This window comes from Aliiroseovarius salicola, from assembly GCF_027891095.1.
Lineage (GTDB): Bacteria > Pseudomonadota > Alphaproteobacteria > Rhodobacterales > Rhodobacteraceae > Aliiroseovarius > Aliiroseovarius salicola.
The window spans coordinates 468,163-580,764 of sequence record NZ_JAQIIO010000001.1; the positions used below are offsets into that span (position 1 = coordinate 468,163).

Below are 112,602 nucleotides of genomic sequence, written 5' to 3' on the forward strand. Positions count from 1 at the left end.
GTGGGTGTTGAGCTGGGCGGCGCATTAAAAAACGTGGTGGCCATTGCCTGTGGCATCGCCATGGGGGCCGGGCTTGGCGAAAGCGCCCGCGCCGCATTGATGACGCGAGGCTACACTGAAATGCAACGCTTCGCCCTTGCCAATGGAGCAGAAGCCGAGACATTGGCAGGGCTGTCGGGATTTGGCGATCTGGCTCTGACCTGCGCATCTGAGAAGTCCCGCAACTTTGCCTTCGGATTTGCCCTTGGGCGCGGCGAGACCTTGCCAGAAGGCACGACAGTTGAAGGCAAAGCCACGGCCAAGGCAGTCTCAGCTCTGGCCCGGCGCAAAGGGTTGGAAATGCCAATCGCGGACATGGTGGTTGCCATTCTGGACAAGCACCTAACCATCAATGAGGCCACTGAAGCGCTGCTTGCGCGGCCCTTGAAAGAAGAATGAAACAGGAGAGTTGAAATGCTGGTAGCGGTAATTTGCACCGACAAAGACGGCGCGATTGAAACACGTAAAGCCAATCGCGATGCCCATGTGGCCTATTTGAAAGAAACCGGTGCTGTACAGGCTGGCCCATTTCTGAACGCTGATGGCATGATGTATGGGTCACTGATCGTGCTTGAGGTAGAGGACATGGCCGCCGCCAAATCCTGGGCCGCAAATGATCCATATGCAAAGGCGGGTCTCTTTGCAGACGTGCGGCTGGAGCAGTGGAACAAGGTGATCTAATGGCTTACTGGCTGTTCAAATCCGAAGTCTCGACTTGGAGCTGGGATCAGCAGGCGGCCAAGGGTGAGGCAGGCGAAGAGTGGGACGGCGTGCGCAACTATCAGGCACGCAATCACATGCGGAACATGACGATCGGTGATCTCGGATTCTTCTACCACTCGCAGAAGGAAAAAGAGATCGTGGGTATTGTCGAGATCTGCGCCGAAGCCCACCCTGACAGCACAACCGACGATGAGCGGTGGGAATGCGTGGACATCAAGGCGGTGCGCGCCCTGCCCAACCCGGTGACCCTTGCCATGTGCAAAGAGGATCCGCGCCTGTCGGATATGGTGCTGGTCAACAATACCCGACTGTCGGTGCAGCCCGTTACCGCTGAAGAATGGGCCATTGTGCTTGAACTTGCCGGAGATCGGGGCTGACGCCATACTCCTTTCCGTAAGCGTAACAGCGGGAAGGAAAGTATATGGGCATTCTATCCGTTCTGGTTGCGGCAATCGCGGCCTATGCCTTTGGGTCGGTCTGGTACATGTCGCTGGCAAAACCGTGGATGGCAGCGTCTGGTGTTACCGTCGGAAAAGATGGTCGCCCAATGAACGCTGGCGATCCGAAACCATATATTGTGGCGTTCATTATGGCTTTGTTGGTGGCTGGCATGATGCGCCACATCTTCACCATGGCCGGGATCGACAGTGCCGGAAAAGGGTTGATCACCGGGCTTGGTCTGGGGCTTTTCGTGGCGGCGCCGTGGATTGTGAACAACGTGATGTTCTCTGACCGATCGAAATCCCTGATCTGGATTGACGGCGGCTATGCAGCCGGTGGATGCGCTGTTGCCGGTCTGGTTCTCGGGCTGTTCTGACGGCATTCAATTCCCAAGCACCAGACGTAAAAAAACCGGCTCTCGCCGGTGCAATAAAAAAGGAGGGGACCGCGCCCCATCGGACCCCTCCTTCCACCCCACGTGCTCCCTCAGCACCACACGCGTTCAATCTGTAAGAGGTCCGACCATCCTAGTCTTCGTGTACTATGTAGCGGGATATCTAAGGGAAAATCAATCTCGTTTCATTTCCAAAATTATTCAAAATCAATATGTTACGCGAAGAATTTGTTAACAGAAACCGCAAAGAAAAACGCGGCTCCGAATGTTCAGGGCCGCGTTAGAAACTGTGACAGTCTGCTCTTAGCCGTAGACCGACTCTTTGCCGAAATGCTTGACCAGCATGTAGTAGACAACCGCGCGATATTTGTTGCGCTCGGAACGGCCATAGGTATCGATCACCGCATTAATCGCATCCATCAGCTGCGGACCATCCGATAGGCCCAGCTTTTTGATCAGAAAGTTTTCTTTGACGGTGTCCAGTTCGCTATCCTGTGTGGCGGCGACGGTGGACGCATCGTCGTTATAAATCGCCGGACCACAACCGATGGTTACTTTGGTCAGCAGATCCATATCCGGCGTCATGCCGCATTTATTCTTCAGATCATCTGCGTATTTCGCAATAAGGTCGTCTCTCTTACCCATAAGTATGCTCCCAATAGTTGACGAAGGCTTAGCCTTTCCGCTTCGAACTCTATGCGCAAATCGCAACAACACAAAGGAAAACATTGCCCCTGTATTCCCCCTTAACTTTTCACGGGAATTGGGTCAGGTTGTATGCAATTTCAGTTCACTTCAGGAGGAAAACATGGGTCTTTGGAGTTTTGTAAAAGGGGCCGGCAAGGCGCTCTTCGGGGATGACGAGGCGTCAACCGAAGAAACCCTGACCAAGGAAGTGTCCGATCTGGGCATCGACACCTCTGGTTTGGACATCAAGCTGGACGGCGAAAAGGTCACCGTATCCGGTGGTGAAAACCTCAGCGCCGAAGAGCGTGAAAAGGTCATTCTGGCTGTGGGCAACGTGGAAGGTGTCGCCGAGGTCGAAGCCAATGTCGAAAACGAGCCAGTGTTCCACACGGTTCAGAAAGGCGACACGCTTTGGGCAATCGCCGAAAAGACACTCGGCAATGGTGCGCACTATCAGAAGATATTCGAAGCAAACCGCCCGATGCTGTCGGATCCTGACAAGATTTATCCGGGGCAAAACCTGCGCATTCCGCAGTAAGCTCATCGCAAATTTCGGAAAATGCGGCCGGATCTTCTGGCCGCATTTCTTATTCGAAGGCTAATAAAATTACTTAACGCATTAAGATATCGTAATTTTAACTTGAGCCCATCGCCGTTTCCCTGTCTGATCCCCTCGAATGACCGCAATGATCGAATTTTGACAGGAGACGCTGACGCATGGGCTACCTCAAATCCACCCCGACCCGCGATGGTTACTTTGGCGAATACGGGGGGGCCATGCTGCCGCCGCCGCTGGAACCGCATTTCAAAGAAATCCGCGAGGCCTACGACCGGATCGCCAAGTCGGCAGACTTCATCGCCGAGCTGCGTCACATCCGTAAACATTTCCAAGGGCGTCCAACCCCTGTCTCCTATCTGAAAAACCTGTCTGACATGTGCGGCGGCGCGCGTATCTACGCCAAACGCGAAGACTTGAACCACACCGGCGCGCACAAGCTCAATCACTGCATGGGCGAAGGGCTGCTGGCCAAGTTTATGGGCAAGACCAAGCTGATGGCCGAAACCGGCGCCGGTCAGCACGGCGTGGCCCTCGCCACTGCCGCGGCCTATTTCGGGCTGGAATGTGAGATCCACATGGGTGAGATCGACATCGAGAAAGAAGCCCCCAACGTGACCCGCATGAAGCTGCTGGGGGCTAAAGTGGTTCCCGTTGGTTTTGGTGGTCGTTCGCTGAAAGAAGCGGTCGACAGCTGTTTCAACGCCTATGTGCCCCAGGCCGACACGGCCCTTTTCGCCATCGGTTCTGTCGTAGGCCCACACCCGTTCCCACTGATCGTACGTGATTTCCAGCATGTCGTCGGTGTTGAAGCGCGCGAACAGTTTCTCGAAATGACCGGCGAGTTGCCCGATATGGTTGCCGCCTGCGTGGGTGGCGGCTCAAACGCCATGGGTCTCTTCTCCGGCTTCATCGATGAAGAAGACGTGTCGCTGCACGGAGTTGAACCCATGGGCACCTCCTCAAAACTGGGCGAGCACGCCGCCACCATCACCTTCGGTGAAGACGGTGAGATTCACGGCTTCCGCACCATGGTCCTGAAAGACGAAAACGGCGAGCCGGCTCCGGTGCACACCGTGGCATCGGGTCTTGATTATCCCGGCGTTGGACCAGAACACGCTCACCTTCATCGCATCGGCAAAGCAAACTACACCGCCGCTGATGACAAAGAAGCGCTGGCGGCCTTCTACGCTCTCTCACGTCACGAAGGTATCATCCCCGCTTTGGAAAGCGCGCACGCGGTCGCTTTCGCCATGCGTGAAGCGCCAAAGAACCCGGGCAAATCGATCCTGATCAACCTGTCGGGCCGCGGTGACAAAGACATCGACTACGTCACCGAAACCTTTGGTTTTGGTGAGGACCAATAAGCGAAAACCCCTGCGTTTTTCTTGCTGCAAATACCTTGGGGTGAGCGGCGCAGCCGCGAGGGGCAAAGCCCCTCCCCACCCACAAAAAAGCAAAGCGCCGCCCGAAAGGGCGGCGCTTTTCCATGTCATAACAGCCGTTGATCAGTAGCGGTAATGCTCTGGCTTGAACGGGCCGTCCACGGTCACGCCAATATAATCCGCCTGCTCTTTCGTGAGTTGCGACAGCTTCACACCAATCCGGTCAAGATGCAGCTTGGCCACTTTCTCATCCAGATGCTTGGGCAGGATATAGACGTCGTTGTTATACTCGTCACCCTTGGTCCACAGCTCGATCTGCGCCAACACCTGGTTGGTGAAGCTGGCCGACATCACAAAGCTTGGGTGGCCGGTGGCATTGCCGAGGTTCAACAGACGCCCCTCGGACAGAAGAATGATGCGGTTGCCCGAGGGCATCTCGATCATATCCACCTGTTCCTTAATGTTGGTCCATTTGTGGTTTTTCAGCGCAGCAACCTGAATTTCATTGTCGAAGTGACCAATGTTGCCAACAATCGCCATATCCTTCATCGCACGCATATGCTCGATACGGATAATGTCCTTGTTGCCGGTGGTGGTGATGAACACATCAGCGCTCGACACCGCGTCTTCCAGCGTCACAACCTCGAACCCGTCCATGGCGGCCTGAAGCGCACAGATCGGGTCGATCTCGGTCACCTTCACACGCGCGCCGGCGCCGCGCAGAGATGCCGCAGACCCTTTGCCCACGTCACCATAACCACAAACCACAGCCACTTTACCGGCCATCATCGTGTCGGTGGCGCGGCGGATACCGTCCACCAGCGATTCCTTGCAGCCGTATTTGTTATCAAACTTCGACTTGGTGACACTGTCATTCACATTGATCGCCGGGAAAGGCAGTTCACCCTTTTTCACTAGGTCATAGAGGCGATGCACACCGGTGGTGGTCTCTTCCGACACGCCTTGGATGGCGTCACGGGTCTTGGTAAACCAACCCGGCGTTTCGGCCATGCGCTTGGCAATCTGCTTGTGGATCACCTCTTCTTCTTCCGAGGTCGGAACGCCAAGATCTTCGCCAGCTTCGGCGCGGGCACCCAAGAGAACGTAGAGGGTCGCATCCCCACCATCATCGAGGATCATGTTTGGACCTTCCGGGAACAGGAAGGATTTGTCGAGGTAATCCCAATGCTCTTCCAGCGACTGGCCCTTGATGGCAAACACCGGAACACCCGCAGCAGCAATCGCAGCAGCAGCGTGGTCTTGGGTCGAGAAAATATTGCACGACGCCCAGCGCACATCCGCACCCAGCGCCACCAGCGTTTCAATCAGAACCGCGGTTTGAATGGTCATGTGAAGCGAACCGACGATGCGCGAACCTGCAAGCGGTTTCGTGTCGCCGTATTCTTCGCGCAGGGCCATCAGCCCCGGCATTTCGGTTTCGGCAATATCGAGTTCTTTACGGCCGAAATCTGCCAGATTGATATCTTTGACGATGTAATCCTGGGTCACCGGGACCTCCATAACGATCTTGTTTCAGAGGCTCCGTATCACTCTCGACGTTCTTTCGCAATGTAACCTGTCTTATCCGGCAATATCCGGAGTTTTTCGAACATCTGGCATCTTGCCGTGCCAGTTTTTGCCGGCTGCCACAATACAGCTAACGCCATTTGCATTGGTAACGAGAATGGTAAAGCTGCCGGTTTCCGGTGAAGACCAGACTTCAAGCAATTCCTTCTGGCTTTGCAACCCGCCGCCAACAAGACCCTCGCTATATTGGGCTGAAAGTTTCTCAACCAAATCAATGCGTGGGGCGCAGCTTGGCATGGCGTGAGCGGCTGGAACGGGCGGGGCCAGCGACGCGGCGCCGAAGATGAGTGCGGATGATACGAGACGTTTGAACATGGTGGTTTCCTTTCCGTATGAAACGGACAAGCTGCCATGTTTATTTGTTTGTTTTTTTCGCCTCTTGGGCAGCCTGCCCAGATGTGCTTACTGTCTTCTAATTATATGGTGACTGTGCCAAAAAGATGCACATCAAGCCCTGACACAGTTGCGTGTATCCATCACCATCCTTCGGAGTATAGCAAAAAATGGCTTCAAAACCAAGAGCTTGGCAGAGAATGCTTTCGGGGCGCCGTCTGGACTTGCTTGATCCGACCCCTATGGACATCGAAATCGAAGACATTGCGCATGGTTTGGCATTTGTCGCACGCTGGAATGGGCAGACTTTCGGTGACTTCCCGTATTCGGTGGCGGAGCATTCACTATTGGTCGAACAGATCTATGGTCGTCTTTATCCCAAGGCACCGGTGAAATGGCGCCTTGCTGCCCTTCTGCACGACGCACCGGAATATGTGATTGGCGACATGATCTCACCTGTGAAAAACGCCGTTGGCTCCGGATATGGCGAGTTGGACGAGCGATTGACCACGGCCATCCACGTGCGGTTCGGCCTGCCTGCCAAAACACCAGTGACGGTCAAAAAGGCGATCAAACGGGCGGATAAGATTTCTGCCTGGCTTGAAGCCACTCAAATCGCAGGGTTTTCGGTGGAAGAGGCGAACAAACTTTTCGGGCGCGCAAACCCCGAATACACCCGAGGACTGGATATCCACTTGCGCGCGCCCCGCATTGTGCGCGAAGCGTTTACCGAGCGCCACAATGCGTTGTTGGCAGAATTATGATCACACCACTTTGGGTCCCCAACCGGTTCTCAGGACATATGTGACTTGATCACCCTGATTGTCAAAAGCTGGGCCGGTGATCGGGTTTCAACCCCTTATCAAGCCGAGTTCAGACAATCCCTGCAATACGCCTGCGGGCTGACGAATAATCCACACTTGTGATGCCCATGATGTGGGACGCAGCTGGATCGGAGTTGCTTTGTTCACCGCAAGTGTTCAAGCCGCGATTTCTGCTGAAATAGAGAATACCTAACACTCAGATCATTCAATGGATTTCAGCCAGCGAATAAATGTCCTGGCGTGGTCCGACGGCCGACCATTTGGTGTGACAATGTAATACCCAAGATCGGTGGCGGGCAGTTCGCGAAGCGCAACCAACTCTCCCGCCGCCAGATCGGCCTCGACCATGGGCCGTTTCAATACGGATACTCCCAAGCCAGAACGCACGGCCGCAAGGGTCATGGGATAGGTTGCAAATTTGGTGATTTTTGCTTGGTCTGCCGTGACCCCAAGCTCTTCCATATACAGATTTTGCTCTGGCCACCCCTCATCAATCAACCAGGGAAGTGCGCAGAGTTCCGCATCATCCTTCGGAGAAACCCCGCACAACAGTTCTGGACGCCCGACAATTACGAAAGCAGCGGGCACCAGCAGTTCAGATCGAGTATTTGGCCAATTCCCGCGCCCATAGCGCAACGCTAGATCAAATCCCTGAAGGCGGAGGTCAACACTTTCCTGGGCCGGGACAAGAACCAAGGGGATATCGGGATGCGTGGCCCAGAACCCACCCAGACGGGGCATGATCCAGTTTTCAGCGAATGCGTGGGTAAGTGTGACACGAAGCGGGCGGCTGTCACCTGCCTTTCGCATCTGCCTTACTCCGTTGGCAATGCTTGCAAACCCCTCGCCCAGCGCTTGAGCTAACACCTGCCCTGCATCGGTCAGCTCCATTCCGACACCCGCCCGAAACACCAGATCCTGTCCAAACTCCGCCTCCAGTGCACGAACATGCTGTGCGATGGCGGCATGTGTTACGTTCAACTCTCGTGCAGCAGCGGAAAATGATCCATGTCGCGCAGTGGCCTCAAATGCACGCAGGGCTGAAAGCGAGGGGATATCACGCCAATCCATATGTTAGCTCACCTATCATCTAAGAAATCATCCTGATTGGAAATATGTTACAAAGCAAGCCTATGCTGACTCACAAGCTAAAAGGAGACTGACACCATGTTAAATATACTTGCAGATAGCTTTGGCGTTGCAACGCGGATGGGTGCATCCACAAAGCGGCCAGAGCACATGGGCTGTCCCCACCCGAAGCCAGCACCTGACAGTCGCCGAGATCAGGTCAGGATGCGCAGGTCAAACCCTGTGACCGCGCGCCCTTGCGCCAGCCAACGAACCTCTCAGGTGTGAAACTGAGCACAAGGTCCCCCCATTGGTAGCGCGCTGTGATGTCCGCAGGACATCCGCTCAGGGATCGGACCTTGCGCATCCCCATTTCACGGTCGAGGATTGGCACCACACCCATTGGGGACCGCCCGAAATCAATGCGTTTATCATGTGGCAGCACCAAAATCCCTTCTAGGTCCGGCACAAAAGTGACCGATGATGTGGTCGGTTTGGCCTGACAGCCAGCCAGCACCAGCAACAAGAGCACAATCCGCGTCATTTTGCTGAAGAGCGCGCCGCCTGACGCTCCGCACGAAGTACCTGACGGCGTCTGCGCACGTATTTGATGTATTCTGTATATCCGGTCTTGTACTCAAGCCCGCTTTCCGCCCAAAGCGCTTTCCGCTCGTCTTCACCGATCGATTGCCAAGGTGATTGATCACCGATGAAGCCATCCTGATGGAGCATTTCACCAAGTTTGGCAAAATCGATATCCCCATAGGCCATGCGATTGCTCTTCGGCTTGTCCTCTGGCACCCATTCGGTAATCAGCGCATTGTAAACACGCGCCTCTTTCCCGGTGAAGCTCGCAATGTGGTTTTCCAGAAACCGCACCGCGCCATCTTCTCGGCGCCGGATCATGGCCAAATCCTGATCGGCATTGCACACCATTGCTGCAATGTGGAATGCAGACCCATCAAGGCCCACGATCTTTTTCGCGGCTTTATAGCGCGCGATCTGAGTCGGCAGATCATGTTTCTCGGGATAGAAGACTTCATACCCTTCGGCACGCATCTTTTCCTCGATACGTTTTTCGCCGAGAACCCCGCCCAGATGTGACCTCAGCGCAGCCCGAGATACATAGAGCTTGTCCGGCCCATCTGGCTGCACGTCTTTCGCAAAATGTGCATGGACCATGGCGCGCATCTCAGCTGTACCATGGGATATTTCGCCCAGACCAAAACCCTGCCCCGGCACGATCAGCTCTTCAACTCCGATGGGCTCATAGGCAACCTTAATCGGTTTTGAGATCCCCAATTGTTCAAAAAAGGCACGGTGAAATGGCATCACGATATCGGTAAATCGCGGGCGCTTGGGGCAGAAGATAACCCCCTCGATCTCATCTTCGAAATCGTGATAGGGCCAGAGGCGATTGGTGCTTTCGACCAGAAAATGCCCGAAGTGCCGCCATAACATGCCCCCCCAAAGCCATTTGCCCGAGAGCCGTTCAACCGGTGCGTTCCGCTCGGTTGGCTCCTGGGTTAGCTGACGAAACTTACGCCAAAGCGCACTTTGCGGCACAAAAGTTCCATCGCCATCGAATACGCCCGCTTCCTGCACGAAACCGCTCGTTGTCGCAGGTTCGATATGCGCATTGGACACGCGGGTCAGGCTGTTGGACCAGCCTGTGTTGGGCAGGGGTTGTGTCTTAGGATCAAAAGGATCCATCAAATCTCACTTGCTTACTTCGGGCTACGTTTTGCGAGAATTCGCTGCAACGTTCGGCGGTGCATATTCAAGCGGCGCGCGGTTTCAGAGACGTTCCGGTCGCAAAGCTCATAGACGCGCTGAATATGCTCCCAACGCACGCGGTCTGCGGACATGGGGTTTTCCGGCGGCGGCGGGAGTTCGTCGGGCTGTGCCAGAAGCGCATTGGTAATGTCATTGGCATCCGCCGGTTTCGACAAATAGTCAGTGGCGCCCAGTTTGACGGCGGCCACGGCTGTAGCAATGGCGCCATAACCAGTCAGCACGACAACGCGCGCGTCAGGCCGCTTTTCGCGAATGACTTCTACAACATCCAAACCGTTCCCGTCATCAAGCCGCAGGTCAATAACCGCATAGGCCGGGGGGCGTGCTGTGGCGATTGCCTTGCCGGCAGTTACAGAACCAGCCATCTCGGGCTCGAAGCCGCGTTTTTCCATGGCACGGGAAAGACGACGCAGGAACGGTTCGTCGTCATCCACCAGAAGCAGCGATTTGTCTTCGCCGATTTCGCCCAATTCCTCGTCTGACATGGCACCCCCTCCGGGTCGCTTGCATTCTTGTGAAAATTTGTAGGGCTTTGCTTCCCTGGGGTCAAATTCTACGCAACGTTATCCGCAAAGCGCGGAATACAACCCCGACAGTCACCCTTCCGCATCAATGAAGCAACCAACCCGATCGGCCATATCCTGCGGTGTGTCGTCGCGTTTGAAAAACTCAAGAAATCCGCTTTTCGGAGTGACGAGATAGGTAAATGTCGAGTGATCCACCAAGTAGTATTCCGGATCCCCGTCCTGCTTGCGATAATAGGTCTTGTAGGCCTTGCTGGCCGCACGGATTTGCGCTGGGGTGCCGGTGAGGCCAATCATGTCGGGGTGAAGGTAATCGGTAAATTCGCGCACCTCCTCAACCCCGTCGCGCTCTGGATCAATGGTGACGAAGGCCAGTTGCGCGTCATAACCCTCCGTTTGCAGCAGATCGAGTGCCTCTGCATTACGAGCACTATCCAGCGGGCAGACATCCGGGCAGAACGTATAGCCAAAGTAAATCAGCGTCGGTTTGGTGATCAGATCCTTGTCGGTCACTGTTTCACCGTTTTCGTCCACCAGCTCAAACGGTCCGCCAATTGAAGCCGCTCCTGTGCCAACAGAATACTCACGGCATTGCGCAAACTGATCCTCGTCGCCGGTTGTCACATAGACCGTAACGCCCAACAGAACGGCCACAGCTACGGCGGCGGTTGCGGCATAGACTCGCATCATCGGTATTCTCCAATCTCTCTTGCGGGCATTGATCGCGCTTTCTTGGAGGACTAACAAGAGTTCAGGATGCCGCAACCCCGAAGGCAGACATTTTTGCGACAGGAGTGATCACGAATGTTTGAACCCTCGCCCAGCCCGGATATACCCAAGGTGAGCGGCCAATGGGTGAGCCTGCGCACTTTGGTGCTGCTGCGCTGGGCCGCCATTCTGGGGCAGATCACCGCCATTGCTGTGGCGATCCTGTTCTATTCTCTTGAGATCAACCTCTTATTTGTTGGCTTAGCCATCAGCTTGGGTGTCTCGGCCAATCTGATCACATTGGCATTTTACGCAAAAAACACGCGCCTGAACGAGCGGCAGGCAACACTGTGGCTCTTGTTTGACACGTTTCAACTGGCCTTTATGGTGTTTCTGACGGGCGGGGTTCACAATCCGTTTGTCGTGCTGATCGTCGCACCGGTTACAGTTGCGGCAACCGCGCTCTCCACCCGCTCGACCATGGTCGTCGGCTTGGCCGCCATTGCCGCGACGACATTTGTCGCCATTTTCAATCTGCCGCTTCAAACCCAAATGGGCTTTGCCCTGCGAATGCCTGAGATCTTCGTCTTTGGTCTTTGGGTGGCCGTTGTTGTGTCAATCGGGTTCCTTGGGCTTTATACACACCGGATCTCATCCGAAATCAAATCCATGTCCGAGGCGCTTCTGGCAGCACAAATGGCGCTGGCGCGTGAACAGAAACTGACCGATCTGGGTGGGGTTGTGGCCGCTGCTGCGCATGAACTGGGCACCCCATTGGCGACGATCAAACTGGTGTCTGGCGAACTTGCCGAAGAGCTGAAGGGACAGTCGGACCTGATTGAGGATGTGCGGCTAATTGCCGAGCAAACTGATCGGTGCCGCGACATCCTGCATTCCATGGGACGTGCCGGGAAAGATGATATGCACATTCGATACGTGCCCCTGTCCGCACTGGTCGAAGCAGCGGCCGAACCACATATGGATCGCGGCATTGAGATCAGCATCGCGATAGAAGGCGACGAAACCGATCAACCCTATCTGGCACGGCGCCCTGAAATCATTCATGGCCTCAGAAACTTGATCCAGAATGCCGTTGATTTTGCATCAACCGCTGTTTGGATCGATCTCAGCTGGTCCGAGCGAAAGATCACAATTCGCGTAATCGACGATGGGCGCGGATATGCACCCAATGTGATCGACCGGATTGGCGATCCATTCATTCGTCGACGCAGTTCCGACCCACAACGCGGACAGCGCAAAGAATACAAAGGCATGGGGTTGGGCCTGTTCATCGCCAAGACGCTGCTGGAACGCACTGGTGCCCGGTTGAGTTTTGCCAATGGCGCCGGACCCTATACCGGCCGACCGCACCCGCGTGAGAAGTCAGGTGCAATTGTTCAGGTCAGCTGGCGGCGCAGCGATTCGGAGAAGGATGGCAGCCTGGAACGGAGAGAGAACATAGCTGGGCTTGGAGAGAATATTCACTTCGAATAGCCCTGCATTTCATGAAAATACGGATAAAATTTCGTGAATTAAACACTCATTAACTTTCCCATCCCAAGGATTGATCAGGGTTAACAGCCCCAATCTTGGGACAGAAAAATGCTGAATTCACTTATGGCCGTGGCTTTGGTGCTGACTGCGCTCTGCGTCGCCCTCGCCGCTCTTTACATCCTGTCGATCTCACATCAACGGCGCCAATTCACCTTGGGCCAGATGGCCGATGCTGAACGCGACACTGCGATTTTCCTTTTTGACGATCAGAATCTTGTAGACGCCACCGAGTGTGGTTGGGCAATGCTAGATGCCGTCGAAAAACAAAAAAACAAATCCGACTGGATGCAGTTGTCACAGGTTTTGCGTAGCCATTTTTACGATCTAGATACCCGCATATCTGAACTTGGCGAGAACGGGGAACTGGATCTTTTGGCCCATGACGGTCCCTATCGGCTGCGTGCTCAATTGCGCCGAGGGCTCGCCCGGATCGAATTTATTGACGATGGCCCGAACACAAGCGTCGATACCCACCACCTTGCCTCTCTCAAGGAAGAGGCCGCGTCATTGCGCTCAACCACCGAGCATCTGCCATTCCCGATCTGGCGCGAAGATGAAAACCGCAACATCACTTGGGCCAATCGCCGCTATCTAGACTTGGCGGAAAGCCTGCACCCAAACCCGGAAATCACCCCCTGGCCCCCGCATAAGATCTTTGACAAACCGCATTTGGCTGAGGTCACCGACCATGATCTGCCGCGGCGCGTTGCCCTGCCCGGTGGGCCAGAGGGTCATCGCAAATGGTTTGAACTGCATGATCTGGTATTGGGCACCGAAACACTCCGCACCGCCCTGCCCGTGGATCGTCTGGTTAAGGCAGAAAACAGCCGTGCAGAGTTCATTTCCACATTGGGCAAGACCTTTGCCGACCTCTCTGTTGGCTTGGTGATTTTTGATCGCAAACGTCAACTGGCTGTGTTCAACCCCGCCCTGAACGATCTGGTGTCACTGCCAATCGAGTTTTTGGTGGGCAAACCCTCCCTGTTCCGGTTTCTCGACCACCTGCGGGAAAAGCGCATGATGCCTGAACCGAAAGACTACAAATCCTGGCGTCAACAGATGTCGGATCTGGAATGTGCGGCAGTAAACGGCACCTATGAAGAAACTTGGTCCCTCCCTTCCGGGCAGACCTATCGTGTCACCGGTCATCCGCATCCAGAAGGGGCCGTCGCCTTTTTGTTTGAAGATATCACTGCCGAAATCTCGCTCACCCGCAGGTTCAGGGCAGAACTTGAAATGGGACAATCCGCACTGGATTGCATCGAAGATGCCATTGCCGTCTTTGCCCCTGGTGGCACATTGGCCATGTCCAACAACGCTTATACCAAGCTATGGGGCTGCGACCCGGAGAGCACGCTGTTGGATATCAGCATTTCAGATGCCTGCATGACTTGGAGGCATAAATCCCGCCCAACCGATATCTGGGACAGGATCCAGATCGCTGTGGCAGATCACAACCGCCGTGAAAAATGTTCTGAAGTGTTCCATCTCTTGAATGGGCGGAAGGTGACTTGCCATATCAAACCGATGGTACGGGGCGCTACAATGGTCAGCTTTTCTGCTTCAACTGATCTTCCCGCTTCACCCATGCGCCAAAATCATGCTGATGGAAATCAGGTTGCAAAAAGACTATCTGACAGACCAATAGAAACCCACACGACCACAAACAGTGCGTGATGCGCTTTCCGCTGCCGTCGTATCAAAATCAAAATCTGATACCGGGCAAACAGGCTTGCGCCTGCGGCGGGGGCCGCTCATATTCGCCAAATGAGCACACCCCTTTTTCACGAGCATCTGTTTCACGATAGCGCGGCCACATCAGAATTCGCCGTACGCCTGTCGGCGCTGCTGCACCCTGGCAGCGTGATATTGCTGGAAGGGGGGATTGGCGCGGGTAAAACCCATTTCGCCCGCAGTCTCATCCAGGCGCGCATGGCGGTCAGCGGGGTTGTGGAAGATGTGCCCTCCCCGACATTCACGCTGGTGCAGACCTATGACGACGCAGAAGGCGAGATTTGGCATGCTGACCTTTACCGCCTGACCCATCCAGATGAAGTTGACGAACTTGGCCTGATCGATGCGTTCGAGGATGCAATCTGCTTGGTGGAATGGCCTGATCGATTAGGGGATTTGACGCCGGAACATGCACTAACCATCGAGTTTTCCGCCACAAAAACCGAAGGTGAGCGGCACGCCCGGTTCATTTGCCCAACCCCCGAATGGGCGGCCCGCGTCGAGGAGGCCCTGACATGACCCGCGCGGCGCTGTTGCAGGCGTTTCTCGAGGAAAACGGATTGCAGGACGCCAAGCCCACCCCACTCGCCGGTGATGCCTCTGCCCGACGATATTTCCGCCTTCTCCGCGCTGGCGTCCCATATGTGTTGATGGATGACCCGAGCGAGGCCATCCAGCCGCGTCAGGCCTTTATTGATATCGCCTCACACCTGCGCGCAATCGGACTATCCGCACCAGAGATCATTTCCCATGATCTCCCCAACGGGTTCATCTTGATGGAAGATCTTGGCGACACCCTGTTTGCGCGTGAAATTGACACTCATCCAGCCTGCGAGAACAGGCTCTATTTCGCCGCAATCGACATATTTGACCCGCTACATGCGGCCCCTCCTCTTGCTGTGCCGCGATATGATGCGAAAACAATGGCTGCCGCCACCGATCTCGCCTTTCTGTGGTATCGAGAGACACCCACAACCAAACTCGACCCCGACGCATTGCAGATCCAATCAGAGTTGAGGCGCGCGCTACAGGCTGTCGACATCCCTCCGGCGTTGTCCTTGCGGGATTATCACGCCGAAAACCTGATCTGGTTGCCAAACCGAACCGGTCACGCGCAGGTGGGACTTTTGGATTTTCAGGACGCGGTTCTGACCCATCCGATCTATGATCTGGTCTCGCTCACCCGTGACGCTCGACGGGATGTGTCCCCCGACGTGGCACAGGCCTGCCTGCAACGCTTTGCAGAGGCGCGAGGTGGCGACATTGAAGCTCTGACACATGCCGCAGCCGTGATCGCAGTGCAGCGCAATCTTCGCATTCTTGGGATCTTTGCCAGACTATCCCGAAAAATGGGGAAATTGAGCTATGTGGATCTCATCCCCCGGGTTTGGGCAATGCTGCTGAATGACCTTGAGCATCCTGAATTGACCGGCCTCCGCCGCGCACTCCTTTCGCGCCTGCCCGCACCAGACTCCGACTTTCTCAACCAACTGAGGACACCATGCCCGACGCGATAATGATTTTTGCTGCCGGGCTCGGCACCCGCATGGGCCCTTTGACCGCAGATCGACCCAAGCCAATGATCAAGGTCAACGACCGACCATTGATTGACCACGCCGTTGATCTGGCACGGGGGGCGGATCTGTCTCGGATTGTGGCAAATGTGCATTATCTTCCGGATCTGCTGATTGACCATCTGGCACCGCAAGGCGTGTTGATTTCTGACGAGCGCACCGAAATCCTTGAAACGGGGGGTGGGCTGCGAAAAGCGCTGCCATTGCTTGAAGCCAATCCCATCTTCACTCTGAATTCCGATGCAGTCTGGACCGGCCCCAACCCGATCAAAACCCTGAAGGCTGCATGGGATCCCGAGCGGATGGACGCGCTTCTTGTCCTTGTCCCCCGTAGCCGCGCCGTGGGATATACGCGCCCCGGCAATTTCCTGATCGGTCCTGACGGGCGCATTACGCCCGGTGACGGGCATGTTTATACAGGACTGCAAATCATCCGAACCGATCATTTTGCGGCCCACAAAAAATCCGCTTTTTCCATGTGGGAGATCTGGAACAAAATGCTGGCAGATCAGCGTGTCTTTGGCCTGATCCATGAAGGCGGGTGGAGTGACGTTGGCCATCCAGAAGGTATTCCTCTTGCCGAAAATATGTTGAATGAAAATGTTTGAGCACACTGATAAACCGCGGCTTTTTGCGCTTCCTCCCGGTCTGGATTTTCCCAATGCCGTTGTGCAGGGTGTGCTGGAACGGGCTACTGGCATCCGACCGGAAGCGCTCGCGCAGGTCGAGATCTACGTCAACACCCAAAGGATGCAGCGGCGGATGCGCAGCTTGTTTGCCGATGGCGGCGCGCGTCTATTGCCACAGATTCGTGTGCTGGGTGAAATTGGTCAGGATCTGGCCACTAAAGATCTCCCCCCCGCCATTCCGCCCCTCCGGCGGCGATTGGAGCTGGCGCAGCTTGTCGCGAGGCTGATCGAAGCCGAACCAGACCTCGCACCGCGCAGTTCGATCTTTCCACTTGCCGACAGTCTTGCTGACTTGATGGATGAAATGCAGGGGGAGGGTGTATCGCCAGAGACCCTGCGCAATCTGGATGTCGATGACCAATCTGGCCATTGGCAACGGGCATTGAGTTTTGTGTCGCTGGTTGAGCAGTTCCTTGGTGACGCCGCAAAGACCAACCCAGACAAAGAAGGTCGACAGCGGCAGGTCATAGAGCGGCTGGTGACGCGCTGGGCCGACACACCACCAACCCACCCGGTGATCATCGCGGGCTCCACCGGGTCGCGTGGGGCCACCGCCCATTTGATGCGGGCGGTCGCAAGATTGCCGCAAGGGGCGGTGATCCTACCAGGTTTTGATTGGGACATGCCAAATACCGCCTGGGCTCAGCTGGAGGACGCACTTAGTGCTGAAGATCATCCGCAATACCGTTTTGCGGCATTGACCCGGGATCTGGGATTAACGCCAGAGGATATTCAGCTCTGGGCCGCTACGTCTGCCCCCAATCCGGCGCGTAACCGGTTGCTGTCACTTGCCCTGCGCCCCGCACCGGTTACCGATCAATGGCAGATCGAAGGGCCGGTTTTTGAGGGCGTTCAGAACGCAACGCAGGGTGTGACGCTGGTTGAGGCAAAATCACCGCGCCAAGAGGCGCTGGCCATCGCATTGATCCTGCGGGACGCGGCAGAGCGGCGAGAGCCAATTGCCCTTATCACCCCGGACCGGAACCTGACACGGCAGGTCACAGCCGCGCTGGATCGCTGGGGTATTGAACCCGATGACAGTGCCGGTCGCCCATTGGCGCTCTCAGCTCCCGGGCGCTTATTCCGTCACGTTGGGGATCTTTTCCTGCGTGAATTGACCAGTGATCACCTTCTGGCCATCCTCAAGCATCCGTTGACCCATAGCGGCAGCGCGCGGGGTGATCACCTGCGCTGGACTCGTGATCTGGAACTGGAAGTGCTCCGCCGTGGCCTTCCTTATCCCACCCCGGAGGCACTTAACCAATGGGCCTTGAAACGCGAAGGGGACGAGGCGCTTCAAACATGGGTAAGCTGGATCAATGAGACCCTGTTTCAGCCCAACTTCTCCGAAACCAAGGATCTTGAGACCTGGGTTGATCAACATGTCACCCTGACCGAAATCGTCGCTCGCGGACCGGAAAACTCCGACCAAAGCGAGCTTTGGAACAAACCTGCTGGGCGCGAAGCCCTGCGCAAAATCACCGAGCTTCAGAATGAGGCCCCGTTCGGTGGAGAGATGAGCGCACAGGACTATATGAGCCTGTTTTCCGCCATTCTCAATCAGGGTGAAGTGCGTGATCCAAACACACCCCATAAAGGCATCATGTTCTGGGGGACGCTAGAGGCACGTGTGCAAGGAACCGAAACCGTTATTCTCGCAGGGTTGAATGAGGGAAGCTGGCCAGAAGCCCCCAAGCCCGACCCATGGATGAACCGGAAAATGCGCCAGCAGGCGGGGCTTTTGCTGCCTGAACGTCGCATTGGCCTGTCTGCACATGACTTTCAGCAAGCCGCCGCCGCCAAACGCGTTATCCTGACACGCGCCGCACGCAACGATGAAAGCGAAACGGTACCCTCGCGCTGGATCAATCGATTGGTGAACCTATTGGGGGGGATGTCGTCCGATGGATCTGAAGCGCTCGGCGCGATGCGTCAGAGAGGCGAAACGTGGTTGAGCTGGGCAGAGCAGCTTGAAGCTATTTCAGTGTCTGTTCCTGCAGAAAATCGCCCCTCTCCTCGTCCACCCGTAACGTCACGCCCAACGCGTCTCTCTGTCACACGGATTTCCAAGCTGATCCGGGACCCTTATGCAATTTATGCCGAGCAGGTTCTAAAACTGCGCCCGCTTCGCCCCCTTCATCAACCACCAGACGCCCCCCTGCGCGGAACGGTGTTGCACCAGGTGCTTGAGGACTTTGTCACCCAAAGACCGGATGAGGAAACCTCCGATGCTGCAAAAGCTCGACTTCTGGAGGTTGCAGATGACGTTCTGAACCGAGAAGCCCCTTGGCCAGCAACGCGCGCCCTGTGGAAAGCAAAGCTTGAGCGTGTGGCCGACTGGTTTATCGATGAAGAGGCAAAAAGAAGGGACTATTCCAGAACAATCGCTACCGAAGTCCGTGGTCAACTTAAACTGGATGACCTCGGATTTACCCTGACTGGCACGGCGGACAGGATCGATCAGGACCATGATGGACGGCTGTGGATCTATGACTACAAGACCGGCAGCCCCCCGAGTGAAAAAGCGCAGCGGCATTTCGACAAACAATTGTTGCTCGAAGCTGTGATCGCAAAGGCAGGTGGGTTTGAAAAGCTGCCGGACAGCGATGTGGGGCATGTAGCTTATATCGGTCTGGGGGCCCAGCCCGTATGTATCAACATTCCGCTCAGCCCACCAGAAATCGACCAGATCAAGGATGAGCTTTCGGATCTGATCAGCGCCTATCACAGGCCAGAACAGGGGTATCTTTCCCGACGTGCCGTGCAGGAACAGAGGTTTGAGGGAGACTATGACCATCTGGCAAGATTCGGAGAATGGGACGACAGCCAGCCCGGAAATGATGTGGAGGTTGGGCAATGAGGTTTGACGATGCCACCCAGCGCCAAATTGACGCCGCCGATCCCGCCAGCTCGACCTGGTTGTCCGCCAATGCCGGATCGGGCAAAACGCGGGTATTGACCGACCGCGTGGCCCGGCTTTTGCTGGACGGGGTCAGCCCGCAGAACATCCTATGCCTGACCTATACCAAAGCCGCCGCAAGCGAGATGCAGAACCGTTTGTTCCAACGTCTGGGCGAATGGGCAATGAAAGATGATGTGGCGCTAAATCAGGCTCTGATCCAGCTTGGAATTCCCACTCCAGCCATCGATCTGCGACAGGCACGGCGCCTGTTTGCCCGTGCAATCGAAACGCCGGGCGGTTTGAAAATTCAGACCATCCACGCCTATTGCGCCGGGCTGTTGCGCAAGTTCCCGATGGAAGCGGGGATCTCACCGCAATTTACCGAAATGGACGACCGGGCGGCAAAGTTGTTGCGGACTGAGATCGTAGATCAACTCGCTCTTGCGCATCCCGAGTTGGTTGCTGATCTCGCACGGTATTATACGGCTGAGGATTTCGACGGGTTGACCGCAGATATCGCCAAGAACCGTCAACATTTCTTAACGGAGACATCCGATCAAGAGATCCGAAAATGGTTCGATCTCCCCGCCACGATTACAGAGGAGCAGGTAATCGCACGCGCGTTTGGCCCCGGTGATCCGACCCTGATCAATCGACTGCGTGATGCGCTGCCCAGGGGCACAAAAAACGACAATACGGCTCTGAACCGGCTGAATATGGTGCAAACGGATCGGATGGATCTTCGAGACCTCAAGATTTGCGAGACTGTATTCCTCGCAGGTGAAAAGACGAAAACGCCCTTTGGCCCGAAGACAAACAGTTTTCCACAATCGGCACAGCTGCGTAAAGAAGAACTTGTAGATCTGATGCCTCAGCTAAACGGGCTGTACGAACGGGTCGCCGATGCGCGCGCCTTGCGGGCCGGGCTATCCACTGCACAGAAAACCGCAGCACTTTATGCTTTTGCGCGGAAATTCGTCACTCACTATGAGCAGGAAAAGCAAAACCGTGGTTGGCTGGATTTCGACGATCTTATTTCCAAGGCGGGCGACCTTCTGACCGACCCGGCGGTGGCCGCCTGGGTTCTATATCGCCTTGATGGTGGGATTGACCATATTCTGGTCGACGAAGCCCAGGATACCAGCCCCGCGCAATGGCGCGTGATCGACAACCTGTCGCGGGAGTTTACCAGCGGGTTGGGCGCCCGAGATGATATAAACCGGACGATTTTTGTCGTCGGTGATCCGAAACAGTCGATCTACTCGTTTCAAGGGGCCAAACCTGACGAGTTTGAACATATGCGCGATAGTTTCCAAGAGAAGCTCGCGCAGATTGACAAGCCGTTTCAGAACCTGCCGATGGAATATTCCTTCCGCTCGTCCCCCGCTGTATTGGAGTTTGTAGATCACGCGCTTCATGATCAGGGAGGGCTCGGGGATGCGTTCAAACACCGGGCGTTTTTCCCGAAGCCCGGCCGGGTTGACCTGTGGCCAGTGATTGATCCGGTAAAGTTTGAAGAGGATCGCGACTGGTTCGATCCGATTGACAAGCTGGGGGAAGAAGATCACCGCGTACAACTCGCAAGACAGGTTGCGCAAGAGATCAAGAGGATTATTGCAACAGAGACTATTCCATCAGAAAACGGTGAAACACGCCCAGCCCATGCCGGTGATTTTCTGGTCCTGCTACGCAAGCGAAGCGAGCTGTTTCACGAGATCATTCGGGCGTGCAAGCAGGAGGGTCTTCCGATTGCCGGGGCGGACCGGCTGCGCATTGGCGGTGAGTTGGCGGTCAAGGATCTGTCGGCCCTTCTGGCGTTTCTTGCGACACCTGAAGACGATCTTTCGCTGGCATCCGTCCTGCGCTCGCCGCTGGTGGGATTATCCGAAGACGCGTTATTCCGCCTTGCACATCCACGCGGCAAGAACACTTATCTTTGGCGCGCCTTGCGGGATCAGGAAGACGCCTATTCCCAGATTGTCGCCATGCTGACCGAACTCAGGAATGACGCGGATTTTCTGCGGCCATATGAATTGATTGAGCGGGTGCTGACGCGGTTTGACGGACGGCGCAAATTGCTGGCACGCCTTGGTCAAGAAGCTGAGGATGGCATCGACGCGCTGCTGGCTCAGGCGCTGGCATATGAGCGGCTGGAAACACCCAGTCTGACGGGTTTCGTCAATTGGTTGGCCGCTGAAGAGGTCACGATCAAGCGGCAGATGGACATGGTGGGTCAGCAGATCCGGGTCATGACGGTGCATGGCTCCAAGGGGCTGGAGGCACCCGTTGTGATCATGCCTGATATGGCGCGCAACCAGACTCGCAATCGCGACGAGCTGGTTGATCTGGAAAACGGGCACGCGATCTGGAAATCCGCCAGCGGAGACATGACACCAGAGGCGAGGGCGGCACTTGACCGGGACAAGCTGGCGCAGGACGAAGAAGCCACACGACTTCTTTACGTTGCCATGACCCGCGCCGAACAATGGCTGATTTTGGCGGCCGCCGGAACCATCGGCAAGGGTGCCTCTGAATGGTACAACATTGCCACTGAAGCGATGGAGCGCGCAGGTGGGGTAATTGTTGAAGAGGGTGATCGTTCATTCCGCAGGTATGAGCTAGGGGATTGGCCAACTGATGGCATTTCGACTGAGTTAGGGACTGGTTTGCCCTCGCCTATAGTCGCGCTACCGGACTGGAGCACCAGCCGCGCCAGCCTGCCAGAGGCACCATCGAGCACCGTATCACCGTCAGACCTGGGCGGGGCAAAAGCACTGTTCCAGCCGGGGCAAGAGGAATTTGATGAAGAGGCTGCATTGCGACGCGGGCGACAAATCCATCTGTTGTTGGAATATTTGCCCGGCCACCCCTCATCGCAATGGGCGGAACACGCGCGATTGCTTTTGTCTGAGGGGGCAGATGCAGCAGGTTCCGATGAGATCAATGAGATATTGAATGAGGCCCAGCAGGTTCTGAGCGCTGAAGCGCTTTCTCATGTTTTTGCCCCTGACACACTGGCCGAAGTCGGTCTCACCGCTCCTTTGCCAGATTATGGAAGAATTCTCAGTGGCATTGTCGACCGGCTGATCATTGAAGAAAACACCGTCACGGTGGTGGATTTCAAAACCAACCGTATTGTTCCCAAGAGCGCCGATGCCACACCCGAAGGCATTTTGCGGCAAATGGCGGCCTATCGGGTGGCGTTGATGCAAATCTACCCGGATCACCAGATTGAAGCGGCAATTCTGTGGACCGCTCACGCAAAACTGATGCCGCTTGGCCCTTCGCTGCTAGATGATGCCTATCGCCGCCTTGACGTTGGCGAAGTGGCTACATAGGTTCAGGGCCAACTCGCAAATTCAGGAGAACTCTCATGGCTACTGTCGCCGTCACCGACGCCACTTTCGATGCCGAAGTGCGCAATTCCGATATTCCGGTTGTTGTGGATTTCTGGGCCGAGTGGTGTGGCCCCTGTAAACAGATCGGCCCGGCGCTGGAAGAGCTTGCAGTTGCTTACGAGGGCAAGATCAAGATCGCCAAGGTAAATGTGGACGAAAACCCGAATTCGCCGGCCCAACTGGGTGTACGCGGCATTCCGGCACTGTTCCTGTTCAAAGACGGTCAGGTTGTGTCGAACAAAGTAGGAGCAGCGCCCAAGGCTGCGCTGCAATCCTGGATCGACGAAAGCATCTGATCCGGGCACGACCCAACAAAAAGCCCCGCAATTTGCGGGGCTTTTTTATTTCAACTGCGGCTTTCCTTTTGATCCATGACCCATAGGGCTGCGTGTCGCCTCATTCATGAGGGCAGTCACGTCACTATGTCCCGTTTTCCGAGTGCCCCTCGGCTTCGTCGATCTTGGCGCGGAACCAGCGCCCGGTGATCCAGGCGGCGGGCACCCCAAGAACCATACCGATCAAAATTGAAGGGATCGGAGGAATTGTCACCGGCCATCCGGCCGATTCACCAATCAGGCTGGCAAAAAAGACATTGGTTGCCACCGCGCCGGCCATGAACGGGTAGCTCACCAAAGCCAGAGCCCAGACGGGCCACCGGCCATCGGGTTTCTGATCTTCAGTCATGATCAACTCTCGCGTTTGCGAAAGATCGAACGGTGGACAGCATAGAGCGACAGGACCATTGCAATGACCGCAACAGCCAGCCAAAGGGTTGCCCCACCGACCGCATGGGAATGACCGTCAATCACGGCTTCACGCAATGGGGTCTTGTCGTGGTGAGCAAAGGCCGGACCAGCCAGCACCATTAGAATCAGTGTTGATCGCGCATATTTCATGACATTTCTCCATCGTATGACGTGTGCAGAATAAAGGACCGGCGGCGGCAGGGGCTTGATCTTCGTCAAAGCGGGGAAATTAAGGTAACGTGTATTGAATTCACGGTGAACCGTTCCGACCCAACTGCCAGGAGGCAAGTATTTGCTCACCCAAGCTGAACTCAAAATGACCAAGCGATCCGTTCTGTTCGCGAATGTACCTGACGAGATGTTGCAGGGGCTTTTGAAAAAATGCCACAAGACAACTTGTCCCAGGGGTAACACTTTGTTTGTGCAAGGCGACCCCGCGAACTACATGTATGTGGTTCTGAAAGGCTGCGTGAAACTGACCCGGATCACACCGGGCGGGGATGAGATTGTCGTGGCAGTCTATCCCGAAGGCAACAGCTTTGGCGAAGCCATCGCCCTGAAGGGTGGGAAATACCCGGTCACAGTCGAAGCCGTGCAAGACAGCATCCTGTTGCAGGTGGAAACGCGCATCGTGTTCGAGACCCTGCGCACCGAACCTGAACTCGCGGTTGCGATGCTGAGTTCGACTTTCAGTCACCTACATGAACTGGTGATGGAAATCGAAAACCTGAAGGCCCTGACCGGCGCGCAGCGTCTGGCCACATTCCTGATCTCTCTGGCGCCGGTAGAAGAGGGGCCATGCTCATTTGTACTGCCCTACGACAAAATTCTGATCGCGAAACGGCTTGGTATGAAACCAGAAAGCCTCTCGCGTTCCTTTGCCAATCTGCGCGCCCATGGGGTTGAAGTGCAGCGCGAAGCGGTGCGGGTGAATGAAATCGCACAGTTGAAGACATTTGTGTCGGATGACGAAGGGATGCCGGTCCGCGGTCGCAGATCTTGATGACCGCTTCTATCCTGCGAGATAAAGACCCAATCCTGTCAGCAGAAAAACAACCAGAAATGCGTTGAAGCCTCGCTGCCACATCGGCGCGAGGCGCAGGCCAAGGTAATCCATAAGAATCACCCGCGCCTTTAAGCCTGCCAGCAACAGAACCAGTGCGACGAATCCCATTCCTGCCTGCGGGCGCAATTCGGTCAGAAGGGTGGTCCCTATCGACAAGGCCAAAAGGGTCAGGAAAGCACGGGTGAGGGCAGATTGGGTCATGTCACCTCACCAGATAGATGATTGGAAACAGGAGCACCCAGACCAGATCAACCATGTGCCAGAACATCGCCGCCCCTTCCAGGTTTCGCGGATTGGGCCAGCGCATGATCAACGCAAAGATCACAAGCCCGGCCACCACATGCATCGCGTGAAAGCCGGTGAGCAAGTAGTAGAACGTAAAGAACTGGCTGGTTTCTATGCCAATCCCAAGCTCTGCCTTTGCCGTGTATTCAAACCATTTCACGACAAGAAATACCAAGCCAAGAACCATGGACCCTGAGAGCCATAGCCGCATTTTATTGGGGCTATGCACTGCGCGTGCTGCAAGATATCCGCTGGAGATCAGGACAATCGTGTTCACCGCACCGGCAACGCGATTTAAGCTGTCCTGATCCTGTGCAAAAGCAACGGGATCCGCAATGCGAACCCCGAGAAAGGCCAAGAGCCCGGCACCAAACACCAACAGCTCACTGACAATTAGCACCCAGATCATCAGATCTCCGGGCAGACTGTCGAGTGGGTGGTCTTGTTCAGCCATGGCAGGAACGGGCGCCGGGCTTTGATTCATGAAACGCCCCCGGTGATATGACGATAGATCTCGGGCAGGGCCGCCGTCAGCCTATTGGCGTCGGGAACGATGGAAAAACCATCTGAACCAAAGATCCGATTCACCCAGGCCTGCCCTTTTTGATCGACCACGACACCATGAACCGCCTGCCCCAAACGCCGCGCTTCACGCACGGCCATGCGGCTATCTTCGATGCCATGACGCCCTTCGTAGTGGTCGAGGTCATTAGGTTTGCCGTCGGTTATCACCAGCAGCAACTTGCGGCTGTTCGGCCGGTCTTCAAGCCCTTTTGAGGCATGGCGCATTGCTGCACCAAGGCGCGTGTAGAAAGCGGGGTTCACGCCAGCAATTCTCTGCTCAACCACGGTCCCCATTTTCTCGTCGAAGTCTTTGCATGTCTGCACATAGACCCGATCACGCTTTAGCGACGAGAAAGTGTTGATTGCGAAGTCATCGCCACATGCGTCCAAGCCCCACGCCAGCGCAGCCAGCGCCTCGCGTTCGACTTCGATCACAGACCGGTCGCCAATGGCAGCCTCGGTTGAGCGCGACACATCGATCAGTACAGAAATCGCCAGATCCCGATCCTGCGTGCGCGCCGCGCGATAAACCCGGTTCGAAGCATGTCCAGTTGCGCGCAGCTCAACCTGAGCAGCAATCGCGGCTTCAAGGTCCAATTCGTCACCGTCCAATTGCCGTGGCAAAATCACCCGTTTGGGGCGCAAAGCTTCGAATTGGCGCTTAACTGCACGAATGCGACGCTGCGCTTTGGGATCGGTTGAAAAATCAGCCAGCTCCTCAGAAACATCTGCCTGACTGGCCAACACCCGACAGTGATCAGGCAGATAGGAGCATTTGCGGTGATCCCATTCGTGATACATATGCTCACCCGAGATCTTCTCGCGATCAGCGTCTTCGGGGCTAAGATCAAGGTGGAATTTCAACCGCGTGGCGGTCTTTTTCGAAACCTGCCCTAGCGCCAGTTCGTCCTGATCATCTGCCGCACGTTTGGCGGTATCTTCGTCATCATCTTCGATGCGACGGTTCATGTTCATGCTTTCGACCCAAGAGAAGATTGCCTCGAACTTGTGCATGATCAGGCTGTCCCTGCGTTCTGCCTGATCACTCTTGGAGCGACGCGCTTTTTTCATCCCTTCGGAAGGCGTGGCGCCGTCGCCCTGTTCTTCGGCTTCGGGCATCCGATCGCTAGGAGCGCGATTGGCAAGCGGACGCAGGTCTGGCCAAAGCGGAACAGGGCGAAACGGGCGATAACCGTGCGGTGCTGCCAAGTCGGACAAATCTGCCTCGGGCTGGCGCACTCGGGTCAACAGATCAAGACCGGTTTTGCCTTTCGGTTCCGGTCCGCCCAGAAGATGCAGGATGACCTGCTCAATCGCCTCTTCATAGCGCGGCAATGAAATGGATGGGCGCATTTCGCGGCAGGCATCAATCAGGGTCTCGTAAAATCCCTTCAAACCGGGACAATCGCGCAGAGTATCCCGTGTCATGGCAACAGAGGCCCGCAGCATCTGAATATCTAAACGCAGCAGATCTTCGTCTTGCGCAGGTTCTGATGCATGAGCCACTGATGCGGCCAGCCAGAAATAAAGGGCGGCATTGGCTTCGCGCGCTGGAAAATCGCTGATTTTCTCGGGCAGGCGTAGGGCTTCGCCGTCAAAACTAGGCCGCGCAATACGTTCACGCCAAGTGCCCAGCGCCCGCGAGGCCGACAAGCGGTGCTCTGAGGCCATAGGGCTGGCGGTTTTGATCTCGACGGCGTGACCGCCGCCAAGACCGCGAAAAAAGACACCAAGTCGGTTTTCGATTTCCGACAGGTTTACCGCTGCCTCGTCATGGGCCTCGGGTTCCTGCAAGCGGCTGGCATAGGCATGCCAGAGCTTACCGACGGTTTCTTCCGGTTCGAATAGATCGATTTCTGGGTGAGGCATCGATCATTATCCGAATATCGCCGTGACCAGATCAAGCAAGCCTTGCTTCACGTCCTGATCATCGGACAGGGGTTCAATCATCGCAGCTTCAATCGCCTGTTCAATCGGTGTACCGGCCATGATGAGCGTGGCACAATAGATAATCAGACGGGTCGAAACGCCCTCTTCCAGATCCTGACCCTTGAGGCCACGCAGCTTGCCAGCCAGACGCACCAGATTCTTGGTGCGGTCTTGGTCCAACCCGCTTTCGCGCATCACGATGTCAACTTCGCGGTCGGGTGACGGGAAGTCAAAATCAAGCGACAGGAAACGTTGGCGTGTCGATGGTTTCAGGGTTTTCAGGATGTTCTGGTAGCCCGGGTTGTAACTGGCGACGAGCATGAAGCCGGGTGCGGCTTCGATCTCTTCACCCGTCTTGTCCAGGGGCAGAATACGGCGGTCATCCGTGAGTGGGTGCAAGACAACAGTGACGTCCTTGCGTGCTTCGACCACCTCATCAAGGTAACAAATCGCACCCTCGCGCACGGCGCGGGTCAGCGGCCCATCGACCCAGACGGTTTCACCGCCCTTGAGCAGATAGCGGCCAACAAGGTCTGCCGCCGACAGGTCGTCATGGCAGGCCACAGTGTAAAGCGGGCGGCCCAGACGGGCGGCCATATGCGCGACAAATCGGGTTTTGCCGCATCCGGTCGGGCCTTTCAGCAGGACCGGGAGTTCGTTGTTATACGCCGTCTCGAACAGTTCACATTCCTGTCCGACTGGGGCGTAGAAGGGGGCCGAAGCCCCCTCCGATTTGGTTTGTGGAACGGTAGACATTGTTTAGTCCTTTATAGATTAGGCTTCTTCGCCTGTGCCTTGCGAGATCACCTCGCGACGTGGCGCCAATTGGGCGTAGATGAACAGCAGGGCGCCGATCACAACCGCTGCACCGGAACCCCAGCGCATCAGGTAGAACAGGCCCAGACCTTCTTGGACGTCCATGAAGTTCTCGCCCAGCACACGTTGCATGTGGGTCTGAACCGTACCGGCAAAGGTCAGGACAAAGGTCATGAATGCCATGCCGCCAGTCATCAGCCAGAAGCTTACCATATTGAGCACCTGGTTGTACGGATCACGACCGCGAAGGATCGGGAACGCGTAGCTGAAGATCGCCAGGTTCATCGATACATAAGCACCGAAGAAGGCAAGGTGGCCGTGGGCTGCAGTGATCTGCGTACCATGGGTGTAGTAGTTCACACCGTGCAGCGTATGCAGGAAGCCCCACACACCAGCACCGAAGAAGGCCACAGTCGAGGCACCCAGCGCCCAGAGCAGGGCCGCTTTGTTCGGGTGATCACGTTTGCCTTTCCAGACCATCACGAAGCTGAACGCCATCATTGCAAAGAATGGGATGACTTCAAGCGACGAGAAGATCGAACCAATCCACTGCCAGTAACCGGGGGTACCGATCCAGTAGTAGTGGTGGCCAGTCCCGAGGATGCCCGAGAACAGCGCGGTGGCAACGATGATGTAGAGCCACTTTTCAATGATCTCACGGTCAACACCGGTCATTTTCAGCATCAGATAGGCGAGGATCGAGGCCATCACCAGTTCCCAGGTACCTTCCACCCACAGGTGAACGATGTACCACCAGAACATTTTATCCAGTGCCAGGTTTTCCGGGTTGTAGAAGGCAAACAGGAACAACAGCGCCAGACCCCAGAGGCCCAGAAGCAGCACGTTCGTGATCGCGGTCTTACGGCCTTTCAGAACCGTCATGGTCACGTTGTAAAGGAACATCAGGGCGGCAACGACGATGCCAACCTTGACCCAGACCGGCTGTTCGATGAACTCGCGGCCTTCCATACCAAGGAACCAGTTGCCGTGGAACAGGTTGAACACATAGGTCACAACCACGCCCAGCGTACCCACCAGCAGAATGATCAGCTGCAGATATGCAATCATCGGCGAATGGATCTCACGTTCGGCTTCTTCCGGGATTAGGAAGTAAGCCGCACCAAAGAACCCCAAAAGCAACCACACAACCAAAGAGTTGGTGTGCAGCATCCGGATGATGTTGAATGGCATAAGTTCCGAAAGGAAATTCGGCTGGACGTAAATCCAACCAGCGATAAGCCCGCCGGACACCTGGACTGCGAATAGAATCATCGCGGCCAGGAAATACCAGTAGGCAATTTTCTGTGTTTGATATTTCATGATCTTTCCTCCGTGCCTCAGCCTGCCTCATTGGGCGGCCAGCCCTGGGCATCGATCTTGTTCACCCAGAGGAAGAAGTTCGCAAGATCACGAACCTGCTCTTCGGTCAGGTTAAACTGTGGCATCTGACGACGGCCTTCGATGCCAGTTGGCATCGCTTCCATCCATCCTTGCAGCACGTCAAACGCACCTTCAGGGTCGTCTTCGACGCCCCAACGTGCCATCACGTTTTGCAATTCAGGCGCAAAATACGCCCCTTCGCCCATCAACGTATGACAGTTGATACACGCATTTTCTTCCCAGACACGCTTGCCCTTGGCTACACTCTCTGTCAGCTCCGCGTGAACGGTCGACTTGTTCTTGATGTGGCTGACGGACTGTGCCGACAGGATCAGGAACACGACGATAAAGAACAGAGAGCCGCCATAGAACACATTGCGCGCCATGGTCTTTGTCATGACTTCCCGCATTTTAGTCTCCAACTCAGCTTCTCCCATCCAAGATAGGAAACCGGGCTCGAGACAATCTTGACAATTGTTAAGCAAATTGCGGTTTGTCGAACCTTCTAAAAACAAGAGAAACAAACGAAAAAACCCCGCCAATAACGGCAGGGTTTACTAGATCTCGTGGTCGGCCAGGTCAGATAATCAATACCTGCGTGCCAACCTTGGCCATATCAAACAGCTCTGAGATATGTTCGTTGTAAAGCCCAATGCAGCCATTGGACGACCGGCGCCCGATCTTACGTGTGTCATGGGTGCCGTGGATCCGGTAGTAGGTCCAGCTCAGATAAAGAGCGTGGGAGCCCAGAGGGTTGTCCGGCCCCGGACCGATATATTCCGGCCATTCGGGATTGCGCTTCAGCATTGCAGGTGTCGGGCGCCAGCTTGGCCCCTCAACTTTGCGAACAATCTTTGTGCGCCCTTTGCGAGTCAAATCCTCGGTCAACGGCACCGACGAAGGGAACAGCTTGTAAACCGTCTGATCCTCTGACCAATAGTGCAAAGCCCGTGATGTAACATCGACAAGGATCACACCGTTTTTGGTGTTCGAGAAGTAGGGACGCCAATCCAGTGAGCGAAAGCTTGAAATATTGCGACGCACGCGTTCCGTGATCTCTTCTTCAATCTCGGTCGTCTCATCCCCAGTCTGGGCAAATCCGGGCGCAGCCGTCATCGTTGCAGCTGCAGCGGTTGTTCCTAGAAAGGACCGTCTGCTGATCAATTTCGAGTACTGATCGGCCATATTTTCTCTCCAATACACACTGGCAAGTCCAGCACTATATATGGCGTGAAGGCCGCAGTCGCAAATCAAACAAGCGTTAAGTTGCACATTTCCGCCTGTTGCGTTTGATCCGCGACACATTCCTATGTAGAGGGGGAGGACTCTCGATTTCGGATGACACGAATGAAACGCAGAATTTTTATTGGTTTGGCTGCCGCTCTAACCATCGGTGCATGTACCACAGGTGAAAGCACGTACCGCCGCTCTGATGGTACCGTTGCCAAAATTTATCGGATCGGTGCCGGGCAGGAAAGCAAGATCCAGTACAACATGCTGGATTCCATCAACTCACTGCGGCAAGCTGCCGGGCAGGCTCCTGTTGTGCTGAATGCCCGTCTGAATGCTGCCGCGGCCACCCATTCCCGCGACATGTCCGTACAGAACCGTCCGTGGCATTTCGGATCAGATGGATCCTCTCCCATCGATCGCGTCGCTCGCACAGGATTTGAGGGTCTGATGTTGGGTGAAGCCATTTCCGAAACATATGAGACCGAGCTTGAAACCCTCTCGGCCTGGATGGATGAACCCGGAACGCGGGATGTGATCCTGGATCCTCGAGCAAGGAAACTTGGGTTCGCTTGGCTTCAGGAGCCGGGTGGCAAAATCTGGTGGACCCTGTTGTTGGGAAGCTAACGCCTTCAAAAAAACCGCGCTTGATGAGCGCGGTTTTTTGTTGAGGGGGGATCAGGGCAGAATGTCCACCGTGGTTCCATCACGTACCATCAACCAAATCTCTTCAATTTCCTGATTTGAAACAGAAATGCATCCGGCAGTCCAATCCGGCCCTTCCGGATCCTGCTTGCGGCGGGCGCCGTGAATGAAAATATCTCCACCCGGTTTCCGGCCCTGCGCTTTGGCAAATGCGATATCCTGCACATTGGGATAAGAAATTCCCAATGACAGGTGGAACGCACTGCGCAAATTGCGGCGGTTTATGTGGTACCGACCCTCGGGCGTCTTGCCATCCCCTTGAAACTGCTTGGGACCCTCTGGCGCAAATCCCAGATCTACATCAAAGGATTTCAGAACCTCCTGATGATGCAGAAGATACATCTTGCGATGTTGTTTCGAGATCACGACTTGCGTCACTTCCGGCCCATAATACTTGCGCACGGTCTTTGTTTTCTTGGCACATGATGCCAACCCCATGACACCGATAATGGCCAGGATTGCGATGAGTATCCGCATGATTTTGCCTGTTGCCCGTTTTTTGTCGTTGCGTATTCAATACCGCATCAACAGCGGTTCGAGCAATACAGGTTGGAAAAAGTGATCAGGCTTTGCTGAATGATGCCGCCAGTTCGACATGAGGTGACCAGCGAAACTGATCGACGGGCAATACCCAGTTCAAACGATACCCAGATGAGACCAAAACCTGTGCGTCGCGCGCAAAGCTGACCGGGTTACACGACACCATCGCGACCCGCGGCACATCACATCCAGAAATCTCTTCCACCTGGGCCTGCGCCCCTGCGCGCGGTGGATCGATCACGATGGCATCAAACCGGTTCAACTCGTCGGGCAATAGCGGACGGCGAAACAGGTCACGGGTTTCGGTGGTCACTTGCTTGAGACCGGACGACCTCCGCCACCCTTCATCCAATGCCCGCATCATGTCTTCGATCCCCTCGACGGCATGAATCTGTGCCTGATCCGCTAAGGGGAGGGACAGCGTGCCAACCCCGGAAAACAGATCCACGATCGTCTCTGCCTGCCCAACGCCTTCACGAACCGCATTTACCAGACTGAGCTCGCCTTCGCGCGTGGCCTGAAGGAACGCCCCAGAAGGCGGCGTGACCTTGGCCTTGCCAAATTGTTGAAACGGAGGCGTTTCGCTGGCAATGACTTCACCATTCCAAGCCAGCCGCGCAAGTCCGAACTGATGCAACACCTGCGCCAAATCTGTCTCAAGCGCTCGATCGAGAGATTTCCCGTTGCGCACCGATACGTCAACGCCACCTTCTGAGAGCGCCAGATTGACCGAAAGCTCGCCTTTCCGGGATCCGCCCGCAAAGGTCAATGCCTCAACCGCTGGCAATTGTTTCAGCAACTCAGGCGCCAGCAGGTGGCAGTGTTCAATCGACGTGATCGTCCCGGATCGCCTCCCATGAAACCCAATGATCGCCCCTTTTTTACCGCGCCGGGCTGACAGGGTCGCCCTGCGGCGAGACCTTACCGGAGAGGTCGCAATCGGCCTGATATCGGTTTCTAACCCATGGGCAGACAGTGCGTTGCGTATGACATCTGTTTTCCAGCCCGCCACGAAATCATCGGACGCATGCAAAAGTGCGCAGCCGCCACAGCTGTTGTAATGAGGGCAGGGGGCCTTGATGCGATTCGCAGAAGGGGTCACGATGCGTGGCGCCTCAATCCGGCCATCCACCACGTCGCCCGACACGTCTTCGCCGGGCAAGGCGCGTTGCACAAAAATCGGACCGGGGGCTATCCCATCCCCATGATGGCCAAGCCGTTCAATTGTGTATGTGGTGTCACTCATGACAGCAATTCCTCGCGCGTGAGGGTAAAGTCGGAGGCAATCCACCGCGCCTCAAGTTCTTTCAATTTTGCGCCCAGCGCAGGCCCCTGAAGCCTGTCCATAAGATCGACTGGTTTTATGGGGAAAGTGGCGGCGGCCCCAGATTGGATGTCTTCCTCCACCCCTTCGGGCAAGGGCTGCTCAAACATCGCGGCCCGCAAAAGCGCTGCATTCATGGCGATATCTGCGCCCTCGCGATAGGCCAATTCTGAGACAGGCACCATGTTGCTCATCGCGGAACCAAGCACCGCCAAACGCTTCGCATCTTTGCGCGACAGGCGCAAACGGTCAGCGAGATTTTCGCCACCCAGCAAAGCCAAGCGACGGATTGGGTCTGTCTTGCGATCCGCTTCCAAATGAACAAGAAGCGCCATGGATTTGGCGTCAGCACCTGGCAACAACACACCGAGAACACCGCATTTGGACATTGTGGACAAGGCAGGTGAGGGATCGGGCGCAGAGAGCAACTTCAAGAGCTCAACCCCCACCCGTTCGCGCGAAAGTGTCTCTAACCCGTCCAGGTTAGATGCAATGGCATCCAGAGCATCAGGGTCTGGCCCCTCTGCATCATCGCCGTACCAAGCGTGGAACCGGAAAAAGCGCAGGGTACGAAGATAGTCTTCGCGGATCCGTTCACCTGCATCATCGATGAATCGCACCCGCCGCGCGTTCAGGTCGGCAATGCCGCCGAGAGGGTCAATGACCAGACCCGTCACATCCGCATAGAGCGCGTTCATTGTGAAATCACGCCGGTGCGCGTCTTCTTCCATCGTGTCAGCAAAGGCCACAACAGCCCGACGCCCATCGGTTTCGACATCTTTGCGGTACGTGGTGATTTCAAACCCTTCACCATCCACAACCACCGTAACAGTGCCATGATCAATGCCCGTGGGAACCGCCTTCAGGCCTGAATTTTTGGCAAGCCGAAGAACCTCATCTGGTCGCGCGTTTGTGGACAGATCCAAATCTGAAATCGGCTCTCTGATCAATGCATTGCGCACACAGCCCCCGACAAAGTGAAGCTGGTAGCCAGCCTGATCAAACAGATCAGACAACCGCAGAACATTTGGCGCCTTGAACCACGAGCCCTGCAATTGGGTCATGCAGACACCCGTTCCGCCAGAGCCCGCAACATACGCGCCGTGGCCCCCCAGATATAATAGGGACCATAAGGCACGGTTTCATAATGTCGCAGACGTCCCTGCCAAATCCGCCCTTGTTGGCTGAATTTCGCGGGATCGGAGACATGAGCAAAGGGCACGGTGAACACTTCCTCTACCTCACCTTGTTCAGGGATTGGCGTAAAGTGCTGCGTCACCAATCCAAGAATCGGAGTCACCGAATATGAAGTCACAGTCTCATGCGGCGGCAGCTGTCCCAAGAATTGCACCGCATCTTTTGGCAGGCCGATCTCTTCCCAGGCTTCACGCAGGGCCGCTGCCTCAAAATCCCTGTCTCCATCATCGACCTTGCCGCCTGGAAAAGCGATCTGGCCGGGATGGTGTTTCAGGTGGGATGCGCGTTTTGTGAGGATCAGATGCAGCCTGTCCTCAAGATAAATCAAGGGCACCAGAACGGCAGCGGGGCGCAGTTTGCGCCCCACCGGAAGTTCGATATCCGGGTTCAGATCGAAATCCGAACTGCCCTCTCCATGCGGAAAGAGCGCGTTGCGGATATGCTCAATCTCAGGCGTCACCTTACGCCTCTCCATCCGTTGCTTTGGGATCTACAGTGGCATCTTTACCCACAGTAGCTGGATCCAGATCATAATGCGAACCACAGAACTGACAATCGGCGGTCACACGACCGTCATCCGTCGTCATATGGCCAATGTCCCGGGCAGAATAGATCGACAGGCTTTCACGCACGCGATCTTCGGAGCATGTGCAGCCAAACCCGATCGCTTGCGGATCAAACACCCGCGGCGCTTCCTCATGGAACAGGCGCACCAGCAGCTCGGTCGGCTGAACCGAGGGACCAACCAGCTCCAGCTCTTCCACCGAGTCCAACAGGATGTTGGCGCGGCCCCAGTTTTCGCTGTCTTCATCTGTCAGGAGATCCGCAGGCGCCAGCAATCCACCTTCGCCGGACCCACCTTCACCCGTCACATGCGGTGAGGATTTCGGCATGTGTTGCAGCATCACGCCGCCCGCGCGCCAGCCTTCCTGCCCGCCTGCCCAGACCGATTTGCCAAACGTCAGGTGAAAGCGGGTTGGCAACTGCTCGGACTGCGCAAAATAGGACTGCGCGCAGTCGGACAGGGAATTTCCAGCAAGCGGCGTCATGCCCTTATAGGGCTGCTGGCCTTCCTTCTGCTGGATCAGGATCGCAAAAATGCCTTTGCCGATCTGCGAAAAGCCGGGCCCCGTGGGGTCCAGACGCTCGTCATCATAACTGGCATAGGCGCGGATTTCAGCGGGCTCCCCTGCCACTTTCGGCGCATAGTAATCGGTGGCTATCAGACGTGCAGGACCATCGCCGCGGATCTGCAGCGACAATTTCCAGCTTTGCTTGATGGTCTGCCCGATCATGGCGGTCAGCATCGCAGCCTCAGCCACAAGAGCCTCGATCGCGGGGGGGTAATCGTGCTGCGACAGAATCGTGTCGAGCACACCATCAAGGCGCAGGACGCGCCCACGCACGTCACTCTTATCCAGTTGGAAGGGCAGGATGGTATCATCCCAGGCGATCAGATTTCCTATTGTCATCGGGCTTTCCACGGCTGTGCTTGCGGCAGTTCTCCTGCCATACCGCGTCTATATGGGCGCGGCAACACATGGAAAAAGGGGTAAGACTGAATTATCTGGGCTGCTGGTCTAATTGGGCACGTTCCGATTAGGACCTTTGTATTCGATCAGGGACATCGACAGGTCGTCTCCGAATTCCTTATTTCCGCAGAATTTATCGAGATCCCACACAAGCCCATCCAGAAATGTCTGTCGGCGGAGCGTAGAATTTTTTTCAATTATCTTCTGGAAACCCTCTTCATCAAGCATCAGCCCTTGTCCATCTTCGGCTTCGGTAAACCCATCAGAATAAAACATTAACCTGTCACCGGGTCGAAGTTGCACTTCAAAACGTTCATAGCCGCCGCCCGAGATCAGGCCGATCGGCAAACCGCCCTGACCCAGATATTCAACCTGACCATCTGATTTGAGAAGGGCGGGATTGGGGTGTCCGCATTGGGTCAGCCGAACCTTCCCGCTGGTCAGATCAAGATACGCAAGGATCATCGTGAAATAATGCTCGGTCGGCATATCCTCGAGCATCATTGTGTTTAAAAGACCCGCCACTTCGTCAGGGTCTCGCAGGCGCGATTCTCCCTGAATTCCGGTTGCAATGGAAATGTTTTGCTCGGGCGAACCATCTGACAGGTAAGATGCAAGCCGTGCCGTCAGCAATGCGGACGCAATCCCATGCCCAGAAACATCAATCGAGTAGATGGCCACGGTGCTGTCGTCGGGCTGGAACATGCCCACCAGATCTCCTCCTACATGTCCACAGGGTTGCAGAAGCAAGCTGACCTCTGCCGCACCAAAATCCCTAAATCGCTCTCGCACCAGAGATTGTTGCATATTCCGAGCTTCAACCAGATCCCGGTCGATTGAATCATATATGGTTTGGATCTCGGACAATGTTGTTGAAACAAGGCGGTTCTTTTCCTGAAGCTCCCGCTCCATCGACATGATACGGCCACCGGCATTGATCCTGGCACGCAGTTCTTCGGCATTTACTGGCTTGTGCAGAAAATCATCGGCCCCAACATCCAGACCTTGCGCCACAGCCCCTTTTTCACTCTTTGAGGTGAGCAAGATGAAGTAACCATATTTGTCACGCTCCATTGCGCGAAATGCCCGACACAGATCCAACCCGTCCATTCCTGGCATCATCCAATCAGACAAGATCAGGTCGATATCTTCTTCCTTGATCCTTTCAAGCGCCTCTTCCCCCGACCCGGCTTCAACAACGGAAAATCCCTGACGTTTCAACGAGGAACAAAGGATCATGCGCTGCGCTCGACTGTCATCAACCACCAGAATGGTGCTGACTGTATCCCCCCCCAAACCCTGCCTTTCGGCTGAACTGGAATCTGTCGAAACCTGTTGAATTGCCGTCTGTTTCACAATGAACTCTTTAATTGCCTAGTGAGTCGCTTGACCCGTTCTCAGCCATACGCCTCAGGTCTTTAACGGGCGCTTAAACTTAAAATTTGCTCGTTTTTCCTTTCATGTGACAACGCACTATTAACGCCCACCCCTTAGCCAATGAATAACTGAAGCAATTGGGATCACTCATGATCAATTGGGCGCGCGTAAATGAACTCAAAGAAGAAATTGGCGAAGAGGATTTTACCGAGGTGGCAGAGATGTTCCTCGAAGAAGTTGAAGAAGTCATTGACCGGCTACGCACCGCCCCAAAACCAGAACTTTATGAGCAGGACATGCATTTTCTGAAAAGTTCGTCACTCAATCTGGGATTTGAAGCACTATCCAGTCTTTGTTGTGAACGAGAGAGACTTGCAGCAGGGGGCAATCCCTCCGCGGTCGAGCTTGGGCCTGTGTTCGAAACCTATTCCGCTTCGAAAGAGGTATTTGCATCGCGCTAAGACAACGGCGATCCGCAGGTTCTAAATCACAAATTCCGCAAGCATTTCATCATCGGTAATGTCGGAATACGCAAACCCACTTTCTTCAAGCGCAGCAAAAAGTGTGTCGAAATTCTCCGGGGCGCTTGTTTCGATCCCAATCAACACCGACCCAAAATTACGTGCGCTTTTCTTCATATACTCAAACCGGGCAATATTGTCGTCCGGACCCAGAATTTGAAGAAAATCCTTCAACGCACCAGGGCGCTGCGGCAATCGTAAAATCAGGTACTTTTTTAGACCTGAATAGCGCTGAGCACGTTCTTTGACCTCAGGCAGGCGCTCGAAGTCAAAGTTGCCTCCGGATGTTACACACACCACAGTCTTGCCTCTGATCACATCCCGCAAATCTGCAAGCGCATCCACAGATAGCGCCCCCGCAGGTTCCAACACAACGCCTTCGACATTCAACATTTCGAGCATGGTCGTGCAAATCCGGTCCTCCGGGATTGCATGCACCTGACTAGGTTGAACGGATTTCAACACTTCAAAGGGCTGCGCCCCGATGCGGGCCACGGCGGCGCCATCCACAAAATTATCCACCCGATCCAATGTGACCGGTGATCCAGCCTTGATCGCCGCCGCCAGTGACGCACCACCAGCCGGTTCGACGTAGTGCAGCAGCGTTTGCGGCGACACTTCACTCAAATATCGCGTAATCCCAGCAGACAGACCGCCGCCACCAACCGGAAGTACCACAATATCCGGTGCGCACCCCAACTGAGCGGCGATCTCTGCGGCCACGCTTGCTTGCCCCTCAATCACATCCTTGTCGTCAAACGGTGAGAGGAAATGGCCATCCACCTCTGCACAATAAGCCTGCGCTGCGGCCAGCGTATCGTCGAAATAATCGCCAACAAGGCGGATCTCGATCGCATCACCCCCGAAAATCCGGGTTTTTTGGATCTTCTGCTGCGGTGTCGTAACGGGCATGAAAATCACACCCTTCACCCCAAAGTGGCGCGAGACATAGGCCACGCCCTGCGCGTGGTTGCCCGCAGACGCACAGACAAACACATCCTGATCCGGGGTGGCGGCGAGCGCCTTGCCCATCGCATTCAGAGCACCGCGAATCTTGTAGCTGCGCACCGGTGAGAGGTCTTCGCGTTTGAGCCAGATATCCGCGCCATAAGCCGCAGATAGATGATCATTCCGTTGAAGCGGCGTTGCGGGAAACAACGCGCGCATCTGTTGTTCGGCCACACGGGCTTTTTTCAGAAAATCGCTCATGCAAAATATCTGACCCAAGGGCAGGGGCTTGGCAAGTCTCATCCGCGCCATTTCGGTGTTCGGGCACGACAGGAGGCGCTCAACTTTTCGCCAAGTCACAATCAATATGAAAACAAGGCCTCTCTGCTTGCCCCGCCCCCCAAAAAACGATATGCGCGCGGTAATACGCTCGTGAAAGGGAACATGATGATTTCGTCCAATACCGCACCGCAATCTGCACCGAAGAAAGTTGTGCTGGCCTATTCCGGTGGTCTCGATACCTCGATCATCCTGAAATGGCTGCAAACCGAGTATGGTTGCGAAGTGATCACCTTTACCGCTGACCTTGGTCAGGGCGAAGAGTTGGAACCGGCCCGTGCCAAGGCCGAGATACTGGGCATCAAGCCGGAAAACATCCATATCGAAGATCTGCGCGAAGAGTTTGTGCGCGATTTCGTCTTCCCGATGTTCCGCGCCAACGCCCAATATGAAGGGCTGTATCTGCTGGGCACGTCGATCGCTCGCCCGCTGATTTCCAAACGCCTCATTGAGATTGCAGCCGAACACGATGCGGACGCCGTATCCCACGGTGCCACCGGCAAAGGCAACGATCAGGTCCGGTTCGAGCTCGCCGCCTATGCTCTGAACCCTGAGATCGTGGTGATTGCACCGTGGCGTGAATGGGACCTCGGTTCGCGGACCAAGCTTCTGGAATTTGCCGAGCAGAACCAGATCCCGATTGCCAAAGACAAGCGCGGCGAGGCTCCGTTCTCGGTGGACGCAAACCTGCTGCACACCTCGTCAGAGGGTAAAGTTCTGGAGGATCCGGCCGAGGACGCACCGGATTATGTTTACCAGCGCAGTGTGCATCCCGAAGATGCCCCGGACACGCCCGAATTCATCGAGATCGAGTTTGAAAAGGGTGATCCCGTTGGGATCAATGGCGAGAAGATGTCGCCCGCAACCATCCTGACTGAGCTGAATGAATATGGCCGCAAGCACGGCATTGGCCGTCTTGATCTGGTTGAAGGTCGTTACGTGGGTATGAAATCGCGCGGGATCTATGAAACCCCCGGCGGTACCATCCTGCTAGATGCCCACCGCGGCATTGAATCGATCACCATGGACCGCGGCGCGATGCACCTGAAAGATGAGCTGATGCCGAAATATGCCGAGCTGATCTACAACGGTTACTGGTATTCACCCGAGCGCGAAATGCTGCAGGCCGCCATCGACCACTCGCAAGAGCATGTCACCGGCACCGTGCGCATGAAGCTCTACAAGGGTCTTGCCCGTGTGGTGGGTCGCTGGTCGGATCACTCGCTCTATTCCGAAGAGCACGTGACCTTCGAAGAGGACATGGGTGCATATGACCAAACCGACGCAGCGGGCTTCATCCAGCTGAACGCCCTGCGTCTCAAGCTGATCGCTGATCGTAACCGTCGCGTCGCCAAGTGACCTACGAAGACGACGATATGGACGATGAACTGGACATGTTTATCGAAGCTCAGGACACCGTGTGGAGCGATGTCCTGAGCGAGCTTCAAGCTGGGAAGAAGACCAGCCACTGGATGTGGTTCGTATTTCCGCAACTGGCCGAACTGGGTCAGTCCGATATGTCACAGCTTTACGGGCTTGAGGATCTGGACGAGGCAACCGCCTATCTGGAACACGAAGAACTCAAGCGTCGTTTGCTGGTCGTCACTTCGCTGATGCTGGAACACGTCGGCACCGAACCAGCCGACATTCTGGGCCGAATCGATGCGATGAAGTTGCATTCGAGTATGACGCTGTTTGCGGCTGTTCCGGATGCCCACGACGCTTTTCGCGAGGTGCTGGAAGCGTTTTATGGCGGCAAACCCTGCACCCGCACCATCGAAGCCCTGGCGCGAACCTAACGTCAGCCTCCCTTAGGTCAGGCTTGTCCCGACCGCTTTCCACCGCCTATCGGAGGTGGAAAGAGGGAAGAACACAATGCCACTTCAGAAGATTGCCGAAAGCATTCAGGCAGGCCTTGACGGGCGCGGCTTCGATGGGTCGCTCAAATTTGATTGCGGTGAAGACGGTGTGATCGTGCTCGCGGACAACACCGCAAGCACCCAAGATCGCGACACGGATTGCGAGCTGCGCCTGTCCACTGAAAACCTGCAAAAGCTGCTGGCCGGTAAGCTCAACCCAATGACAGCGGTGATGATGGGCAAGATTAAGATTTCCGGAGACATGCCGACAGCTCTGAAGCTGGCAAAGTTACTAGGCTAGCCCTGATCAATCAGGAATTCACTGACCTCATCGGCGGTTGGCATCGCTTCTGCCGTGCCCTCGCGCGTGACCTGAATGGCAGACGCCGCTGACGCGCGTCGCAGTGCATCTTCGACAGGCAGCCCGAGATCCAAACCAGACGCAACATAGCCAATGAAACAATCTCCTGCACCGGTTGTATCAACCGGAATTACCGCGAAGGCAGGCGACAGGATCTCTCGCCCATTTCTTTGATCCCGCCAAACTGCGCCTTTTGACCCCCGCGTGATCAAAACGGCGGGAACGTCGATTTCCTTCGTAGCAATATCCAGCGCATCTGAAAGTTGTGCCGCCTCCACTTCGTTCATCACAAGCAAGTCACAATAGGGCAGCACATCTTGCACAGCTTGAGCATCAAAGGGCGCGGCGGAGTAAATTACCCGAAGACTTTTAGCACGGGCCAATTGAGCGGTTTCCTTCACCAGATTGGTTTCATTCTGTAAAATGAGAGTGTCGTCTTCTGAGGCTTGAGCAAAAGCGTTTTCGATATGAGACAGCTCCAACTCATGGTTCGCTCCCGGCACCAATACGATCATGTTCTCGGCTTCACGATCCACGCAAATATTTGCGTGCCCTGTGGTGGCCGGAACTACCGCAACATGGCTTACATCAACTCCGGCATCAGAAAGAACCGCAAGGCACCATGCCCCGTCTTTGCCAATTGCTCCGATGTGGCATGTCTCGCTCCCAGCGCGCGCCGCGGCCACTGATTGGTTCGCACCCTTGCCACCAAGCATCTTTGCATATCGATCCGAACTCAGCGTTTCCCCCGCTTTCGGCAGATGAGACAGGTAGTAAAAATTGTCGATATTGATCGAGCCGAGGTTGAAGATGGTCATTTGGCGCTCCTGATGGGGAAAATCCTAGCTTTCCGGCCCATTACCGCAAGTGTGAAACGCTGTAGATTACAGTTAAATCCCACATGCAATTCGTGGTTTGAATATCAGTTTTCTATTGTATTCCATTGTATACCGTTTATATGGGGCGCAGAAATATCGTCCATACATGGTAAGTCACAAGCAGGGAGTATCCGCCATGACGACCCAAATCGACGCCACCCTGATCCCCGGCGACGGGATTGGACCCGAAATCACAGAAGCTGTCACCGCGATCCTTGACCACATGGGATCTCCGTTCAAATGGGACGTGCAACAGGCTGGTATGGCTGGCATTGACGCCGCAGGCGAGCCGCTTCCGCAGGCAACCCTCGACAGCATCCGCCGCACCAAACTGGCCCTCAAAGGCCCGCTGACCACACCTGTTGGCGGCGGCTTCAAATCGATCAACCTGCAACTGCGCCAGGCGTTTAACCTTTACGCCAACGTCCGTCCGACCAAGACCATCAAGCTAGATGGGCGGTTTGACAACGTGGACATGGTGATCTTCCGCGAGAACCTCGAAGGGTATTACATCTCGGACGAAGGTTACATAGAGCATAATGGCGACCCGAAAGGCAAAGTCTTTTCCACTGGCTACAACACCAAGGAAGGTGCCCAGCGCATTACCCGCGCCGCTTTTGACTATGCCGTTGCCAATGGTCGCAAGAAGGTCTCGATCGTACACAAGGCCAACATCCTGAAGTTGCTCTCGGGCATGTTTCTGGAAGAAGCCCGCAAAATCGCCAAGGAATATGAAGGCAAGGTCGAATGGGACGAACGCATTGTGGATGCCTGCGCCATGCAAATGGTGATGTACCCGGAAGCGTTTGATGTGATTGTCACGACAAACCTGTTTGGCGACATCCTGTCTGATCTCGCTGCCGGCTTGGTGGGTGGTCTGGGCTTGGCCCCCGGTGCCAATATAGGCAAGGACGCCGCAATCTTCGAAGCCGTTCACGGCTCGGCCCCCGACATTGCAGGCCAGCAGAAAGCCAATCCCTGTGCCTTCCTAATGGCAGCAGGGTTGATGCTGGAACATGTTGGGAAAACCGAAGACGCCCAGCGCCTGAAGAAAGCGGTGATCGACACTGTTCAGACCAAAGACCGTGTGACCCCGGATCTGGGCGGCACCGGCAACACGATGTCAATCGCCGAAGCCATCATGGATCGGCTTTGATCCAATCATGAGGCCGCAGTTCGTACTGCGGCCTTTTTTCACGGCGCTGATAGCGCTACGCCCCTTTTTTTCTTCACGCAATTTGTGTAAAGGAGGGGTGAATTCTCACATCTCACCGGCATAGGGCGGGCGCCCTGCGGTGAACCTTTCAGCGAAAAAAAGGGGTGTTCTAACATGACCGACGCATCGCAACCTGATATTCTGTATACCATTGTAGACGAAGCGCCTGAGCTGGCTTCGGCCTCGTTCCTGCCAATCATCCGCAAATTTGTTTCCGCCGCCAACATCACCGTGGGCACCCCGGATATTTCACTTGCCGGTCGCATCATCGCCACCTTCCCGGAAAACCTGACCGACGCGCAGCGCCAGTCGGACGATCTGGCCGCCTTGGGTGAGCTGGTGAAAACCCCGGATGCCAACGTGATCAAACTTCCGAACATCTCGGCGTCGGTGCCACAGCTGGTGGCCGCCATCGAAGAGCTGCAGTCGCAGGGCTATGACATCCCCACATATCCTGAAGAGCCCAAGTCCGAAGAAGACAAAGCCGTGCGCGCGCGCTACGACGCCATCAAAGGCTCTGCCGTGAACCCGGTTCTGCGCGAAGGCAACTCGGATCGTCGCTCCGCGAAAGCCGTTAAAAACTACGCCCAAAACAACCCGCACTCGATGGGTGCATGGGCATCGGACAGCAAAACCAAAGTGTCCTCGATGCCGGGCAATGACTTTTATGCAAACGAAAAGTCGGCCACAATCACCGCAGCCCAGGCCGGTGATGCAAAGATTGAATTTGTCGGCAAAGACGGCGCTGTGACCGTTCTGAAAGACGGCTGGCCGTTGGAAGAAGGCACCATCGCAGACGCAACCTTCATGTCGGCAAAAGCATTGGGTGCTTTCCTGGCTGAGGCAATCGAAGACACCAAGAAAGACGGCACCATGTTCTCGCTTCACATGAAAGCGACCATGATGAAAGTGTCGGACCCGATCATCTTTGGTCACGCTGTGAAAGCATGGCTGGCCCCGGTATTCGAGAAATTCGGCGCAGAAATGGATGCACTGGGCGTGAACCCGAATTCGGGCATGGGTGATTTGCTGGATCGCGTGTCGGGCAATGCTGACATCATGGCCGCCATTGAAGCCGTGACCGCCGAACGCCCCGCCATGTACATGGTCGACAGCGACAAAGGCATCACCAACCTGCACGTACCGTCAGACGTGATCATCGACGCCTCAATGCCCGCCGTGATCCGCGCAGGCGGGAAAGGTTGGGATGCAGCTGGCACCAAGGGCGACACCAACTGCGTGATCCCCGACCGCTGCTACGCCACCGTCTATGACGAGTCGATCAACTTCTTCAAAGCCAACGGCGCGCTGGACGTGACCACCGCCGGATCGGTTGCCAACGTCGGCCTGATGGCTCAGAAAGCCGAGGAATACGGCTCGCACCCGACCACGTTCGAAGCCCCCGCTGACGGCACGATCCGCATCGTTCTGGCCAATGGCGAAACCCTGCACAGCCACGATGTGGAAGCTGGTGACATCTGGCGCTCCTGCACCGTGAAAAAAGCGCCGATCGAGAACTGGATTGAGCTGGCTCTGGACCGCCAGCGTCTGACCGGATCAGAGGCGATCTTCTGGCTGGACGCAAATCGCGCCCACGACGCCGAGCTGATCAAATATGTAGCTCCGGCACTGGAAGCCGCTGGAAAGGCTGACCTTTTCCAGACCATGGCCCCGCGCGAAGCCACCGCACAATCACTGAAAACCATCACCGCAGGAAAAGATAGCATCGCCATCACCGGCAACGTGCTGCGCGACTATCTGACCGACCTGTTCCCGATCCTTGAGCTGGGCACCTCGGCCAAGATGCTGTCGATTGTGAAGCTGATGAAAGGCGGCGGTCTGTTTGAAACCGGCGCCGGTGGTTCGGCTCCGAAACACGTGCAGCAGCTGGTTGAACAAAACCACCTGCGCTGGGATTCGATGGGTGAGTTCTGCGCGCTTGGTGAAAGCCTGAACTTCCTGGCCGACGTGAAAGGCAATGCCAAGGCTGGCGTGCTGGGCCGTGCCGCAGAGGACGCCACCCAAGGCATCCTCGACAACAACAAATCGCCCTCGCGCAAAGTAGGCCAGCCGGACAACCGCGACAGCCACTACTGGTTCGCCCGCTACTGGGCCGAAGCCCTCGCAGCACAGGGTGATGACGCAGATCTTGCCGCTAAGTTTGCACCGGTCGCCAAGGCATTGGCCGAAGGTGAAGAGGCCATTCAGGCTGAACTGGCAGCCGCCCAAGGTCCGGCTGCTGAGATCGGTGGATACTTCCGTCCGTCGGTTGAACTGAAAGCAAAAGTGATGCGCCCCTCGGCCACGCTGAACGCGATCATCGACTAAGATTAATCTGACCAGAACAAGGAAAACCCCGCCCCTCCGGTGGGGTTTTTCATTTTCGAAACTTGAAAGTCTTTAAAGGGTCAAATGACCAATCTTTAAAGTTTTGCACCCTTCGAACTGTAAAACTTCAAACTCTTTAAAGCCCGTTACTCGCCCAGTTCAGAGAGTATTCCTGCTGCAATCAACTCGTCTCGACCCGGAAACCAAATCTCTGGTGGGCGGAGCTCGTGCATCTTCTCAAGAAAGGGTTCTGCTACACCATTTTCCAGAAACAAGGCGCGGTCGCGCTCCTGTTCGGCGGCAATGTCAAAACTTGGGTGTGTTTTGGCTTCCTCCAACGCATATCCGTGAAACCCGAGCCGCGCCCCTTGAGCAAGGTGGCGATCCTGCCCAGCGATGAAAACGATGGTGCAGGCCGAGCTGCATTCACGGTCCACATGCGTTGACATCCCATGGTCCACGACAAGGCGAGCCATCCCGCGCGCCTCGAATATATTACCGCCAATACTGTTCAGATAGATCTGACGCAGGTTGGGCTGGCGCTGCAACGCCGCACGCATCCGTTTGGTTGCACCAAGTGCAATCACCCCCTGAAACCGCAGCACCCCATCCTCAACGGTCAGATCATACTGAGCTTGGTAAAGCCGGTTTCGCAATTCGGAATAGGGTTCCCCCGGCATGTAGGGTGGGGTCTGAAGGGCCAAGGCCCACCATTGGGCAATCACGAAAAACACCGCAATGACAAGCGCAACCATGCCCCCCCAAAGCGGCAAAACAGAGCCTAACCCGTGTAAATTACGCTCAGAAGCGCGAAAATATCCAACCGCCTGCCATATCAGAACACCGCCATCCAGCATGATCACCACAGCCACCAACCAGATCGGAACGGGTTGGAATCCCGCAAGGAAAAGGAACCCGCCATAGATCATCAGTCGACACATAACGCCGTTGATCCAAAAGGCGCGCCACAGGGGATGTCGCCCCCGCCAGTGGGTCAGTATATAGGACATGACCCAAGCCTAGGCGGGGGGACCCGTTATGGTCAATGTGAGGTCAATTCCAGGACTCGAAACCGATCCCGATCATGGGCTCGGGAAAAGTCCAATACCGGCCCTTTTGGCACAATCCGCGTTGGATTGATGGTCTCATGACTGGCGTAATAATGGCGTTTGATGTGGGTGAAATCCACGGTCTCCGCTACTCCAGGGTGTTGGTAGAGATCACGCAAGTAGTTGGATAGATTGGGGTAATCCTCGATCCGGCGCAGATTGGTTTTGAAGTGCCCGTGATAGACCGCATCAAAACGGATAAGCGTTGTAAACAGCCGCCAATCCGCTTCGGTCACTTGATTGCCAACCAGATAGCGGTGATCCGAGAGCCGGGCCTCGATCTGATTCAATGTATCAAACAACGCATCAAACGCTTCTTCATAGGCGGCTTGAGTGGTGGCAAAGCCGCTTTTGTAAACACCGTTATTGATGTTGGAATAGACCAGCGCATTCACCTCGTCGATCTGTCCGCGCAATGCTTCTGGATAGAAATCGTGCGTGTTTCCGGTGAGCCCATTAAAGGCCGAATTGAACATCCGGATGATTTCCGCGCTTTCATTGCTGACAATGGTATTGCGCTGCTTGTCCCACAAAACCGGCACGGTCACACGTCCGGTATAGTCCTGCGCGGCGCTGGTGTAGATCTGATACAAGAATTGATGCCCAAACAGCGGCTCTTCCCCTGTCTCGGCATGGAACTGCCACCCGTTTGAAAACATGTCCGGATGCACCACGGTCACGTCGATCAGATCCTCAAGACCTTTCAGTTTCCGGAAAATCAGGGTGCGGTGCGCCCAGGGACAGGCCAGCGACACAAAGAGGTGATATCGACCCTGTTCTGCCTGAAAACCGCCCTCACCGCTTGGACCGGCACTGGCGTCTGCCGTGATCCAATTGCGAAACTGCGCGTCTTTGCGTTTAAATTTTCCACCGGTGGATTTGGTGTCATACCATACATCCTGCCAGATACCGTCTACGAGTTGGCCCATAGGTCGCTCCTGTTAATTCGATGCGGAGTATATGGGGGGTAACATTCGCGCACTCAACACAAAGAAATGCAGAGGTCTGCCGCAAAAACGCACAGAAAAGCCGGCCCCGATGGACCGGCTTTTTTGTAGGCCAAAAGACCGTTTTACTTTTCGCCCAGACGGGCAGCGGCCAGAACCGCCATGTTCAGAATGTCGTTTGAGGTCGAGTTGGTCGAGCAGATCTGGATCGGCTTGTCGACGCCCGACAGGATCGGACCAATGACGGTCGCGCCGGCCAGCTCTTGCATCATCTTGACCGAGATCGAGGCCGAATGACGGGCAGGAACCACCAGGATGTTGGCCGGGCCCGACAGGCGGCAGAACGGGTATTGCGCCATCACATCGGGGTTAAGCGCCACATCAGCGGTCATTTCACCATCATACTCAAAATCAACACCACGCTGATCAAGGATCGCCGGGGCTTCGTGCAGTTTCTGGGCACGTTCGGACAGCGGATAGCCAAAGGTCGAAAAGCTAACGAAAGCGACGCGTGGGTCCAAACCAAGACCTCGGGCCACGGCGGCAGCACGCTCGGCGATATTCGCCAGATCTTCGGTTTCCGGCCATTCATGCACCAGCGTATCCGCCATCAACACGATGCGCCCTTTGTGCAGCACAGCGGTCACACCCACAGCACCGTCAGAGGCTTTGGCATCAAACACATGGTTAATCCGGTCGAGCACATAGGCGGATTTACGGGTCGCGCCGGTGATCAACCCGTCGCCATGGCCGTGCTGCAACATGAGCGATGCAAAGACATGGCGATCACGCGCGGCAAGGCGGTGAACGTCGTGACGGTCAAAGCCCAGGCGCTGCAGGCGCTCATATAGGAAGTCCTTGTAGGTTTCGAGATTCCCTGTATTGGCAGCGTTCACGACGCGTAACTCGCGTACGGCGTCCCCCAGACCAGCCGCCTCAAGATGTTCACGCACATTGTCAGGGCGACCCACCACAAGCGCGCGGCCATATCCATTGCGCTGATACTGAACGGCAGCACGCAACACCTGCGGATCATCGCCCTCGGCAAAGATCATCGTGGCCTGATGCTGACGCGCGCGCGCCGTGATGCCACGCAGGATCGACGCGGTCGGATCCATACGCGACTTCAGGTTGAGCTCATAGCTTTCCATGTCGATGATCGGGCGGCGCGCCACACCGGTATCCATACCCGCCTTCGCCACGGCGGTCGGGATCCGATAGATCAGACGTGGGTCGAACGGGGTCGGAATGATGTAATCGCGCCCAAAGGAGAGTTTCTTGCCATAAGCCATGGCAACCTCATCTGGCACATCCTCACGCGCCAGTTCGGCAAGCGCCTGAGCACAGGCGATTTTCATCTCGTCATTGATGGCGCGGGCGTGGATGTCCAACGCTCCACGGAACAGATACGGGAAACCCAGCACGTTGTTCACCTGGTTCGGATAGTCCGAGCGACCGGTGGCAACAATCGCGTCATTGCGGACCTCATGCGCCTCTTCCGGAGTGATTTCCGGATCCGGGTTGGCCATGGCAAATATGACCGGATTGTCAGCCATCGACTTGACCATATCCTGCGTCACGGCCCCTTTGACCGATACGCCAAGGAACACGTCGGCCCCGTCCATCGCCTCTTCCAGCGTACGCAGTTCGGTGTTTACTGCATGGGCCGATTTCCACTGGTTCATGCCTTCGGTGCGACCCTGATAGATCACGCCCTTGGTGTCGCAGACAATGCAGTTATCATGCCGCGCGCCCATGGATTTCAGAAGCTCGATACAGGCAATGCCCGCAGCGCCCGCGCCATTGAGCACAATCTTCACATCTTCGATCTTCTTGCCAGACAGGTGCAGCGCATTCAGAAGCCCCGCCGCACAGATCACAGCCGTGCCGTGCTGGTCGTCGTGGAAGACCGGAATGTCCATCTCTTCCTTCAGCTTCTGCTCGATGATGAAACATTCAGGCGCTTTGATGTCCTCAAGATTGATCCCGCCGAAAGTTGGCCCCATCAGTTTGACGGCATTGATGAACGCGTCCGGGTCTTCGGTGTCCAGCTCGATATCGATCGAGTTCACATCCGCAAAGCGCTTGAACAAAACCGCCTTGCCTTCCATCACCGGCTTTGACCCCAGCGCACCCAAATTCCCCAATCCCAGCACCGCCGTCCCGTTTGAAATCACCGCCACAAGGTTGCCCTTGTTGGTGTAGTCGTAGGCGGTGGACGGGTCAGCCGCGATGGCTTCACATGGCACCGCAACACCGGGGGAATATGCCAGAGACAAATCGCGCTGGGTGGTCATCGGCACGGTTGCCGTGATTTCGAACTTGCCCGGGGTCGGGTCAAGGTGGAAAGCCAGGGCTTCTTCGTCGGTAATGCGTTGCTTTGGCATAGGATTGCGCCTTTTCTTTCATCAATCGGACCATCTTCCCTTACAGGGCGTCGCAGGCAGGCTCAACCACAATGTGTGTATTTTTCTGCCCCTAAAAAGGTATTTCGCGCAATTCTTGAAAATAAGATCCGCCCGTTAGCGCAACAATATGAAAATGGTTTCAATTCTCGGGTTTTTTTGGCAGCAACGGCAAAAGCCGAGTGCCCTTTTGGGGCATTCCATCTATATCTTGCCCCCAATTGAGTGATGAGGAGTTTCAAAGTGCCAAAGAAAGTGCTGTTAACCGGCGGGGCTGGATTCATCGGATCGCATACCTATGTCGAGCTGGTGAAAGCTGGATTTGACGTGGTGATCCTCGACAATTTTTCCAATGCGCGACCTGATGTGATCGACCGGCTTGAGGTGATCACTGGCGCACCCGTGGCCTGTTACACCGGGGATGTATTGGATGGCACTTTGCTCGATCAGATCTTTACCGAACACAAGATCGAAGCCGCCGTGCATTTTGCCGCCTTGAAGGCTGTGGGCGAAAGCGCGGAAATTCCTCTGGACTATATGAACACCAATATTGCCGGGCTTTATTCGCTATTGCGCACCATGGAGCGGGGCGGCTGCACGCGCCTCGTGTTCTCATCTTCTGCCACCGTCTATGGTCAACCTGACCAGCTTCCGGTGACAGAAACCGCACCATTGAGCTATACCAATCCCTACGGGTTCACCAAGCTGGCCTGCGAGCAATCGCTTGAGCAAATTGCAGCCTCCAATGACAAATGGGCCTTTGGTATCCTGCGTTATTTCAACCCGGCGGGCGCACATGAAACAGCGCTGATTGGCGAAGACCCCAACGACATTCCCAACAACCTGATGCCCTATATTGCCAAGGTCGCCACCGGTGATCTGGCCGAGCTTTCCGTGTTTGGCAATGACTACGATACTCAAGACGGGACCGGTGTGCGCGACTACATCCATGTAAGCGACCTCGCACGCGGCCATGTGCTGTCGCTGAACGCCCTGCTCGAAACAGACGAAAGCCACACCGTGAACCTTGGCACAGGCACAGGTTACTCTGTGCTCGATATGTTGCACGCCTACAAAAAGGCAGCGGGGCACCCCCTCCCCCATAAATTCGCACCGCGTCGTGCCGGAGATGTGGCCAGCGTCTATGCCGATCCATCGCTCGCCCGCGATCTTTTGGGGTTTGAGGCAGAACTGGGCCTGGATGACATGTGTGTTTCCAGTTGGAACTGGGTCTCTCGGCGGAAAAATACCTGAGATCGGGCCTGCCCCCTTTCGCAGCCCGCCCAGACCAAATAACCTGTCCCGAAGCAGTGCAAAGGGACCGGTCGAGTGAGTGAGAAAACCGCCAAAGTGACGCCAATGATGGCGCAATTCCTTGAGATCAAGCAGGGCTATCCTGATGCCCTTCTGTTCTATCGGATGGGGGATTTCTACGAGCTCTTTTTTGACGATGCGGTGGCCGCCGCCGAGGCGCTGGATATTGCGCTGACCAAACGCGGCAAACATCTGGGCAAGGATATCCCGATGTGCGGCGTGCCGGTTCACGCCGCTGAAGGCTATCTGCTGACGCTCATCCGCAAAGGGTTTCGCGTTGCTGTCTGTGAGCAGATGGAAAACCCTGCCGAGGCGAAGAAGCGCGGGGCTAAATCCGTTGTGCGCCGTGATGTGGTGCGCTTGGTTACCCCCGGCACATTAACCGAAGAAAGCCTTCTGGATGCGCGCCGCCACAACTTTCTTGCCGCCTTTACCCAGGTGCGCGATGAGGGGGCGCTGGCCTGGGTTGATATCTCTACCGGTGCCTTCCGGGTAATGCCCTGTTCCGCGATGCGCCTGTCGCCTGAACTGGCACGGCTTGCGCCACGAGAAGTGGTTCTGCCTGACCATATTCTGCCCGATCTTGATGGAATCGTGACTGAATCCGGCGCCTCCCCAACGCCGTTGGGTCAGGCCGCCTTTGACAGCGCAGGATCCGAAAAACGTCTGAAGGAGCTGTACGAAGTTGGTTCGCTCGACGCCTTCGGTACCTTCACCCGCGCCGAAGTGGGCGCGATGGGCGCGATTGTCGAATATCTCGAGATCACCCAGAAGGGCAAACTGCCCCTGCTGCGCCCGCCGGTTCGCGAGCTGTCTCATGGGACAATGCAAATCGACGCCGCGACGCGCCGCAATCTGGAACTGACTCACGCCATGTCCGGCGGACGGGAGGGCTCGCTTCTGTCCGTGGTCGACCGCACTGTCACCGCTGGTGGGGGTCGCCTTCTGGAACGTCGCCTCTCTTCCCCTTCACGCAACTTGGATGAAATTCATTCGCGCCTCGAAACTGTGTCCTTTCTGGTGGAACAGGGTCGCATGGCCGAGGATCTGCGCAGCGCCTTGCGCAAGACCCCCGACATGGATCGCGCCCTGTCCCGGCTTGGGCTGGAACGCGGCGGCCCGCGCGACCTTGCCGCAATTCGCAGTGGTCTAGGCGCAGCAATCGAACTCTCCGAACAGCTTGCAAATGCGGAAGCCCTGCCAGAACGCCTGATGCAGGCCGGAGAGCAGCTCATCGGTCATGACGAATTGCTTACCCTGCTTGACGAAGCACTGGTCGCCGAACCTCCGCTTTTGGCCCGCGACGGTGGATTTATCGCACCGGGCTACCACGAAGAGCTCGACGAAGCGCGCCAATTGCGGGACGAAGGGCGTGGTGTGATTGCCGGGATGCAGGCGGAATATGCCGCGCAAACCGGGGTCAGCTCGCTTAAAGTCAAACACAACAATGTGTTGGGGTATTTCATCGAAACCACCGCAACACACGCCGACAAGATGCTGAATCCACCCCTGTCGGAAACCTTCATTCATCGGCAGACCACAGCCAATGCCGTGCGCTTCACCACCGTGCCGCTGAGCGAGATGGAAACCAAGATCCACAATGCGGGCAGCCGCGCGCTTGAGATTGAAAAGCGGCTCTATTCTACCCTGACCGGAACAATTTTGGGTCGCGCCGCCCATATCGCAGACACCGCACGCGCCCTGTCAGAAATTGATCTCGCCGCCGGTTTTTCCGATCTTGCACGGGCCGAAGGTTGGTGCGCTCCTGAGGTGGATGACAGCCGGATGTTCGAGATCTCCGGGGGCCGACACCCAGTGGTCGAAACCGCCCTGCGCAAGACCGGGGAACCCTTTATTGCCAATGACTGCACGCTTTCCAACGGCAATGACCACGCGCATATCTGGCTGCTGACCGGTCCGAACATGGCCGGTAAATCGACATTCCTGCGCCAAAACGCACTGATTGCCCTTCTGGCCCAGACCGGCAGCTTTGTACCCGCAAAATCCGCCCATATTGGCCTTGTGTCCCAACTCTTCAGCCGTGTTGGGGCATCTGATGACCTTGCCCGCGGGCGATCCACGTTCATGGTCGAGATGGTCGAAACCGCCGCGATCCTCAATCAGGCCGACGACCGCGCGCTGGTAATATTGGATGAGATTGGCCGCGGCACCGCCACTTATGACGGCTTGTCGATTGCCTGGGCCACGTTGGAGCATCTGCACGAAACCAACAAAAGTCGTGCCCTCTTTGCGACCCATTACCACGAGATGACCCAGCTTGCCGATAAGCTGACCGGTGTGGAAAACGCCACCATCGCGGTGAAAGAATGGGAAGGCGAGGTGATCTTTCTGCATGAGGTACGCAAAGGCGCTGCCGACCGGTCTTACGGGGTACAGGTGGCCAAACTCGCAGGTCTACCCGCCTCGGTTGTTGCGCGCGCCAATGTGGTGCTGGAGGCGCTTGAGAAAGGCGAACGCGAGGGCAGTGGCGCTAAGGCGATGATCGACGATCTGCCGCTTTTTGCTGCCACACCCCCTGCTCCGCCGCCCACTAATGCCGAACCGTCCAAGGTCGAAGAGGCGTTGCAGGATGTGCTGCCGGACAGCCTCACACCACGTGAAGCTCTGAACCTCGTTTATGAACTCAGAGGCCTGCTCAAGGACTGATTTCATTTTCTGGTTATAAATATCCTGGGGGAGCCGAAGGCGGGGGCAAAGCCCCCTTACCAACTGCCCGACGCCCCACCACCACTAGAACTGCCCCCACCGAAACCGCTCGAAGACGATGACGAAGATTTCGAGATACGTGGCAGTGTCCGCGTGGCACTCCAGCTCTCATCACATTGAAAACAGGTATAGTCATCCCGCGCCTTGCCGCTGGAAGAGGTGGTGGGCGATTCAAGGGTGGTCGTTTCGGTTTTAAGTGTGTGGTAATCGCATCTCGGGCAACGGCTGTAGGATGTGAACCAGTTGCGCCGTCTGATCACATGGGCATTGTCACAAGCCGGACAAAGCCAGACATCATAATCCACGCTTTTCAGCCGCTCTTCTTCCAATTGCCCTCTGATCAGATAGCCATCATCATCCTTTTCGCTAAGCCAGATCATCCATGTGCGATCGTTGGGGCAGCGGCGTGGGCGTCGGCGCAGGATTGCTCTTACACCACGAAACAGGAAAAACCCGATAGGTGCGAGGATGGCCAAGGTCGCAGGCCAGAACCGCTTGGCCTTCTCTAAACCCTGCTTTGCCAGCACCTGGTATCGAGGCGCGTCGTAATCCCCCGGATAGACCCCGGTGACCTCATAAATCACCTGATCCACCCCAGATAGGATGCCGTTCACATAATCCCCATCGCGAAATTCGGGTAGGATTGTGTGGTCAATCACCCGCTGCATCGGGCCATCCAATGAGGCGCCATACCCAGATCCAACTTCGATCCGCATTTGCCGATCACCGCGCACCACCAACATCATCAGACCATCATTGCGCGCGGCATTCCCAACGCCCCAAGAATTGAAGAGCCCTGTGGCGAAAGGTTCAATTGGCCCGTCATACCCGTGATCGGACAGGCTTTTCAGGGTTACAACAGTGAATTCAATCCCGCGCTTTTCGCGTAGATCCTGCAGGGTTCCCCGCAGTCGATCCGCATCTTGATCACTAAAAATACCCGCAAAATCATTCACATAGATCTCTGAATAATTTGGGTATGTTTGTGCTGTCGCGGTAACGGCACCCCAGAACAACAGGATAAAGGAAAGCAATATGCGCAAAAGAAAACTCCCGCCAAAAGACGGGAGTTTAATAGCTTATTTTGCCCCTCTTGTTGAGGGAAATCCGCTTATTTAGGCGTGGAGGATACACCAACCTGCGCCGGTCGCAGCAGACGATCATGGATCATGAACCCTTCGGCCATCACCTGAATGATGTCACCCGCTTTGGTGCCGGGCACAGGCGCTTCGAACATGGCCTCGTGGCTCTCCGGGTCAAACTTGTCACCCACTTCAGGCGAAACCAGACGGATGCCGTGTTTCTCGAAAATACCGAGAAGCGAGCGCATGGTCAGTTCGATGCCTTCAATGAGCGGTTTGGACGCTTCGTTATCCACTTTTGCCGCCGCTTCCACAGCGCGCTTCATATTGTCGAACACCGGCAGCATGTCGCGGGCCAGTTTCGATCCGCCATATTGCTCGGCCTCGCGGCGATCACGATCCGAACGCTTGCGGGCGTTTTCCGCATCAGCCAGCGCGCGCATAAAGCGGTCTTTAAATTCGTCGCGCTCTGCTGTCAGCGTCAGGATTTCTTCGCTCGGCGGCAGCTCATTTGCCAGATCATCAAGCGACATCGGTTCATCCCCTACCTGTTCGGTCATCAATTCATCAATAGCGGCCTGAACATCTTCCGCTGGTGTCTTTTTCTCGTCCGTCATCTCTCATCCTCGATCCGAGATCATCTTGCCAACCAGTTGCGCCGTGTAATCCACGATCGGCACGATCCGTCCGTAATTCAGTCGGGTCGGGCCAATCACCCCCACAGCACCAATGATCTTTCGATCAGAGTTCATATATGGGGAAACCACCAAAGAGCTACCCGAAAGTGAAAAAAGTTTGTTCTCAGAGCCAATAAAAATGCGCACACCGTCGCCCTGATCGGCCAATTCAAGGAAATCGGCGATATCCCGCTTGCGTTCCAGGTCATCAAACAGGTCACGAATGCGGTCGAGGTCCTCGGCGTCTTCCAAAAGATTCGATCTTCCCCGCACGATCAGCCGCTCATATGGCGCACCTTCGTTTTCCCAAAGCGCCGCCCCGCTGTCGATCAGCTCCTGTGCCAGCGTGTTCAGTTCTTGCCGGTGGCGGGCAATTTCATCACCCATCGCTTGCTGCAACTCAGAGATGGTGCGTCCTGCGGCAATGGCGTTCAGGAAGTTTGCGGCTTCTCGCATGGAAGACGGCGTTTGACCCATCGGCGGTGTGAAGACCCGGTTTTCCACGTGACCATCGGCAAAGACCAGCACCACAAGGGCGCGATCAGCGCCCAGCGATACAAACTCGATATGTTTGATCGGCGCTTCGTGCTTTGGAGTCAGGACGAGGCTGGCACCTGCGGTAATCCCCGAAAGCGCCTCGCCGACGCGGTCCATCATCGTGTTGACGTCGCCGCCACCAATTGTGGCATCAATTTTCTGCCGGTCTGTTTGATCCAGATTCGACACTTCGAGCAATCCATCCACAAACATGCGCAATCCAAGATCGGTGGGCACTCGCCCGGCCGAAATATGTGGGCTGTCGAGAAGTCCCATGAACTCCAGATCCTGCATCACATTGCGGATCGTGGCCGCGGACACTTTTTCCGTCAACGCCCGCGTCAACGTGCGTGACCCCACTGGGTCCCCGGTTTCCAGATAGCTTTCCACCAGACAACGGAACACCTCTCGCGACCGCGAGTTCATATCTTTGATCAGGTCAGAACCATCTTCCATACGCTAATGCCTTGCCTTTCTGCCGGGCACATGGGTATCACGCCTGTAGGTTTGAAACAAAGGGGAATGCCATGCGCCCGTCTAGTAGAAATTTAGATCAAATGCGCTCGATTTCAATCGAGACCGGGATCACAAAACACGCAGAAGGATCTTGCATGATCCGCGTCGGCGACACGCATGTGCTGTGCACCGCATCATTGGAAGAGCGCGTGCCCCCCTTCCTGCGCAACTCCGGCAAAGGTTGGGTAACAGCTGAATATGGTATGCTGCCCCGATCAACCGGATCGCGGATGCGTCGCGAAGCCGCGAGCGGCAAACAACAGGGCCGCACCGTGGAAATTCAACGGCTTATCGGTCGTTCCCTGCGTGCAGGCGTCGATCTTGTCGGTCTGGGTGAGCGCCAGATCACAGTCGATTGTGACGTGATCCAAGCCGATGGCGGCACCCGCTGCGCCGCAATCACTGGCGGCTGGATCGCTCTGCGCCTTGCTGTCAACAAACTGCTCAAGGCGGGCGATGTTATCACCGACCCTCTGGCCGATCCGGTCACCGCAGTTTCTTGCGGAATTTATGCCGGTCAGCCAGTGCTCGATTTGGATTACCCCGAAGATTCAGAAGCCGGCGTGGATGGAAACTTCGTAATGGCAGGATCCAAGCTGATCGAAGTGCAAATGTCCGCCGAGGGTTCTACTTTCAACCGCGAGCAGATGAACACGCTGATGGATCTGGCCGAAAAAGGTGGTGCAGAACTGGCTGCTGCCGCGCTTGAGGCCACCAGGTGACCCGCAAATTCGACGGAAAAGAACTGGTCATCGCCAGCCACAACAAAGGCAAGCTGCGTGAAATCGCAGCTTTGCTCAAACCTTTTGGTGTGAGCGTGACCTCCGCAGCGGATCACGATCTGGAAGAACCGGAAGAGACCGAAGATACCTTTGCTGGGAACGCCCGGATTAAAGCGCATTTTGCTGCAAAATCAACGGGTTTGCCCGCACTTTCTGACGACAGTGGGATCATGGTCGACGCCCTCGATGGTGCCCCCGGCGTCTATACCGCTGACTGGGCCGAGACGGAAAATGGTCGAGATTTCCCCATGGCGATGGAGAAAACCTGGACCCTTCTCGAAGAGAAGAACGCGCCCCTTCCCCGCACCGCGAGGTTCTGCAGCACCCTGTGCTTGGCGTGGCCCGACGGCCATGACGAACTTTTCGAGGGCAAGGTCGAAGGGTCTCTTACCTGGCCAATGCGTGGAGATCAGGGTTTCGGCTATGACCCAATCTTTGTCCCCAATGGCTATGACATCACCTTTGGCGAAATGGACCCGGCAGAAAAGCACGAGATAAGCCATCGCGCCGACGCTTTCGCAAAACTCGTGGCAGGCAGTTTTGCTTGAGAATTGGCAAACGGCTGGATTCGGGCTTTATGTTCACTGGCCGTTTTGCGCCTCCAAATGCCCTTATTGCGATTTCAACAGCCATGTGTCGGCAACGATTGACCAATCGCAATGGGCGGCCGCTTATCTGAAAGAGCTTGATCGCTATGGAGCTGAAACGCCCGGGCGTGTGCTTTCATCGATTTATTTCGGCGGCGGCACCCCCAGCCTGATGGATCCGGCAACCGTCGCTGCGATCATCGACAAGGCGGCGGATCTTTGGACCTTCGCTAATGACATCGAAATCACACTAGAGGCCAACCCTACCTCAATCGAAGCCAAGAACTTTGCAGGATATCGTGAGGCCGGAGTCAATCGGGTGTCGATGGGGTTCCAAGCGCTGAGTGATGATGACCTGCGCAAACTCGGTCGGTTGCATTCGGTCGATGAGGGATTGCGTGCCTTAGAAATTGCGCGACAACATTTTTCGCGTGTGAACTTCGATCTGATCTATGCGCGGCAAAATCAAAACCTGGCGGACTGGCAGGCCGAACTCGACCTTGCCCTGTCATTCTCACCCGATCACCTGTCGCTGTACCAATTGACCATCGAGCCCGGCACTGCCTTCGGGGCACGGTTCGAAGCGGGCAAGCTGGCGGGTCTGCCCGAAGAAGATCTGGCGGTCGATATGTTCTTTCATACGCAAGAAGCGACCGCCGCAGCTGGGCTGCCTGCTTACGAGGTTTCAAACCACGCAAAACCCGGGGAAGAAAGTCGACACAATCTGATCTATTGGCGATCCGGAGATTGGATGGGCGTCGGTCCGGGCGCCCATGGGCGGTTGTCATTTGGGGGGAACAGATGGGCTACAGAAGCCCCTCTCTCGCCGAGCAAATGGTTGGAAAACGTACTGGGGGACACTGACAAACGCGAGAGAGCTTCTTTGCCTCTGCATGAGCAGGTAACAGAGTACCTCTTGATGGGGTTGAGGACCAGTGAAGGAATTGCGTTAGATCGTTTAGACCACCAATTCAAAACAAAACTTAATACTAATAAAATCAAAGACTTGCAGGATTTAGGGTTAATCTCGGTTGATCAGAAAAGACTTAGGGCGACCAATGAAGGCCGCCCTGTTTTGAATGGTATTCTCAGAGAGATTTTGCCGGACTGATTTTCCGGTCAAACGCCCAGTTTTCCGCAAATTTCATCCAGATCATCCAGATTTTCGTAACGGATTGTGACAACGCCACCTTCGGTGCCCACTTTGTGATCAATCGAAACTTTCAACCCCAAAGTCGCTGACAGATCACCTTCAAGCGCCTTGGTGTCTGCGTCTTTCTCGATTTTAGGACGGGTTGTGGGCTTTGCGGTCACCGGCCCTTTCTTCGCCAGGCGCTCTGCCTCACGCACAGACAGGCCCTTAGCAATGATCTGCTTTGCCAGCGCCAAAGGATTTTCAGCGGTGACCAATGTGCGCGCGTGACCAGCGGTTAGATCACCCCTACGAACAAATTCCTGCACGTCTTCCGGCAGATTCAACAGGCGCAACAAGTTGGCGATATGCGAGCGGCTTTTACCAAGCGCCTCGGACACCTTTTCCTGGGTATGCCCAAAGCGGCTCATGAGATCACGATAGCCCGCGGCCTCTTCGATCGCATTCAGATCTGCGCGCTGAATGTTCTCGATAATCGCCACTTCCAAGGCTTCAGTGTCCGTATAGGTACGGACGATCACCGGAATTTCGTGCAACTGCGCCATCTGAGAGGCGCGCCAACGGCGTTCCCCAGCGACAATTTCATATGTCCCATCGCCTTTGGGATCAGGACGCACGATCAGGGGCTGAATGACCCCTTTTTCCTTCACAGACGCGGCAAGATCATCCAACTGCTCTTGTGTAAAAGTGCGGCGCGGCTGATCTGGATTTGGATGCACCTTTTCAATCGGCATCATCTGATCCGCCTTTCGCGGCGCATCTGTTGCGGTCTGCGCGATAGGATCTGGAGCGACATCCGCCATAAGAGCCGACAAACCACGGCCAAGCCCTCGGTTTCTGGTTTTATTTGCCATGATTGCCTCCTTATTTTCTTGTGATCAGTTCGCTTGCCAAATCGCGATACGCCTGGCTGCCCTTAGATTGCGGATCATAGGTCAGCACAGGCAGCGCAAAAGATGGGGCTTCACTGACTCTCACATTGCGGGGAATAATGGTATCAAACACCAAATCCCCCAAATTATCACGCGCATCCGCTTCCACCTGTCGGGACAAGTTGTTGCGTGCGTCATACATGGTCAACACAACACCTTCGATTCTCAGGTCCGGATTTGCAGTTTGGCGCACCTCGCGGATTGTCAGCATAAGCTGCGATAGCCCCTCCAATGCAAAAAATTCGCTTTGCAGCGGCACCAGAACACTATTCGCCGCAACCATCGCATTCACCGTCAACAGGTTAAGCGAGGGAGGACAATCAATAAGCACATAGTCAAATGACACCATTTCTGCGACTCGAACAGCATCATGCAAAAGGTGGCTCCGCTTTTCGTTTGCGACAAGTTCGATATCTGCTGACGACAAATCCGTAGTTGCAGGCGCAATCCAAAGACCATCCACCGGCGTTTCAACCAGTATCTTTGACAGCGGCGCATCATCCAGAAGCATGTCATATGTAGTTAGTTTTCGATCATGGGCCTCAATACCTAGTCCGGTAGAAGCATTTCCCTGGGGATCGAGATCAATCAAAAGGACGTTTTTGCCGCTCTCCGCGAGGGCCGCCCCGAGATTAATTGTTGTTGTGGTTTTGCCAACCCCACCTTTTTGATTGGTGACAGCGATGATCTTTGGCCCTTGGGGGCGAGATGGGTCAAGCACGATTTATCGCTCCGATTTTCAGTATGACGGCGTCAGAATTGGTCATGCTGGGGATTTTATCAACCTCAAATCGCCAGTTTTCCCGAGCTTCATCAATCTCTTCCTGAAACCGCGCACCTTTTAGAAAAAGGCAGGCCCCGTTATCCGCCAGATGCCGTTGTGAAAAGTTCAGAAGATCTTTCAAAGGGGCAAGCGCCCGGGCTGAAAACACATCGGCGTTTTGCTCTGGCGCTTTTTCAATACGATCTGAAATGACATCTGCGGTCACATCGGTCTCTCGAAGGACCGTTCTTAAAAAGGTGGCCTTTCGAATGTCGCTTTCAATGCAGGTTACTTTGAGCTCTGGCATAGCGTCTTTGGCCATAATTGCCACAACCACCCCTGGAAACCCACCGCCAGTACCAACATCACACCAGGATTTGGCCAGTTCGGGACGCGCCAAGAAGACCTGTGCGGAATCAAGCATATGTCGATGCCAGAGGTCATCCAGCGTTGAAGGTGCAACGAGATTGATCGCCGGATTCCACTTTTTCAGCAGTTCAGCATAGATTTTCAATCGCTCTAATGTTTCACGTGAAACATCAAGCTCTGCTGGAAAACCGATCATGTGCAATTTACGCCCGTTTTTTTCGTTTGTTTTTACGAATCTTAGCCAACAATAGCGTGAGCGCCGCTGGTGTTATACCTTCAACCCGCGCTGCTTGAGCAAGATTGCGAGGACGCGCCGCCGAAAGCTTGGCCGCAAGCTCGTTTGAAAGCCCGTCTAAGCCAGCAAACTCAAACCCTTCAGGAATCTCCTGCGCCTCATCTCTTTTTAGCGCCTCAACATCCCGCGATTGTCGTTCGATATAATTCGAATAAAGCGCATCTTTTTCGATCTGCGACCGCACGGCAGGATCAACTTTCCCAAAATCAGCATCAAGAGCGAGGAGCTCTGAAAAACCTACATCGGGGAATGACAGCAATTCAAAGCCAGACCTTTTGGTCCCATCCCTACGCACATTCAGACCAACAGACTCAAGATCTTGTGGTGTAAGCAGATGAGACTGCAATATCGTCTTGGCCTCAGCCAATTTCTCTACCTTGTCCTCAAATGCTCTTTTTCTTTTATCTGAGACGCAACCGATCGCAACTCCCATCGGAGTCAGCCTTTGATCTGCATTGTCAGCCCGCAATGACAAGCGGAATTCAGCGCGCGAGGTAAACATCCGGTAAGGCTCGGTCACACCACGGGTGATCAAATCATCAATCATCACCCCGATATATGAATTCGACCGTGAGAAAATGATAGGCTCAAGCCCCTTCGATTTTGCCGCCGCGTTCAGACCGGCAACAACGCCTTGCGCCGCAGCCTCTTCATATCCTGTTGTTCCGTTGATCTGCCCCGCCAAGTAAAGGCCGGGCACATCTCTTAGCTGAAGCGTCTCTGTCAAAGCGCGCGGGTCGACATAGTCATATTCAATCGCGTATCCGGGCTGCAAAATAACCGCGTCTTCCAGCCCATAGATGGAATGCACGTAATCCAGCTGCACTTCTTCAGGCAACGAAGTGCTGATCCCGTTCGGGTAAACCGTATGATCCTGCAACCCTTCAGGCTCCAAAAAGATCTGATGAGAGGTTTTGTCTGCAAATCTGACAATTTTATCCTCGATCGAGGGGCAATAACGGGGGCCAACCCCATCAATATGCCCACCATACATCGCAGATCGATCCAGGTTGCTGCGGATGATCTCATGGGTTTTCTCATTTGTATGAGTGATTCCACATGAGATTTGCCGTGCAAACGGGGCCGAATTCATAAACGAGAACATCGACGGATCTTCGTCTGCTGGTTGATGATCCAGCAGGTCCCACTTGATGCTACGCCCATCTAACCGAGGTGGAGTTCCAGTTTTCAATCGGCCTAGCGGCAATCCGAATTGATCAATTCGTTCCGCCAACTTGACCGAGGGGCGATCCCCCATCCGACCGCCTTGCTTTTGCACATCACCAATATGGATGATTCCGCGAAGAAAGGTTCCGGTTGTCAGGATAACCGAACCAGCCTTAATCTCGGCACCATCCGACAGGACAACTCCAGTGACTCGGCGACCATCCATCATAAGATCAGCGGCTTCACCTTCAATCACGGTCAGGTTCTGGGTTTTCCCAATCTCCGCCTGCATCTCCCTGGCATAGATCTGGCGATCTGCCTGTGTACGCGGGCCTTGCACAGCGGGCCCTTTGCGACGGTTTAACAGACGGAATTGAATACCAGCCTTATCCGCAACGCGCCCCATCAACCCGTCCAGCGCATCGATTTCGCGCACGAGGTGCCCTTTTCCCAAGCCACCGATCGCCGGGTTACAGGACATTACGCCGAGATCTTCGCGACGAAGCGTAATCAGCGCGGTCTTAACGCCCATACGCGCCGCTGCATGCGCTGCATCGGCACCGGCATGGCCGCCCCCTACGACGACAACATCAAAATCTGAATGTTTCACGTGAAACACTCCTTCCGTGACTTCAGGCAATCATTTACCCAGACAGAAACTCGAAAAGATCTCATCGAGGATCATTTCCACATCTACGCGGCCAACCAGACTGTCCAACGCGCGGACAGCCCCCCGCAACTCTTCTGCTGCGAGTTCAGCGCGGTATTGGCCAAACTCTACTTCGATTCGAGCACGCTCCAAAGCATCAAAAGCACGCTGCATTTCGTGGCGGTGCCGTTCGCGTGTAGCAATCCCAACTGACTGAACCCGATTCTCCAGAACGGAGGTAATGCGAGAAATCAGCTCATCAACCCCCTGCCCGGTTTTTCCGGAAATACAGAACCCCTCTCCGCCCGAAATATCAGCCTTACCATAAGCGATGACATCCTCGGGTTCCGGTGAAATCCGCAATTCGGTATTGGCATTTTCCATGAGGAAGATCCGCAGATCCGCACGCGCAGCACGCGCCCGCGCGCGATCAATACCGATTACTTCGACCTGATCGTCACTGTCGCGAATGCCAGCTGTATCCAAAAGCGTCACCGGAAGCCCCGCCAGATCCATTCGTACCTCGATCACGTCTCGGGTGGTCCCCGCCACCTCTGACGTAATTGCGGCATCACGACCTGCCAATACATTCAGCAATGTGGATTTCCCAGCATTTGGCGGCCCGATGATGGCAATTTCAAAACCGTCGCGAATACGCTCTGCAATTCTTGTGCCCGCTACTTCGCGGCCAAGGCTTTCCATTACAGATCCCATCAGCGCATCCACTTCCGGGGATACGTCCTCTGGAACCTCTTCATCTGCGAAATCAATGGTCGCTTCGAGCAGCGCTGCTGCGCGGATCAAATCCCTCCGCCACCCTTCCGCAATTTCCCCCAACGCACCGGAAAGCACGTTCAGAGCTTGTTTTCTCTGCGCTTCTGTTTCGGCATCCAAAAGATCAGCGAGGCCCTCGACCTGTGCCAGGTCCATCCGTTCATTTTCAAGAGCGCGGCGGGTGAACTCGCCGGGGTCCGCCATGCGCAGATCTTCGATCTTGCCAAGCTCTTCGAGAACAGCACGAACGACGGCGGTTGATCCGTGCAGCTGAAGCTCAACAACCTCCTCGCCGGTGAAACTGGCATCAGCCTCAAAGGTCAGAACCAACGCCTCATCCAGATAGGTTCCATCCAGAGCTGACAGGCGGCGCAAACCGGCACGACGCGGTGCGGGAAGCGATCCGGAAAGCGCGCGCGCCGCCAAAAACGCCTGTGGCCCGGAAATCCGGACCACAGCCACGCCCGCCTTACCGCGAGCGGATGCCAATGCAAAAATGGTATCCATATCTAAACCATTGTTAATTAACAATAATTATGCATTCATTGAGTCGAAAAACTCACCATTGCTTTTGGTCTGTTTCAACTTCGAAATCAGGAACTCAATCGCATCAGTGGTGCCCATCGGGTTCAGGATACGGCGCAGCACATATGTTTTCTGCAGATCCTTGGCGTTGACCAGTAGATCCTCTTTCCGGGTGCCGGACTTGAGGATATCGATGGCCGGGAAGACGCGTTTGTCAGCCACTTTACGGTCAAGTACGATTTCCGAGTTACCGGTGCCTTTGAATTCTTCGAAGATCACTTCGTCCATACGTGATCCGGTGTCGATCAGCGCGGTTGAGATGATGGTGAGCGAGCCGCCCTCTTCGATGTTCCGAGCCGCACCAAAGAAACGTTTCGGGCGTTGCAACGCGTTGGCGTCCACACCACCGGTCAGAACCTTGCCCGACGAGGGAACTGTGGTGTTGAAGGCGCGACCAAGACGGGTGATCGAGTCAAGCAGGATCACCACGTCACGCTTGTGTTCCACAAGGCGCTTCGCTTTTTCAATCACCATCTCAGCCACGGCCACGTGACGTGTGGCCGGTTCGTCGAAGGTCGAGGACACAACTTCGCCCTTCACGGATCGTTGCATGTCCGTCACCTCTTCCGGGCGTTCGTCGATCAGCAGGACGATCAGGTAGCATTCCGGGTGGTTTGCCTCGATCGAGTGGGCGATATTTTGCAGCAGCACGGTTTTACCGGTGCGCGGCGGTGCCACGATCAGCGAGCGCTGACCTTTACCGATTGGTGACACCAAGTCGATGATCCGTGCAGACCGATCCTTGATGGTCGGATCTTCAATTTCCATCTTCAGGCGTTCATCCGGGTAAAGCGGCGTCAGGTTATCAAACGCAACCTTGTGTTTTGCCAGCTCTGGGTCGCCAAAGTTGATCTTTTCAACCATGGTGATCGCAAAATAATTTTCATTTTCGCCGGGCGCCTGAATGATCCCTTCAATTGTATCACCTGTGCGCAACGAGTATTTGCGGATCATATCAGGGGACACGTAGATATCGTCGGGGCCCGACAGATAGTTGGCTTCAGGCGAGCGCAGGAAACCGAACCCGTCTTGCACAACCTCCAGCACGCCATCACCGCCAATGATCCACTCGTCGTCCGCCAGCTCGCGCAGAATCGAGAACATCATCTCGCCCTTACGCATGGTCGAGGCATTTTCAATCTCGAGCTCTTCGGCCATCGCCACCAGCTCTTTCGGGCTTTTGGCTTTCAATTCAGCCAGATTCAAACGGTTCTCGGACATGGGAATACCCTTGGGATGCGCGCTAGGCGGCTTGTGAAACGAATTGTGCAGTCTTGAAGATGCATTGGCCGGACGGCCTGCTTATTCGCCAAATAAGCGGCCTTGCCGTTTGAGTCAAGAAATACAGAGAGAGTTCAGAACTTGAAGACCACCGAAAAGACGATCACCAGCATCAAAAGCGTCGGAACTTCGTTCATCATACGATAGTGGCGCCCGGTGATCGTATTACTACCCGAGACAAACTCTTTGCGTCGCGCTGCCAGCCACATGTGAAACCATGTCATTGCAATCACGGATGCGCCCTTGGTCCAAGGCCAGATCATATCCCAACCGACCACACCGGGCGTCAGAACAAGGCACAGGCCGAATATCCAGGTCGAGATCATCGCCGGGTTCATGATCGCTTTCAGAAGCCGTCGTTCCATGGTCTGAAACAGATCATCGGTTTCATTGCCAGATCCGACCACCTCTACGTGATACACGTAAAGACGTGGTAAATAGAAAAGCCCGGCCATCCACGCGATGACTGACACAATGTGAAGCGATTTGGTCCAGAAATACCAATCTGACAGAATGTCACCCATTCTATGCCTGCCTTTCAACTCAGCCCGATCTACCCTTCTTAAAATAATATATATTTAAAAGAAAAGATGATGATTTTGTAGGGCCTGTGGATAATGGGGATTATCGATTTGTCCGGCCAGTTTTGCACAGGGGGATAGAATTGCTCTTTGATCGGGGACAAGTTTCAGCTTGCCAAATTTTCATAGCAGATTCGCAGGTGAAGGCTTGGGGATAAGTGTGAGGAAAAAAGGCGTCGTGCCGGGTTTGAAAATTGCCCCGTGGAAAACTTCTCTACAGTGGAAGAGATGAGGATTTTCACGTAGGAAGTGGCGAACTATCCTCAGGCGTGGATTGGGACGCGATTTCCCCACGAAGCGAACACCGGAACAAACAGAGATTTTCCACAGGGTTATCCTATGGCCACCAAACTTATCCTAGCGTCAGGCTCGGAAATTCGCGCGGAGCTTCTGCGCAATGCCGGGTTAGACTTCGACATCATTCCCGCACGAATAGATGAAGATATGATTAAAATGTCTTTGAAAGCGGAAGGGGCACATTCGCGCGATCTGGCGGATGCGCTGGCGGAATTCAAAGCGCGTAAAATCAGCGAAAAGCACCGTGATGCGCTGGTATTGGGCTGTGATCAGGTTGCGGATCTGGGCGGAGAAGTTCTTTCAAAGCCAGCTTCACCGGTGGAAGCGATATCGCAACTCACTGATATGTCGGGGAAAACTCATCGACTCCTGTCGGCTGCGGTCCTCTATCAGGAAGGAAAGCCTCTGTGGCGTCACGTGGGTCTGGTGCGGATGAAGATGCGCGATCTCAGCGCGGATTATATTCGGGATTATGTAGATCGGAACTGGGATAGCATCCGCCATTCCGTCGGCGCCTATAAACTCGAAGAAGAGGGTGTGCGGCTTTTTTCCAAAGTTGAAGGCGATTATTTCAACGTGCTGGGTTTGCCTCTGACTGAACTCCTGTCATATCTGATCGAACGAGGAGAGTTGGACATATGAGCGAAAACCGCATCCCCCTGGCCGGCGTTATTGGCGATCCGATTGAACATTCCCTGTCACCGCGTTTGCACGGCTATTGGCTGAAAACCATGGGTCTGCCCGGGCATTATATTCCGATGCGGGTGGTGGCAAATGATCTGGAAGAGGTCATCCGCACCTTACCCAAGGCCGGTTTTGTTGGCTGCAATGTCACCATTCCCCATAAAGAACGCGTGCTTCAGCTTGCAGATCTTGTGACAGATCGCGCCGCGCTGATGGGGGCCGCGAACACGCTGATTTTCCGTAAGGACGGAAAGATCCATGCAGATAACACAGATGGTTATGGGTTCATTGAAAATCTTCGTCAGGGCACTGAAGGTTGGGATCCAAAAGCAGGTCCCGCTGCGGTTCTTGGTGCGGGCGGGGCTTCTCGTGCGGTGATCGCGGCCCTGTTGGAAGTTGGCGTGCCCGAGATATTTCTTGCAAACCGAACACGTACTCGCGCCGAGGCTTTGCGGATCGAGTTTGGAACGCGCATCACCGTCGTGGATTGGGTACAGGCCGGGAACATCATTGATGAAGCCGTGACTGTTGTGAACACCACGTCGCTTGGCATGGTCGGTAATCCCGAGCTTCGTGTCCCGCTGGATGGTTTGAAACCGGGGCAGGTCGTGACAGACATTGTCTATGCCCCGCTCAAAACACCTCTGCTTGAAGCCGCTGAACAGGCGGGTTGCCAGATTGTCGACGGGCTTGGAATGTTGTTGCATCAGGCGGTTCCCGGATTTGAACGCTGGTTTGGTCAACGTCCTGAAGTGACCGAAGAGCTTCGCAATGCGGTGCTTGGACAATGAGCGATCCGTTCATCATCGGGCTGACCGGCTCGATCGGAATGGGAAAATCCACCACGGCGAAGATGTTTCATGCCCGTGGTGTGCCGATCTGGGATGCAGATGCGGCCGTGCATCGGATTTATGCGCCCGGCGGTTTCGCGGTGGAACCGATCCGGGCAATTTGTCCTGAAGCGATTATCGATGGTGGTGTGGATCGCGACGCCCTGAAAGCCTGGATGGGGCGCGAACCCTCTGCCCTCAAGCAACTCGAACAGATCGTGCACCCACTTGTGGCCGAAGACCGCGCCCGGTTTCTGAAAGAAACTGAGGCGGATATCGTGCTTCTCGATATGCCGCTTCTGTTTGAAATTGGCGCACATGAACATGTGGATCTGGTTGTTGTGGTCTCCGCCAGCGCCGAATTACAGCGCGCGCGGGTGTTGGAGCGTGGCACCATGAGCGAAGCACAATTCGAGACTATTCTGGCCAAACAAGTGCCGGATGCAGAGAAACGTGCCCGTGCTGATGTGATTATTCCGACCGAATCCATTGCCGGGGCCGAGACCGCTGTCGATGAGGTGATTGCTCATATTCGGGAGAAGCTGAATGCGTGAGATTGTACTTGATACGGAAACCACGGGGTTTGATCCGCAATCTGGCGACCGGATTGTGGAAATTGGCTGTCTGGAGCTGTTTAATCACATGCCCACCGGGCGCACCTATCACCAATACGTCAACCCGGAACGCGGCATGCCGGAAGAGGCGTTTGGTGTGCACGGGATCGGACCGGATCTTTTGCCCAGCCCGCGTGCTGCGGAATCCGGCGAAGTTCTGTTGAAAGACAAACCGGTTTTCAAAGAGGTCGGCGAGGCCTTTGTCGATTTCATTGGTGATGCGCGGCTTGTCATTCACAATGCGGCCTTCGACATGAAATTTCTCAACGCCGAACTGAAATGGATGGGGCTGGTTGAACTGCCGTGGGAGCGGGCCTTGGATACGCTTGCCATTGCGCGCAAAAAGTTCCCGGGTGCGCCGGCATCACTGGATGCGCTTTGTCGTCGGTTTGGCATCGACAATTCAAACCGCACCCTGCACGGCGCGCTTTTAGACAGTGAAATTCTGGCTGAGGTCTATCTGGAGCTGATTGGCGGGCGACAGCCGGATCTGGTCCTGGCAGGCGGTCCTACATCAACTGGAGATGGCGCGGTATCGGATGATTGGCGCCCTACGGCGCGGCCGACTCCGCTTGCGTCACGGATTTCCGGGGAAGAAGCCGCCGCCCATGCTGATTTCATCGAAAAACTGGGCGATGACGCGCTTTGGAAGAAGATGTCGGAGAGCTGATCCCCGACACCTTTTTCACGCTTAGTTCTGCGGCGCGGTTGCAGCTTCGGCAGTGGCACGGCGTTCGATTTCTGCGCGGTAAAGGGCAAGGAAATCAACGGTATCAAGGTTCAGCGGCGGGAAGCCACCGTCGCGGGTGATGTCCGACACGATACGGCGCACAAATGGGAAGAGCATGCGTGGGCATTCGATCATCAGGAATGGGTGCAGTTGATCTTCTGCCACATTTTCCACGTGGAAGATGCCACCGTATTCCAGCTCAAGCAGGAACAACTGTCCGCCACCGTTTTTGTTTTTCGAACCAACGGTGAACTTGGTGATGATCTCATATTGGTTGTCAGCCGGGCGCTTTTTGGCATCCAGCGCTACTTCAACGCTGATTTCCGGCTGAACGTCCCCTTCGACACCCTTTTGCGAGAGGATGTTTTCGAATGACATGTCGCGGATGAATTGGCCCAGGACCTGCATCTTGGGCGGCATGGGGGCTTGTTGTTCCTCGGCCATGAGGTTTCTCCTATAAATATGGTCGGGAAGATGCCTAGCACCTTGGGAGAGGAGGCACAACCGATGGGATCAAGTGGTGTGAAAGGGCTGTTCACCACGGGGTATTTTCGGGTAAAGGGCGGGCATGAACACGATGATCCCCACTTGGGTGGATGGCACCCTGACACCAGTCGACAAGCTTGAGGCACACCTGAAAGGGCTGCGCCATCGGGCGGTGTCGGTCTTTCTGATTTTCGATGGAAAGGTGCTCTTGCAGCAGCGCGCGGCAGGGAAATACCACACGCCGAACCTTTGGGCGAATACCTGTTGTACTCATCCGCATTGGGAGGAAGACCCAAAAACATGTGCAATCCGGCGGCTTGAACAAGAGCTGGGGATCACCGGGCTGGATCCGGTGTGGAAAGAACAGCTTGAATACCGGGCCGATGTCGGTGGCGACATGATCGAACATGAGGTCGTCGACCTCTTTGTGATCCACTGCGATACACCGCCCGAACTCGACCTGAATCCAGAAGAAGTTCAAGCGGTGCGCTGGATTGATCCTGATGAGTTGGAGGGCGAGGTTTCAGATCAGCCGCAGCGGTTCACCCCATGGCTGCGCATTTACCTGCGCGACCACAAGGGATCGGTTTTCGGGAATTAGTGCTTGGTCCAGCCTGAGGGACCCTTTTCAACCTGATGGGTTGGGCGTTGATCAGGTGAGACATCGGTGAAATCACCATCAATCACGTCTTCTTCGTCAGAACGATACTCGCGATAGGTGGTTTGACCGTCGGTCCCCTGCCCCATGGTGAAGCTCTGCACCTTTACGCGGGATTTCGCCCATTTGAACGCGGCCCGTCGGAAAGCAGGAATCAACAGCGCAAAACCAACCGCATCGGTGAAAAATCCCGGCGTGAGCAAAAGCGCACCGGAGAACAGGATCATCGCACCATGGGCCAAAGGCTCGGTCGGATCCTGCAATTGGCCAAAGCTTTTTTGCAGGTCTTGCATCGCCATAGCCCCCTGCGCCCGCATCAATTGGGTGCCGATCACAGCGGTCAAAACCACAATAAGAAGAGTGGGCCAAAGGCCGATTGCACCCCCCACCTGGATGAATAGGGCGATTTCAATCAGGGGAACCGCAATAAAAAGGGCAAAGAGCCACATGAGATACCTCGTTTATTCGTGCGTGCGCAGTGGACTTGTCCCCGCGCGGTACTTACATATGTTCTCGGCAAACGCGTTTCCAGAGCGCAACAAAAAGAGGTTCACATGAGTTCACCCCTGATCCAGCTTTTGGTGCTGGCCGGTATCGCCCTTTTCCTGATCCTGCGTCTGCGTGACGTTTTGGGCACGCGCGAGGGGTTTGAAAAGCCGCAGGTCACGCGGCAGGACGCCCCGCGCGCAAAGCGTGGCGACTTCGAGGTGATCGAAGGCGGCCCCGACAGTGACATCACTGACCATGTTGATGAAAACAGCAACGCAGCCCACGCACTTGTGGCGATGAAGGCCCAAGAGCCGGAGTTCTCGGTGAGTGAATTCCTCGGCGGTGCGCGTGGTGCCTATGAAATGATCCTGATGGGATTTGAGGCCGGTGAGCTTGCTGAAATCAAACCTTTCCTGGCCGATGAAGTTTATGAAAGCTTTGCCATGGTGGTGGAAAGCCGCCGTGAACAGGGCCTGACGATCGAAGCCAACTTTGTTGGTCTGCGTGAGTTGAAGCTGGAAGATGCAGCTTTTGATCCGGTCACAAAAGAGGGTGAAGTGACCGTGCGCTTTGTGGGCGAGCTGACCTCGGTTGTGCGTGACAAGGCTGGCGAAATCATTGAGGGCAACCCCAATGAGGTGAAGCGTCAGAAAGATGTCTGGACGTTTGCCCGCACCATGGGCACCAACAACCCGAATTGGCAGCTGGTAGCGACCGGCGGATGATCTTGCGGGGGCTGGCATTTACGCTGGCCCTTTTGGGCACGCCCTTATATGCGGGGCTTGGCGACGAGCTTCCGGGGGATGCGCGTGCGCAGGTTATTGAATTCAAAGACTTAAACGGCTGGGCCGAGGACGACCACGACGCGGCCCTTTCCGTTTTTATCGACACATGTATCGATCTGGATGAACCCCTGTGGGCGCCGCTTTGTGCTTTGGCGCAACAACAATCGTCAGGCCGCGCGTTCTTTGAGCTTTTTTTCCGCCCGGTGCTGATCGAAAACGGCACAGACTCGCTTTTCACCGCCTATTACGAACCGGAAATTCGCGGATCGCGGCAACAATCCGAAATCTACCGCTATCCGGTCTATCGCAAGCCTGCGGGTATTCCGTCAGGCCAGTCCTGGCACACCCGCCGCGAGATCGAAGAGGGTGGCGTGCTGATTGATCGCGGATTGGAAATTGCCTGGGTGGCAGACCCTGTTGATTTGCAATTTCTGCAAATTCAGGGATCCGGGCGGATCCGGCTGCCCGATGGCAGCGCGATCCGGCTTGGGTATGCGGGCAATAATGGCCACCCCTTCAAATCACTGGGCAATGAACTGGTGCGTCGCGGCGTTTACAACCCGCATCAGGTGTCCCAATCGGTGATCCGAAACTGGGTGCGTCGAAACCCTGTGGATGGGCATGATCTGTTGATGTCCAATGCGTCTTTCGTCTTTTTCCGCGAATTGCGCCGGATGCCGAAACACAAGGGACCGCTAGGGGCGATGAATCGCTCCATTACCGCGCACCGTTCTGTGGCGATTGACCCGAAATACACACCGCTCGGAGCGCCGGTTTGGTTGGAAAAAGCGGGGAAAGAGCCGTTTAATCGTTTGATGGTCGCGCAGGATACCGGGTCGCGCGTCAAAGGCGCGCAGCGCGCAGATATTTTCTGGGGCACCGGTGGTGAGGCTGGTCAGCTGGCGGGTGAAATTCGCGATGGTGGCCGGATGCTCGTATTGTTCCCGATCCAGCGCGCCTATGCGCTTGAGGCGGAGGACTAACCCATGGCCCGACGCCCCCGCGGATTAAGTGATGATGAAAAGATGCTGTGGAAGAAGGTGGCGGACAACACTGAACGTCTGCACCCTCCACGGCCTGTGAAGAACTCGTTTCTGACCGAACAACTCCAACCAGCGCCGAAAGTCCCAGAAGTCAAATCTCCACGCTTCCAGATCGGAGAGGCAGCCAAGCCGCGTCCCAAATTACATGAGCTCGCCCCTTCCATGGTCGAACAAATGGCCGCGCAGCGTGTGGCGATGGACAAGAAGACCTTTGGTCGGATGAAAAAGGGGCGGCTTGCCCCTGAAGCAAGGATTGACCTGCATGGGATGACCATTGCGCAAGCGCATCCAATCCTGACCCGGTTCATAATGGAGGCTGTTGCGGATGGGCGGCGTCTGGTGCTGGTGATCACCGGGAAAGGGAAACATCGTGATGATGGTGGTCCGATCCCGGTGCGTCATGGCGTATTGCGCCATCAGGTTCCGCATTGGCTGCATATGCCGCCCTTAAAGGCCCATGTTTTGCAGATTTCAGAGGCGCATCTGAAGCATGGCGGCCATGGCGCGTATTACGTCTACCTGCGTCGCCATCGCTAACCCGAACCGGTCAATTCGGGTTGCCGATCACCAGCTTTGTCGCGTTTTGTACCACCAGAACCGTTCCGGGCAACAGTCCCGGCTGCGGGTCTTCTCCATATGCGCTGCTGAGGTCGGGGACGGATTGCAAAAGGCGCAGGAAACCGGGGGACGACAGGGCAACCGAATGCTCCAGCCCGCCATCCGAGAAGGCAGAAAGATCAACCAAGGTCACGTCAAGATCAGCCAGTGGCGCAATGTCCTCGGCATTTCCCAGCCGAGCACTTTGCCCGGTCAGCCCCGCTGACAACCGCAGCGCCCTGTCTCTTGTCGAGCTGAAAATATAGAAGGGTTGCGGTAGTTTACCAATCCGTTTGGCCTGCTGGCGGAACAGATCAATATCGATATCCGGTGACATCAACATCACACCACCAATTCGGCTCATCACCGAAGATTTCCTACCGATCGCCAGCTGCCGCAGGCTTTCCATGGTTAAAAGCGCACCCATCGAATGCCCGACCAGAATGACCTCATTGACGCCCGCCCGCGTTGTCGCTTCCATCAAGCGTTCCAACCCGTCGCGGGCAAACAGCATGGAATCCCGGTCGTAGCCATAGCCAAGCGGATGGGCCGCGCTGGGCCAGGTGTAGTGGACCGGCAAAAATGGCAAATCAAGATCTTCGAGCATCTGCGCAAAGCGATAGAGCCCTTCTGAAAACGTGTTGTTGAACCCATGCACAAAGATCACCGCCACGCGCTCTTCTCCACGGCGCCCACTCAGGCTCTTTCTGAGTGAATTGGAAAACTGATCAGCGTTGGCAAAAGGTGTGAAGTCATCCACCAGAAAGTGCAGGTTAGGATCTGGATCTTTGCGTCCCGGAAAAACCACGCTGCCGGTTTCGCGGTCTGGCGGAACTGACACATCAACCCGACCGAACAGCATATTTTCCCCACGCTCTCCTGTTGGCTGGCCGCTGACGGCGTCAATTTCCCGGGTGGAGCCAACATAAATGCGCTGCACTTCGCCCACATCCCCAGCGCCCGCAAACAAGGTGATTTTGCCACGCGGCGCGCAGGCAGTAGCGGCAATAGTGACAATGGCAATCAGGATCAGGCGCACAGTCGGTCCAACTAGGGAAATGAACAGGTTGCCGCTTAGGATAACGGTGTTTCATGAAAAGCGCCGCCCTGTTGAGGGCGGCGCTTTCATTTTTACCAAACCTGTGCCGAATACGGCCCAGTAAGCTGATTACAAGACGTAGCGGCTTAGGTCGGCCGACTTCAACAGCGAGCCCAGATTGTCATCGACGAAGGCACGGTCGACGGTGACAATCTCGCCGCCACGATCCGGGGCCGAAAAGCTCAGCTCTTCGAATACGCGTTCCAGCACGGTGTAAAGCCTGCGCGCGCCAATGTTTTCAATGTCGCGGTTCACATCAGCGGCGATTTTGGCAAGCGCCGCGATCCCGTCTTCGGTGAACTCGACCTTCACTTCTTCGGTGCCCATCAGGGCCGTGTATTGCAGCGTGAGCGCATTGTCTGTTTCGGTCAGGATGCGCACGAAATCCGCCTCTGTCAGGGCCCGCAGCTCAACCCGGATCGGCAGGCGGCCTTGCAGTTCCGGCAAAAGATCTGATGGTTTGGCAATATGGAAGGCACCCGAAGCTATAAACAGGATATGGTCGGTTTTCACCGCGCCATGTTTGGTGGAAACGGTGGTGCCTTCGATCAGTGGTAGCAGGTCGCGCTGCACACCCTCGCGGGACACATCTCCGCCGCGGGCCTCTTGCCGGGCGCAGACCTTGTCGATCTCGTCAAGAAACACGATGCCGTTTTGCTCAACCGCTTCAAGCGCGGCTTTGGTCACGGTTTCATCGTCCAACAGCTTGTCGGCTTCCTCGCCCAACAGGACTTCATAGCTTTCGCGGACGGTCATTTTGCGCCGTGTTGTGCGCTGGCCAAAGGCCTTGCCGAACATGTCGCCAATGTTCAGCATGCCCATGCTTTGCCCCGGTTGGCCGGGCATGTCGAGCATCTGCATCGGATTGGAGTGGTCCGCAATGTCCAGTTCGATCACCGTGTCGTCGAGCAGTCCGTCACGCAGTTTCTTGCGGAACATCTCGCGGGTGGCTTCGCGGGCATCCGTGCCAGCAATGGCTTCGATCACGCGTTCTTCGGCGTTTTCCTCGGCCCGAGCACGGACATCTTCGCGCATATGCTCGCGGGTTTGAATGATCGCCGCATCCACCAGATCGCGGACGATCTGTTCCACATCTCGGCCCACATAGCCTACTTCGGTGAACTTGGTGGCCTCGACCTTGATGAAGGGCGCGCGGGCCAGTTTGGCCAGACGGCGCGAGATTTCGGTTTTGCCAACGCCGGTTGGTCCGATCATCAGGATATTCTTCGGATAAACCTCGTCGCGCAGATCATCAGCCAGTTGCTTGCGCCGCCAGCGGTTGCGCAGCGCCACGGCCACGGCGCGCTTTGCGTCATTCTGACCGATGATGAAACGGTCAAGCTCAGATACGATTTCACGCGGTGTCAGATTGGTCAATGTGTGCCTCTTTTCAAAACTCATCCCAGTAGGTAAGGGCTATTACGCCGAGCGCAAGCGTATTTGGCTTGAAACCCTAAAAGGTCGCGGCAATATGCCTGTGAATCCTGAGATAATCGACATGACGCGAAGGAATATGCAATGAGCAAACTGACCCAATATGGCGATGTGAAAGCCCTGTTTGTCATGGCGGCTGATGCCGAATATGGCCCGCATCTGCAAAACCGCTTCACACCGCTCATCACCGGTGTTGGTCCTGTTGAGGGCGCAGTGGTGACCACGGCAGCGTTGAGTGAGATGAAAGTCGCAGACACATTGCCAGACGTGGTGATTTCTTTGGGTTCCGCCGGGTCCGCCAAACTGCGCAAAACCGACGTGTTTCAGATCACCGAAGTGGGCTATCGCGATATGGATGCCTCGCCTCTGGGGTTTGAAAAAGGCGTGACCCCGTTTCTGGACATGCCTGCAACACTCTCCCTGCCCTTGCGTGTTTCAAATGTACCCGAAGCCACATTATCGACCGGCGCCAATATCGTGCACGGCGCGGCTTATGACGCAATTGACGCGGATATGGTGGATATGGAGACCTTTGCCATTCTGCGTGTGTGCCATCGGTTTGACCTGCCGTTGATTGCGCTGCGCGGTGTGTCGGATGGTGACGCGGAATTGTCAGAAGTTTCGGATTGGACCGAGTATCTGCACATCATCGATGAAAAGCTCGCCGGGATTGTCGATGGGATCGGAGACGCCTTATCGAAGGGTGTAGAGTGGCCGGGATATGGGGCGCTGACCGCCCCAATCCGTCTCTAAATCACCTGAAATCAGCCAGAAATCTCTTCCACCGTCAGGTTGCCATTGGTGTAGACACAGATGTCGGCGGCAATCGCCATGGCCTCGCGGGCGACACCTTCTGCGTCCAGATCGCTGTTCATCAGTCCACGCGCCGCGGCAAGGGCAAAGTTGCCCCCAGATCCGATGGCGGCCACGTCATGCTCTGGCTCCAGCACATCCCCTGCCCCGGTGATCACGTAAAGATCTCGCCCGTCGGTCACGATCAGCATCGCTTCTAGCTTTTGAAGGTATTTATCGGTGCGCCAGTCTTTCGCCAGCTCAACGCTTGCGCGCGACAGCTGCCCCGGAGTGGCTTCGAGCTTGGCCTCAAGCCGCTCCAACAGCGTAAACGCATCTGCTGTGGAGCCAGCAAAACCCGCAACCACGTCAAACCCGCCGGGGGACAGGCGCCGCACCTTGCGTGCTGTGCCTTTGATCACGGTCTGGCCCAGGCTTACCTGCCCATCACCCGCCACAACAACTTTGCCACCTTTTCGCACACCGATGATCGTGGTGCCGTGCCAGCCAGGAAATTCATTATCCGCCATGATGCCTCCAATTCGTTTCATCCTATATGGACACCTGGCCGCAGCCAGACAAGTTCTTGTTCCGCGAATGTCCCATTGATAGCGTGCAGTCATGGCAGGCAGCTCGGCACACAAGAAAATTCTGAGGATCTATCTGAGTGATCGGCGCTTGGCCCAAGCGCGGGCTGGCCATTTTCATATGATCGACCGGATTCGGGAAACGCTCGAGGCACGGGGGTTTCGGGTCGAGCTGCGCAGCAATCAGGGTCATGAAAGGATCAAATCAACAGCCCGTGCGGGCTATGCGCTGTTTCATATGGAAGATCCCTTGCATGATCGTGGCCTGACTTTGCGCCTGAGCTACATCTTTCCTTTTTGGCGGTTGGAGAAAAGCGGCAAAAGGTGGGAGTTTGATGTCGCGCGGAAAACCTATAATCCAGCCGAAATAGACACTGATTTGGCATCAGCCTGGGCGAAGAGGTGGCGCGGATATCTGTTCAAAGGGTTGGCTAATGAACCCCGGCGTGACGGGCCGATCTATATTGCCCTGCAAGGGCGATTAACCCAGCATCGCAGCTTTCAATCCATGTCTCCGGTCGAAATGGTGAAAGCGACATGTCAGGCCTACCCGACAACACCAATTCTTATTGGGCTGCATCCGAATGAGACTTATTCCGATCAGGAAATGACCGCTTTGCACGATGTGTGTGCCGACCGCCCAGATGTGTCGATACAAACTGGCGGGATGGAGGATGCGCTGAAGACCTGCCGGTTTGTGGTGACGCAGAACTCCTCCGCAGCCTTGATGGGTTTCTTTTTCCATAAGCCAGCCGTGCTGTTTGGACTAATCGATTTCCACCACATTGGTCTGAAAGTGCGGGATATGGGATCAAAAGCAGCGCTTTTGGCCGCACCGGATCATACGCCCGACTTCGACAGTTATCTCTATTGGTTCACCATGGAGAACGCGATCAAGGCCGACGCACCCGATATACACGAACGCATTGCGGATCGATTGATCGAGCACGGATGGCAGCTGGAATAGAGATTATTCCAGCCAGCCTTGCAGGTTGCGTTCCGCCACCCCTACAAGCGCCTTGATATGGGCATCATCGTCGTTGAGGCAGGGAATATAGGTGAAGCTCTCACCGCCCGCCTCAATAAAGGCTTCCTGAATTTCTTCCTGAATTTCTTCAAGCGTTTCAATGCAGTCGGCAGAAAACGCAGGTGCAATCACTGCGATGTTCTTCTTGCCAGCCTTGGCCAGGCGCGCAACCTCTTCCACCGTATAGGGCTTCAGCCACTCCTCGGGCCCAAAGACCGACTGGAACGTGGTTGTGATATCGCTTTCATCCCAACCCAAACGGTCTTTCAGCAAACGCGTGCTTTTCTGGCATTGGCAATGATAGGGGTCGCCTTCTTCCAAATAACGAATGGGCATCCCGTGGTAGGACACAACAAGCAGATCCGGTCGTTTATCCAGCGCTGCATAACCTCGCTCAACCGACTGGGCCAGAGCATCCACGTAAGCTGGGTCATCGTAATAGGGTTCAATCGTGCGCGAGGCGGGTTGCCATTTTTCTTCCATCAACGCACGGAAGAACTGGTCATTTGCAGTGCCCATCGTGGCACCCGCATATTGGGGGTAAAGCGGGAAGAACAAGACTCTATCGCAGCCACTAGAGACCATTTCTGCCACTTTTGATTTGGTTGAGGGATTGCCATAACGCATACAGAAATCCACCATAACCTGATCGCCGTATCGCGCGGTCAATTCCGCATTCAACTTGGCAATCTGTTGCTTGGTGATGGTCATGAGCGGGCTTTCCCCCAGCTCTTCATTCCAGATCGACTTATAGGCCTCGCCCGAACTTTTCGGCCGTTTGGTCAGAATGATAGCCTGCAGGATCGGCTGCCACTTCCAAGCCGGGTAATCAATCACCCGCTTGTCCGAAAGGAACTCGTTCAGATAGCGGCGCATTGACCAGTAGTCATAGCCATCGGGTGTACCCAAATTGGCAAAGAGAATACCCACCTTTCGGGGTTTGATCTGCGGATGATCTGCGGGTCTTTCCATGATCATATGTTGCTCCTGCGCGCTTTTGTTGCCCATCAGATAGCGGCTTTTGCTTCGCGGTCAATTGATGCGTGACAAACCAACCGCTTATTCCATGAGTTTCTTTTCATCTGTCCCAAGCGCATCGGCCAGACGCGCGGCGGCAGAGCCGGGTCGCAGGGGCTTTGGCTGGCTGTCATCTGGTACCCAACCGGTGAGTGTGATGAACTCGAAGCTTGCCAAAATGCGACCCTGTTCCGCCGGAAAATGCTGTTTGTAGTGCTGGTCAGCCGCGTCAAAGAACCCCCGCGGCAAAGGGGTTGGGTTGCGCGCCGCAAGCGCATTGCGCTCTCCCATCAGGCGCAGATCTTTCATCAGCGCAAAAATATCGGAATAGGTCACGGTCTTTGCAGTGCTATCCGCAACAGGAAGGGCATAACCTGCCCTTTGCAGCAGCGCGCCCATATCCCGGATCTCACCCATCGGGGCGACACGGGGAGACAGACCCCCAAATATCCGGCTTTCAGTTTCGGCAAGCACTGCGCGCAATTCAGCCAAGGTCTGTCCACCGAAACAGACTCCAAGAAATAGTCCGTCAGGTTTGAGGGCCAGACGGGATTGAACCATTTGACCAATCGGATCATTCGCCCAATGCAGCCCCATGGCGTGAATGACCAAATCATGGGTGCCGGGTTCAAGTGCCAACCGCTCGTCATCCGGTACGATTTTGGCATTCGGGAAGGCAGCGGACCAGATTTCAGGAAATCCAGTCACAATCGCAACATCTGTAAACGCCCTGTTAACCATATCCAGGCGATCCTGGATCTCGTCGATGGCCAGCTCCTGAAGGAACATACCTTCCGCTGTCGCTCTGGCGCGGTTTTGCGCAAGCCGACCCGGGTCGGTCAGTTTGGGAGGTTTATCAGTGTGCTCTGTCACGGGCGGTATCACGATGTCAGTCATTGGCGCGGACCATAGATGGAGAGACAGGAAATGCAAACAGCGCTTGCCCTGCTTTATCCCCCGCAATGTGTAAGTTGCGGCGACCCGGTGGAAAGTGATTTCGGATTGTGCGGCGCCTGTTGGCGAGCTACTCCATTTATTGAAGGCGTGGTTTGTGATCTTTGTGGCGCCCCCCTGCCCGGTGAAGACGATGGGAGCAATGCACATTGCGATGATTGTCTGACCCTTGATCGCCCATGGAAAAGGGGGCGTTCAGCCCTGCTTTATCGAGAAAATGCGCGACGCATGGTGTTGGCGTTGAAACACGGGGATCGCACCGACTTGGCACGTCCCGCTGCGGGATGGATGGCGCGTGCGGTGAAGCCGATCTTGACCGATCAGCCAATCATTGTGCCCATTCCAACCCATTGGACCCGCCTGTTTCGCCGCCGCTATAATCAGGCGGCTGAACTGGGCAAGGCCCTGTCCGGCAGATTGGGGATGGACTATGCGCCCGAGGCCCTGATCCGCCCGCGCGCAACGCAAACCCATGATGGCCTATCGGTCGATGAGCGGTTTTCCAACATGGATGCAGCGATCAGACCTCATCCGAAACGCGGCAGAGTGCTGGCCAGTCGCAATGTGCTTTTGGTGGATGATGTCATGACCTCTGGTGCAACTTTTACAGCGGCGGCATTGGCCTGTCAGAAGGCAGGTGCCGCATCAATCACGGTCTTGTCGCTCGCGCGCGTTGCGAAAGAGACCTGACATCCTATATATCCTTGGCAACATGTGCGTTTCGAGGCTATCGAAACACCGCAGACGAGGATGAAGATGAAGACTGTCACCATTTACACCAGTGCGCTTTGTGGCTTTTGCCATGCGGCGAAACGGCTGTTGAACCAGAAAAACGTGATTTTTGACGAGATCGATGTGGGCTTTGACCCCAATCGTCGTCAGGAAATGATGAGCCGCGCCAATGGCCGCCACACTGTGCCGCAAGTTTTTGTGGGCGATACCCATGTCGGCGGGTGCGACGATCTTTATGATCTTGATCGTGCGGGCAAGCTGGATCCGTTACTGCAGGGCGCTGCCTGATGCGTGTCGGGTTGGTACAGATGACCTCGGGTGAGGAAGTGAGTGCCAACCTGGATGCAGCAATTGCGGGACTGCGCGAGGCTAGCGTTGGTGGGGCACAGTTTGTACTGACACCGGAAGTCACCAATGTCTTGTCGTCTTCGAGAAAAGTGCAGGAAGCGCTGATTTCTCACGAAGAAGAATGTGAGTTTCTGCTGGCCCTCCGGGCAGAAGCAAAGGCGCTGGGCGTCTGGGTTCTGTTGGGGTCACTTGCTGTGAAAACGCACGACCCAGATGGGCGTTTTGCCAATCGGTCTTTCCTGATTTCCCCCTTGGGTGACATCACGGCGCGTTATGACAAGATCCACATGTTTGACGTGCGAATCGATGATCGGGAGAGCTACCGCGAAAGTTCACACTATCGACCAGGTGATCGCGCGGTTGTAGCGGAAACTGATTTCGCCAGTATTGGCATGACCATTTGTTATGACCTTCGGTTCCCGCGCCTCTATCGTGAACTGGCGCAAAAGGGCGCTCAAATCCTGACCGTACCTTCTGCTTTTTCTCCCGTTACGGGGGCTGCCCATTGGGAAACCCTGTTGCGGGCGCGTGCAATTGAAACCGGGTGTTATGTACTCGCACCTGCTCAATGTGGGCAGAATACCGAGAAACGCTCGACATATGGTCACTCACTTGTCGTTGCGCCATGGGGCGAAGTTCTGGCAGATGGTGGCACGGAACCCGGAGTCACTCTGGTAGACCTCGACCTGGATGATGTAGAGCAAGCGCGGGCGCGCGTACCCTCTTTGACCCACGACCGCAAATTTGAAGGCCCCTGAATGTCTGATCAAAACTCAAATCAAAGCACGGACAACCTGTCTGTCGCACTGTTCAGCGAGATGTTTATGGCCGATCAATTGGCGCGCAATCGCTTGTCAAAGGCGTTGCCCAAGGGGATGGAGCTGAGCCATTTCTCAGTGCTGAACCATCTGGCCCGCTCAGGCGAGGAAAAAAGCCCCGCGCAGTTGGCAAAAGCGTTTCATGTGACCCGCGGTGCCATTACCAACACACTGAACAAGCTGGAATGGGCGGGGCATATCCATGTTCGCCCTGACTGGGATGATGCGCGGCGCAAATTTGTGACGATCTCACCTGCCGGACGGGCGGCCCGTGATGCGGCGCTCCAGTCGATCACGCCGATCATCGGCAATATGGTGACCAAGATCGGCAAGGAAAAGATCAAACAGGCGCTGCCCGTGTTGCGAGAGATGCGACAGCTTTTAAGCGACGTTGAATGAAGAGCCTCGAATTCGCCAGCGACCTGATGGTGCTGCGCGGGCAATGTGAGGTTGAGACATACTCGGACAGGATCGTGCAGCGCAGCCCGTCCCAGCCAAATTTCTGGTTTGGAAACAGGGTTTTATTTCGTGACCCCCCGCGCGATGCGACAGCCCTAGTCGCTCAGTTTCAAACCGATCTGCCTGATGCGGAGCATATCTGTCTGGGTTGGGATATTCCCAATCTTCCAATTCACGATGTTAAGCAGATGTTTGAGGCGCAGGGGCTTAAGGTCGAAGCGGCGGACACACTGGCATTGTCAGGTGACCTGAACCGCCCGGACCTTCCAAGAGGCCTTACAACGCGGGCCTTTGAGCGGGAAAGTGATTGGCATCAGAGCGAAGCAATTTCTCGAAGCCAGCATTTTGTTGATGGGTTGCCAGAAGAGGGTCTGGATAGGTTTCTGAGCGGTCAGAGTGCGGCCCGACAGGCGCAGATTTCCAAAGGATTTGGCCAGTGGTTTGGAGCCTTTGACGGGGATCAATTGCTGGGTGACATGGGGATCTTTTTTGATGATCGGGTGATCCGCTACCAATCGGTGCAGACCCATGAAAAATATCGCCGTCGGGGCATATGTTCAGCTCTGCTCTGCCACGCGCTTGACTGGGCAAAGGCAAAAGCACCTCAGGCGCGGCCTCTCATCGTGGCGGAAAGCAACAGCGATGCAGGGCGGCTCTATCTCCGGGCTGGATTTGAACTGTTTGAAACCACAGTCAGCGCTTATCGCCCGCCATCCGAAAGTTGATCGTCATTATCGGCTGCGGCTTTCATGCGCTCGATTGTGCGTTCCATGATTTCCTGTCGCTCAGCCAACGTTTCATCAAGACTGCGCCGTTTGCGCTCGATCCGCTCTTCAAGCACTTTTAACCGTGCCCGTTCTTCAATCGGCACATGGTCGCGCCAGGATTGATAGGTTTCGATCAGTTTTTCAGCATCACTTGTCATGCGCCGGGCTTCACGCTCGCCGTGACATAGTTCACCGACAGATCCCGGTCCGAGATTGACCACTGCCAGGTGACGGGGTTGAACACAAACCCCTTGCGGTCCACCACGCGCAACAGGCTTTCGGCAAGCATGTCCTCAAGTTCATCCGGGGTGATGAATTTCGACCATTCATGGGTGCCCTTGGGCAGCCAGCGCATCACATGTTCCGCTCCGACAATCGCCACCATGAAAGATTTCGGGTTGCGGTTGATGGTCGAACAAAGCAGCAACCCACCCGGTTTCAAGAGTTTCTGGCACGATGTCAGGAAGGCCAGCGGATCCGCCACATGCTCCACCACTTCCATATTCAGGACCACGTCAAATTGCTCACCCGCCTCTTCGATGGCTTCGGCGGTGGAGTGGCGATAGTCGATCTCCAGCCCCATTTCCTCGGCATGGGTCTTGGCCACCGGGATATTGCGTTCGGTGGCATCTGCCCCAACCACATAGGCACCAAGCCGGGCCATCGGTTCGGACAACAGCCCGCCGCCACAACCAATGTCCAGAATGCGCAGGCCCGCAAATGGCTTGTCATCCGACAGGTCACGGCCAAATTCTGCGGCGATCTGGCTAGTGATGTAATCCAGCCGCACCGGGTTCATCATATGCAGCGGCTTGAACTTGCCGGTCGGATCCCACCACTCTGCGGCCATCGCGGCGAATTTTTCGACTTCGGATGGATCAACAGAGCTTTGGGTCATATCACGTCTTTCTGATGGCAGGGGCCTGACAGGCATTATATAGTAACCCTATGGACAAAGCCGCAGGAAAAAACAGCGCAGCCGGAGGGCTCTATCCCCCGATCGAACCATATGATCGGCGTATGCTGGATGTGGGCGACGGCCACAAGGTTTATATTGAACAAAGCGGCAATCCAAACGGGATCCCTGTGGTGGTGTTTCATGGCGGTCCCGGTGGCGGATGTTCTCCGCAGATGCGCCGATTCTTTGATCCAAATGCCTATCGCATCATCCTGTTTGATCAACGCGGCTGTGGTCGTTCGCGTCCTCATGCCGAGGTCGAAGCCAACACCACATGGCATCTGATCGCTGACATCGAACATATCCGTCTTACATTGGGGGTGGAACGCTGGATCATTTTTGGCGGCAGCTGGGGGGCCACTCTGGCGCTAATCTATGCCCAGGCGCATCCGTCACGGGTGGCTTGGTTGGTTTTGCGCGGTGTTTTTCTGGCGGAAAAAAGCGAGCTTGATTGGTTTTATGGTGGTGGGGCCGGTCGCTTTTGGCCCGAGTTGTGGGATCAGTTCACCTCGCTGGTGCCAGAGGATGAGCATCACGATTTGATCGGTGCCTATAATCGGCGGCTGTTTTCTGGTGACTATGCCGAAGAGGTGCGTTTTGCCAAAGCCTGGGCCGGGTGGGAAAATGCGTTGGCTTCGATCCAGAACAGGGGGCAAGTGGTGGATGCACCGGCCGATTATGCTCGTGCCTTTGCGCGGCTCGAAAACCACTATTTCGCATACGGGGCGTGGCTGGAAGAGGGGCAGATCCTCAAGAATATGCCAAAGATCGCCCATGTGCCCGGCACCATTGTTCAGGGGCGTCATGACATGATTTGCCCCCCCGCCGCGGCCCATTCCCTGCACAAGCGCTGGCCCAGTTCGATTCTGCGCATGGTGCATTTCGCGGGCCATGCATTGTCAGAGCGTGGCGTGACCGAAGAGCTCACCTATACAATGGATAAGCTGGTCCGGCAGCGAGACACTCTTGGTGCATAGTGCGTTTGTGCACGGAATTCTGTGCGCCGAGACCCATTGTACGAAATCAAAACTCACCTCAGACTAAACCACCAGGCAACCTGACGGGAGGAGAGGTCATGGCAGACCAGCCAAAGATCGAAGCGCGCGAAAATGGACCATTGGTGGCCAAGGGCGTAACCAGCCTGGAAACCGAAGACGGCCAACCCGCTGAGTGCAAACCGGTAATGGGCTTGTGTCGTTGTGGGCACTCAAAAAACAAACCTTATTGTGATGGCAGCCACAACAAAGTTGGGTTTGACAGCAGCTCCGGAACACCAGCAGGGCGCGACCGGCTGATTGCCTACGAAGGGTCACAGGCTACGGTCTATTACAACCCGATGCTGTGTTCTCACGCTGCGGAATGTGGACGGATCGCCAAAAACATCTTCAACCCGGCGGAAAAGCCCTGGGTGCAACCGGACAATGGCACGATGGATGAACTCAGTGCAGTGGTTTCGGCCTGCCCATCAGGGGCACTGTCGTTCAAAGGGGTTGATGGGGCGGCTGAGCATCTGGTGCCGGAAGGCCCTCAAATCCGGGTCGAGAAAAACGGGCCGCTCTGGGTGCATGGGGTCGAGCCGCCGGCCGTGCCGAATGGAGAGGGGCACACCGCACAGAAATACGTGCTGTGCCGCTGCGGTCTTTCCGGCAACAAACCCTTCTGCGATGGATCCCACCGCGATGCGGGGTGGAAAAGCGACGACTGACACCCCATCTCTCCTTAAGTTGTTTTGAGGAGGCAGAAATGATTGAGGCTAAGGCGTTCTGGGACAAGATTGCAGAAAAATACTCCCGCGATCCGATCAAGGACATGGCGAGCTATGAACACAAGCTGGCCAAGACGCAGGATTATATGCGGCCAGACATGAAGGTGCTGGAGTTTGGCTGTGGCACCGGATCCACGGCGCTTTTGCATGCCCCTCATGTGGCTGAATATCATGCGGTGGATTTGTCTTCGGAAATGATCCGCATTGCCCGCGCCAAAGAGGGTGCTGACAAGATCAAGTTTGACGCGGCTGATTTCAGCACCATGCAAATCGAGCCGGAAAGCGTGGACATGGTGCAGGGCCACTCTATCCTGCATCTGCTGGATGACCCGGGCGCGGCCATCCAGAAAGCCTATGCCACGCTGAAACCCGGCGGGGTTTTCGTGACCTCCACTGCCTGCCTGCGCAAGATGTGGCCGCTGCGCCTGATCGCGCCCATCGGTCAAATGCTGAACAAGTTTCCCCATATCGCGTTTTTCAGCGAGGACGATCTGCGTCAGATGATGCGTGAGGCCGGGTTCGAGATTGTCGAAGACTGGAAGCCTAAGGGCAAAATCACGGCGCTTTTCCTGATCGCGAAGAAGCCAGAATAAGGTGAATGTGGGGGCAGGTTGCCTGCCCCCTTGCAATTCCAACCAATCCCGCCTATATCCCCTTTCAACAGCGGCGCGTCGGGGTCCAAACCCGAGGCTCCACCGGTAAGACGAACGGGCCCGCTGGCCCGTTTTTTTGTTTTGGGGGATCGGCAATATCCCGGCCCCAACTAGGAGAATAATGTGAGCGAACTGGTTGCCAAAACCTCATTGGATCAACGCCTGGCCGGCATCGTTCAGCCCGTGATCGAAGGCATGGGCTTTGAGCTGGTACGCCTGCGTTTGCAGGGCAGCAACACGCCGATGCTGCAGATCATGGCCCAGCGTCCCGATGGCGGGATCGAAGTGGATGAATGTGCTGAGATTTCGACCGCGATCAGCGCAGTGCTCGACGTGGAAGACCCGATCGAGGAAAACTATACACTTGAGGTTGGCTCGCCCGGCATCGACCGCCCGCTGACGCGGCTCAAGGATTTCGACAGCTGGCAGGATTATACTGCCAAGATCGAAACCACCGAACTGATCGACGGACGCAAGCGCTTCAGGGGCACCTTGATGGGCACCGAAGGCAATGAAGTGCTGATCGAGATTGAAAACCAGGGCGAGATGGTCACCATCGGCCTTGACTTTGACTGGCTGGCAGATGCCAAGCTGATCATGACCGACGAACTCATCCGTGACGTGCTGCGTGCGCGTAAGGATGCGGGGCAGATTGACGAAGCCCAATTTGACGAAATTCAAGAAATCACCGGTTCCGAGGAGGACTGATCCATGGCAATCACTTCTGCCAACCAGCTAGAGCTGCTGCAAACCGCCGAGGCTGTGGCCCGCGAAAAGATGATCGACCCGGCGCTGGTCATCGAAGCGATGGAAGAAAGCCTCGCCCGTGCCGCCAAGTCGCGTTACGGCGCCGAGATGGACATCCGTGTGTCAATCGACCGCAAGACCGGTCGCGCCACCTTTACCCGTGTGCGCACTGTGGTGGCGGACGAGGAGCTGGAAAACTATCAGGCTGAGTTCACGGTTGAGCAAGCCAAGCAATACATGGAAAATCCCGAAATCGGCGCAACCTTCTCGGAAGAAGTCCCGCCGGTTGAGATGGGCCGTATCGCTGCCCAGTCTGCAAAGCAGGTGATTCTTCAAAAAGTGCGCGAAGCCGAGCGTGATCGTCAGTTCGAAGAGTTCAAAGACCGCGTTGGCACCATTATCAATGGTCAGGTCAAGCGCGAAGAATATGGCAATGTCATCGTTGATGTAGGCACCGGCGAAGCCATCCTGCGCCGCAATGAGAAAATTGGCCGCGAAAGCTATCGCCCGAACGATCGCATTCGCTGCTATGTCAAAGATGTGCGCCGCGAGACCCGTGGCCCGCAGATCTTCCTGTCGCGCACCGCACCGGAATTCATGGCCGAGCTCTTCAAAATGGAAGTGCCGGAAATCTATGACGGTGTGATTGAAATTAAAGCCGTGGCTCGTGACCCCGGTTCGCGCGCAAAAATCGCCGTGATCTCGTATGATAACTCAATCGACCCGGTTGGCGCCTGTGTTGGTATGCGTGGTTCGCGTGTGCAGGCCGTTGTGAACGAACTGCAGGGCGAAAAGATCGACATCATCCCGTGGAACGAAGATCAGCCGACCTTCCTCGTGAACGCGCTGCAGCCGGCCGAAGTGTCGAAAGTGGTTTTGGACGAAGAAGCTGGCAAGATCGAAGTGGTTGTGCCCGATGAACAGCTGTCGCTGGCCATTGGTCGCCGCGGTCAGAACGTGCGTCTGGCTTCGCAACTGACCAACCTCGACATCGACATCATGACTGAGGCCGAGGAATCAGAGCGTCGCCAGAAGGAATTCGCCGAACGCACCGCGCTGTTCATGGAAACCCTCGATCTGGACGAATTCTTTGCCCAGCTGCTGGTGTCCGAAGGCTTCACCAGCCTCGAAGAGGTGGCTTATGTCGAGCTGGACGAGCTGCTGGTCATCGACGGTGTGGACGAAGGCACCGCGCAAGAGCTGCAGACCCGTGCCCGCGAATTCCTGGAAGCCCAGGCTGCCAAAGCGCTGGAAAATGCCCGCGCCATGGGGGCCGAAGACGGCCTGATCGCATTTGAAGGCCTGACTGCGCAGATGGTTGAGGCTCTGGCCGAAGACGGCGTGAAGTCGCTCGAAGACTTCGCCACCTGTGCCGACTGGGAACTGGCTGGCGGCTGGACCACTGTGGACGGGCAGCGCATCAAGGATGATGGTTCGCTCGAGAAATTTGGCCTGTCTCTGGAAGAGGCACAAGACATGGTCATGACCGCTCGCATCATGCTGGGTTGGGTTGATCCGGAAGAGCTGGTTGCTGACGCCGCCGAAGGCGACGACGGCGACGACGCCACCACCGAGGAGGCTGAGGCCTGATCTCAGGCCTCAGAAGTCGGCGCATGACGCGCGGTGGATCCAAATCGCGGCCCCAAGAGCCGGAACGCAAGTGCATCGCGACAGGCGAGAGCCAGCCGAAAGCTGGTCTCATCCGCTTTGTTGTAGGTCCGGATGGAATGGTTGTGCCAGACCTGCTGGACAAGCTGCCCGGACGCGGCATTTATGTCGCGGCCAACCGCGCAGCGATAGCCACGGCGATCAAGAAGGGCCTGTTTTCGCGCGCTGCGCGACAGCAAGTCACCGTGCCAGACGGGCTCTTGGATCTGCTCGAAAAGGGCTACGCCAACCGGGTGGTGCATTTGATCGCCATGGCTCGCAAAGCGGGTCAAGCGGTGGCTGGGTATGAAAAGGTGAAGGACTGGCTTTCCAAGGATCAAGCCAAGGTTCTGATCCAGGCTACAGACGGGTCCGACCGTCAAAAATCGAAACTGCGCCCCCCACGGGAGCGTGACCGCTATATCAACTGCCTGACCGGGGATGAGCTCGGATTGGCGTTTGGGCGGGAAAATGTGATACATGGTGCTCTTGCTGCTGGTGGTTTGGCCTCTCGTGTTGTAGAGGAAGCCAAGAAATTGACAGCAATACGGGCGCTAGACAGCGGCGGTGACAAGGGTCACCGGAAAGGTACGAAGACCAGATGAGCGATAATGACGGCAAAAAGACCCTCGGCCTGCGTGGAAGCCGCCCCGGCCAGGTGAAGCAAAGCTTCAGCCACGGGCGCACCAAGAATGTCGTGGTCGAAACGAAACGCAAGCGCGTTGTTGTGCCCAAGCAGGGTGCAGCAGCCGGTGGTGCCGCGTCGCCTGCTAAAGGGGATCCCCGGAAGCGTCCCGGTGGTATTTCCGATGCGGAAATGGAACGTCGCCTGAAGGCATTGCAGGCTGCCAAAGCCCGTGAAGCTGGTGAGAAAGTCAAACGCGAAGCCGAAGAAAAGGCGCGCGAGGAAGAGCGTCGTCGCCGCCGCGAAGAGGCTGAGGCCAAAGAGCGTGCCGAGCGTGAACGCGAAGAAGCTCTGAAAGCCAAGGCAGAAGAAGAGGCGCGCAAGAAGCGTGAGGCCGAAGAAGCAGCCAAACGTCCAAAAGCCGCTCCGAAACCGGATCCCGCTGCCGCGCAGGCTGCCGAGGCTCGTGGGGCCAAAACGCCGTCCGCGACCACTCGGAAAAAAGATGACCGTGGCAATGCAGATGCCCAACGCCAGAACCGCAGCAAAGGCCGCGACGACAACCGTCGTTCCGGCAAGCTGACCCTGAACCAGGCGCTGTCTGGTGATCGCGGCGGCCGCCAGCGTTCGGTTGCGTCGATGCGCCGTCAGCAAGAGCGCGCCCGTCAGAAAGCCTTGGGCGGCAATGTTGAGCGTGAAAAGGTTGTGCGCGACGTGCAGGTGCCTGAGGCGATTGTCGTCTCTGAACTTGCCAACCGTATGGCGGAACGCGTGGCTGACGTTGTTAAATCGCTCATGAAAATGGGCATGATGGTTACGCAGAACCAATCGATCGACGCGGATACCGCTGAATTGATCATTGAAGAGTTCGGCCACAAGATTGTCCGCGTGTCGGATGCCGACGTGGAAGACGTGATCCATCAGGTCGAGGACAAGGAAGAAGATCTGGAATCGCGTGCGCCGGTCATCACCATCATGGGTCACGTTGACCATGGTAAGACCTCGCTGCTCGACGCAATCCGTGACGCAAAAGTGACCGCAGGTGAAGCCGGTGGCATCACCCAGCACATCGGTGCCTATCAGGTGCAGACCGATGATGGGGTAACGCTGAGCTTCCTCGATACGCCGGGCCACGCTGCGTTTACCTCGATGCGTGCCCGTGGTGCGCAGGTGACGGATATTGTTGTGCTTGTTGTGGCCGCAGATGACAGCGTCATGCCGCAAACCATCGAAGCCATCAACCACGCCAAGGCGGCCGAAGTGCCGATGATCGTGGCGATCAACAAATGCGATAAACCCGCTGCGGACCCGGACAAGGTGCGTGCCGAGCTTCTGCAACACGAAGTGATTGTTGAGAAAATGTCGGGTGAAGTGCAGGACGTTGAAGTCTCTGCCGTCACCGGCCAGGGTCTTGACGCGCTGCTCGAAGCCATTGCGCTGCAATCCGAGATCCTTGAGCTCAAGGCCAACCCCGAACGCGCCGCATCTGGCGCCGTGATCGAGGCTCAGCTTGATGTGGGCCGTGGTCCTGTTGCCACCGTTCTGGTGCAGAACGGAACGCTGAAGCAGGGTGATATCTTTGTTGTGGGTGAGCAATGGGGCCGCGTGCGCGCCTTGATCAACGACAAGGGTGATCGCGTGAAAGAAGCCGGTCCGTCGGTTCCGGTTGAGGTTCTTGGCCTCAACGGCACCCCGGAAGCCGGCGACGTTCTGAACGTTGTGGACACCGAAGCACAGGCCCGTGAGATCGCGGAATACCGTGAGCACGCCGCGAAAGAAAAACGCGCTGCTGCCGGTGCTGCGACCACGCTGGAACAGATGATGGCCAAAGCGAAAGCCGACAAGGATGTGGCAGAGCTTCCGATCCTCGTGAAGGCCGATGTGCAGGGTTCTGCCGAAGCCATCGTTCAGGCGATGGAGAAGATCGGCAACGACGAGGTGCGCGTGCGCGTCCTGCACTATGGTGTGGGCGCGATCACTGAAACCGATATTGGCCTGGCCGAAGCGTCGGGATCGCCGGTCATTGGCTTTAACGTTCGTGCCAACACGCCCGCTCGTAACAGCGCCAACCAGAAGGGCGTCGAGATCCGTTACTATTCGGTGATCTATGACCTTGTGGATGATGTTAAAGCTGCTGCGTCTGGTCTGCTGTCTGCCGAGGTGCGTGAGAACTTCATCGGGTATTCTGAGATCCGCGAAGTCTTCAAAGTGTCGGGCGTCGGCAAAGTTGCCGGTTGTCTGGTCACCGAAGGTGTGGCTCGCCGTTCGGCTGGTGTGCGCCTGTTGCGTGACAACGTGGTGATCCACGAAGGCACGCTGAAGACGCTGAAACGCTTCAAGGATGAGGTGAAGGAAGTTCAGTCTGGTCAGGAATGCGGTATGGCGTTCGAGAACTATGACGACATCCGCCCTGGTGACGTGATCGAGATCTTCGAACGTGAAGAGATCGCCCGGACCTTGGATTGATCCTATTGAAATCAAACGGAAAGGCGCCCCATATTGCGGGCGCCTTTTTTGTTTGTGGGAAGTGGTCGCAAATAAAAAAGGGATGGTCACCGCCATCCCTTGATACCAAATACCAATTTGCAACTTGGCCTGATTAAGCGGCTTTGGCCTGAGTGGCGGGCCGACCGGCCATCAGGCGTCCGTCAACTTTGATGACGATCCGCCCATCAGAGAGCGTTTTCACGTAATGGCCTTGCACCATGACGCAGCTCCCCAGAATGATGGTTCTCATCATGACTAATCCCCCTTAGTCATCTGAAGGTATGCACACTATGCCACAGTTTTGTGATCAACAGGTAAGAGTTTGTAAATCCACCCGAAATCTACAACCAATCGCGCAGTATTGGGATAAGTGGTATGTCTGCCGGGGGCATAGGATATTCTCTAAGGGCTTGAGGCCGCACCCATTTTAGGGCCTGCCCTTCCTTTGGATGAGGCTGTCCCTCCCATTTGCGGCAGGCAAAAACCGGCATCAGCAAATGGAAATTATCATAGCTGTGGCTGGCAAAGGTCAATGGCGCGAGGCATGAAGCCCAGGTATCGATTCCCAATTCTTCATGCAACTCACGAACAAGCGCGGCTTCGGGTGTTTCCCCCAGCTCGACTTTGCCGCCGGGAAATTCCCACAGACCCGCCATCGATTTACCTTCGGGGCGCTGGGCCAACAGGACGCGGCCATCGGCGTCTATAAGCGCCACGGCGGATACGAGTACGGTCTTGATGCTCATCTGATCTCCAAGAGGTGTCGCCACAAAACCAGTATACTAGAAAACTAGTTTTCTGGTTTTGTAAGCAAAAGGTTAAGAGCGGTAATCGGCGTTGATCTGGATATAGGCGTGGGTCAGATCGCAGGTCCAGACAGTGCTCTTGCCTTCACCCAGACCGAAATCGACCGTGATCACGATATCATCACCCTTGAAACACGCCGCACCGTCCTCTTCGCGATAGTCAGGCGACACCCAGCCTTTTTCAGCGACCAGGATATCTCCGAATGAGATCGACAACCTGTCCCGCTCTGCATAGGCGCCCGACTTGCCGATCGCGGCAACAATCCGACCCCAGTTGGGATCTTCACCCGCCACGGCGGTTTTCACCAATGGCGAGTTGGCAATGGCGAGCGCATGGATCTTGGCATCTGCATCAGACCGGGCACCGGTCACGCGAATTTCGACAAATTTTGTTGCCCCTTCGCCGTCTTTAACGACCTGATGCGCCAGATCGAGCATGACCGCGTTCAACGCGTCGCGGAACACCGCATTTTCGAGGCCGACTTCAGCGCCTGACGCGCCTGTGGCTGCCAGCAAGAGCGTGTCTGATGTCGATGTGTCGCTGTCCACGGTGATCGCGTTGAATGTTGTGTCGGTCAGATCTGAGAGCATCGACTGCAAGTCAGCTTGCGCAACCTTGGCATCGGTGAAGATGAACACCAGCATGGTGGCCATGTCAGGGGCAATCATGCCCGAGCCTTTGGCGATGCCTGCGATATGCACTGTGCGATCACCGACTTTCACCTCAGCCTTGGATCCCTTGGCAAAGGTGTCCGTGGTGCGAATGGCCTCGGCGGCGTCTTTCATGGCGTCTGGGGTCAGCAGCCCTTTAAGCTCATCGATTTTCGCGACAATGCGGTCATGGGGCAGGGGTTCGCCAATCACCCCGGTTGAGGCGGTGAAGACGCGTGAGCTGGGTACACCCAAAACGTCTGATACAGCGCTGGTGATTGCCTCAACCGATCCTGTTCCGGCGGCACCAGTAAACGCGTTGGAGTTACCTGCATTGACCAGAAAAGCGGCGCCTTCGCTCGCATCCCCTCCAAGCTTGGCCTGACAGTCCAGCACGGGTGCGGAGCGGGTAGAGGATTTGGTGAACGTCCCGGCGATTGTGGTGCCCGGGGCAAGCTCGGCCAACATCACATCCAGACGATCCGCATATTTCACACCCGCTTTTGCCGCAGCAAACCGCGCCCCAGCCACAACTGGCAGATCGGGAAATGCGTCAGGTGCCAGAGGCGCAATGTCATGCACATGGTTCTTTGCGTCAGCCAGTTGCTGCTTGAGCTTGCGAACCTTCTTTTTCAGCTTCGCGATCTTCTTGGTTTTACCCATTCCGTTCCCCTTTATTGGTCGAGCAGCGACAAATTGCCAAGGGCTGCGGGGTCGATGGTGTTCAGATCAACCCGGTCGATGTTGGCCGCATCCAGAAGCTTTTGGACAGCCATTTCCACCGCATCGGTTTCGATCTTCACAGCCAGTTCTTCACGTACCTCGTCCAAGGGCGGGGCACCTTTCATGCGGGTTTCATTCAGCTTGACCACATGCCAGCCGAACTGGGTTTCCACCGGGGCCGAGACATTTCCGGGCTCAAGGGTCAAAACGGCGTCTTCAAAAGGTTTCACCATCATACCCTTGCCAAACCAGCCAAGGTCGCCGCCATTGGGGCCAGAGGGGCCGGTGGAGTGCTCTTTGGCGAGTTCCGCGAAATCCGCACCCGCCTCCAGCTCTACAATCAATTCCTTTGCCTTTTCTTCGGCTTCCACCAGAATATGGGCGGCGTGAAACTCTTTGGTTGGCTCGGCGTCGGCATAGGCTTCATCATAAGCTGACTGAAGCGCCTCTTCGGTGACGGCGGTAGAAATCACTTCGTCCACTTTTTCGGTGGCGATGACCGAGCGGCGTTGGTTTTCAAGTTGAAGTTCTGCACGGTGGCTCAATTCGCCAATGGCTTGCCCCAGAACGGTTTGCTGGATCACCTGTTCGAGCAAACCTTGCAGCAAAACGTCATTGGGAAGGTTCTGATATTGCGGTGACAAACCCTGACGCGCGACGATCAAATGGCCAAGGGTGATGTCTTCACCATTCACGTTGGCTAGAACGGTTGCGCCATTTGCGTCGATTTTTACCATTTCGGCCGGTGCTTCCTCGACGTTGCCTGTCTCTTGTGCATGGGCAGGCAGGCCAATCATCAACGAAAGAGCGGTTCCCAGCAGGATGGTGGTGCGTTTCGACATGAAATTCTCCCTCAGAGCGGGCCGGATGGCCCGGCAACATTGACTATTTTGTACCCGACGCTTACATCGCTTTGAGGCTTGAGAGCGCTGGTTCTTGGGCTCCTTGATAGGGGGCCGAACGGGGACGGGCAAGAACCCTCTGGTCAGACCAGCGACAAACCGTATTGAGGCACAATAATATGCTTGGAAAAATCGCCCGCGCCGTCTTTGGAACCCCCAATGACCGCAAGATCAAGGCCACTCGCCCAACCGTGGCGAAGATCAACGCGCTGGAAGAAGAATTTGCGGCCCTGTCCGATGAGGGCATCAAGGCAAAAACCGAAGAATTCAAGAAACGCGTGGCTGAAGGTGAGAAACTCGACGCCATTCTGCCCGAGGCCTTCGCCAACTGTCGCGAAGCTGCCAAGCGGGCACTTGGCCTGCGCGCATTTGACACACAGTTGATGGGTGGGATGTTCCTGCATCAGGGCAATATCTCGGAAATGAAGACCGGTGAGGGTAAAACCCTCGTGGCAACCTTCCCGGCTTATCTGAACGCGCTCACCGGCAAAGGTGTGCATATCGTGACGGTGAACGATTATCTGGCCCGTCGTGACGCCGAATGGATGGGCAATGTGTTCGAAGCGCTGGGCATGACCACTGGTGTGATCTATCCGCAGCAGCCTGATGACGAAAAACGCGCGGCTTATGTTTGTGACGTGACCTATGCCACCAATAACGAGCTTGGGTTCGATTATCTGCGCGACAACATGAAATCCGACCTCAAGGATATGTCGCAGCGCGGGCATAACTTTGCCATCGTCGACGAAGTGGACTCGATCCTGATTGATGAGGCGCGGACACCGCTGATCATCTCTGGCCCGTCCGAAGATCGTTCGGAAATGTATGTGACCGTTGACGGCCTGATCCCTGAGCTGCGTGAAGAGCATTTCACCATTGATGAAAAAGCCCGCAGCGCAACCTTCACGGAAGAGGGGAATGAATTTTTGGACGAGCTGGTGCATGCCAAGGGTTTGCTGCCAGAAGAGCAATCGCTCTATGATGCGGAAAGCACCACCCTGGTACACCACCTGAACCAGGGCCTGCGCGCGCATAAACTTTTCAATCGCGACAAGGACTATATCGTTCGTGATGGCGAAGTGGTTCTGATCGACGAATTTACTGGCCGGATGATGGCAGGTCGTCGTCTGTCTGACGGTCTGCATCAGGCCATCGAAGCCAAAGAAGGCTGCAAGACCCAGCCGGAAAACGTGACCCTCGCGTCCGTGACCTTCCAGAACTATTTCCGTCTTTACAATGTGTTGTCCGGAATGACCGGCACTGCGCTGACCGAAGCCGATGAATTTGAGGAAATCTATGGTCTGGGTGTGGTCGAAGTGCCCACCAACAAGCCGATTGCCCGGATTGACGAACATGATGCCGTCTATCGCACCGGGGTCGAGAAATTCAACGCCATCGTTGAAGAGATCCAGAAGGCCAATGAAAAGGGTCAGCCGATCCTTGTGGGGACCACTTCGATCGAGAAATCCGAGTTCCTGTCTGATCTTCTCAACAAAGCCAAGGTGAAACACGATGTTCTGAACGCTCGTCAGCACGAGCGCGAGGCGCAGATCGTGGCGGATGCCGGCAAGCTGGGCGCAGTGACCATCGCCACCAACATGGCGGGCCGCGGTACCGACATTAAGCTTGGCGGCAATGTCGAGTTCAAGATCATGGAAGCGATCGAAGCCAATCCCGACGCTGACCCGGCTGAGATCCGCACGCAGGTTGAAGAGGCGCACAAATCTGACGAACAGGCAGTTAAAGACGCAGGTGGCCTGTTCGTGCTGGCCACTGAACGCCATGAAAGCCGCCGGATCGACAACCAGCTGCGCGGCCGTTCCGGTCGTCAGGGTGACCCGGGCCGTTCTTCCTTCTTCCTGTCATTGGAAGACGACCTAATGCGGATCTTTGGATCTGAACGTCTGGAGAAAGTGCTCTCGACGCTGGGCATGAAAGAAGGCGAAGCCATTGTGCACCCTTGGGTGAACAAGTCGCTCGAACGTGCGCAGGCCAAAGTCGAAGGGCGCAACTTCGACATTCGTAAGCAGCTGTTGAAATTCGATGACGTGATGAATGACCAGCGGAAGGCCATCTTTGGCCAGCGCATGGAGATCATGGAAACTGAGGACCTGTCCGAGATTGTCGGCGATATGCGTCACCAGATGATCGACGATATGGTGGATGGCTATATGCCGCCGAAATCCTATGCAGATCAGTGGGATACGCAGGGGCTTCATGATGGTGTTGTCGAAAACCTGAGCATGGATCTGCCGGTGATCGACTGGGCCGGCGAAGAAGGTGTGGACGATGATGTGATCCGCGAACGCCTGTATGATGCGTCGGACGAGATGATGGCGAAGAAAGCCGTTGATTTCGGACCTGAGAACATGCGCTCGATCGAAAAGCAGATCCTGCTGCAGACCATCGACACGAAATGGCGTGAACACCTTCTGACGCTGGATCACCTGCGCTCGGTTGTGGGTTTCCGTGGCTATGCGCAGCGCGACCCGCTGAGCGAATACAAAAACGAAGCCTTCCAGCTGTTTGAAAGCCTGCTGGATGGGTTGCGCCTGGATGTCACCAAACGCCTCTCGCAGATCCGTCCGATGACAGAAGAAGAGCAGGCGGCGATGATGCAGCAGATGGTCCAGCAGCAACAGGCCAATATGGCCGCCGCAGATGCGTCTGAGCAGGCACAGGCCGCTGCCGATGGCGGGTTTGACGAAAACAACCCGGCGACCTGGGGCAACCCGTCGCGCAACGATGCCTGCCCCTGTGGGTCCGGCAAGAAATTCAAACATTGCCACGGCAAGATCTAAGGTGGAACCATCTGATATGACTGAATCCAAACGCATCGTTCTGTCCAGCGACCATGCTGACATCGCGCTTCGCCAGACCATTGCCGAGCATGTCGCCGCCAAGGGGTGGGATGTGATCGATATCGGTCCCACCACGTCCGAAAGCACTCATTACCCCAAGCACGGTGAAGAAGCGGCGCGGCGTATTGCGTCAGGTGAGTGCCAGCTGGGCATCATTCTGTGTGGTACCGGTCAGGGCATCATGATGGCGGCAAACAAGGTAAAGGGCATTCGTTGCGGTGTCTGTTCCGACACGTTTTCTGCCCGCATGATCCGTGAGCACAATGATGCGAACATGCTTTCGATTGGTGCGCGCGTGATTGGTGAGGGTCTCGCGCTGGATATTGTGGACGCATTCCTGTCTGCCGAATTCGAAGGCGGCCGCCACGCGACTCGCGTCGATATGATCAAGGCGATCGAGGAATAGTGGTTCTCCCAATCATGCCTTTTGTCTTGCTTTGAATCTGTTTCCATCGGGGCAAAAATAGGGCGTGATTGTTTATCCTATTGAAGATAAACGAAAATTGCAGTGATAACGCTTGTCCAAATCCGTTATTGCTCCCCAAAACCGGCACATTCCTCTGCCAGTGTTAGGGAGAATCGGACTCAGAGGAGACAGTCATGCGCAACATCGTGGGGCAGTTGAAAGCGATTGACCTGAAAAGCGTCGACCTGAAAGGCATCGATAAGAAACGAATGGGCACTGCAGCGGTGACCTTGGTGGTTGCGCTGGGTGCAGGATATTACATGCAGGCAGGCAAGCCTGCCGCCTCTCAGGGCCAACCAACTGTGGCAATGCCGGTGCAGACCGCCTCGGTTATGCCCGTATCCACAGATGAACCTGTCGAAGCGGCAATTGCCGCATCGCCTGCAGAGATCGCAGGGGCAGCTGATTCCACGACTTTGGCAGAAGAAGCGCTGGCAGATGTCTCCATGGCGGATGAAATTCCGCCCGCGAACGTCGTTCTTGAAGCAAATGTGGTGCAGGATGAAGTTGCGTCTGCCCAGGCCCTTGATCCTGCATCGGAAGATGTAGGAACGAATGAGGTATTTGATCTTGCCGCGCTTGAAACCACGCCTCCTAGCCCGGTTGAATCCAATGCAGCCCCACTTGCAGAAAACGCGTGTGAACCGGTTCTGACAGCGGTGGCCAGTGATATGGCGATGATGACGGTGACAATCTCTGCTCCGTGCCATGCAAACGCAACGGTAGAATTTGCGCATGAAGGCCTGCGCTTTTCCGAACGTCTGGATGAAAATGGCGAGGTCTCGCAGCTTGTGCCAGCGTTGTTGCCAGAGGCAAAAGTGACCGCTTATCTGGACGATGATTCAAGCGCCGAAGTCGAATTGACCATTCCCGAAGCCAGCCAGTATTACCGTGCCGCTCTTGTCTGGCAGGGCGCAACCGGTCTGCAACTGCACGCCTTCGAAGAAGGGGCAGATTACGGACAAGAGGGCCACCTTTGGTCTGAGGCACCGGGCAATACAGCACGTTCCAAATCGGGGCTGGGTGGATATGTCACCATGCTGGGTACTGTTGCCAAGGGTTATGCCGCGGATGTTTATACATTTCCGGCTTATCTGATGCGATCGCTCACTGGCCCCAAACTTTCGATTGAAGCGCATGTTCTTGAAAACACATGTGAAAACAATATTGAAGCTGTGTATTTGCGTGCCGATGGCAGCAATGCGCCAACCCAAATGCCAGTAGAAATCTTTGCGCCCGGGTGCGATGCGATTGGGGAGTATCTTGTTCTGCAGGACATGCCAAAAGCTCTGCAAATTGCCTTGAAGTGACACACAACTGCGTGCAGTCAGGCAACAAACTGCCTGACTCACAACAGATGGTCTGTTGTCCCCGCGCCAACTGCTGCATACTCTCGTCAATTCTAATCGAACGTTGCAGAGGCAGACCATGAACTATCTGCGTGCGGCCATATGCGCCGCACTTTTTCTTGCTTGGCAGGGAGGACATGCCAAGGCAGAGGATATCTCCCTTATCGCGCGTGACGGGTCGATTACCCTTTCCGGAAATCTGATCGGTTATGATGGTGAGTTTTACCGCATCGAGACGGAATATGGCATCCTGACCGTGGATGGTTCGGGGGTGCGTTGCGAAGGTCCTGGCTGCCCCAATCTGGGGGCCTATGTTGCAGATCTGGTGATTTCTGGGGCGCATGAACTTGGGGCGATTCTCATGCCTGCCTTGGTCGAAGGGTTCGCCCTGCGACAGGGGTATGCGCTGAAGCGCGAAGAGCAGCAGGCTGGGCGTGTGCAATACACGCTTTACGAAGGTGACGCCGGACAGAAAGCCGCCCAGATCACCATTCAACTGGGGTCCTCAAACGAAGGGTTTGCGGATTTGCTTGGTCATAAGGCGGATATCGTTCTGTCACAGCGTGAAGTCAATTCCCGAGAGCGTGTGATGGCCTATGAGGCGGGGCTCGGAGATTTAAACAGTCGGCGACAAGAGCGTGTATTGGCACTGAACGGATTGGTCCCAGTGGTTTCCCCGGGCAATCCGGTGCGCCGCCTGTCGATGTCCCAGCTTGCCGCGATTTATGCTGGCAAGATCACCAGCTGGCAAGAGTTGGGGGGAGAGGATGCGCCCATAACCCCTTATTTGCAGGCGGAGGGGACAGGCTTTGCGCCCATTTTCGAGAAAAAAGTGATCTCGGCACAAGGTACACGCTTGTCCGATCGTGTCGTTCGCGTGCAAAGCGATGCGGCCCTGCTGGATGCTGTCGTGCGGGATCCATTTGGATTGGGTATCGCGCCATATACCCGTCAGGGTAACAATGAGATTGTCCAGCTTTCAGGACGGTGCGGGTTTGGTGTTGATGCAACTGAACTGGCGATCAAAGCAGAAGATTACCCACTGACCACCCCTATTTACCTTTACCTTCCAGAACTGCGCTTGCCGCAGCTGGGCAGAGAACTTCTGACTTACCTGCGCAGTGAAGCCGCGCAGCTGGTGACGCGCCGGGCAGGATATGTGGATCAGGCAATGTCGGTGGTGCCGCTGTCTCATCAGGGGGACCGGCTGGCGAATGCGATTGCGATGGCAGGGGACGAGATCACTCTTGAGGAATTGCAGCGCTTGTCGCGCTTTGTCACGCGGCAAAGCCGCTTGTCCCTGACGTTCCGCTTTGAAGGTGGCTCTACCTATCTGGATGCGCCGTCACGGTCCAATGTAACTCTGCTGGCGCGTGCGCTTGAGGCAGGGCGATTTGACGGGCGCAAGATGAGCTTTGTTGGATTTTCAGACGGTCAGGGTGCCGCTGCGCAGAACCTCAATCTGTCTCGTAAACGTGCGGATGCAGTGCGGCAGGCCGTTCTGGCTGAGGCAGAAGGGTTAGACACCACGCGCGTGGCGCTAGGGGTCGAGGCGTTCGGGGAGGCTTTGCCCATGGCGTGTGACGAAAGCGCCTGGGGGCGGGGAGTGAACCGACGGGTGGAAATTTGGCTGGATTGATCTCGCGTCTTTTTGCTTTTGAACGACTGTCAGAGGTACCCTTGTGCACGGAAGCTCAGTTCATCTGATTTTCCGACCACAAGGTGATCATGCAGTGAAATTCCCAGTGCAGTAGCGGCCTGTTCCACTTGGCGCGTCATCTGCATGTCGCTTTCTGATGGGGTTGGATCCCCCGAAGGGTGGTTGTGGACAAGGATAAGCGCCGAGGCATTCAGCTCTAGCGCCCGCTTAACCACCTCGCGTGGATAGACCGGAACGTGATCCACAGTGCCTTGCGCCTGTTCTTCATCTGCGATCAGCACGTTTTTCGTATCGAGATACAGAACTCGGAACTGCTCGGTTTGCCGATGCGCCATGGTGGTGTGGCAATAATCGACCAGACTGTCCCAGGATGAGATCACATGTCGCTGCATCACGCGGGACCGGGCCAGCCGGTGCGCTGCCGCCTCGACAATCTTGAGTTCTGTGATCACCGATGGCCCGATGCCATGGAGTTCTTGCAGGCGCGAAACCGGGGCAGAGATCACTCCGTTGAAATCTCCGAATCGGTCAAGCAGGCGTCGGGCCATAGGTTTTACATCCTGACGTGGGATCGCACGGAAGAGCACCAGTTCCAGCATTTCATAGTCGGGCAGGGCGGCTGCCCCGCCTGTCATGAACCGCTCCCGCAGGCGCTTGCGGTGATCCTTGATATAGGAGGGCAGGCGCCCTTTCTCTTGTTTGACAGGAACCGGCAGGGCCTCATCCGTGTCAAACAAACTCATGGGCTTTTCGCCAAAAGAAAAGGGTTGGTGCGTCATACACCAACCCTTGCATAGCTTTGGTAAAGCAATGGTTAAGGCAAACCAGCTTTAAGAGGTCATCCCATCCCAGAAACTGCGCACCTTCGAAAAGAAGTTCGAGCTTTCCGGGTTGTTCTCTTCAGACAGTTTTTCAAACTCGCGCAAAAGCTCTTTCTGTTTCGAGGTCAGGTTGACCGGCGTTTCCACCGACAATTCGATATACATGTCGCCGGACGGACCACCGCGCAGACCGGGCATGCCTTTTCCGCGCAGACGCATCTGACGGCCAGATTGGCTGCCAGCCGGGATCTTCACCCGAGACCGGCCACCATCAATGGTGGGTACTTCGATATCCCCACCCATTGCGGCAGAGGTCATTGAGACCGGGATGCGGCAATGCAAGTGCGTGCCTTCACGATCAAAGAGCGCATGGGGTGTGACCTCGATGAAGATATAAAGATCACCAGTTGGACCACCCCGCAGCCCCGCCTCGCCTTCACCAGCCAGGCGAATACGCGTGCCGGTTTCCACCCCGGCTGGGATGTTTACGGACAGCGAGCGTTCTTTTTCCTTGCGACCAGCACCGCCACAGGATTTGCACGGGTTCTTGATCATTTGACCCATGCCCTGACAGGTTGGGCAGGTACGTTCGACAGTAAAGAAACCTTGCTGTGCGCGAACCTTGCCCATGCCAGAGCAGGTTGGACACATGGTCGGTTCAGCACCGCTTTCAGCACCAGACCCGTCACATTCGTCACAGCTGACCGACGTAGGGACGTTGATGGTCTGTTGCAGGCCCGTATAGGCTTCTTCCAGGGTTACACGCAGGTTATAGCGCAGATCCGAGCCACGTTGCGCCCGCGACCGGCCACCACCGCCACGTTGTCCGCCCATGAAATCCCCGAAGAGATCGTCGAACACATCGGAAAATGAGCTGGCGAAATCGCCCTGGCCGCCATATCCACCGCCCGGACGACCACCCATGCCACCCTCGAACGCCGCATGACCATAACGGTCATAGGCGGCTTTCTTGTCGGCATCTTTCAACACCTCATAAGCTTCGTTCACTTCTTTGAATTGAGCTTCGGCGTTGGGATTGTCAGAGTTGCGATCCGGGTGCAGCTCTTTTGCCTTCTTGCGATAGGCTTTCTTGAGCTCATCAGCAGACGCGCCTTTGGCGGCCCCCAGAACTTCGTAGTAGTCACGTTTTGCCATTAAATTCTCCCTTGGGGAGGGGGTTGGCCCGCACTTGGCAGGCCAACCGTTACCTAGAGAGACTTACGACCGCTTGTCGTTGTCGAGGTCTTCGAAGTCGGCATCTACGATGTCGTCATCAGCGGCGCGCGGACCGTCTTCGCCTTCCGGCTCTTCACCTTCAGCTTCGGCTTGTTGCGATTTGTAGATCGCTTCGCCAAGCTTCATGGCAGCTTCGGTCACGTTCTGAACGCCCGCTTTCAGCTTGTCAGCCGTCGCGTCCTCTTTGTCGAGGTCGTCTTTCAGTGCGGCAATGGCCAGCTCGATCGCTTCGATCGTGGTTGGGTCGACTTTGTCGGCATGCTCTTCCATCGACTTTTCGGTCGAGTGGATCAGGCTTTCGGCCTGGTTGCGAGCCTCAACAAGTTCCTTGCGCTCTTTGTCGGCCTCGGCGTTGGCTTCAGCGTCTTTCACCATTGCTTCGATGTCGTCATCTGACAGACCGCCCGAGGCTTGGATGGTGATTTTCTGCTCTTTGCCAGTGCCTTTGTCCTTGGCGCCCACTTCCACGATGCCGTTGGCGTCGATGTCGAAGGTCACTTCGATCTGCGGCAGGCCGCGCGGTGCCGGCGGGATGTCCTCGAGGTTGAACTGGCCGAGGATCTTGTTGTCGGCGGCCATTTCGCGTTCACCTTGGAACACGCGCAAGGTCACGGCGTTCTGGTGGTCTTCCGCGGTTGAGAAGATCTGCGACTTTTTGGTCGGGATCGTGGTGTTGCGGTCGATCAGGCGGGTGAACACGCCACCCAGCGTCTCGATGCCCAGCGACAGCGGGGTCACGTCGAGCAGCACAACGTCTTTCACGTCACCTTGCAGAACGCCGGCCTGAATGGCGGCGCCCATGGCAACCACTTCGTCCGGGTTCACACCTTTGTGTGGCTCTTTACCGAAAAATTTGGTGACCTCTTCGATCACTTTCGGCATGCGGGTCATACCACCCACCAGAACCACTTCGTCAATGTCGCCGGTCGAGAGACCTGCGTCTTTCAGCGCAGCCTGACAGGGCTTGATCGAGCGTTTGATCAGGTCCGATACGAGGCTCTCCAGCTTGGCGCGGGTCAGTTTCATGACCATGTGCAGCGGGGCACCATCAGCGCCCATCGAGATGAACGGCTGGTTGATTTCGGTCTGTGAGGCCGACGACAGCTCGATCTTGGCTTTTTCAGCGGCTTCTTTCAGGCGCTGCAGGGCCATCTTGTCTTTCGACAGGTCGACCTGGTTTTCCTTTTTGAACTCATCGACCAGATACTGGACGATGCGCATGTCGAAGTCTTCACCACCGAGGAAGGTGTCACCGTTGGTCGATTTTACTTCAAACAGGCCATCGTCGATTTCCAGGATGGTCACGTCGAAGGTACCACCACCAAGGTCATAGACCGCGATGGTCTGGGTCTGCTCTTTGTCCAAACCGTAGGCCAGAGCGGCGGCGGTCGGTTCGTTGATGATACGCAGCACTTCGAGGCCAGCAATCTTGCCGGCGTCTTTGGTGGCCTGACGCTGGGCGTCGTTGAAGTAAGCAGGAACGGTGATGACCGCTTGGGTCACGTCTTCGCCGAGGTATGATTCAGCGGTTTCTTTCATCTTACCAAGAATAAAGGCCGAGATTTGCGAGGGCGAATACTTCTGGCCAGCGGCCTCAACCCATGCGTCACCATTACCACCATCAACGATGGAATAGGGGACGAGTTTCTTGTCTTTCTCGACAGCCGGGTCCTGCATGTTGCGGCCAATCAGGCGCTTTACAGCAAACACAGTGTTGTCGGGGTTGGTGACGGCCTGACGTTTGGCGGGTTGACCAACAAGGCGTTCTTCGTCCTTGAAGGCAACAATTGAAGGCGTCGTACGTGCGCCTTCTGCGTTTTCAATTACTCGCGGTTGCGAGCCGTCCATGATGGCGACACAGGAGTTGGTGGTCCCGAGGTCAATACCAATGACTTTGGCCATGCTCAAAATCCTCTTCTAGGCGATGTTGAAGGAACCGGCCTTGCGAAGCACCGGCCCCTGATCCCAATTTTCAAGCCGGAAACGGATCGTCCAATCCCGGCGTCGAAGCGTATATAAGTAGGCTGAATGGGTGCTGCAAGCGTTCAAACACAGCGTTCTGCGCAAAAAAGCGAGTCATTTTCAGTGTTTTGGCAATGAAAGCGTAAGAAATGGAAGCAATGGATCTGGGCGGGGCAAAACTTTTCAAGCACATGCTGGATCGGAACCAGCAGGAAGTGGTGGTCAATCGGGTCCGTGATGTTGTGGCCCAAGTGCCACTTTTTCATCCGGTCACCGCGTCTGGCAGGCGAATGTCGGTACGGATGACTTCGTGTGGGCGATTGGGTTGGGTCAGTGACCGGCAGGGATATCGCTATGAAACGCACCATCCGAATGGAACATCGTGGCCCAAGATCCCGGATGAGATTCAGGACGTGTGGAAACAGGTGTCTGACTGTGACGTGGTACCGGACAGCTGCCTGCTGAATTTCTATGGTGAAGGGGCGAAAATGGGCATGCATCAGGACCGGGACGAAGGGGATTTCAGTTTTCCGGTTGTGTCGATCAGCCTCGGGGATGACGCGCTGTTTCGTATCGGAGGCACCGCGCGGGGAGGCAAGACGCAATCAGCCTGGCTGGGATCGGGGGATGTGCTGGTGTTGAAAGGTGCGGCCCGGCTGGCCTATCACGGCATTGACCGGCTGCGGTTTCGCTCAAGTGATCTGCTTAAGGATCATGGACGGATCAATTTGACCCTGCGTGTGGTGCGATGAGGTTGGTCAGCGCGGAGTAATGGAGCAGCACCCGGAAAGGGCCTCTTGTCCGTCAACTGTATCAAGCAGAATGTCCACACTCAGACCATATCCACGATCCGACATGCCATCGTGACACTCTTCGCGGCGCAGGTTCATCAGCGTTTCGCGGGGCCCGTCCTCGCCGCGCATCCAGTAACGGTCAGGTCGCCCGGATGTCATTGTGGTCATCGAGAGGCGAAAGTGTTGTTCCCCTTCATCCATACGCTCAAGAACCAGCGTGTCTTCGCCACTGCCATGCAGGTCCCAGAAGGGTTCTGTCCCATAGCAATCAAGCGGCCAGGGCATCATCCCCCAGTCCTGGCCGGGCTGGCGCGCGAGATATCGAAGAGAGACCCAGCCCGCCCGCTCATCAATATTCACCATGCCCCAAGTCAGGTCGCTGGAAATGGATACGATTTCGATCCCAGTGCGATCAGGAGGAAAAGCGCCCAAAATTTCGGCGCCGGTAGTGGGGTGCTCGCGGACATTCAGAACATCGTCAGAAGCTACATTTGAGACATCGTATAGCGCAGGATAGGAATCGGGCATTGCCGCGACGGGTATGAGCCACAGAAAAAGCGATGCCAGGAACCTCAACCGCGCGCGCCCCAACTGACGGAAGCATGTCTGCGCGAATAATGTTCCCCCAACAGCCCGATCACCAGCAGCACGAGTGACAGGTAAAACGGATAGGACGTCGATGAATAATGTGGATTGTAGTTCACAAAGACATATCCACGCGCCTGGTCAATAATGTGAAACAGTGGGTTCCAGGAAAACATCACAATCATGGAAGACGGCAGGGTGTTCGCCAGAAACATTTTGCCGGATGCAATCATATTGGCGCGGGTGTAAATCTGTCTCGCCATAGAAGAAAGCTGCGGGAACCATGGCTTTAACGCCAGAAACACCATTCCCACGCATATTCCAGAGAACCACGCCATCACCAACATGGCGGCCGCCCCCTTCATATTATAGAATTCGACATTATCGGTTATGAGATCATAGACCACCAATACCGCACCCACTGACAGGAACTGGATGTAAAGCGCCCCTAATGAGGCCGAGGCAATTGCGACAAATGTATTCATGGGTGCATGCAGTATCATCGAGGAAGTTGGACCCCCTGACCCAGCAACCGCACCCACGGATTTAATATGGGTCATGTAAAGGAAGATCCCGGACAGGAGGTAAAGAACAAAGTCCCCCTGAATCTTCACCCTGTCGCGGCCTAGAAGCGTGAACATCAGGTAAAATATTACAACCAGCATCATGGTTTGCATGATATTGATCAGGAGCGCGATGAGAGCGTTAGAATGCGACTGTCGAACAGATTGCACGGTTGCGACATAGATCACCTCACACATCGAGATGGCCGCTTCGAATCGCGATCGGTTTTGCCTGGTAGCCTGAAACATCAGATGATCTATTTGCCTCTTTTATGCATCAATTTAACTGGGAATTCTTGCTGTTCCTTTACCTTGAAACCATAAGAGAGGTTATAAAACATGGCAACAACGCCGATTGATGCAAAATAGGAGCGACCCCGTTGGATTTTGACCGATTAGAGAAGGTCATGCGCCGTCTGGCCCTTGAGGCCGGAGAGGTGATCATGGAGATTTACAATTCCGATGATTTTGAAGTGAAATCAAAATCCGACGACAGCCCGGTTACGGCTGCAGATGAGGCGGCAGATGCTCTGATCTCTAAAGGCCTGCGCGAAGCATTTCCGGAGGTGCTGCTTGTCACCGAGGAGCAAGCTGACAGCCACGCACAAAAGGCCGATGAATTCCTGATCGTCGATCCGTTGGATGGCACAAAAGAGTTCATTCATCGCCGTGGCGATTTCACCGTAAACATCGCCTATGTGAAAGATGGTAACCCGATCCGAGGCGTCGTTTATGCGCCAGCACGTGATCGTATGTTCTTTACCCGCGCCGATGGGCAAAGCGTCGAAGAGATGGGGCCCTTTGACAAAGGTGCGCTGGGCGAGGTGAAAGAAATCAATGTTTCCACCCCGGATAATGACGCGTTGATGGTCGTGGCATCAAAATCGCACCGGGATCAGGCCACTGATGACTACATCAACAAATATCAGGTGAAGGACAGTCGATCCGCTGGATCGAGCCTGAAATTCTGTCTGGTCGCCACAGGAGAAGCGGATATTTACCCCCGCGTTGGCCGCACGATGGAATGGGACACAGCAGCGGGCCATGCTGTGTTGAACGGAGCTGGTGGTGCTGTTGTGCGCTTTGACGATCATTCTCCGCTGACCTATGGCAAGCCGATTTATGAAAACCCGTTTTTCATCGCCTATGCCAAGGGTGTGGATCTGAAACCCGCCTGAGCCATTCCGTGAAAACCCTTCTTGTCATCCCCGCCCGCTATGCCTCGATCCGCTACCCCGGAAAGGCGCTTGCGCCCCTGAAGGGAGCGACAGGTGTGGTCAAGCCGCTTATCCAGCGGTCTTGGGAAGCTGCGCAAGCCGTGGCGGGGATTGACCGGGTTGTCGTGGCCACGGATGACAGCCGGATATCTGAGGTGGCTGAAGCGTTCGGGGCAGAAGTTGTGATGACCTCCGCGAGCTGTGCGAATGGGACAGAACGGTGCGCAGAAGCGTTCGATAAGTTGGGGAATGGCTATGATGTGGTGGTGAACCTCCAAGGGGATGCACCACTCACTCCACCCTGGTTCATTGAAGATCTGGTAGCCGGATTGAAAATCCACCCGACCGCCGAGGTGGCCACGCCGGTTCTGCGATGCACGGGGCAGGCGCTTGCAGATTTTATTGAGGATCGGCGCGCTGGGCGGGTCGGAGGCACCACGGTTGTATTCGGGGCAGAGGGCAAAGCGCTCTACTTTTCCAAAGAGGTTATTCCCCACGTGGAAGGGGTAGGTATCGACCGAAACTCCCCCTCACCGGTGTTTCATCATGTGGGAGTATACGCCTACCGGCCATCCGCTCTTGCGGCCTATCCGCATTGGACTGTCGGCCCACTGGAGCGGCTGGAAGGATTGGAGCAGCTGCGGTTCTTGGAGCGCGAGCGCCCCGTGCAATGTGTCGAGGTCGATGCCCGGGGGCGGCAATTCTGGGAGCTGAATAATCCTGAAGATGTGGCCCGGATTGAGGCCATGTTGTCAGATATGGAGATTGAGTAGAAAGAGCCAGTGTGGGTGATGACATAATTGTCTGGTTAAGGCATAATTCTACCCAGACGAATATCAGCAGTGTGGTGGCAAGTGGGTTTCTTCCCTGATTGGTTTGCCCTAGATAGATCGTGACGATGTCAGAATTAGATCTGACAAGTAAATAATAATATCCTGCCACACTCTTTTTGCGAGAGATTGGCGGAAAGTTAGATGGGACAAGTTAAATGAAGCGCAAAGTTACAAAAGCCATCTTTCCAGTTGCTGGATTGGGCACGCGTTTTCTTCCTGCAACAAAATCCATTCCTAAGGAAATTATGACTTTGGTTGATCGTCCGTTGATCCAATACGCGATTGATGAGGCGCGGGCCGCAGGTATCAAGGAATTCATATTCGTGACCTCGCGTGGCAAAGGTGCGCTGGAGGACTATTTCGACAATTCCCCAGTGCTTGAGCAAGAGCTACGGAAAAAGGGTAAAAATGATCTCCTTGAGGTTTTGAAAGACACCAATATGGAGTCCGGGGCCATCGCCTATATTCGTCAACATAAGGCGCTTGGTCTTGGTCATGCGGTCTGGTGTGCGCGGCGCTTGATTGCCAATGAACCCTTTGCAGTTATCTTGCCGGACGATGTGATTGCCGCTGAAAAGCCGTGCCTGCAGCAAATGGTCGAAGCTTATGAGGAAACGGGTGGCTGCATGGTTGCCGCAATGGAGGTTCCTCCTGAAAAGGCTTCCGCCTATGGTGTTCTGGATGTGAAGGAAGATCTCGGTGCCATGGTTTCGACGCGTGGCATGGTTGAGAAACCTTCGGTCGATGAAGCGCCGTCAAATCTTGCAGTGATCGGTCGCTATATCCTGACCCCTGATGTTCTGCGCAGCATAAACAAAATCAAAAGCGGTGCAGGGGGCGAGATCCAACTCACCGATGCAATTGCCGAAGAGTTGAATCAAGGGCGCGAGGTCTATGGTTATCGGTTCCGTGGGCAACGTTTTGATTGCGGCTCCAAAGCTGGATTCTTGCAAGCAACTGTGTCCTTTGGTCTGGCGCGTGACGAGTTGCGGGATGAGTTTTCGGGCTATCTCAACGATTTGATCACACAGCAAAAGGCAGCCGAGTAAGCCTGTATGGCTGCTGGCGTCTCAGCGCTCTGGTCTGCGTATCGGATGCGTCTGAAGCGTCGGCGGCTGCTATTGCGAGCGATCCGGTCGCGCCACCAGCTCGACGTGGTGGTTGATCGTACTGCGACTATCCCTCCGGGACAAATATTGGCCTTCACCACGCTGCGCAATGAAATGCAGCGCCTGCCTCATTTTCTGGAACATTATCGAAATCTCGGCATTGGTCATTTCCTGATGGTGGCCAATGATTGCAGCGACGGCACTCAAGAGTTTTTAACTGAGCAACCCGATGTATCTCTCTGGCGTACAGATGCCAGCTACAAAGCCTCAAGGTTTGGTGTAGATTGGTTGAATTGGCTGCAATTTCGATTTGGCAACGCGAAATGGTGTCTGACCGTGGATGTGGATGAGATCCTTATTTATCCTCACTGGCAAACACGTGACCTGCATGCCTTGACGGCGCGCCTTGAGCTGTCTGGTGCGAATGCGCTGGGGGCCATGATGCTCGATCTCTACCCGAAAGGACCACTTGGGGCGGGAACATATTCAGCTGGTCAGGAACCTACAGAGCTTCTCAATTGGTTTGACCCATCACCCTATCGCGCAACGAGGCAGATGCCGATGCAAAACCTCTGGCTGCAGGGGGGCGCGCGTGAACGGATGTTCTTTGCGGATTGTCCTGAACGTGGGCCAACCCTGAACAAG

The 112,602-nt window shown here is 55.7% G+C and carries 115 protein-coding genes (2 of these 115 cut by a window edge); 59 read left to right on the forward strand and 56 right to left on the reverse strand.

Going from position 1 to position 112,602, the window contains the following annotated elements:
* The 4 genes in view from O2N63_RS02380 to O2N63_RS02395 are tightly spaced (at most 44 nt apart) and all read left to right on the forward strand, a layout consistent with a single transcriptional unit that may run on beyond the window.
* Nucleotides 1-438, forward strand: partial view of an NAD(P)H-dependent glycerol-3-phosphate dehydrogenase gene (locus O2N63_RS02380; protein ID WP_271052507.1) — the end only. 510 nt of this gene lie to the left of the window's left edge; 438 of the gene's 948 nt are visible here — the last part of the coding sequence; its start codon lies off the left edge, out of view; the stop codon is at nt 436-438.
* Nucleotides 439-453: 15 nt separating this feature from the next.
* Complete coding sequence (locus tag O2N63_RS02385; protein WP_271052508.1) at nt 454-720, forward strand: YciI family protein; 267 nt, start codon at nt 454-456, stop codon at nt 718-720.
* The gene (locus O2N63_RS02390) at nt 720-1,139 is read left to right on the forward strand and encodes an EVE domain-containing protein (protein ID WP_271052509.1); all 420 of its coding nucleotides are present in this window, start codon (nt 720-722) and stop codon (nt 1,137-1,139) included. The genes O2N63_RS02385 and O2N63_RS02390 overlap by 1 nt, the downstream gene beginning before the upstream one ends.
* Before the next feature lie 44 nt (nt 1,140-1,183).
* Nucleotides 1,184-1,579: a DUF1761 domain-containing protein gene (locus O2N63_RS02395; protein ID WP_271052510.1), complete on the forward strand. Its 396-nt coding sequence runs from the start codon at nt 1,184-1,186 to the stop codon at nt 1,577-1,579.
* A gap of 321 nt (nt 1,580-1,900) precedes the next feature.
* Here O2N63_RS02395 and O2N63_RS02400 read toward each other — a convergent pair whose 3' ends face one another.
* On the reverse strand, nt 1,901-2,242 hold the full coding sequence (locus O2N63_RS02400; protein WP_271052511.1) for a DUF2853 family protein: 342 nt from the start codon (nt 2,240-2,242) through the stop codon (nt 1,901-1,903).
* Between the two features lie 163 nt (nt 2,243-2,405).
* On the opposite strand from O2N63_RS02400, the gene lysM reads away from it, so the two are divergent.
* Nucleotides 2,406-2,822: a peptidoglycan-binding protein LysM gene (gene lysM, locus O2N63_RS02405; protein ID WP_271052513.1), complete on the forward strand. Its 417-nt coding sequence runs from the start codon at nt 2,406-2,408 to the stop codon at nt 2,820-2,822.
* A gap of 179 nt (nt 2,823-3,001) precedes the next feature.
* Nucleotides 3,002-4,207, forward strand: a complete 1,206-nt coding sequence (trpB, locus tag O2N63_RS02410; RefSeq protein WP_271052514.1) for a tryptophan synthase subunit beta — start codon at nt 3,002-3,004, stop codon at nt 4,205-4,207.
* Nucleotides 4,208-4,348: 141 nt separating this feature from the next.
* Here the strand turns inward: trpB and ahcY are convergent, their stop codons facing one another.
* Nucleotides 4,349-5,734: an adenosylhomocysteinase gene (ahcY, locus tag O2N63_RS02415; protein WP_271052515.1), complete on the reverse strand. Its 1,386-nt coding sequence runs from the start codon at nt 5,732-5,734 to the stop codon at nt 4,349-4,351.
* Nucleotides 5,735-5,806: 72 nt separating this feature from the next.
* Nucleotides 5,807-6,127 carry a hypothetical protein gene (locus tag O2N63_RS02420; protein ID WP_271052516.1) on the reverse strand — a complete coding sequence of 107 codons (321 nt, stop codon included), beginning with the start codon at nt 6,125-6,127 and terminating at the stop codon, nt 5,807-5,809.
* 188 nt (nt 6,128-6,315) lie between these two features.
* Here O2N63_RS02420 and O2N63_RS02425 point away from each other — a divergent pair, with 188 nt between their 5' ends.
* Nucleotides 6,316-6,909, forward strand: coding sequence for an HD family hydrolase (locus tag O2N63_RS02425; protein ID WP_271052517.1), 594 nt, complete (start codon nt 6,316-6,318; stop codon nt 6,907-6,909).
* Nucleotides 6,910-7,170: 261 nt separating this feature from the next.
* On the opposite strand, the gene O2N63_RS02430 is transcribed toward O2N63_RS02425, so the two are convergent.
* From O2N63_RS02430 to O2N63_RS02450, 5 genes are all read right to left on the reverse strand, one after another.
* Nucleotides 7,171-8,040, reverse strand: coding sequence for a LysR family transcriptional regulator (locus tag O2N63_RS02430; protein ID WP_271052518.1), 870 nt, complete (start codon nt 8,038-8,040; stop codon nt 7,171-7,173).
* A gap of 217 nt (nt 8,041-8,257) precedes the next feature.
* Nucleotides 8,258-8,581 (reverse strand): hypothetical protein, encoded by a 324-nt coding sequence (locus tag O2N63_RS02435; protein WP_271052519.1) that lies wholly within the window; start codon nt 8,579-8,581, stop codon nt 8,258-8,260.
* Entirely contained in the window at nt 8,578-9,750 is a 1,173-nt protein-coding gene (locus O2N63_RS02440) for a glycosyltransferase family 61 protein (protein ID WP_271052520.1), read from the reverse strand. Before O2N63_RS02440 ends, O2N63_RS02435 begins: the two co-directional genes overlap by 4 nt.
* Nucleotides 9,751-9,764: 14 nt before the next feature.
* The gene (locus O2N63_RS02445) at nt 9,765-10,319 is read right to left on the reverse strand and encodes an ActR/PrrA/RegA family redox response regulator transcription factor (RefSeq protein ID WP_271052521.1); all 555 of its coding nucleotides are present in this window, start codon (nt 10,317-10,319) and stop codon (nt 9,765-9,767) included.
* 111 nt (nt 10,320-10,430) lie between these two features.
* Nucleotides 10,431-11,048: an SCO family protein gene (locus tag O2N63_RS02450; protein WP_271052522.1), complete on the reverse strand. Its 618-nt coding sequence runs from the start codon at nt 11,046-11,048 to the stop codon at nt 10,431-10,433.
* A 114-nt stretch (nt 11,049-11,162) separates the two neighbouring features.
* Here O2N63_RS02450 and regB point away from each other — a divergent pair, with 114 nt between their 5' ends.
* From regB to trxA, 8 genes are all read left to right on the forward strand, one after another.
* Nucleotides 11,163-12,560: a sensor histidine kinase RegB gene (gene regB / locus O2N63_RS02455; protein WP_271052523.1), complete on the forward strand. Its 1,398-nt coding sequence runs from the start codon at nt 11,163-11,165 to the stop codon at nt 12,558-12,560.
* 108 nt (nt 12,561-12,668) lie between these two features.
* Nucleotides 12,669-14,297, forward strand: a complete 1,629-nt coding sequence (locus tag O2N63_RS02460; RefSeq protein ID WP_271052524.1) for a PAS-domain containing protein — start codon at nt 12,669-12,671, stop codon at nt 14,295-14,297.
* A gap of 90 nt (nt 14,298-14,387) precedes the next feature.
* Entirely contained in the window at nt 14,388-14,873 is a 486-nt protein-coding gene (gene tsaE, locus O2N63_RS02465; protein ID WP_271052525.1) for a tRNA (adenosine(37)-N6)-threonylcarbamoyltransferase complex ATPase subunit type 1 TsaE, read from the forward strand.
* Entirely contained in the window at nt 14,870-15,871 is a 1,002-nt protein-coding gene (locus tag O2N63_RS02470; protein WP_271052526.1) for an aminoglycoside phosphotransferase family protein, read from the forward strand. Before tsaE ends, O2N63_RS02470 begins: the two co-directional genes overlap by 4 nt.
* Nucleotides 15,856-16,536, forward strand: coding sequence for a nucleotidyltransferase family protein (locus O2N63_RS02475; protein WP_271052527.1), 681 nt, complete (start codon nt 15,856-15,858; stop codon nt 16,534-16,536). Before O2N63_RS02470 ends, O2N63_RS02475 begins: the two co-directional genes overlap by 16 nt.
* Nucleotides 16,523-19,477 carry a double-strand break repair protein AddB gene (gene addB, locus O2N63_RS02480; protein WP_333780718.1) on the forward strand — a complete coding sequence of 985 codons (2,955 nt, stop codon included), beginning with the start codon at nt 16,523-16,525 and terminating at the stop codon, nt 19,475-19,477. Before O2N63_RS02475 ends, addB begins: the two co-directional genes overlap by 14 nt.
* Nucleotides 19,474-22,857 carry a double-strand break repair helicase AddA gene (gene addA, locus O2N63_RS02485; protein WP_271052528.1) on the forward strand — a complete coding sequence of 1,128 codons (3,384 nt, stop codon included), beginning with the start codon at nt 19,474-19,476 and terminating at the stop codon, nt 22,855-22,857. Before addB ends, addA begins: the two co-directional genes overlap by 4 nt.
* A gap of 35 nt (nt 22,858-22,892) precedes the next feature.
* Nucleotides 22,893-23,213 carry a thioredoxin gene (gene trxA, locus O2N63_RS02490; protein ID WP_271052529.1) on the forward strand — a complete coding sequence of 107 codons (321 nt, stop codon included), beginning with the start codon at nt 22,893-22,895 and terminating at the stop codon, nt 23,211-23,213.
* A gap of 124 nt (nt 23,214-23,337) precedes the next feature.
* Here the strand turns inward: trxA and O2N63_RS02495 are convergent, their stop codons facing one another.
* Both O2N63_RS02495 and O2N63_RS02500 read right to left on the reverse strand, forming a co-directional pair.
* Nucleotides 23,338-23,601, reverse strand: a complete 264-nt coding sequence (locus O2N63_RS02495) for a hypothetical protein (RefSeq protein ID WP_271052530.1) — start codon at nt 23,599-23,601, stop codon at nt 23,338-23,340.
* 2 nt (nt 23,602-23,603) lie between these two features.
* On the reverse strand, nt 23,604-23,813 hold the full coding sequence (locus O2N63_RS02500) for a hypothetical protein (protein ID WP_271052531.1): 210 nt from the start codon (nt 23,811-23,813) through the stop codon (nt 23,604-23,606).
* 166 nt (nt 23,814-23,979) lie between these two features.
* On the opposite strand from O2N63_RS02500, the gene O2N63_RS02505 reads away from it, so the two are divergent.
* Complete coding sequence (locus O2N63_RS02505; RefSeq protein WP_271052532.1) at nt 23,980-24,666, forward strand: Crp/Fnr family transcriptional regulator; 687 nt, start codon at nt 23,980-23,982, stop codon at nt 24,664-24,666.
* Between the two features lie 9 nt (nt 24,667-24,675).
* On the opposite strand, the gene O2N63_RS02510 is transcribed toward O2N63_RS02505, so the two are convergent.
* The 7 genes from O2N63_RS02510 to O2N63_RS02540 form a co-directional block, all read right to left on the reverse strand.
* Nucleotides 24,676-24,930, reverse strand: a complete 255-nt coding sequence (locus O2N63_RS02510; RefSeq protein WP_271052533.1) for a cytochrome C oxidase subunit IV family protein — start codon at nt 24,928-24,930, stop codon at nt 24,676-24,678.
* A 1-nt stretch (nt 24,931) separates the two neighbouring features.
* Nucleotides 24,932-25,498 carry a cytochrome c oxidase subunit 3 gene (locus O2N63_RS02515; RefSeq protein ID WP_271052534.1) on the reverse strand — a complete coding sequence of 189 codons (567 nt, stop codon included), beginning with the start codon at nt 25,496-25,498 and terminating at the stop codon, nt 24,932-24,934.
* Complete coding sequence (locus O2N63_RS02520; protein ID WP_271052535.1) at nt 25,495-27,447, reverse strand: nitric oxide reductase activation protein NorD; 1,953 nt, start codon at nt 27,445-27,447, stop codon at nt 25,495-25,497. The genes O2N63_RS02515 and O2N63_RS02520 overlap by 4 nt, the downstream gene beginning before the upstream one ends.
* A gap of 6 nt (nt 27,448-27,453) precedes the next feature.
* Nucleotides 27,454-28,263 (reverse strand): CbbQ/NirQ/NorQ/GpvN family protein, encoded by an 810-nt coding sequence (locus tag O2N63_RS02525; RefSeq protein ID WP_271052536.1) that lies wholly within the window; start codon nt 28,261-28,263, stop codon nt 27,454-27,456.
* A gap of 18 nt (nt 28,264-28,281) precedes the next feature.
* Entirely contained in the window at nt 28,282-29,643 is a 1,362-nt protein-coding gene (locus O2N63_RS02530) for a cbb3-type cytochrome c oxidase subunit I (RefSeq protein ID WP_271052537.1), read from the reverse strand.
* Nucleotides 29,644-29,660: 17 nt separating this feature from the next.
* On the reverse strand, nt 29,661-30,113 hold the full coding sequence (locus O2N63_RS02535) for a c-type cytochrome (RefSeq protein WP_271052538.1): 453 nt from the start codon (nt 30,111-30,113) through the stop codon (nt 29,661-29,663).
* 169 nt (nt 30,114-30,282) lie between these two features.
* Nucleotides 30,283-30,888, reverse strand: a complete 606-nt coding sequence (locus tag O2N63_RS02540; RefSeq protein WP_271052539.1) for a L,D-transpeptidase — start codon at nt 30,886-30,888, stop codon at nt 30,283-30,285.
* 162 nt (nt 30,889-31,050) lie between these two features.
* Between O2N63_RS02540 and dalA the strand changes: the two genes are divergently transcribed.
* Nucleotides 31,051-31,560, forward strand: coding sequence for a divisome-associated lipoprotein DalA (gene dalA, locus O2N63_RS02545; RefSeq protein WP_271052540.1), 510 nt, complete (start codon nt 31,051-31,053; stop codon nt 31,558-31,560).
* A gap of 51 nt (nt 31,561-31,611) precedes the next feature.
* Here the strand turns inward: dalA and O2N63_RS02550 are convergent, their stop codons facing one another.
* The 6 genes from O2N63_RS02550 to O2N63_RS02575 form a co-directional block, all read right to left on the reverse strand.
* The gene (locus O2N63_RS02550; RefSeq protein WP_271052541.1) at nt 31,612-32,115 is read right to left on the reverse strand and encodes a L,D-transpeptidase family protein; all 504 of its coding nucleotides are present in this window, start codon (nt 32,113-32,115) and stop codon (nt 31,612-31,614) included.
* An 85-nt stretch (nt 32,116-32,200) separates the two neighbouring features.
* Entirely contained in the window at nt 32,201-33,424 is a 1,224-nt protein-coding gene (locus O2N63_RS02555; RefSeq protein ID WP_271052542.1) for a class I SAM-dependent RNA methyltransferase, read from the reverse strand.
* Complete coding sequence (locus O2N63_RS02560) at nt 33,421-34,566, reverse strand: CCA tRNA nucleotidyltransferase (protein WP_271052543.1); 1,146 nt, start codon at nt 34,564-34,566, stop codon at nt 33,421-33,423. Before O2N63_RS02560 ends, O2N63_RS02555 begins: the two co-directional genes overlap by 4 nt.
* Entirely contained in the window at nt 34,563-35,174 is a 612-nt protein-coding gene (locus O2N63_RS02565; RefSeq protein WP_271052544.1) for a CoA pyrophosphatase, read from the reverse strand. The genes O2N63_RS02560 and O2N63_RS02565 overlap by 4 nt, the downstream gene beginning before the upstream one ends.
* On the reverse strand, nt 35,161-36,171 hold the full coding sequence (gene hslO, locus O2N63_RS02570; RefSeq protein ID WP_271052545.1) for an Hsp33 family molecular chaperone HslO: 1,011 nt from the start codon (nt 36,169-36,171) through the stop codon (nt 35,161-35,163). Before hslO ends, O2N63_RS02565 begins: the two co-directional genes overlap by 14 nt.
* A 108-nt stretch (nt 36,172-36,279) precedes the next feature.
* The gene (locus O2N63_RS02575) at nt 36,280-37,587 is read right to left on the reverse strand and encodes a PP2C family protein-serine/threonine phosphatase (RefSeq protein ID WP_333780719.1); all 1,308 of its coding nucleotides are present in this window, start codon (nt 37,585-37,587) and stop codon (nt 36,280-36,282) included.
* 170 nt (nt 37,588-37,757) lie between these two features.
* Here O2N63_RS02575 and O2N63_RS02580 point away from each other — a divergent pair, with 170 nt between their 5' ends.
* Complete coding sequence (locus O2N63_RS02580; RefSeq protein ID WP_271052546.1) at nt 37,758-38,069, forward strand: Hpt domain-containing protein; 312 nt, start codon at nt 37,758-37,760, stop codon at nt 38,067-38,069.
* 21 nt (nt 38,070-38,090) lie between these two features.
* Here O2N63_RS02580 and ilvA read toward each other — a convergent pair whose 3' ends face one another.
* Complete coding sequence (gene ilvA / locus O2N63_RS02585) at nt 38,091-39,338, reverse strand: threonine ammonia-lyase IlvA (RefSeq protein WP_271052547.1); 1,248 nt, start codon at nt 39,336-39,338, stop codon at nt 38,091-38,093.
* 186 nt (nt 39,339-39,524) lie between these two features.
* On the opposite strand from ilvA, the gene O2N63_RS02590 reads away from it, so the two are divergent.
* From O2N63_RS02590 to O2N63_RS02600, 3 genes are all read left to right on the forward strand, one after another.
* Nucleotides 39,525-40,775 (forward strand): argininosuccinate synthase, encoded by a 1,251-nt coding sequence (locus tag O2N63_RS02590; RefSeq protein ID WP_271052812.1) that lies wholly within the window; start codon nt 39,525-39,527, stop codon nt 40,773-40,775.
* A 17-nt stretch (nt 40,776-40,792) separates the two neighbouring features.
* Entirely contained in the window at nt 40,793-41,215 is a 423-nt protein-coding gene (locus tag O2N63_RS02595) for a DUF1810 domain-containing protein (protein ID WP_271052548.1), read from the forward strand.
* 76 nt (nt 41,216-41,291) lie between these two features.
* Complete coding sequence (locus O2N63_RS02600; protein WP_271052549.1) at nt 41,292-41,576, forward strand: SCP2 sterol-binding domain-containing protein; 285 nt, start codon at nt 41,292-41,294, stop codon at nt 41,574-41,576.
* Here the strand turns inward: O2N63_RS02600 and O2N63_RS02605 are convergent.
* Nucleotides 41,573-42,454: a ribokinase gene (locus O2N63_RS02605; RefSeq protein WP_271052550.1), complete on the reverse strand. Its 882-nt coding sequence runs from the start codon at nt 42,452-42,454 to the stop codon at nt 41,573-41,575. The genes O2N63_RS02600 and O2N63_RS02605 overlap by 4 nt on opposite strands.
* Before the next feature lie 196 nt (nt 42,455-42,650).
* Between O2N63_RS02605 and O2N63_RS02610 the strand changes: the two genes are divergently transcribed.
* Both O2N63_RS02610 and O2N63_RS02615 read left to right on the forward strand, forming a co-directional pair.
* Nucleotides 42,651-43,670, forward strand: a complete 1,020-nt coding sequence (locus tag O2N63_RS02610; protein WP_271052551.1) for an isocitrate/isopropylmalate dehydrogenase family protein — start codon at nt 42,651-42,653, stop codon at nt 43,668-43,670.
* A 174-nt stretch (nt 43,671-43,844) separates the two neighbouring features.
* A complete protein-coding gene (locus O2N63_RS02615; RefSeq protein WP_271052553.1) occupies nt 43,845-46,058 on the forward strand; it encodes an NADP-dependent isocitrate dehydrogenase in 2,214 nt (737 codons plus the stop codon).
* Nucleotides 46,059-46,204: 146 nt separating this feature from the next.
* Here O2N63_RS02615 and O2N63_RS02620 read toward each other — a convergent pair whose 3' ends face one another.
* From O2N63_RS02620 to O2N63_RS02630, 3 genes are all read right to left on the reverse strand, one after another.
* Nucleotides 46,205-47,068 (reverse strand): COG3904 family protein, encoded by an 864-nt coding sequence (locus tag O2N63_RS02620; protein WP_271052554.1) that lies wholly within the window; start codon nt 47,066-47,068, stop codon nt 46,205-46,207.
* Between the two features lie 32 nt (nt 47,069-47,100).
* Complete coding sequence (locus tag O2N63_RS02625) at nt 47,101-48,096, reverse strand: glutathione S-transferase family protein (RefSeq protein ID WP_271052555.1); 996 nt, start codon at nt 48,094-48,096, stop codon at nt 47,101-47,103.
* A gap of 143 nt (nt 48,097-48,239) precedes the next feature.
* On the reverse strand, nt 48,240-50,501 hold the full coding sequence (locus O2N63_RS02630; RefSeq protein ID WP_271052556.1) for an NADP-dependent malic enzyme: 2,262 nt from the start codon (nt 50,499-50,501) through the stop codon (nt 48,240-48,242).
* A 261-nt stretch (nt 50,502-50,762) separates the two neighbouring features.
* On the opposite strand from O2N63_RS02630, the gene galE reads away from it, so the two are divergent.
* The gene (gene galE, locus O2N63_RS02635) at nt 50,763-51,773 is read left to right on the forward strand and encodes a UDP-glucose 4-epimerase GalE (protein WP_271052557.1); all 1,011 of its coding nucleotides are present in this window, start codon (nt 50,763-50,765) and stop codon (nt 51,771-51,773) included.
* A 105-nt stretch (nt 51,774-51,878) separates the two neighbouring features.
* A complete protein-coding gene (gene mutS, locus O2N63_RS02640; protein WP_271052814.1) occupies nt 51,879-54,500 on the forward strand; it encodes a DNA mismatch repair protein MutS in 2,622 nt (873 codons plus the stop codon).
* A 56-nt stretch (nt 54,501-54,556) separates the two neighbouring features.
* Here the strand turns inward: mutS and O2N63_RS02645 are convergent, their stop codons facing one another.
* The 3 genes from O2N63_RS02645 to hrcA all read right to left on the reverse strand — a co-directional run bounded on the left by O2N63_RS02645 (nt 54,557) and on the right by hrcA (nt 57,312).
* Entirely contained in the window at nt 54,557-55,603 is a 1,047-nt protein-coding gene (locus tag O2N63_RS02645; protein ID WP_271052558.1) for a TPM domain-containing protein, read from the reverse strand.
* A gap of 68 nt (nt 55,604-55,671) precedes the next feature.
* The gene (locus O2N63_RS02650; RefSeq protein ID WP_408629775.1) at nt 55,672-56,259 is read right to left on the reverse strand and encodes a nucleotide exchange factor GrpE; all 588 of its coding nucleotides are present in this window, start codon (nt 56,257-56,259) and stop codon (nt 55,672-55,674) included.
* Nucleotides 56,260-56,262: 3 nt separating this feature from the next.
* Nucleotides 56,263-57,312, reverse strand: a complete 1,050-nt coding sequence (hrcA, locus tag O2N63_RS02655; RefSeq protein ID WP_271052559.1) for a heat-inducible transcriptional repressor HrcA — start codon at nt 57,310-57,312, stop codon at nt 56,263-56,265.
* Between the two features lie 71 nt (nt 57,313-57,383).
* Here hrcA and rph point away from each other — a divergent pair, with 71 nt between their 5' ends.
* The 3 genes from rph to hemW are packed head-to-tail and all read left to right on the forward strand — an operon-like array spanning nt 57,384 to nt 59,852.
* Nucleotides 57,384-58,094, forward strand: a complete 711-nt coding sequence (gene rph, locus O2N63_RS02660) for a ribonuclease PH (protein WP_271052560.1) — start codon at nt 57,384-57,386, stop codon at nt 58,092-58,094.
* The gene (gene rdgB / locus O2N63_RS02665) at nt 58,091-58,702 is read left to right on the forward strand and encodes an RdgB/HAM1 family non-canonical purine NTP pyrophosphatase (RefSeq protein ID WP_271052561.1); all 612 of its coding nucleotides are present in this window, start codon (nt 58,091-58,093) and stop codon (nt 58,700-58,702) included. Before rph ends, rdgB begins: the two co-directional genes overlap by 4 nt.
* Complete coding sequence (gene hemW / locus O2N63_RS02670; RefSeq protein WP_271052563.1) at nt 58,695-59,852, forward strand: radical SAM family heme chaperone HemW; 1,158 nt, start codon at nt 58,695-58,697, stop codon at nt 59,850-59,852. Before rdgB ends, hemW begins: the two co-directional genes overlap by 8 nt.
* An 8-nt stretch (nt 59,853-59,860) precedes the next feature.
* On the opposite strand, the gene O2N63_RS02675 is transcribed toward hemW, so the two are convergent.
* The 7 genes from O2N63_RS02675 to O2N63_RS02705 form a co-directional block, all read right to left on the reverse strand.
* Nucleotides 59,861-60,748, reverse strand: a complete 888-nt coding sequence (locus O2N63_RS02675) for a ParB/RepB/Spo0J family partition protein (protein ID WP_271052564.1) — start codon at nt 60,746-60,748, stop codon at nt 59,861-59,863.
* Nucleotides 60,749-60,758: 10 nt separating this feature from the next.
* A complete protein-coding gene (locus O2N63_RS02680; protein WP_271052566.1) occupies nt 60,759-61,547 on the reverse strand; it encodes a ParA family protein in 789 nt (262 codons plus the stop codon).
* On the reverse strand, nt 61,540-62,154 hold the full coding sequence (gene rsmG, locus O2N63_RS02685; protein WP_271052568.1) for a 16S rRNA (guanine(527)-N(7))-methyltransferase RsmG: 615 nt from the start codon (nt 62,152-62,154) through the stop codon (nt 61,540-61,542). The genes O2N63_RS02680 and rsmG overlap by 8 nt, the downstream gene beginning before the upstream one ends.
* A gap of 7 nt (nt 62,155-62,161) precedes the next feature.
* Complete coding sequence (mnmG, locus tag O2N63_RS02690) at nt 62,162-64,030, reverse strand: tRNA uridine-5-carboxymethylaminomethyl(34) synthesis enzyme MnmG (protein ID WP_271052570.1); 1,869 nt, start codon at nt 64,028-64,030, stop codon at nt 62,162-62,164.
* Nucleotides 64,031-64,060: 30 nt separating this feature from the next.
* Nucleotides 64,061-65,350, reverse strand: a complete 1,290-nt coding sequence (gene mnmE, locus O2N63_RS02695) for a tRNA uridine-5-carboxymethylaminomethyl(34) synthesis GTPase MnmE (protein WP_271052571.1) — start codon at nt 65,348-65,350, stop codon at nt 64,061-64,063.
* Between the two features lie 27 nt (nt 65,351-65,377).
* A complete protein-coding gene (rho, locus tag O2N63_RS02700) occupies nt 65,378-66,649 on the reverse strand; it encodes a transcription termination factor Rho (RefSeq protein WP_271052572.1) in 1,272 nt (423 codons plus the stop codon).
* A gap of 134 nt (nt 66,650-66,783) precedes the next feature.
* On the reverse strand, nt 66,784-67,233 hold the full coding sequence (locus O2N63_RS02705; protein WP_271052573.1) for a CopD family protein: 450 nt from the start codon (nt 67,231-67,233) through the stop codon (nt 66,784-66,786).
* A gap of 396 nt (nt 67,234-67,629) precedes the next feature.
* Between O2N63_RS02705 and O2N63_RS02710 the strand changes: the two genes are divergently transcribed.
* The 4 genes from O2N63_RS02710 to dnaQ are packed head-to-tail and all read left to right on the forward strand — an operon-like array spanning nt 67,630 to nt 70,385.
* Nucleotides 67,630-68,229, forward strand: coding sequence for a Maf family protein (locus O2N63_RS02710; protein WP_271052574.1), 600 nt, complete (start codon nt 67,630-67,632; stop codon nt 68,227-68,229).
* On the forward strand, nt 68,226-69,062 hold the full coding sequence (locus O2N63_RS02715; protein ID WP_271052575.1) for a shikimate dehydrogenase: 837 nt from the start codon (nt 68,226-68,228) through the stop codon (nt 69,060-69,062). The genes O2N63_RS02710 and O2N63_RS02715 overlap by 4 nt, the downstream gene beginning before the upstream one ends.
* Nucleotides 69,059-69,655: a dephospho-CoA kinase gene (gene coaE, locus O2N63_RS02720; protein WP_271052576.1), complete on the forward strand. Its 597-nt coding sequence runs from the start codon at nt 69,059-69,061 to the stop codon at nt 69,653-69,655. The genes O2N63_RS02715 and coaE overlap by 4 nt, the downstream gene beginning before the upstream one ends.
* Nucleotides 69,648-70,385, forward strand: coding sequence for a DNA polymerase III subunit epsilon (dnaQ, locus tag O2N63_RS02725; protein ID WP_271052577.1), 738 nt, complete (start codon nt 69,648-69,650; stop codon nt 70,383-70,385). Before coaE ends, dnaQ begins: the two co-directional genes overlap by 8 nt.
* Nucleotides 70,386-70,406: 21 nt before the next feature.
* On the opposite strand, the gene secB is transcribed toward dnaQ, so the two are convergent.
* A complete protein-coding gene (gene secB, locus O2N63_RS02730) occupies nt 70,407-70,889 on the reverse strand; it encodes a protein-export chaperone SecB (protein ID WP_271052578.1) in 483 nt (160 codons plus the stop codon).
* A 124-nt stretch (nt 70,890-71,013) separates the two neighbouring features.
* Between secB and idi the strand changes: the two genes are divergently transcribed.
* On the forward strand, nt 71,014-71,532 hold the full coding sequence (gene idi, locus O2N63_RS02735) for an isopentenyl-diphosphate delta-isomerase (protein WP_271052579.1): 519 nt from the start codon (nt 71,014-71,016) through the stop codon (nt 71,530-71,532).
* On the opposite strand, the gene O2N63_RS02740 is transcribed toward idi, so the two are convergent.
* On the reverse strand, nt 71,529-72,038 hold the full coding sequence (locus O2N63_RS02740; protein ID WP_271052580.1) for an FxsA family protein: 510 nt from the start codon (nt 72,036-72,038) through the stop codon (nt 71,529-71,531). The two genes, idi and O2N63_RS02740, sit on opposite strands and share 4 nt — an antisense overlap.
* A 105-nt stretch (nt 72,039-72,143) precedes the next feature.
* Between O2N63_RS02740 and O2N63_RS02745 the strand changes: the two genes are divergently transcribed.
* The 3 genes from O2N63_RS02745 to O2N63_RS02755 are packed head-to-tail and all read left to right on the forward strand — an operon-like array spanning nt 72,144 to nt 74,443.
* The gene (locus O2N63_RS02745) at nt 72,144-72,803 is read left to right on the forward strand and encodes a Tim44/TimA family putative adaptor protein (protein WP_271052581.1); all 660 of its coding nucleotides are present in this window, start codon (nt 72,144-72,146) and stop codon (nt 72,801-72,803) included.
* Entirely contained in the window at nt 72,800-73,846 is a 1,047-nt protein-coding gene (gene mltA, locus O2N63_RS02750; RefSeq protein WP_408629780.1) for a murein transglycosylase A, read from the forward strand. The genes O2N63_RS02745 and mltA overlap by 4 nt, the downstream gene beginning before the upstream one ends.
* A 3-nt stretch (nt 73,847-73,849) precedes the next feature.
* Nucleotides 73,850-74,443 carry a Smr/MutS family protein gene (locus O2N63_RS02755; protein WP_271052583.1) on the forward strand — a complete coding sequence of 198 codons (594 nt, stop codon included), beginning with the start codon at nt 73,850-73,852 and terminating at the stop codon, nt 74,441-74,443.
* Nucleotides 74,444-74,453: 10 nt separating this feature from the next.
* Here O2N63_RS02755 and O2N63_RS02760 read toward each other — a convergent pair whose 3' ends face one another.
* Nucleotides 74,454-75,542 (reverse strand): alpha/beta hydrolase, encoded by a 1,089-nt coding sequence (locus O2N63_RS02760; protein ID WP_271052584.1) that lies wholly within the window; start codon nt 75,540-75,542, stop codon nt 74,454-74,456.
* 129 nt (nt 75,543-75,671) lie between these two features.
* Nucleotides 75,672-76,979 (reverse strand): ATP-dependent protease ATPase subunit HslU, encoded by a 1,308-nt coding sequence (hslU, locus tag O2N63_RS02765; RefSeq protein ID WP_271052585.1) that lies wholly within the window; start codon nt 76,977-76,979, stop codon nt 75,672-75,674.
* 141 nt (nt 76,980-77,120) lie between these two features.
* Here hslU and O2N63_RS02770 point away from each other — a divergent pair, with 141 nt between their 5' ends.
* The gene (locus O2N63_RS02770) at nt 77,121-77,789 is read left to right on the forward strand and encodes a 5'-methylthioadenosine/S-adenosylhomocysteine nucleosidase (protein ID WP_271052586.1); all 669 of its coding nucleotides are present in this window, start codon (nt 77,121-77,123) and stop codon (nt 77,787-77,789) included.
* 11 nt (nt 77,790-77,800) lie between these two features.
* Here O2N63_RS02770 and hslV read toward each other — a convergent pair whose 3' ends face one another.
* Nucleotides 77,801-78,358 (reverse strand): ATP-dependent protease subunit HslV, encoded by a 558-nt coding sequence (gene hslV, locus O2N63_RS02775; protein WP_271052818.1) that lies wholly within the window; start codon nt 78,356-78,358, stop codon nt 77,801-77,803.
* Nucleotides 78,359-78,449: 91 nt separating this feature from the next.
* Here hslV and O2N63_RS02780 point away from each other — a divergent pair, with 91 nt between their 5' ends.
* A complete protein-coding gene (locus O2N63_RS02780) occupies nt 78,450-79,382 on the forward strand; it encodes a hypothetical protein (RefSeq protein WP_271052587.1) in 933 nt (310 codons plus the stop codon).
* A 3-nt stretch (nt 79,383-79,385) separates the two neighbouring features.
* On the opposite strand, the gene hemH is transcribed toward O2N63_RS02780, so the two are convergent.
* Together hemH and O2N63_RS02790 are read right to left on the reverse strand one after the other, a co-directional pair.
* Entirely contained in the window at nt 79,386-80,420 is a 1,035-nt protein-coding gene (gene hemH / locus O2N63_RS02785) for a ferrochelatase (protein WP_271052588.1), read from the reverse strand.
* 81 nt (nt 80,421-80,501) lie between these two features.
* On the reverse strand, nt 80,502-81,356 hold the full coding sequence (locus O2N63_RS02790; RefSeq protein ID WP_271052589.1) for a methyltransferase domain-containing protein: 855 nt from the start codon (nt 81,354-81,356) through the stop codon (nt 80,502-80,504).
* Between the two features lie 30 nt (nt 81,357-81,386).
* Between O2N63_RS02790 and O2N63_RS02795 the strand changes: the two genes are divergently transcribed.
* The 5 genes from O2N63_RS02795 (at nt 81,387) to O2N63_RS02815 (ending at nt 84,495) form a co-directional block, all read left to right on the forward strand.
* Nucleotides 81,387-82,103, forward strand: coding sequence for a ComF family protein (locus tag O2N63_RS02795; protein WP_271052590.1), 717 nt, complete (start codon nt 81,387-81,389; stop codon nt 82,101-82,103).
* Nucleotides 82,104-82,169: 66 nt separating this feature from the next.
* Nucleotides 82,170-82,433: a glutaredoxin 3 gene (gene grxC / locus O2N63_RS02800; protein WP_271052592.1), complete on the forward strand. Its 264-nt coding sequence runs from the start codon at nt 82,170-82,172 to the stop codon at nt 82,431-82,433.
* Nucleotides 82,433-83,251 carry a carbon-nitrogen hydrolase family protein gene (locus O2N63_RS02805; RefSeq protein ID WP_271052593.1) on the forward strand — a complete coding sequence of 273 codons (819 nt, stop codon included), beginning with the start codon at nt 82,433-82,435 and terminating at the stop codon, nt 83,249-83,251. Before grxC ends, O2N63_RS02805 begins: the two co-directional genes overlap by 1 nt.
* On the forward strand, nt 83,252-83,710 hold the full coding sequence (locus tag O2N63_RS02810) for a MarR family winged helix-turn-helix transcriptional regulator (protein ID WP_271052594.1): 459 nt from the start codon (nt 83,252-83,254) through the stop codon (nt 83,708-83,710). It abuts the gene before it with no gap.
* Nucleotides 83,707-84,495: a GNAT family N-acetyltransferase gene (locus O2N63_RS02815; protein WP_271052595.1), complete on the forward strand. Its 789-nt coding sequence runs from the start codon at nt 83,707-83,709 to the stop codon at nt 84,493-84,495. Before O2N63_RS02810 ends, O2N63_RS02815 begins: the two co-directional genes overlap by 4 nt.
* Here the strand turns inward: O2N63_RS02815 and O2N63_RS02820 are convergent.
* Nucleotides 84,471-84,695 (reverse strand): hypothetical protein, encoded by a 225-nt coding sequence (locus O2N63_RS02820; protein ID WP_271052596.1) that lies wholly within the window; start codon nt 84,693-84,695, stop codon nt 84,471-84,473. The genes O2N63_RS02815 and O2N63_RS02820 overlap by 25 nt on opposite strands.
* Nucleotides 84,692-85,435, reverse strand: a complete 744-nt coding sequence (ubiG, locus tag O2N63_RS02825) for a bifunctional 2-polyprenyl-6-hydroxyphenol methylase/3-demethylubiquinol 3-O-methyltransferase UbiG (RefSeq protein WP_271052597.1) — start codon at nt 85,433-85,435, stop codon at nt 84,692-84,694. Before ubiG ends, O2N63_RS02820 begins: the two co-directional genes overlap by 4 nt.
* A 50-nt stretch (nt 85,436-85,485) precedes the next feature.
* Here ubiG and pip point away from each other — a divergent pair, with 50 nt between their 5' ends.
* The 7 genes from pip (at nt 85,486) to infB (ending at nt 93,398) form a co-directional block, all read left to right on the forward strand.
* Complete coding sequence (gene pip / locus O2N63_RS02830; protein ID WP_271052598.1) at nt 85,486-86,472, forward strand: prolyl aminopeptidase; 987 nt, start codon at nt 85,486-85,488, stop codon at nt 86,470-86,472.
* A 98-nt stretch (nt 86,473-86,570) separates the two neighbouring features.
* Nucleotides 86,571-87,200: a CDGSH iron-sulfur domain-containing protein gene (locus tag O2N63_RS02835; RefSeq protein ID WP_271052599.1), complete on the forward strand. Its 630-nt coding sequence runs from the start codon at nt 86,571-86,573 to the stop codon at nt 87,198-87,200.
* A gap of 38 nt (nt 87,201-87,238) precedes the next feature.
* Nucleotides 87,239-87,853 carry a class I SAM-dependent methyltransferase gene (locus tag O2N63_RS02840; protein ID WP_271052600.1) on the forward strand — a complete coding sequence of 205 codons (615 nt, stop codon included), beginning with the start codon at nt 87,239-87,241 and terminating at the stop codon, nt 87,851-87,853.
* Between the two features lie 183 nt (nt 87,854-88,036).
* Nucleotides 88,037-88,621, forward strand: coding sequence for a ribosome maturation factor RimP (rimP, locus tag O2N63_RS02845; RefSeq protein ID WP_271052601.1), 585 nt, complete (start codon nt 88,037-88,039; stop codon nt 88,619-88,621).
* A gap of 3 nt (nt 88,622-88,624) precedes the next feature.
* Nucleotides 88,625-90,250 (forward strand): transcription termination factor NusA, encoded by a 1,626-nt coding sequence (gene nusA, locus O2N63_RS02850; RefSeq protein ID WP_271052602.1) that lies wholly within the window; start codon nt 88,625-88,627, stop codon nt 90,248-90,250.
* 23 nt (nt 90,251-90,273) lie between these two features.
* Nucleotides 90,274-90,912: an RNA-binding protein gene (locus O2N63_RS02855; RefSeq protein ID WP_271052603.1), complete on the forward strand. Its 639-nt coding sequence runs from the start codon at nt 90,274-90,276 to the stop codon at nt 90,910-90,912.
* Nucleotides 90,909-93,398, forward strand: a complete 2,490-nt coding sequence (infB, locus tag O2N63_RS02860) for a translation initiation factor IF-2 (RefSeq protein ID WP_271052604.1) — start codon at nt 90,909-90,911, stop codon at nt 93,396-93,398. Before O2N63_RS02855 ends, infB begins: the two co-directional genes overlap by 4 nt.
* 133 nt (nt 93,399-93,531) lie before the next feature.
* Here the strand turns inward: infB and O2N63_RS02865 are convergent, their stop codons facing one another.
* The 4 genes from O2N63_RS02865 to O2N63_RS02880 all read right to left on the reverse strand — a co-directional run bounded on the left by O2N63_RS02865 (nt 93,532) and on the right by O2N63_RS02880 (nt 96,441).
* On the reverse strand, nt 93,532-93,672 hold the full coding sequence (locus O2N63_RS02865) for a hypothetical protein (RefSeq protein ID WP_271052605.1): 141 nt from the start codon (nt 93,670-93,672) through the stop codon (nt 93,532-93,534).
* Between the two features lie 88 nt (nt 93,673-93,760).
* Nucleotides 93,761-94,159, reverse strand: coding sequence for an 8-oxo-dGTP diphosphatase MutT (gene mutT, locus O2N63_RS02870; protein ID WP_271052819.1), 399 nt, complete (start codon nt 94,157-94,159; stop codon nt 93,761-93,763).
* A 78-nt stretch (nt 94,160-94,237) separates the two neighbouring features.
* Nucleotides 94,238-95,539 carry a bifunctional glutamate N-acetyltransferase/amino-acid acetyltransferase ArgJ gene (gene argJ / locus O2N63_RS02875; protein WP_271052606.1) on the reverse strand — a complete coding sequence of 434 codons (1,302 nt, stop codon included), beginning with the start codon at nt 95,537-95,539 and terminating at the stop codon, nt 94,238-94,240.
* A gap of 11 nt (nt 95,540-95,550) precedes the next feature.
* On the reverse strand, nt 95,551-96,441 hold the full coding sequence (locus O2N63_RS02880; protein WP_271052607.1) for a peptidylprolyl isomerase: 891 nt from the start codon (nt 96,439-96,441) through the stop codon (nt 95,551-95,553).
* A 179-nt stretch (nt 96,442-96,620) separates the two neighbouring features.
* On the opposite strand from O2N63_RS02880, the gene secA reads away from it, so the two are divergent.
* From secA to O2N63_RS02900, 4 genes are all read left to right on the forward strand, one after another.
* Nucleotides 96,621-99,302: a preprotein translocase subunit SecA gene (secA, locus tag O2N63_RS02885; protein ID WP_271052608.1), complete on the forward strand. Its 2,682-nt coding sequence runs from the start codon at nt 96,621-96,623 to the stop codon at nt 99,300-99,302.
* A gap of 16 nt (nt 99,303-99,318) precedes the next feature.
* Nucleotides 99,319-99,768, forward strand: a complete 450-nt coding sequence (rpiB, locus tag O2N63_RS02890; protein ID WP_271052609.1) for a ribose 5-phosphate isomerase B — start codon at nt 99,319-99,321, stop codon at nt 99,766-99,768.
* 194 nt (nt 99,769-99,962) lie between these two features.
* Complete coding sequence (locus tag O2N63_RS02895) at nt 99,963-101,138, forward strand: hypothetical protein (protein ID WP_271052610.1); 1,176 nt, start codon at nt 99,963-99,965, stop codon at nt 101,136-101,138.
* Between the two features lie 118 nt (nt 101,139-101,256).
* Nucleotides 101,257-102,816 carry a phosphate ABC transporter substrate-binding/OmpA family protein gene (locus O2N63_RS02900; protein WP_271052611.1) on the forward strand — a complete coding sequence of 520 codons (1,560 nt, stop codon included), beginning with the start codon at nt 101,257-101,259 and terminating at the stop codon, nt 102,814-102,816.
* A gap of 29 nt (nt 102,817-102,845) precedes the next feature.
* Here the strand turns inward: O2N63_RS02900 and radC are convergent, their stop codons facing one another.
* From radC to dnaK, 3 genes are all read right to left on the reverse strand, one after another.
* Nucleotides 102,846-103,580 (reverse strand): RadC family protein, encoded by a 735-nt coding sequence (gene radC, locus O2N63_RS02905; protein WP_271052612.1) that lies wholly within the window; start codon nt 103,578-103,580, stop codon nt 102,846-102,848.
* A gap of 87 nt (nt 103,581-103,667) precedes the next feature.
* Nucleotides 103,668-104,813: a molecular chaperone DnaJ gene (gene dnaJ / locus O2N63_RS02910; RefSeq protein WP_271052614.1), complete on the reverse strand. Its 1,146-nt coding sequence runs from the start codon at nt 104,811-104,813 to the stop codon at nt 103,668-103,670.
* A gap of 63 nt (nt 104,814-104,876) precedes the next feature.
* Complete coding sequence (gene dnaK / locus O2N63_RS02915) at nt 104,877-106,796, reverse strand: molecular chaperone DnaK (RefSeq protein ID WP_271052615.1); 1,920 nt, start codon at nt 106,794-106,796, stop codon at nt 104,877-104,879.
* A gap of 209 nt (nt 106,797-107,005) precedes the next feature.
* Between dnaK and O2N63_RS02920 the strand changes: the two genes are divergently transcribed.
* The gene (locus O2N63_RS02920; protein WP_333780720.1) at nt 107,006-107,608 is read left to right on the forward strand and encodes an alpha-ketoglutarate-dependent dioxygenase AlkB family protein; all 603 of its coding nucleotides are present in this window, start codon (nt 107,006-107,008) and stop codon (nt 107,606-107,608) included.
* Between the two features lie 6 nt (nt 107,609-107,614).
* On the opposite strand, the gene O2N63_RS02925 is transcribed toward O2N63_RS02920, so the two are convergent.
* Both O2N63_RS02925 and O2N63_RS02930 read right to left on the reverse strand, forming a co-directional pair.
* On the reverse strand, nt 107,615-108,178 hold the full coding sequence (locus O2N63_RS02925) for a peptide-binding protein (protein WP_271052616.1): 564 nt from the start codon (nt 108,176-108,178) through the stop codon (nt 107,615-107,617).
* 44 nt (nt 108,179-108,222) lie between these two features.
* Entirely contained in the window at nt 108,223-109,047 is an 825-nt protein-coding gene (locus tag O2N63_RS02930; protein WP_271052617.1) for an ABC transporter permease, read from the reverse strand.
* A 131-nt stretch (nt 109,048-109,178) separates the two neighbouring features.
* Here O2N63_RS02930 and cysQ point away from each other — a divergent pair, with 131 nt between their 5' ends.
* The 4 genes from cysQ to O2N63_RS02950 all read left to right on the forward strand — a co-directional run.
* Entirely contained in the window at nt 109,179-109,976 is a 798-nt protein-coding gene (gene cysQ / locus O2N63_RS02935; RefSeq protein ID WP_271052618.1) for a 3'(2'),5'-bisphosphate nucleotidase CysQ, read from the forward strand.
* Nucleotides 109,977-109,984: 8 nt separating this feature from the next.
* Nucleotides 109,985-110,788: a 3-deoxy-manno-octulosonate cytidylyltransferase gene (locus O2N63_RS02940; protein WP_271052619.1), complete on the forward strand. Its 804-nt coding sequence runs from the start codon at nt 109,985-109,987 to the stop codon at nt 110,786-110,788.
* 215 nt (nt 110,789-111,003) lie between these two features.
* Entirely contained in the window at nt 111,004-111,897 is an 894-nt protein-coding gene (galU, locus tag O2N63_RS02945; RefSeq protein ID WP_271052620.1) for a UTP--glucose-1-phosphate uridylyltransferase GalU, read from the forward strand.
* A gap of 6 nt (nt 111,898-111,903) precedes the next feature.
* Nucleotides 111,904-112,602 carry the 5' portion of a glycosyltransferase family 2 protein gene (locus O2N63_RS02950; protein WP_271052621.1) on the forward strand. 339 nt of this gene lie beyond the right edge of the window, so the window shows 699 of its 1,038 coding nt (coding positions 1-699); the start codon lies at nt 111,904-111,906; its stop codon lies off the right edge, out of view.

Excerpts from the sequence above, each read along its gene's own strand:
- O2N63_RS02535 (WP_271052538.1), bottom strand. The coding sequence starts at position 30,113 with ATGCGGGAAGTCATGACAAAGACCATGGCGCGCAATGTGTTCTATGGC.
- O2N63_RS02425 (WP_271052517.1), top strand. The coding sequence starts at position 6,316 with ATGGCTTCAAAACCAAGAGCTTGGCAGAGAATGCTTTCGGGGCGCCGT.
- tsaE (WP_271052525.1), top strand. The coding sequence starts at position 14,388 with ATGAGCACACCCCTTTTTCACGAGCATCTGTTTCACGATAGCGCGGCC.
- hrcA (WP_271052559.1), bottom strand. The coding sequence starts at position 57,312 with ATGGAAGATGGTTCTGACCTGATCAAAGATATGAACTCGCGGTCGCGA.
- secB (WP_271052578.1), bottom strand. The coding sequence starts at position 70,889 with ATGGCCGAGGAACAACAAGCCCCCATGCCGCCCAAGATGCAGGTCCTG.
- dnaJ (WP_271052614.1), bottom strand. The coding sequence starts at position 104,813 with ATGGCAAAACGTGACTACTACGAAGTTCTGGGGGCCGCCAAAGGCGCG.
- O2N63_RS02495 (WP_271052530.1), bottom strand. The coding sequence starts at position 23,601 with ATGACTGAAGATCAGAAACCCGATGGCCGGTGGCCCGTCTGGGCTCTG.
- mltA (WP_408629780.1), top strand. The coding sequence starts at position 72,800 with ATGATCTTGCGGGGGCTGGCATTTACGCTGGCCCTTTTGGGCACGCCC.
- O2N63_RS02610 (WP_271052551.1), top strand. The coding sequence starts at position 42,651 with ATGACGACCCAAATCGACGCCACCCTGATCCCCGGCGACGGGATTGGA.
- infB (WP_271052604.1), top strand. The coding sequence starts at position 90,909 with ATGAGCGATAATGACGGCAAAAAGACCCTCGGCCTGCGTGGAAGCCGC.
- O2N63_RS02710 (WP_271052574.1), top strand. The coding sequence starts at position 67,630 with ATGGCCACCAAACTTATCCTAGCGTCAGGCTCGGAAATTCGCGCGGAG.
- rpiB (WP_271052609.1), top strand. The coding sequence starts at position 99,319 with ATGACTGAATCCAAACGCATCGTTCTGTCCAGCGACCATGCTGACATC.
- argJ (WP_271052606.1), bottom strand. The coding sequence starts at position 95,539 with ATGGGTAAAACCAAGAAGATCGCGAAGCTGAAAAAGAAGGTTCGCAAG.
- nusA (WP_271052602.1), top strand. The coding sequence starts at position 88,625 with ATGGCAATCACTTCTGCCAACCAGCTAGAGCTGCTGCAAACCGCCGAG.
- O2N63_RS02510 (WP_271052533.1), bottom strand. The coding sequence starts at position 24,930 with ATGACCCAATCTGCCCTCACCCGTGCTTTCCTGACCCTTTTGGCCTTG.
- O2N63_RS02920 (WP_333780720.1), top strand. The coding sequence starts at position 107,006 with ATGGAAGCAATGGATCTGGGCGGGGCAAAACTTTTCAAGCACATGCTG.
- hslV (WP_271052818.1), bottom strand. The coding sequence starts at position 78,358 with ATGGCGGATAATGAATTTCCTGGCTGGCACGGCACCACGATCATCGGT.
- O2N63_RS02590 (WP_271052812.1), top strand. The coding sequence starts at position 39,525 with ATGATTTCGTCCAATACCGCACCGCAATCTGCACCGAAGAAAGTTGTG.
- O2N63_RS02565 (WP_271052544.1), bottom strand. The coding sequence starts at position 35,174 with ATGGAGAGGCGTAAGGTGACGCCTGAGATTGAGCATATCCGCAACGCG.
- O2N63_RS02715 (WP_271052575.1), top strand. The coding sequence starts at position 68,226 with ATGAGCGAAAACCGCATCCCCCTGGCCGGCGTTATTGGCGATCCGATT.
- O2N63_RS02770 (WP_271052586.1), top strand. The coding sequence starts at position 77,121 with ATGAGCAAACTGACCCAATATGGCGATGTGAAAGCCCTGTTTGTCATG.
- lysM (WP_271052513.1), top strand. The coding sequence starts at position 2,406 with ATGGGTCTTTGGAGTTTTGTAAAAGGGGCCGGCAAGGCGCTCTTCGGG.
- rho (WP_271052572.1), bottom strand. The coding sequence starts at position 66,649 with ATGTCCGAGAACCGTTTGAATCTGGCTGAATTGAAAGCCAAAAGCCCG.
- rsmG (WP_271052568.1), bottom strand. The coding sequence starts at position 62,154 with ATGATCGGTTTTCCAGCAGAGCTTGATGTTTCACGTGAAACATTAGAG.
- O2N63_RS02810 (WP_271052594.1), top strand. The coding sequence starts at position 83,252 with ATGTCTGATCAAAACTCAAATCAAAGCACGGACAACCTGTCTGTCGCA.
- O2N63_RS02625 (WP_271052555.1), bottom strand. The coding sequence starts at position 48,096 with ATGGGCCAACTCGTAGACGGTATCTGGCAGGATGTATGGTATGACACC.
- O2N63_RS02520 (WP_271052535.1), bottom strand. The coding sequence starts at position 27,447 with ATGCCTCACCCAGAAATCGATCTATTCGAACCGGAAGAAACCGTCGGT.
- O2N63_RS02840 (WP_271052600.1), top strand. The coding sequence starts at position 87,239 with ATGATTGAGGCTAAGGCGTTCTGGGACAAGATTGCAGAAAAATACTCC.
- O2N63_RS02835 (WP_271052599.1), top strand. The coding sequence starts at position 86,571 with ATGGCAGACCAGCCAAAGATCGAAGCGCGCGAAAATGGACCATTGGTG.
- trxA (WP_271052529.1), top strand. The coding sequence starts at position 22,893 with ATGGCTACTGTCGCCGTCACCGACGCCACTTTCGATGCCGAAGTGCGC.
- O2N63_RS02895 (WP_271052610.1), top strand. The coding sequence starts at position 99,963 with ATGCGCAACATCGTGGGGCAGTTGAAAGCGATTGACCTGAAAAGCGTC.
- O2N63_RS02930 (WP_271052617.1), bottom strand. The coding sequence starts at position 109,047 with ATGTTTCAGGCTACCAGGCAAAACCGATCGCGATTCGAAGCGGCCATC.
- O2N63_RS02815 (WP_271052595.1), top strand. The coding sequence starts at position 83,707 with ATGAAGAGCCTCGAATTCGCCAGCGACCTGATGGTGCTGCGCGGGCAA.
- O2N63_RS02805 (WP_271052593.1), top strand. The coding sequence starts at position 82,433 with ATGCGTGTCGGGTTGGTACAGATGACCTCGGGTGAGGAAGTGAGTGCC.
- O2N63_RS02435 (WP_271052519.1), bottom strand. The coding sequence starts at position 8,581 with ATGACGCGGATTGTGCTCTTGTTGCTGGTGCTGGCTGGCTGTCAGGCC.
- radC (WP_271052612.1), bottom strand. The coding sequence starts at position 103,580 with ATGAGTTTGTTTGACACGGATGAGGCCCTGCCGGTTCCTGTCAAACAA.
- O2N63_RS02675 (WP_271052564.1), bottom strand. The coding sequence starts at position 60,748 with ATGGCAAATAAAACCAGAAACCGAGGGCTTGGCCGTGGTTTGTCGGCT.
- O2N63_RS02705 (WP_271052573.1), bottom strand. The coding sequence starts at position 67,233 with ATGGGTGACATTCTGTCAGATTGGTATTTCTGGACCAAATCGCTTCAC.
- O2N63_RS02780 (WP_271052587.1), top strand. The coding sequence starts at position 78,450 with ATGGCAGGCAGCTCGGCACACAAGAAAATTCTGAGGATCTATCTGAGT.
- O2N63_RS02900 (WP_271052611.1), top strand. The coding sequence starts at position 101,257 with ATGAACTATCTGCGTGCGGCCATATGCGCCGCACTTTTTCTTGCTTGG.
- O2N63_RS02385 (WP_271052508.1), top strand. The coding sequence starts at position 454 with ATGCTGGTAGCGGTAATTTGCACCGACAAAGACGGCGCGATTGAAACA.
- O2N63_RS02460 (WP_271052524.1), top strand. The coding sequence starts at position 12,669 with ATGCTGAATTCACTTATGGCCGTGGCTTTGGTGCTGACTGCGCTCTGC.
- ubiG (WP_271052597.1), bottom strand. The coding sequence starts at position 85,435 with ATGACCCAAAGCTCTGTTGATCCATCCGAAGTCGAAAAATTCGCCGCG.
- O2N63_RS02500 (WP_271052531.1), bottom strand. The coding sequence starts at position 23,813 with ATGAAATATGCGCGATCAACACTGATTCTAATGGTGCTGGCTGGTCCG.
- O2N63_RS02470 (WP_271052526.1), top strand. The coding sequence starts at position 14,870 with ATGACCCGCGCGGCGCTGTTGCAGGCGTTTCTCGAGGAAAACGGATTG.
- O2N63_RS02400 (WP_271052511.1), bottom strand. The coding sequence starts at position 2,242 with ATGGGTAAGAGAGACGACCTTATTGCGAAATACGCAGATGATCTGAAG.
- ilvA (WP_271052547.1), bottom strand. The coding sequence starts at position 39,338 with ATGAGCGATTTTCTGAAAAAAGCCCGTGTGGCCGAACAACAGATGCGC.
- dnaQ (WP_271052577.1), top strand. The coding sequence starts at position 69,648 with ATGCGTGAGATTGTACTTGATACGGAAACCACGGGGTTTGATCCGCAA.
- O2N63_RS02865 (WP_271052605.1), bottom strand. The coding sequence starts at position 93,672 with ATGATGAGAACCATCATTCTGGGGAGCTGCGTCATGGTGCAAGGCCAT.
- trpB (WP_271052514.1), top strand. The coding sequence starts at position 3,002 with ATGGGCTACCTCAAATCCACCCCGACCCGCGATGGTTACTTTGGCGAA.
- hemH (WP_271052588.1), bottom strand. The coding sequence starts at position 80,420 with ATGATCATGGAAAGACCCGCAGATCATCCGCAGATCAAACCCCGAAAG.
- O2N63_RS02855 (WP_271052603.1), top strand. The coding sequence starts at position 90,274 with ATGACGCGCGGTGGATCCAAATCGCGGCCCCAAGAGCCGGAACGCAAG.
- O2N63_RS02560 (WP_271052543.1), bottom strand. The coding sequence starts at position 34,566 with ATGACCCAATTGCAGGGCTCGTGGTTCAAGGCGCCAAATGTTCTGCGG.
- O2N63_RS02445 (WP_271052521.1), bottom strand. The coding sequence starts at position 10,319 with ATGTCAGACGAGGAATTGGGCGAAATCGGCGAAGACAAATCGCTGCTT.
- O2N63_RS02925 (WP_271052616.1), bottom strand. The coding sequence starts at position 108,178 with ATGCCCGATTCCTATCCTGCGCTATACGATGTCTCAAATGTAGCTTCT.
- dnaK (WP_271052615.1), bottom strand. The coding sequence starts at position 106,796 with ATGGCCAAAGTCATTGGTATTGACCTCGGGACCACCAACTCCTGTGTC.
- O2N63_RS02475 (WP_271052527.1), top strand. The coding sequence starts at position 15,856 with ATGCCCGACGCGATAATGATTTTTGCTGCCGGGCTCGGCACCCGCATG.
- O2N63_RS02755 (WP_271052583.1), top strand. The coding sequence starts at position 73,850 with ATGGCCCGACGCCCCCGCGGATTAAGTGATGATGAAAAGATGCTGTGG.
- rph (WP_271052560.1), top strand. The coding sequence starts at position 57,384 with ATGCGCCCGTCTAGTAGAAATTTAGATCAAATGCGCTCGATTTCAATC.
- mnmE (WP_271052571.1), bottom strand. The coding sequence starts at position 65,350 with ATGGATACCATTTTTGCATTGGCATCCGCTCGCGGTAAGGCGGGCGTG.
- grxC (WP_271052592.1), top strand. The coding sequence starts at position 82,170 with ATGAAGACTGTCACCATTTACACCAGTGCGCTTTGTGGCTTTTGCCAT.
- hslO (WP_271052545.1), bottom strand. The coding sequence starts at position 36,171 with ATGACAATAGGAAATCTGATCGCCTGGGATGATACCATCCTGCCCTTC.
- secA (WP_271052608.1), top strand. The coding sequence starts at position 96,621 with ATGCTTGGAAAAATCGCCCGCGCCGTCTTTGGAACCCCCAATGACCGC.
- regB (WP_271052523.1), top strand. The coding sequence starts at position 11,163 with ATGTTTGAACCCTCGCCCAGCCCGGATATACCCAAGGTGAGCGGCCAA.
- galU (WP_271052620.1), top strand. The coding sequence starts at position 111,004 with ATGAAGCGCAAAGTTACAAAAGCCATCTTTCCAGTTGCTGGATTGGGC.
- O2N63_RS02880 (WP_271052607.1), bottom strand. The coding sequence starts at position 96,441 with ATGTCGAAACGCACCACCATCCTGCTGGGAACCGCTCTTTCGTTGATG.
- O2N63_RS02745 (WP_271052581.1), top strand. The coding sequence starts at position 72,144 with ATGAGTTCACCCCTGATCCAGCTTTTGGTGCTGGCCGGTATCGCCCTT.
- O2N63_RS02530 (WP_271052537.1), bottom strand. The coding sequence starts at position 29,643 with ATGAAATATCAAACACAGAAAATTGCCTACTGGTATTTCCTGGCCGCG.
- O2N63_RS02395 (WP_271052510.1), top strand. The coding sequence starts at position 1,184 with ATGGGCATTCTATCCGTTCTGGTTGCGGCAATCGCGGCCTATGCCTTT.
- O2N63_RS02525 (WP_271052536.1), bottom strand. The coding sequence starts at position 28,263 with ATGTCTACCGTTCCACAAACCAAATCGGAGGGGGCTTCGGCCCCCTTC.
- addB (WP_333780718.1), top strand. The coding sequence starts at position 16,523 with ATGAAAATGTTTGAGCACACTGATAAACCGCGGCTTTTTGCGCTTCCT.
- O2N63_RS02390 (WP_271052509.1), top strand. The coding sequence starts at position 720 with ATGGCTTACTGGCTGTTCAAATCCGAAGTCTCGACTTGGAGCTGGGAT.
- O2N63_RS02595 (WP_271052548.1), top strand. The coding sequence starts at position 40,793 with ATGGACGATGAACTGGACATGTTTATCGAAGCTCAGGACACCGTGTGG.
- O2N63_RS02505 (WP_271052532.1), top strand. The coding sequence starts at position 23,980 with ATGACCAAGCGATCCGTTCTGTTCGCGAATGTACCTGACGAGATGTTG.
- O2N63_RS02515 (WP_271052534.1), bottom strand. The coding sequence starts at position 25,498 with ATGAATCAAAGCCCGGCGCCCGTTCCTGCCATGGCTGAACAAGACCAC.
- pip (WP_271052598.1), top strand. The coding sequence starts at position 85,486 with ATGGACAAAGCCGCAGGAAAAAACAGCGCAGCCGGAGGGCTCTATCCC.
- O2N63_RS02795 (WP_271052590.1), top strand. The coding sequence starts at position 81,387 with ATGCAAACAGCGCTTGCCCTGCTTTATCCCCCGCAATGTGTAAGTTGC.
- O2N63_RS02430 (WP_271052518.1), bottom strand. The coding sequence starts at position 8,040 with ATGGATTGGCGTGATATCCCCTCGCTTTCAGCCCTGCGTGCATTTGAG.
- O2N63_RS02450 (WP_271052522.1), bottom strand. The coding sequence starts at position 11,048 with ATGATGCGAGTCTATGCCGCAACCGCCGCCGTAGCTGTGGCCGTTCTG.
- O2N63_RS02600 (WP_271052549.1), top strand. The coding sequence starts at position 41,292 with ATGCCACTTCAGAAGATTGCCGAAAGCATTCAGGCAGGCCTTGACGGG.
- O2N63_RS02650 (WP_408629775.1), bottom strand. The coding sequence starts at position 56,259 with ATGACGGACGAGAAAAAGACACCAGCGGAAGATGTTCAGGCCGCTATT.
- O2N63_RS02440 (WP_271052520.1), bottom strand. The coding sequence starts at position 9,750 with ATGGATCCTTTTGATCCTAAGACACAACCCCTGCCCAACACAGGCTGG.
- O2N63_RS02550 (WP_271052541.1), bottom strand. The coding sequence starts at position 32,115 with ATGCGGATACTCATCGCAATCCTGGCCATTATCGGTGTCATGGGGTTG.
- O2N63_RS02580 (WP_271052546.1), top strand. The coding sequence starts at position 37,758 with ATGATCAATTGGGCGCGCGTAAATGAACTCAAAGAAGAAATTGGCGAA.
- coaE (WP_271052576.1), top strand. The coding sequence starts at position 69,059 with ATGAGCGATCCGTTCATCATCGGGCTGACCGGCTCGATCGGAATGGGA.
- idi (WP_271052579.1), top strand. The coding sequence starts at position 71,014 with ATGAACACGATGATCCCCACTTGGGTGGATGGCACCCTGACACCAGTC.
- O2N63_RS02620 (WP_271052554.1), bottom strand. The coding sequence starts at position 47,068 with ATGTCCTATATACTGACCCACTGGCGGGGGCGACATCCCCTGTGGCGC.
- O2N63_RS02790 (WP_271052589.1), bottom strand. The coding sequence starts at position 81,356 with ATGACTGACATCGTGATACCGCCCGTGACAGAGCACACTGATAAACCT.
- O2N63_RS02555 (WP_271052542.1), bottom strand. The coding sequence starts at position 33,424 with ATGAGTGACACCACATACACAATTGAACGGCTTGGCCATCATGGGGAT.
- O2N63_RS02740 (WP_271052580.1), bottom strand. The coding sequence starts at position 72,038 with ATGTGGCTCTTTGCCCTTTTTATTGCGGTTCCCCTGATTGAAATCGCC.
- O2N63_RS02605 (WP_271052550.1), bottom strand. The coding sequence starts at position 42,454 with ATGACCATCTTCAACCTCGGCTCGATCAATATCGACAATTTTTACTAC.
- O2N63_RS02820 (WP_271052596.1), bottom strand. The coding sequence starts at position 84,695 with ATGACAAGTGATGCTGAAAAACTGATCGAAACCTATCAATCCTGGCGC.
- O2N63_RS02630 (WP_271052556.1), bottom strand. The coding sequence starts at position 50,501 with ATGCCAAAGCAACGCATTACCGACGAAGAAGCCCTGGCTTTCCACCTT.
- O2N63_RS02615 (WP_271052553.1), top strand. The coding sequence starts at position 43,845 with ATGACCGACGCATCGCAACCTGATATTCTGTATACCATTGTAGACGAA.
- mutS (WP_271052814.1), top strand. The coding sequence starts at position 51,879 with ATGATGGCGCAATTCCTTGAGATCAAGCAGGGCTATCCTGATGCCCTT.
- addA (WP_271052528.1), top strand. The coding sequence starts at position 19,474 with ATGAGGTTTGACGATGCCACCCAGCGCCAAATTGACGCCGCCGATCCC.
- dalA (WP_271052540.1), top strand. The coding sequence starts at position 31,051 with ATGAAACGCAGAATTTTTATTGGTTTGGCTGCCGCTCTAACCATCGGT.
- O2N63_RS02540 (WP_271052539.1), bottom strand. The coding sequence starts at position 30,888 with ATGGCCGATCAGTACTCGAAATTGATCAGCAGACGGTCCTTTCTAGGA.
- O2N63_RS02420 (WP_271052516.1), bottom strand. The coding sequence starts at position 6,127 with ATGTTCAAACGTCTCGTATCATCCGCACTCATCTTCGGCGCCGCGTCG.